The following is a 115,343-nucleotide window of genomic DNA, read 5'->3' as shown; positions in this document are numbered from 1 at the left end:
TGGCGCCCAACTCGACCTGGAGCTTGCCCTGGGACATGTCCACCATGCTGCTCGACAGATCCTGCTGGCTGCGGTCCACCGACAACAGGCGGTTGACCTGGGTATCGGACGACTGGCTCTTGAGCGAGCGCTCGATCGTGGTGTCGGCGATCTGGCTGGCGGCCTGGTCGACACGGTTCTGCCCGGAGCGAATAGTGCTCAGACCGGCATAAACAGCGGTATTTCCTGAGATTTCCATGGGCGAACTCGACTGGATACATAATCGACAGTCTGCATTTAACCAGACCTGTCAAAGAAACACCCGTCAAAAACAATAATGGCAAATTGCCTAGCGATAGTCAGAGTCTTAGGGAATCCCCCCAAGAGCGCTAAAGCGCTCAGCCTAGTCCAGCAAGTCCAGTTGCAGGTACTGCGCCACGGCTTCGGCACTCACCGCCTTGAGTCTGGGCACCCGCCCCAGGCACGGGGCCGGCAAGCGTTCGGCCAGGGTCGCGAGGTTCTCTTCCAGGCGCGAGGTTTTCGAATCGATGATATTGGCGACCCAGCCGGCCAGTTGCAGCCCATCCCGGGCGATGGCTTCGGCGGTCAGCAGGGCATGATTGATACAGCCCAGACGCACCCCCACCACCAGGATCACCGGCAAGGCCAGCGCCTGGGCCAGATCCGACAGGCTGGCCTGGTCCGCCAGCGGCACCCGCCAGCCCCCGGCCCCCTCGATCAGGGTGAAGTCGGCCCCTTTGGCCAACACCTGCCGCATCGGTCCCAGCAAGGACTGTACGGTCAACATCACCCCAGCCTCGCGCGCCGCCAGATGCGGGGCAATCGCCGGCTCGAGGGCCACCGGATTGACCTCGGCGTAGCTCAGCGGCAGCGAACATTCCGCCAGCAACGCCAGGGCATCGGCGTTGCGCAGCCCCGCGGGCGTGACCTCGCAGCCGGACGCCACCGGCTTGCCCGCCGCGGTGCTCAGGCCGGCCTGATGGGCCGCGTGCAGCAACCCGGTGGCAATCGTGGTTTTGCCCACGTCGGTGTCGGTGCCGGCAATGAAATAGGCCACACTCATAGCGGTTTCTCCAGAATGGCGTAGACCACCTGATAGGTCGCCGGCAGACCCTCGGCCTGGCGAAACTGTTCATAGGCCTGCATCAATCCGAGAATCCGTGCCCGCCCGGTCAAACCGCCTGGCCGGCCAGGATTGAGGTTATGCGCGCCCAGCGCCTTGAGCTCATGGGTCAAGCTGCGCACATCCGGGTAGTGCAGCACCTGTGGCCGGCTTTCCAGGCTGAGCACCCGCAGACCGCTGTCCCGGCACAACTGCTGATAGTCGCTGAACAACCGGAAGCGGTTGACGTGCACCAGGCCATCCACCGCCCGCCAGCTTTCCCGCAACTCGTGCAGGGTGCCGACACACAGGCTGGCGAAGGCCATGCTGCCGCCTGGCCGCAAGACCCGGCGGGCTTCGGCGAGCACCGAGGCGAAATCGGCGCACCACTGCACCGCCAGGCTGGAGAACACCAGGTCGCAGCTGCCGGCCAGCAACGGCAGGCGCTCGGCATCCCCGGCGACAAAGTGCCGGGCACCGCCCAGCGGACGCGCATGCTCCAGCATGCCCTGGGCAATATCCAGCGCCACGCCTTCGCCCGGGCTGAAGCGAGCCGCCAGGGCTCGGCTGAAATAACCGGTGCCACAACCCATATCGAGCCAACGGGACGGACTCAGGTCGCCCGGCAGGCGCCCAAGCAATTCGTGACCGACATCGCGCTGCAGTTGGGCGACGCTGTCATAGCTGGCCGCCGCGCGGGAAAACGAGGCCGCGACCTGACGCTTGTCGGGCAGGCCGCCCGGCAAGACAGGATGGGAAAGATCAGTCATCACCGGACTCATGCAAGAAGGCTTGGATAGCCCCGGCCACTCCATGGGGGTCGTCCAGCAGAAAAGCGTGGCCGGCCTGTTCGATCAGGCCGACTTCGACATCCGGCAGCAGCGCCAGCAGATCACTGGCGGCTTCGGCCGGCACCAGGCCATCCTGGCCGGCGAACAGGTGCAGTTGCGGACCGCGATAGGCTTGCAGCGCGGGCCGGGTATCCAGTTGTGCCAGCACCTCCAGCCCGTTCAACAGAACGGATGACGCGGTATTCGGCGCACCGGCCAAGAGCAATCGCGCCTGTCCGCGCGGGTCCGCCGAGCCCTGGGCACAGAGCAGGCTGAAGCGCTTGAGGGTCATCTGCGGATCGGCCCGACAGCCAGCCAGGAACAGGTCAAAGGTGTCATTCGCCATCGCGCCGGGCCAGCCTTCACCCACCACGAAACACGGATTGCTCGCCAGCGTCAGCAGCCCGCAGCAGCGCTCGCCGCGCCGCGCCGCCAACGCCGAGGCCAACATTCCGCCCAGGGACCAGCCACCCAGCCAGGCATTGTCCGGCAGACTGGCGTCCAGTTCGTCGAGCCACTCGTCGGGGTCACCCGAGACCAGTTCCGGCAAAGGTTCGATTTCTACCCGCAAGTGCTCATCCAGCCCGCGCAAGGCCGCGGCCAGGGGTTCCAGCGGCGAAATGCCGAGACCCCAACCGGGCAACAGGATCAGACGATCACGCATGGTTTGGCTCCAACGGCTCAAAGGGACCCAACACGCTGAAACACGAGGCCAGCCCCTCTAACAATAGCTGCACCTGCGCCTCGCTGTGAGCCGCGGACAAGGTCACCCGCAAACGGGCACTGCCCGCCGGAACGGTGGGCGGGCGAATCGCCGTCACCATCAGGCCACGCTCGCGTAATAGCTGCGAGAAGCGCAGCGCCCGACCGCTGTCGCCGATCAGGATCGGCTGGATCGGCGTGAAGCTGTCCATCAGGGTCAGGCCGATCTGTTCGGCGCCCTGGCGGAACTGGCGAATCAGCGCATTCAGGTGCGCGCGCCGCCAGTGTTCGCCGCGCAACAGCTCCAGGCTCTTCAATGTCGCGCAGGCCAGGGCCGGAGGCTGGCTGGTGGTGTAGATATAGGGGCGGGCGAACTGGATCAGACTTTCGATCAACTCTTCACTGCCGGCGACAAACGCGCCCGCCGTGCCGAAGGCCTTGCCCAGGGTGCCGACCAGTACCGGCACGTCCTCCTGGCTCAGACCGAAATGCTCGACAATACCGCCGCCATTGGCACCCAGGGGGCCGAAACCGTGAGCATCGTCGACCATCAGCCAAGCGCCCTTGGCCCGGGTTTCACGGGCCAGCGCCGGCAAGTCGGCGAGGTCGCCGTCCATGCTGAAGACCCCGTCGGTGACCACCAGGGTATTGCCGCTGGCTTTTTCCAGACGCTTGGCGAGGCTGACGGCATCGTTGTGCAAGTAACGATTGAAGCGCGCCCCCGAAAGCAACCCGGCGTCCAGCAGCGACGCGTGGTTGAGGCGGTCCTCCAGCACCGTATCACCCTGCCCCACCAAGGCGGTGACCGCGCCGAGGTTGGCCATGTAGCCGGTGGTGAACAACAGCACACGTGGCCGGCCGGTGAGATCGGCCAGCGCCTCTTCCAGCGCATGATGCGGCCCGCTGTGACCGATCACCAGATGCGAGGCACCACCGCCGACACCCCAGCGCGCCGCGCCGGCCTGCCAGGCTTCGATGACCTGCGGATGATTGGCCAGGCCCAGATAGTCGTTGTTACAGAAGGCCAGCAGGGGCTGACCATCGACCACCACCCGCGGGCCTTGCGGAGTCTCCAGCAACGGGCGCTGGCGATAGAGGTTTTCGGCACGCCGGGCGGACAGCCGGGCGGCGAGATCAAAGGACATTGGAGCCTCGCAGATGCGATCCGAAGAACACCGCATAACCTTGTAGGAGCAGGGCTTGCCCGCGAAGCTTTCAGCGGCATCAAGGACGCCTTCGCGGATCAATCCTGCTCCCACAAAGCCAATCGGTGCCCTGGGTGGAAACGGGGCAGATCAGACAGCGGCGTTGTAAAACTGCCCGCTGCTCTTTTGCTCGACCAACGCCTGCTCGATGGCGGCCTGGTGCACTTCGTCGGCATGCTCTTCACGGGCCTCGGGCTGGATGCCCAGGCGCGCGAACAACTGCATGTCCTTGTCGGCCTGCGGGTTGGCGGTGGTGAGCAATTTATCGCCGTAGAAGATCGAGTTGGCACCGGCAAAGAACGCCAGGGCCTGCATCTGGTCATTCATCGCCTCGCGGCCGGCCGACAGGCGGACATGGGATTGCGGCATCAGGATCCGCGCCACGGCGAGCATGCGGATGAAATCGAACGGATCGACGTCATCGGCATTTTCCAGCGGCGTACCGGCGACCTTCACCAGCATGTTGATCGGCACCGACTCCGGGTGTTCCGGCAGGTTCGCCAACTGGATCAACAGCCCGGCGCGGTCGTCAAGGGACTCGCCCATGCCAAGGATACCGCCGGAGCAGATCTTCATCCCGGCATCACGCACATAGGCCAGGGTCTCCAGACGCTCGCCGTAGGTCCGGGTAGTGATGATGCTGCCGTAGAACTCCGGCGAGGTGTCGAGGTTGTGGTTGTAGTAGTCGAGGCCGGCGTCGGCCAGGGCGGCGGTCTGCTCCTGGTCGAGCTTGCCCAGGGTCATGCAGGTTTCCAGGCCCATGGCCTTCACCCCTTTGACCATCTGCAACACGTAGGGCATGTCCTTGGCCGACGGATGTTTCCACGCCGCGCCCATGCAGAAACGCGTCGAGCCGATGGCCTTGGCCCGCGCGGCCTCCTCCAGCACTTTCTGCACTTCCATCAGTTTTTCTTTTTCCAGCCCGGTGTTGTAGTGACCGGACTGCGGGCAGTACTTGCAGTCTTCCGGGCAGGCGCCGGTCTTGATCGACAGCAGGGTCGACACTTGCACGCGATTGGCATCGAAGTGCGCGCGGTGCACGGTTTGCGCCTGGAACAGCAGGTCATTGAACGGCTGAACGAACAGCGCCTTGACCTCGGCTAAAGACCAATCGTGACGCAAAGTGGCGGTGGTGCTGGCGCTCATCGGTGGAGTTCCTTGTTTTATGCTGGGCAAGCGGCTGGGGCAAAGGAATACCCACAGACGCGACACGGATGCTCGGCATATTTAAGGAAGACGCATGCACTGTCAACCACGATACACAGGACCGGTTTACATCTGGTTAAAAAACAAACAAACCTGTTTGTTGTGCGATGAGGCCACCGACACCCCTCACCCGATCTGTACCCCCTGCGAGAGCGAGCTGCCCTGGTTGATGGATGCGTGCCAGGTCTGCGCCCTGCCCTTGTCGGCGGCGGGGCTGACCTGCGGGCAGTGCCTCAAGCAGCCGCCGGCCTTCGAGCAGGTGATAGCACCCTGGACCTACCGTTTCCCGCTGGACAGCCTGATCACCCGTTTCAAGCACCAGAGCCAATGGCCGTTGGGGCGACTGCTGGGGGAGTTGCTGGCCCAGGCGTTGCGCGTGCGCTTTGACGATGGCTTGCCAAGGCCGGAGCTGTTGCTGCCGGTACCCATGGCGACCCGGCGCTTGCGTCAACGGGGTTACAACCAGGCGGCGATGCTCGCGACGTGGCTGAGCCAGAACCTGGAAATCTCCGCAGATGAACACTTTCTACTGCGTGTTCAAGACACCATCGCGCAACAGGAACTGGATGCCAGGGCTCGCCGACGCAACCTGTTGAACGCCTTTGCCTTGGCGCCCGGTGCACAGGTCGAAGGCCTGCACCTGGCGCTGGTGGACGATGTGCTGACCACCGGCGCCACCACCGAAAGCCTGGCCCGACTGCTGATGAAGGAAGGTGCGCGACGGGTCGATGTCTATTGCCTGGCGCGGACACCGAGTCCGGAAAGCCGCTAGCCGTCCCAGGGACACCAACAAAACCTGTGGCGAGCCGGCTTATCAGTCAAATTCGAAACAGAACGCGGTCTTGTGGCGAGCGGGCTTGCCCGCGTTCGGCTGCGAAGCGGCCGCAAAACCGCTCAACTCGGTTGACCGGACACACCGCGCGCCCAGGTTTTAGGGCCGCTTCGCGCCCCGGAGCGGCGGTGCGGCATTCCGACAAACCCGCTTTCCACAAATCTCGGCCAAACTCAAGATCGCTCTTAACCAGGCGGAATCAGGGATTGTCAGGGCACCGCAGCGCGGCGATAGCGTCCACAAGGCCTATACAAGGATTACCGGGCCTCATCGTCGGCAAGCCGGCGCCTACAGAAGCCGCGTTCGGCTTGACGTCGCGGATACCGAGAGGCACCTTGCCCAATACCGCCTGCCACCCGAAGCCCGCCCCATGTCCCTGCCCGTCCTGCTGACCCAACACATCGTCCGCCGCCCGCAGCGCATCGCCCTGCTGCAACATATCGCCGAGCAGGGCTCGATCACCCGCGCCGCGAAAAGCGCGGGGTTGAGCTACAAAGCGGCTTGGGACGCCATCGACGAGTTGAACAACCTGGCGCAAAAACCCCTGGTGGAACGTAGCGTCGGCGGCAAGGGTGGCGGTGGCGCCAAGTTGTCGGCCGAAGGCGAACGGGTGCTGCGTCTCTATCAACGCCTGCAAACCCTCCAGGCCCAAGTCCTGGAAGCCGCCGAAGACAGCGCCGACCTCGACCTGCTCGGCCGCCTGATGCTGCGCACCAGCGCCCGCAACCAGCTCCACGGCACGGTGCGGGAGATCCTCGGCCAGGGGTGCAACGACCTCGTGTGCCTGAGCCTGGCTGGCGGGCTCACGCTGCAAGCGCAGATCACCCACGACAGCACCCGGCGCCTGGAACTGCAAAGCGGCACCGAAGTGGTCGCCCTGATCAAGGCCGGCTGGTTGGAATTGAGCGCCATCGGCCACCCAGTAAAATCCGGACACAATTCTCTGAGCGGTCAAATCGAGGAAATTTCCGAGGCCGAAGATGGGCCTTCGGAGGTCAGAATCGCCTTGCCGAACGGACAAACTCTCTGCGCTTTGGCACAACCGGAACAGATAAAAAACCTCGATCTGAGGCTGGGAAGCCCAGTGCAGACGGTGTTTGCGCCATCCTTGGTCATTCTGGGCACGCCGTTGTGACGTCATCGCCGGCAAGCCCACGCCCACAAGGCACACGCGATCCACTGTAGGAGCCAGCTTGCTGGCGATCGATCGCACCGCGATCACCCGCTTTTCCTGCAACAAATCCGTCACACCGCATTACTAAGGTGACCGCCTGACCCGCAGGGAGCCTGACCATGAACTTATTAGAAGACAATCAACCGACCGACCTGGAACAGATGGTCGGCCTCAGCCGTCGCGGCTTCATCAGTGCCGGCGCCTTGTGCGGCGCGGCAATGTTCCTCGGCGGCAACCTGCTGACCCGCAGCGCCATGGCCGCCGGTGTCAGTACCGCTTCCGGCAAGCTGCTGGGCTTCGACAGCATCGCCGCCGCCACCCGCGACAGCCTGACCTTGCCACCCGGCTACAGCGCGTCGGTGCTGATCAGCTGGGGCCAGCCGCTGGAGAAGAACGGCCCGGCCTTCGACCCCAGCGGCAACGGCACGGCCAAGGCCCAGGAAGTCCAGTTCGGCGACAACAACGACGGCATGAGCCTGTTTGCCTTCCCCGGCGATGACAACCGCGCACTGCTGGCGATCAACAACGAATACACCAACTATCGCTACCTCTACGCCCACGGCGGCCAGCCACAATCCCTTGACGACGTGCGCAAGGCCCAAGCCAGCGAAGGCGTCTCGGTGATCGAAATACAACGCAAGGACGAGCAATGGCAGTTCGTCCAGGGCTCGCCCTACAACCGGCGGATCCACGGCAACACACCGATCGGATTCGGCGGCCCGGCAGCCGGTCACCCCTGGCTGCAGACCCAAGCCGACAAGCAGGGCCGCAAAGTCCTCGGCACCTTCCAGAACTGCGCCAATGGCAAGACGCCATGGGGCACCTACCTGACCTGTGAAGAGAACTTCACCGACTGCTTCGGCAGCAGCCATGCCGAACAGAAATTCGATGCGGCACAGAAGCGCTACGGCGTCGCGGCCAGCAGCAAAGAGATCAATTGGCACCTCCACGATCCGCGCTTCGACATGGCCCTGAACCCCAACGAACTAAACCGTCATGGTTGGGTGGTGGAGATCGACCCGTTCGACCCGCAGTCGACACCGGTCAAGCGCACCGCCCTGGGTCGTTTCAAACACGAGAACGCGGCCCTGGCCGAAACCCGTGACGGTCGCGCCGTGGTCTACATGGGCGACGATGAACGCGGCGAGTTCATCTACCGGTTCATCAGCCGCGACACGATCAACCACAAGAACCCCAAGGCCAACCGCGATCTGCTGGACCACGGCACGCTGTACGTGGCGCGCTTCGACAACGGCGACGGCAACCCGGATCGTCCGAAGGGCTCGGGGGAATGGGTCGAACTGAGCTTCGGTAAAAACGGCCTCGACGCCGGCAACGGTTTCGCCGGCCAGGCCGAAGTGTTGATCCACGCCCGCCTGGCGGCCAGCGTGGTCAAGGCGACACGCATGGACCGTCCGGAATGGATCGTCGTCAGCCCCATCGACGGCCAGGTCTATTGCACCCTGACCAACAACGCCAAGCGCGGCGAAGACGGCCAGCCGGTGGGCGGGCCGAACCCACGCGAGAAGAATGTCTACGGGCAGATCCTGCGCTGGCGGGCCGCAGGGGACGACCATGGCGCCGACCGTTTCGCCTGGGATCTGTTCGTGGTCGCGGGCAACCCCGCCGCGCACCCTGGCACGGCCAAGGCCGGCTCGTCCAACATCACCCCGCAGAACATGTTCAACAGCCCGGATGGCTTGGGTTTCGACCAGGCTGGACGCCTGTGGATCCTCAGTGACGGCGACTACAGCAACGCCGGGGATTTTGCCGGCATGGGCAATAATCAGATGCTCTGCGCCGATCCGAGCAACGGCGAAATCCGCCGCTTCATGGTCGGCCCGGTGGGCTGCGAAGTGACCGGCATCAGTTTCGCTCCGGACCAGAAGACCTTGTTCGTCGGCATCCAGCATCCTGGCGAGGCCGGCAATTCGACCTTCCCCGAGCATTTGCCGAACGGCAAGCCGCGCTCTTCGGTAATGGCGATCCGTCGGGACGATGGCGGGATCATCGGCGCCTGATCCACCGGTCTTGAAAGCGCCGCGTCCCCTGCAGGAGCTGGCTTGCCGGCTCCCACAGAGACCGCGTCCGGCCTCGAGAGCGGCCACACAACCGCCAACGTCTTCGCGGCGATGCGGCGGTCCGACAAGCTCCCTCCCACAATATTATTCGAGTCGCCCCCGGATACTGCATACGGCAGAAAACCCGTGGGAGCGGAGCTTGCCCGCGAAAGGGCCGGAACAGCCGGCACCTTTCCAAGCCCCAGTGCGCTAACATGCTGAGCCGGACGCGGCCGCCTGCCGCCCGCAGGAGTCAGTATGTCTCACCCGTTTGAAACACTTACCCCCGACCTGGTGCTCGACGCAGTGGAAAGCATTGGCTTTCTCAGCGACGCCCGGGTCATGGCGCTCAACAGCTACGAAAACCGGGTCTATCAGGTAGGCATCGAAGACGGCGAACCGCTGATCGCCAAGTTCTACCGCCCCCAACGCTGGACCAACGAGGCCATTCTCGAGGAACACAGCTTCACCTTCGAACTGGCCGACCGCGAAATCCCCGTCGTCGCCCCGCTGATCCACAACGGCGCCAGCCTGTTCGAACACGCCGGCTTTCGCTTCACCCTGTTCCCCCGGCGTGGTGGCCGGGCACCGGAGCCGGGCAATCTCGACCAGCTCTATCGCCTCGGCCAACTGCTCGGCCGCTTGCATGCCGTGGGCGCCACCCGTCCGTTCGAACACCGCGAAGTCCTGGGGGTGAAGAACTTCGGCGACGACTCGCTGACCACCCTGCTGGAAGGCAACTTCATTCCCCGCAGCCTGCTGCCGGCCTATGAGTCCGTGGCCCGCGACCTGCTCAAGCGGGTAAAACAGGTCTATGCCGAGACCCCGCACCAGAACATCCGCATTCACGGCGATTGCCACCCCGGCAACATGATGTGCCGTGACGAGATGTTCCACATCGTCGACCTCGATGACTGCCGCATGGGCCCGGCGGTGCAGGACCTGTGGATGATGCTGGCGGGTGACCGCCAGGAGTGCCTCGGCCAACTGTCGGAACTGATGGATGGCTACCGCGAATTCCACGACTTCGATCCCCGCGAGCTGGCGTTGATCGAACCGCTGCGCGCCTTGCGCCTGATGCACTACAGCGCCTGGCTCGCCCGGCGCTGGGACGACCCGGCGTTTCCCCACAGCTTCCCGTGGTTCGGCAGTGAGCGTTACTGGGGCGACCAGGTGCTGGCCTTGCGGGAACAGCTTTCCGCGCTGAATGAAGAACCGCTGAAATTATTCTGACGGTTGTGGCAGGATTTAGCGGCGTCGGCGTCTGAAAGGACGCCATCACGAGCAGGCTCGCTCCTACAGTAATTTATCGCATCCCCCTGTAGGAGCGAGCTTGCTCGCGATAGGCCCCGAAGCCTCACCGCACCAACCAAGACCCGCGCATCAACACCCATAATTAGTCAGCAGCCTAAGCAAGGACTCTGCATGCAAGCCGCCAACCCGCGTCGCGGGTACATCCTTGGCCTCACCGCCTACATCATCTGGGGCCTATTCCCGATCTACTTCAAGGCCATCGCCGCCGTACCCGCGGTCGAGATCATTATCCATCGCGTGCTCTGGTCCGCCCTGTTCGGCAGCCTGCTGCTGCTGGTCTGGAAACACCCGGGCTGGTGGCGCGAGCTGCGGGACAACCCACGCCGCCTGGCGATCCTGGCCCTGAGCGGGACCCTGATCGCCGCCAACTGGCTGACCTACGTCTGGGCGGTCAACAACGGGCGCATGGTCGAGGCCAGCCTGGGCTACTACATCAATCCGCTGGTCAACGTGCTGCTGGGCATGCTGCTGTTGGGCGAACGCCTGCGCCGCCTGCAATGGATCGCCGTCGGCCTCGCCGCCGTGGGCGTGGCCCAGCAGGTCTGGCAAGTCGGCAGCCTGCCCTGGGTGTCGCTGGTGCTGGCGCTGACCTTCGGCTTCTACGGACTGATCCGCAAACAGGCCCCGGTCAAAGCGCTACCGGGGCTGGTGGTGGAAACCTGGATGCTGGTGCCCATTGCCATCGGCTGGCTGTTGCTGCACCCACTCGCCATCAGCGCCCAAGCCGAATTCTGGAGCACCTCGCAAGCCTGGTGGCTGATCGCCGCCGGACCGGTCACCCTGGTGCCACTGGTGAGCTTCAACGCGGCGGCGCGTCACCTGCCCTACACCACCCTGGGCTTCCTGCAATACATCGCGCCGACCCTGGTGCTGCTGCAAGCCGTGCTGCTGTTCGACGAACATTTGTCCTCCAGCAGCCTGGTGGCGTTCATCTTCATCTGGGCCGGCCTGGCGGTGTACAGCCTCGACGCCTGGCTCAGCCTGCGCAAGCGCAGCTGATCAAAAAACGCACAAAAGCCTGCAAGCCTTGCCCCACCTGGGCTGCAGGTTTCTACCCCAAGGTTATCCACAAGCCGGTCCACGCCGTTTGTGCACAAGCCCTTGAAACTGCTCGTTTTTTGCTCAGTTCCTGGAAAGCCCCGGCCGGCCTGGCCGGGCGTAGGCTCTCCCCAGGTTATCCACAGGCCCATCCCCGTTAAAACTGAATAACCCGTCTCACTCTTCGTCACTGCGCAGCATCAACTCCACCATCAGTTCATCAGCCAGGGTTTCCAGGCCCGACTGCAAGGCTTCCAGCGGCAGGTCATACGGCACCGCCAGGATCGCCTCGGCATGGAACAGCGGGTCGCCGCTCATCGGTGCGGGACTCACATCGGTCACCAGTTGCTCCAGATTGATCCCCTGTTCAGTCAACAGACGGGTGATATCCCGCACGATGCCCGGGCGATCATTGCCCACCAGTTCCATCGCGATGGGTTTCCACTGGCCAGGGGCTTCGCCGCTACCGGGAATCACCTGGATCTGAATGCCCTGGCTGGCGAGTTCCTGGAGCGCCTTGGTCAGCGCAGCGTGGGCCTGGGCCGGCGCCTCGACCCGGACAATCCCGACAAACTGCCCGGCCAGGCCCGACATGCGGCTTTCCAGCCAGTTGCCGCCATGCTCGGCGATACACAGGGCAATCTGTTCGACCTGGCCGGCCTTGTCGGGTGCGAATACAGTCAGTACGAGATGGTCCACGGGATAGCCCTCTTGTTGGTTGATCCAGTATAGGCACGGCCATTGTCGAGTGCCGCAAGCTCGATCGCGACAAGGCCAGCGGGACCCGCATCGCCGCTTCGGACGCCATCGCTGCGTGCGGCATCGCGACAAGCCGGGCTCCCGCAGACCCCGTGTACGACAGCCGTAGGCCACGGATGAAAAACCACCAAGGAAAATCGTGTACGATTTTTATATTTATCTGGAACAATCCATATATTTCTTGAGAACATCAACGCCCGCAGCATGACCAGCCAGAACCCACTGGTCGCGAAACGACGTATTTAGTCTAATTTTCACAACCCCGGCGCTTCATGTAGTATGCGCCAGCACGCACTACATAATGTTGCAACGATACCCGTCCGAGTGCCTGCGAAAGCACGCAAAGCCCCGTCCGTTCGCGTTGGCGGGGTTCGCCCAGGCGCCTGCAAGGGCATGTTCTGGTACTGTGTCTGGAGAAGCGCGCAAGGCTTTAAATAGAAGTGAATAGCTGAGCAGAGTGAGGCAAGCAATGACTGAACACGTTCAAGTCGGTGGCCTTAAGGTCGCCAAAGTCCTGTTCGACTTCGTGAACCACGAAGCCATTCCCGGTACCGGCCTGACCGCCGACCAGTTCTGGGCCGGTGCCGACAAGGTCATCCACGACCTGGCGCCGAAGAACCGAGCCCTACTCGCCAAACGCGATGATTTCCAGGCCCGCATCGATGCCTGGCACCAGTCCCGGGCCGGTCAGGCCTTTGACGCCGTGGCTTACAAAGCCTTCCTGCAAGACATTGGTTACCTGCTGCCAGAAGCGGCGGATTTCCAAGCCACTACCCAGAACGTCGACGACGAAATCGCCCGCATGGCCGGCCCGCAGTTGGTGGTGCCGGTGATGAACGCGCGTTTCGCCCTCAATGCCTCGAACGCCCGCTGGGGTTCGCTGTATGACGCGCTCTATGGCACCGATGCCATCAGCGAGGCGGATGGCGCGGAAAAAGGCAAAGGCTACAACAAGGTCCGTGGCGACAAGGTCATCGCCTTCGCCCGCGCCTTCCTCGATGAAGCCGCGCCCCTGAGCGCCGGCTCCCACGTCGATTCGGTGGGTTACAAGATCGTCGACGGCAAGCTCGTGGTCGCGCTCAAGGGCGGCACCAACAGCGGCCTGCGCGACGATGCCCAGCTGATCGGTTTCCAAGGCGATGCCGCGGCACCCACCGCCATTCTCCTGAAAAACCACGGCCTGCACTTCGAAATCCAGATCGACGCCAGCAGCCCCGTCGGCCAGACCGACGCCGCTGGCGTGAAAGACCTGCTGATGGAAGCCGCCCTGACCACCATCATGGACTGCGAAGACTCGGTCGCCGCCGTCGATGCCGATGACAAGGTGGTGATCTACCGCAACTGGCTCGGCCTGATGAAGGGCGACCTGGCGGAACAGGTCGCCAAGGGCGGTACCACCTTCACCCGCACCATGAACGCCGACCGCCGCTACACCGCCCTCGACGGCAGCGAATTGAGCCTGCACGGTCGCTCGCTGCTGTTCGTGCGCAACGTCGGCCACCTGATGACCATCGATGCGATCCTCGACAGCCACGGCAATGAAGTGCCCGAGGGGATCCTCGACGGCCTGGTCACCAGCCTCGCGGCGATCCACAGCCTCAACGGCAATACCGTGCGCAAGAACAGCCGCACCGGCTCGGTCTACATCGTCAAGCCGAAAATGCACGGCCCGGAAGAAGCCGCGTTCACCAACGAGCTGTTCGGCCGTGTCGAAGAAGTCCTGAACCTGCCGCGCAACACGCTGAAAGTCGGGATCATGGACGAAGAGCGGCGCACCACGGTCAACCTGAAAGCCTGCATCAAGGCCGCCAGCGAGCGCGTGGTGTTCATCAACACCGGCTTCCTCGACCGCACCGGTGACGAGATCCACACCTCGATGGAAGCCGGCGCCATGGTGCGCAAGGCAGCCATGAAAACGGAAAAATGGATCGGCGCCTACGAGAACTGGAACGTCGATATCGGTTTGAGCACCGGCTTGCAAGGTCGCGCCCAGATCGGCAAGGGCATGTGGGCCATGCCCGACCTGATGGCGGCGATGCTCGAACAGAAGATTGCCCATCCACTGGCCGGGGCCAACACCGCCTGGGTACCGTCGCCGACGGCGGCCGCGTTGCACGCGTTGCATTACCACAAGGTCGATGTGTTCGCCCGCCAGGCCGAACTGGCCAAGCGCGCACGGGCTTCGCTCGACGACATCCTGACCATCCCGTTGGCCAGCAACCCCGACTGGTCGGCCGAGGACATCCGCAACGAACTGGACAACAACGCCCAGGGCATCCTCGGCTACGTGGTGCGCTGGATCGACCAGGGCGTCGGTTGCTCGAAGGTGCCGGACATCCATGATGTCGGCCTGATGGAAGACCGCGCCACCCTGCGTATTTCCAGCCAACACATCGCCAACTGGCTGCGTCATGGCATCGTGACCCGGGATCAGGTCATGGAAAGCCTCAAACGCATGGCCCCGGTGGTCGACCGGCAGAATGCCGGGGATGCGCTGTACCGCCCATTGGCCCCGGACTTCGACAGCAACATCGCCTTCCAGGCGGCGGTCGAACTGGTGATCGAAGGGACCCGGCAACCCAACGGCTACACCGAGCCGGTGCTGCACCGTCGTCGTCGCGAGTTCAAGGCCCGCAACGGCCTGTAAATGCGCGCCGATGGCTAATAGAAAAGCCCTGATCGGCAACGATCAGGGCTTTTTCATTCCAGAGACCTCGACACGCCGCGCCCTAATCTCGACACCGCTCCCTAATGTAGGAGCGAGCTTGCTCGCGATGGACGTCAACGATAACGCTGGGCATCTGATACCCCACGCTGCCTGGTGCCCCATCGCGAGCAACCGAGCGCGACCGCCGGTCCTACAGGGCCTAGGCCACCATCCCCAGCTCACGCTTGACCAGCTTCAACAGCTTCGCGGTATCGATCGGCTTGAGCAGAAAATCCACCACGCTCAAATGCATCGCATCAATGGCATCGCGCACATCGGCATTGCCGGACACGATGATGATCGGCAACGCCGCCCGCTCGGACTCCCGCACCTTGCGGATCAGATCGAGTCCATCGTCGGCCATGCGCAAATCAGTGATCAGCAAACCAATGCCGCGATTGGACTCCAGCAAGGCAAAAGCGGCCGCGCCACTGGCGGCGGTTACGCAATGGATATCGTGCAGGGCAAGAATTTCCGACAGCAATTCCCGGGCATCCTGGTCGTCATCGACGATCAGGACCCGCTGATATGACATTTGCGGTGCCTGCATCACCTGCAGTATGGCCTCGCGCTCGGCATCGCTCAAAATATCGTGGTCGGACATATAGCTCTCTGGTATCCCTTGGCAATCCAATTCCCTGGCACAGTGCTCAGACATCACTAAACCGCCGCTCAATGTGCACTTCGTCGGAAAGTTTTCCAAGTCGAGATTTGTTAAGAATCTACTTGTTCAACTGTAGGCTATTTCACAGACCTAGACTTACGTCCAATGGGCACCCGGGGAGAGGGAGCCGACCATGCTCGCAACGGCGATTATTCGCCCACATAACAACGCACAAAAAAGCGATAGCGGTCATGAGCAAAGCGGATGCCTTCACCCAGGCTGGGAAGACCGCGGTGTTGCAAAACATCCACGGCACCTTGCAGTTCCTGCAGCAATTCCCGCCCTTCAACCAGATGGAGAACGCCCATCTGGCCTATCTGGTCGAGCAGTGCCAGCTGCGTTTCTACGGCACTGGCGAGAGCATCATCAAGCCCAGCGACGGGCCGGTGGAGCACTTCTATATCGTCAAGCAGGGCCATGTGGTCGGCGAACGCCCATACGCAACCAAGGACGGCAGCGAAACCGTCTTCGAAATCACCACCGGCGAGTGTTTCCCCCTCGCGGCGTTGCTCGGCGAGCGGGCCACCCGTACCGAACACCTGGCTGGCGAAGACACCTTCTGCCTGCAATTGAACAAAGTAGCGTTCATCAAGCTGTTCTCGTCCTCCGACGTCTTTCGCAACTTTGCCCTGCGCAGTGTCAGCAGCCTGCTGGACCAGATCAACCAGCAAGTCCAGCGCAAAGCCGTGGAAACCCTCGGCACCCAATACTCGCTCAACAGCCGCCTAGGCGAACTGGCAATGCGCCACCCCGTGACCTGCCCGCCGGGCACGCCACTGCGCGAAGCCGTGACCCTGATGCACGAGCAACAGGTCGGCAGCATAGTGGTGACCAATGAGGCCAAGGCCCCGATCGGCATCTTCACCCTGCGCGACCTGCGCCAGGTGGTGGCCGACGGTGTCCAGGACTTCAATCAGCCCATCGACCGGCACATGACCGAGGCGCCCTTCGCCCTGAGCCCGGACCACAGCGCCTTCGACGCCGCGATTGCCATGACCGAACGGCACATCGCCCACGTCTGCCTGGTGAAAGAGCAGCGGCTGTGTGGCGTGGTCTCCGAGCGTGACCTGTTCTCCCTGCAACGGGTCGACCTGGTGCATCTGGCGCGGACCATCCGCAGCGCGCCGCGATTGGACAACCTGATAGCGATTCGCGGCGAGATCGGCCAATTGGTGGAGCGCATGCTGGCTCACGGTGCGTCTTCGACCCAGATCACCCAGATCATCACCCTGCTCAACGACCACACCGTCTGCCGGGTGATCGAGTTGACCCTGGCCGACAAGGGCGACCCGGGCGTGCCCTTCAGTTGGCTGTGCTTCGGCAGCGAAGGCCGTCGCGAACAGACGCTGTTCACCGACCAGGACAACGGCATCCTGTTCGAAGCCCGCGATGCCGTCCAGGCCGCCGAGATTCGCGGCAAATTGCTGCCCCTGGCGCAACAGATCAACCAGAACCTGGCGCTGTGCGGCTTCAGCCTGTGCAAGGGCAACATCATGGCCGGCAACCCCAAGCTGTGCCTGTCCCGTGCGGAATGGACCCGACTCTTCGCCGCTTTTATTCGTGAAGCCACGCCGGAAAACCTGCTGGCATCGACCATCTATTTCGACCTGCGGGTGGTCTGGGGCGAGGAACGGGGCTGCCAACAACTGCGCCAGGGCATCCTCGATCAGGTGGCCGACAATCGACTGTTCCAGCGCATGATGGCCGACAACGCCTTGCGCCAGCGCCCGCCGGTGGGCCGTTTGCGCGAGTTCGTGCTGACCCGCAACGGTGGCGACAAGGCCACCCTGGACCTGAAAGTCCAGGGCCTGACCCCCTTCGTCGACGGCGCCCGCCTGCTGGCACTGGCCAACGGCATCGAAGCCGGCAACACCATCGAACGCCTGCGCCAACTGGTGGCCAAGGAGGTGATCGAACGCCTCGACGGCGCGGCCTATGAAGAGGCCTATCACTTCATCCAGCAGACCCGCCTGCAGCAGCATCAACTGCAAACCCGGCACAACCTGCCGCACTCCAACCGGGTCGATCCGGACAGCCTCAACCAGTTGGACCGGCGCATCCTGCGCGAAGCCCTGCGCCAGGCGCAACGCCTGCAAAGCAGCCTGGCGCTGCGGTATCAGCTGTGAAGCTGTTTTCCTGGCTGAGAGCCAGCAAGCCGATACTGGATACCGCCACATTGGCGCGGGTCACACAACTGTCGGCCGCCAAGCCCCTGGGCAGCTGTTCGTTACGCGAGCAGCGCTGGATTGTCGTCGACCTGGAAACCAGCGGCCTGAACCTGAACCGCGACCAGGTACTGTCCATCGGTGCGGTGGTCATCGAAGACGGCGCCATCGACCTGGGACAGTGTTTCGAGCGAACGTTGTCGCGCCCCGGGCAAAGCGTCAACCCCAGCGTGCTGATCCATGGCCTGGGTCCGAGCGCCCTGGCCGCCGGCAGCGATCCGGCGCAGGCGTTGCTGGACTTCATGGAGTTCGTCGGCGACAGCCCGCTGCTGGCGTTCCACGCCCCCTTCGACCAGCACATGCTCGCCCGCGCGCTGAAAGACAGCCTCGGTTACCGCCTGCAACATCCGTTTTTCGATGTGGCCGACATCGCGCAGTTGCTGTGCCCGCACGCAACCCTGCGCGAAGCCGGGCTGGACGACTGGATCGACTATTTCAAGTTGCAGGTGCACGAGCGCCATCACGCCAGCGCCGACGCCCTGGCTACCGCCGAACTGGCGCTGATCCTGTTCAGCCGGGCGCGCCAGCAACAGATCCACAGCCCGTTGAATCTGCAGCAGCGCCTGAACCAGTGGAAACGCCGCCAGCAGACGCACGCCTTCTAGCCACACCGAAGCCCCTCGGAGCCTGGCTTGTCGGGACGCCGCACCGCAGCGATGGCGGACGAACAAACGATGCCAGACTCAACGACCCCTTCGCGAGCAAGCTCGGCTCCTGCAGGGGTCGGGTTCGGCGTCCACTGACAGGCCCCGTTCCTGGCGCCCTCGAGCAGGCGCGCCAACTCGGCGCCCCACTGCTGATCTTCGCGCAACCCCAGCGACCTACTCATGCGCCGCTCCGATATCGAAGTTCAGCGCTTCGGCGGGCTTGCCCTGGCCGATCCCATACCAGTCGAGTTTGCGGGTCAGCACCATGAACACCCCAAGCAGGCAGAACAGCAGCAGCGAGCCCATCAACAAGGCATAGTCCTCGGCGCTCAGCAGCCCGTAGAGCAAGCCATACAACGCGACCAGGCTGACACCGAAGCCCAGGCCATGAGTCAGGCTGCGCAACACATGGCAGACATAGAAACCGATCAGCCCGACACAAGCGGCTGCCGACACCAGGTACGCCAGGCCAAACCCCAGATGCTCGGACAGCGACAGCAACAACAGGTAGAAGAAAGCCAGCGCCACCCCGACCAGGGCGTACTGGATCGGGTGTACCGCCAGACGCTTGAGCACTTCGAACAGAAAGAAGCCGGCAAAGGTCAGGGCGATAAACAACAAGGCATATTTGATCGCCCGATCGGATTTGAGGTACTGGTCCACCGGTTCGATAAAGCTTACGCCGAAGCTGCGGGACTTGAAGCCATCGCAGTCGGTGGTGGCCAGGCAGTTGTTCAGGGCTTCACGCAGATTGGTGGAGAAGAATGACGTCTGCCAGTTGGCACTGAAACCCTGATCGGTCACTTCCCGTTGGGCTGGCAGATAGTTGCCGATAAAGCTGGGGTGCGGCCAATCGGCGGCCAGACGCACCTTGCTGGTCTTGCCCACCGGCAGTACCTGCAACTGGCCGGTGCCTTGCAGGGTCAGGTCGAACGCGAAGTCGAGGCGTTGTTCTTCCCGGCTGTCGAGACGCGGCAGGTTCACATGCACACCGTCGCCCAGCCAACTGACCTGGGTTCCGGGCAGGAATTCCAGACTCTGGCTGCCCAGTTGCAAGGTCAGGGCGTTTTCGATGCCACGGATATCGCTGATACCCACCGCCAGGTAGGGTGCGTCGAAGCGGTAGTCGGTGAAGCCTTCCGTGATGCCCAATTGCGACGGTAATGTGAAGCTACCGCTGATCTGGTTGTCGGCGTGAAACAGCCGCGCCTCATAGATCCCCCGCGAGCGCCGCTCGGTCCGGACCTTGCCATCGATTTCGAAGCGCTCCGGCAAGAAGTACAGGCGCCCGCTGACTTCGCTGCTCTGCTGATAGCGCTCGCCCTTGGCGTCGGTCTTCCATTCGCGCACGGTCTGGCGATACGGCACCACCAGCAGCGGGCCGCTCAATTGCTGGCTGTAGCTGGAACTGCGGGCGATATCTTCGAGGACAGCGTCGCGCAAGCGCTGGCGCTCGCTGATGATCCCATCGATCATCATCAAGGGGATCAGCAACAACAACATCAGTAGGGCAATCGCCCCGAGTTTTATAGCCAGACTGCGGTTCATGGGTTCTCTCCCTGTTGGAATGAGGGAGAGTCTGCGCAGCCTGTTTGAGGGCGTGATGGAGCGAATGTGGAGAGTGTGTGGAGATGCCGTGCGAATCAGGGAAAGCGCAGGCTGACCTCGACCCCGCCGGGTACATTGCCAATGCGCAGTTCGCCACCGTGCAGCTTCATCACTTCCTCGACAAAGTTCAGCCCCAGCCCAGTGCTCTTGCGCCCACTGCCTGGTCGCGGCAAGGAGTAGAAGCGCTCGCTCAACCTCGGCAAGGCATACTCGGGAATCGCCTCGGCCTGATTGAACAGCGTGAAGCACAACTGCCGGCCCTGGCGCTCGGCCGTGAAGCGCACAAGCCCTTCGGACGGCGTGAAGTCCAGCGCATTGTCCAGCAGGTTACCGATGGCCTGGCGCAGCAGGAACGGTTCGCCGAACACCTTCAGGTCCGGCGCAATCGACTGCTCCACGCGCAAATGCGCGCGCTCGATCCGCGCGGCCTGGGCCTGCAACACGTCATCCACCAAGCTCGCCAATGGTACCTCGAGCTGTTCCTCCAGCACTTGGCGCTGCTCCACCAACGCCAGGTTCAGCAGCCGCTCGATCAATTGCTGCATACGCGCGCTTTCACTGTCGATATTGCCGACGAAGCGTTCGCGCTGGGCTTCCGGCATCTGCCCCTGCAACAACTCCGCCGCCCCGCGAATCGCCGCCAGCGGGCTTTTCAACTCGTGGGTCAGGGTGTGCACGTAGCGCTCGACATAGGCCTTGCCCTCCAGTTGCGTGCGCATGTGCTCCACGGCATTGGCCAACTGCGCCAGCTCACCACCGCGATAGTGCGGCAACTCGGCCTTGCGCCCCTCACTGACCGCCTGGGCATAGGCGGTCAGGCGTCGCAACGCCGCGCTCAGCCACCAGGACAGCAGCGCGCCGAACAACAGGCCCAGGCCGATCAGCCCGGCGCCGTACCAGAGCAGGCGGCGCTCGGTACGATCAACGTAGGGCTGCAACGAGCTGTTGGGCTTGGCCACCGTGACCACGCCAATGATCTGGCCGTTGTCGGTGATCGGCGCGCCGACATGCATCACCGAGGAGTTCGGGTCGCCGTCCACCACCCGGGTCGAGCGGGCGCCGTACTCGCCGCGCAGGGTCAGGTAGACATCGTTCCAGCGCGAATAGTCCTGGCCCACCGCCTGCTCGGCGGAATCAAGCAGCACGATGCCGTGGCTGTCGGTCACATAGATCCGGTGATTGACCTGATTCTTCGCCAGGCCCCAGATGGTCGCCGCCGGCTTGCGCTGGCCGTAGGCCTTGAGCACTTGCGGCAGGCGGCTCTGGGCCAGGGTGCCGGTCTTGACATCATCATGGAGGATTTCCGCCAGCAGGTTGGCGGTGTCCACCAGGGTTTCCTCGGTGGACTGACGCACGCCCGGGCGGATTTCCTTCATCACCGTGTTCAGCACGAAATAGCCGGTCAGGCCGACAAAGAGGAAGTACACCAGGAAAATCCGGATCCCCAACGGCATCAGCTGTTCCCCGGACTGTAGCTGTAGCCCAGGCCGCGATGGGTCTGGATCGGCTCGGCAGCCACGGCCACCGCCCGCAGCTTGGCCCGCAGGCTCTTGATATGGCTGTCGATATTACGCTCGTAGCCAGCATCCGCCGCCACGCCCAACGCATCGAGCAACTGCTCGCGGCTGAAGACCCGTTCGGGCTGTTCCAGCAGGCAGGCAAGCAGGCGGAATTCGTGACGGGTCAGGCTCAAGGGTTGGCCGCGATAGACGATCTGCACCCGCTCGTGATCGACCAGGAAGCGCTCATTGGCAACCGTCGACGACGCCTGGGGCACCACGCGCTTGAGGATCGCCCGTACCCGCGCCGCGACTTCCCGAGGACTGAAGGGCTTGACCACATAATCGTCGGCACCGATTTCCAGGCCCACCACGCGGTCGATCTCGCCATCGCGGGCGCTGAGAAACATCACCGGCACTTCGGTAAAGCGCCGCAGCTGCTTGCACACCTCGAAACCGCTGATATCCGGCAGGCCGATATCGAGAATCAGCAGGTCGGCAGGCAGAGCCCGCTGGTGCTCGACCGCCGCGCTCCCCAGGTTCAACCAGGTGGTGGTAAACCCTTCGCCCTGCAAGGCGTAGATCAGGGTATCGGCAATCGCCGCTTCGTCTTCGACAATCAGGATATGGGGCATGGCGTCCGAGCACGGCTGTTGATCGCGCAACGGTGCCGGACACCTGCCGCCGCGTCAATCAGCAGTCGGGTTTGTCGGCGGTATAGCGACGGGCCGGGTTCACCGCGGCACCGAACTCACGCAGGGCCTTGGCGCCAATCAGCAGCGGGTAGTTGAAGCCGCTGCGGTTGGTCAGGTTGACCTCCACGCTACGCTTGACGTGGCCCAGACACATTTCCAGCTCCACCACCGGGCGCTTGCTCGGGTCGGCGGCTTCGCCGTCCTCGTCTTCCTCGGTACGGGTCTTGATCTTGCTGATGCGCGCGACCTTGTGCTCATAGACCTTGTTGCCAGCATCGGCGGTACCCAGGCGGAAGCGCACCCAGTCCTCGCCATCGCGCTTGAACAGCTCGATGTCCTTGGCCGACAGCGAGGCGGTCAGGGCGCCGGTGTCCATCTTGGCCTTGAAGGTCTGGCCGATTTCCGGCAACTGGATATATTCGTAGCGCCCGTAGAGGGTCGGTTCGGCCGCCATGACCGGCAGGGCCAGGAGGGACAACAGGGCAAGAATGGATTTCACTTCAGTTGTACCTTTTAAGTGGACACACAAGGGGCGCCATTTTAGACCGCTATTAGCGCATTGGTTCATGAACAAACCCGACAGTTGGACAGCCGCGCCCGTGGGGGCCGGCTTGCTGGCGATAGCGGTGGTGCAATGACATCGCCATCGCTGGCAATCGGGCGTCGACCGACAGCGCCTACAAAGATCCTGTTCGCGCCAGGTTGATCGGCACCCAGCTGGCCTACACCTTGTTAAACATTCGTCCCCTGCACAATTTGGCGTCTGCCCGTGCCGCCTTTATCATGGCGCGCCCTAACGCGTTGAAAGAGTCCCTGTATGCGCCGCCTGCTCACCGGCAGTTTCGTCACGCTCCTGCTGTTGCTCAACACGCTGGTACTGTTCGGCCCGCTGATGATCTTCGCTCTACTCAAGCTACTGCTGCGCGGTCGCTTTCGCGACTATGCCAGTTGGGCGGTGATGTGGATCGCCGAAACCTGGGCCGAGATCGACAAGCTGATCTTCGCCCGGTGCATCCCCACCCGCTGGGATATTCGTGGCGCCGAGGGCCTGCGCCGCGACACCTCGTATCTGGTGGTCTGCAACCATCAATCCTGGGTCGATATCCCGGCGCTGATCCAGACGCTCAACCGGCGCACGCCGTTTTTCAAGTTCTTCCTCAAGAAAGAGCTGATCTGGGTGCCGTTCCTGGGCCTGGCCTGGTGGGCGCTGGACTACCCCTTCATGAAGCGCTACAGCAAGGCTTTCCTCGACAAGCACCCCGAACTCAAGGGCCATGACCTGGAAATCACCCAGGCCGCCTGCGAGCTGTTCAAGCGCCAGCCGGTGACCGTGGTCAACTACCTGGAAGGCACCCGCTTCAGCCCGGCCAAGCGCCGGGAACAAGACTCGCCCTTCAGCTACCTGCTCAAGCCCAAGGCCGGCGGCGTGGCCTTCGTGCTGGCGGCCATGGGCGAACAGCTGGATGCGATCCTCGATGTCACCGTGGTCTATCCACAGGAGCGGATTCCGGGGTTCTGGGATCTGATCAGCGGCAACCTGCCCAAGGTCATCATCGACTTCCAGACTCGCGAGCTGAGCGCGGATCTGTGGCAAGGCGACTACGAGAATGACCCACTGTTTCGCCAGTGGATCCAGGGCTGGGTCAACCAACTCTGGAGTGAAAAGGACCAGCGCATCGCCGCCTTGCGCAGCGAAAGCGAGCCGACGGCTCGGCCCGTTTGACCACTAACCGTGGGGAGCCGGCTTGTCGGCGCAGGGGCCCTTGAGTCTTATGGTGCCTGTTCGGACGCCATCGCGGCGTTCCGGCAAGCTGGCTCCCACAAAACCGCGCCCCGGCGCAAAAATACCGTTGCCCCCAGACAATAAAAGCGCATCGAACGACCTGAACCGTTCGATGCGCTTTTATTCGAACCCGATGCCTTATCAGCTACCGGCGCCCCAGATGCCACCCAGGCTCTTGAGCAGCGGACCACCGACGCCCTGCTGCCCCAGGTACTGCAGGATCAGCGGGGCAAACTGGCCGACCATGCCACTGTCCATGCCCAGGGCCCCGAATGCCTTGTTCAGGTCGTTGGTGTTCTGCACATTGCCCAGCATGCTGCCCATCGCCGACGAGTTGCCCGACTGGCCCAATAAACCACCCAGACCGGCCAGGGCGCCACCGCCCGACAACTGGTCGAGCCCTGGCACGCTCTGGCTCAACTGCGAATAATCGTTGTCGCTGAGCTTGTTCTTCGCCAGCCCCAGCATGGCACCGGTACCGCCAATGGCCTGTTCCGGCGTGACATTCAGTTGCGAGCCCAGGGCGCTGAGCAGGCCGCCGGCCGGGGCCGTCGCATTGCCATTCTGGCCGCCCTGCATGGACGAGACCGCATTGGCCGCATCGTTCAGGCTGAACGCCGCGAATACCGGTGTGACGGCGAATGCCAGGAGCGAAGCCAGTACCACACCGCGTGAAATCTTCATTGCTACACCTCTGGAATTATAAAAATCACCCGCCATCTGGCACAGGTGCCGGACACTTGCCGTTGGAGTCGAAAAAACCCGACTTGTTCCGCCCTCGCCGAATCCGCCCGACGCACCGATAAAAGAACGGTCCGTACAACATTCTGATCAAGGCTGAGAAAGGCATCAGCACCGATATCCGCACCTACAAGGTCATGCAGCCGAACGGCGCGATCCAGGCGATCGACCAGGTGCTGCCGCGCAAAAGCCGAGTCCAGCCCATGAATGGAACAACCGCCCGCCGTGAACTACCCTGAGCCGGCAACCAGCGCAAAATGCGGCCCATCCATCGTCTTTTGATTGTCTGGAGAACTGCCATTTCCACCACCGACGCCGATCAACTCAGGCAGTTGCTGGCCCAGTGCTCGCAGGGCAACCGCCACGCCTTCGAGACGCTTTATCGCCGCGTCGCCCCGCGCCTGCACGGCGTGGCCCTGCGCTGCCTGGGCCATGGGGACCTGGCCGAAGAAATCCTCCAGGAAAGCTTCGTGCGCATCTGGAACAACGCCTCGCGCTACGAGGCCCACTTGTCGGCGCCCATGACCTGGATGGTCAACATCACCCGCAACCTGGCCATCGATCAGTTGCGCAGGCTCCGTGAGGTGCCCCTGGACGATGGGCAGGAAGACAGTCTGACCGACGACAGCCCGTCAGCCCACGACCTGCTCGACAGTGCCCGCGAGGCCAAGGCCATGAACCGCTGCCTGGAAACCCTGGAAGGCCCGCAACGCCAGGCGATCACCCTGGCCTATTTCCACGGCCTGTCCTACCCGGAGCTGGCCGAACAGTTGCCCGCGCCCCTGGGTTCGGTCAAATCCTGGATACGTCGCGGCATGGAACGCCTGCGCAGGTGCCTTGAATCATGAACTACCAGAATCCCCGCCTGCGTCGCGAGCTGGCCGCCGACTATGCCATCGGCCTGCTGTCCAAGGCCGCGCGACGACGCTTCGAAGAGCTGATGCGCGATGACGCCAAGCTGCGCACCCAGGTCGCCGAGTGGCAGGAAAACCTGATGGTCCTGACCGAATCCGTGGCCGACCAGCCGGTGCCCGATCGCGTCTGGCAAGGCATTGTCGCGCGGATCGATCCGCAACGGCTGCACCTTCCCGAGAAGCAGCCGTTCTGGAGTGGGTTGCGGATCCTCGCGGTGGCCTGTTCGCTGGTGTTGGTGGTGGCCTTGGGCGTGTTCTACCGTCACGATCCGGTGAGCGCCAGCGCGACCCTGCTCAGCGGCACACAAACCCCGGTGTTACGGGTCAAGGCCCATGCCGACTACCTGCAAGTGGAACCGCTGAGCCTGGCGGGGGTGGCCGCCGACCGCAGCCTGGAACTGTGGGCAATTCCACTGGATGGCAAGCCGGTGTCCCTGGGCCTGGTGCCCAAGGAGGGCAAGGGTCGGGTCGAATTGAGCGAAGCGCAGAGGGCCTTGCTCGACGCCCCGGTGGTACTGGCGGTCAGTCTTGAACCGGCAGGCGGCTCGCCGACTGGGCAGCCGAGCGGACCGGTGTTGTATCAAGGGCCGCTGGCGGCCCTCTAAGCCCAAAGCACGCTCGGGCATTACAGCATGGGTCGCGTTCCACACCGACTATTCAGGAAGGTATTCAATGGCTGCCTGCACCAGCGGCCGCGCCCATTGTGGTGTGCCCTGCAAGGCGGCGGCATCTTCCGGATCCGGGAAAATGATCTGTCCAGCCACCATCTCCAGAATCAGCGCAGGATCCGGAATATCCTCACCTGGCGCGGCGTCGGCGCTGTTATCGAACACTTGCAAGTGCGCCAACAGCGGCATCAGAGCGACCAGATTCGCTCGAGAAGAGACCCAACGCTCGCGAATCTTCTTTTCCGCAATATCGTGCCCACCAACGGACACGCGAAAACGTACCCGTTGCAGATGCTGCTCCGCAGACGACAATCCGCAAAACAGCATCACCACGTCATGAGTCCGAGCGGCCTGAGCCAGCAAGCGCGCGATCGTGTTGCCACCCAGCGTGGTTTCGAACGCGTAGTTACGCCCCTGGAGCAGCGCGGCTTCCAACAGCGAGCGACCGTGCTCCCAAGCCAGGGCATTGGCCTGAACAGGATCAATGCCCTGTGCGCCGACCAACTCACGCGCAAAGCTGTCCGGGTTGAACCAATCCAGCCCGTGCTCAGCCAGGAGCGCGCCACCTACCGAGCTTTTACCTGCGCCGTTGACACCCGCCAGGACGAAAATGTACGGACGTTCGCCGGGTAATACTTCAGTCATCAGTAAGAGGACCCTGCCTTGGGCCGCTTGCCCAGCTTGCCTTTGGCCGCCAGCAGCGAGCGCACGCCAGCGGCGGATTCAGGCTGTTGCAGAACCTCCAGGCGAGCATCGAAACGTTGGGTCAACTCCTCCAGGGCCGATTGCTCCCGGGCCTTGTAGGCTTGTACTTCGGCGATCAGTTGCTGGTAGGTCTCGGCGGCCAGCAGCACCATTTCCACGGTCGAGTGGTTGGTCACGGCCACAGTGCCGGACTGATGGACCAAACGGACAACGTCGGCCCACTTGTTCTTCACCTGGGAGGCATTCTGACGGGGCAGATCAAGGAGGTCAGGCAAAGCAATCATGGCATGTGCTCGCAAGCTGGGATGGCCCGCTCACTATAGCAACACCGCAGCAATCTGGCTATTTTTGCCATATTTGGTTTTTTAATGGCCACGGGTAGTTCCCATAACTATCTACCACCGGCCCCCGTTCAACATTGGTGAAGATGACTGTGCGGGACAACCCCCCTTCAATCAATGCACAGAGGCTTGAATATGGATATGTTCACCAGCGCAATCATCGAAGCAGGCATCGTCACCTTGTCTGCTCTCACGGACACCGATCATGCGACCTGCCTGGAACATCAGCCCCTCGAAAACGGCTATAGAAAGTTTGTGTTTTTCCTGAAAAAACGCCCAGACGAAGAGCACCTTGAGGTCAGGATCAATGCCCGAATCAGCCTGTTGTACGACTGCAATATGTCTGATTACCTCAGGCGTGAAGGCCTCGAGAGCAATCTTGAGAAAACGACGGCCGGTTATTACCGGCTCGACCGACCGCTTTATGCGTCAACGAAAATTGGCTGCCCGCCACCCAAGCACGTAGAAACTCATAAGCTAAAGGGCCAGGGTTATACCCTGCCCTACAACAGCAACACCCCCATCGTTATCCACGCCTTCGCGGGCTTCGATCCGAAGGAAGATGTCCATGTCTCTTACGACATCATCGAAAAGGGTGCAAGCAACGTTATCGGTCTCTAAGCTTTCAAAAGACCGGTAGTGCTCCTGGAACCTTAAGCAGACGAAAAACAACCTTGCTCTTCCAGGACCGGAACAAAGACCGCAGCATTAAAAAGGGCGACCGAAGTCGCCCTTTTTCCGTCTTGCCCTTTACTGCTTACGCCGCACTGAACAGCTTGTGCGGGTCAATCACGAACTTCTTCGGTACGCCCGCATCGAACTCGCCGTAACCGCGTGGCGCGTCATCCAGGCTGATCACTTCGACGCCGACGATATCGGCGATCTTGATCCGATCCCACATGATCGCCTGCATCAGCTGGCGGTTGTACTTCATCACCGGGGTCTGGCCGGTGTGGAAGCTGTGGGACTTGGCCCAACCGAGGCCGAAGCGGATGCTCAGGCTGCCCATTTTCGCCGCGGCATCCACCGCACCCGGATCTTCGGTCACGTACAGGCCCGGAATACCGATCTTGCCCGCCACGCGGACCACGCCCATCAGCGAGTTGAGCACAGTGGCCGGAGCCTCGTGCTTCACGCCTTCATGGCCGTGACCACGGGCTTCGAAGCCCACCGCATCGACGGCACAGTCCACTTCAGGTTCACCGAGCAACGCGGCGATCTGTTCGTGCAACGGGGTGTCCTTGGACAGGTCGGCGATTTCGAAACCCTGGGCCTTGGCATGTGCCAGGCGGATCGGGTTGACGTCACCGATGATCACCACCGCCGCGCCCAGCAGGCGTGCCGAAGCCGCCGCCGCGAGGCCGACCGGACCGGCACCGGCAATGTACACGCTGCTACCCGGGCCAACGCCCGCGGTGACCGCGCCGTGGTAGCCAGTGGGGAGGATGTCGGAGAGGCAGGTCAGGTCGCGGATCTTCTCCATGGCCTTGTCGCGATCCGGCAGCTTGAGCAGGTTGAAATCGGCATACGGTACCAGCACATACTCGGCTTGGCCGCCGGTCCAGTCGCCCATGTCGACATAACCGTAGGCACCGCCGGCACGCGCCGGGTTGACGGTCAGACAAACGCCAGTGTGTTGCTCCTTGCAGGAACGGCAGCGCCCGCAAGCCACGTTGAACGGTACCGAGACCAGGTCGCCGAGTTTCAGGTTCTCGACATCGCTGCCCTTCTCGATCACTTCACCGGTGATTTCGTGACCCAGGACCAGACCGGTCTGGGCGGTGGTACGGCCACGGACCATGTGTTGGTCCGAACCACAGATGTTGGTGGAGACGACGCGCAGGATGACACCGTGCTCAATCTTCCTGCCGCGTGGGTCCTGCATTTTCGGATAGTCGATTTTCTGCACCTCGACCTTGCCATTGCCGAGATACACCACACCACGATTGCCAGACATGCTTTCACCTCGCTGTTGTTTTTATGTAGCAGCGCGTTGCCAGGGGGCAACGCGCGGATTGCTCGGGTTATTGCCTGTGGTTGTTGCGTTGTTCTTACGGGCCTCTTCGCCGGCAAGCTCCGCTCCCACGATTGATGGGGTAACTCCCAGGCTACGCAGTCCACTGTGGGAGCGGAGCTTGTCGGATCGCCGCAGCGCCGCGAAGGTCGTAAAACGACCGCCTTTTACAGCACTACTGTTCGGTTGGCGTTCAAGAAAACTCGCCGCTCGATGTGATAACCCACCGCCCGGGCCAGCGTCAGCCCTTCGATATCGCGGCCCTTGGCGATCAGATCCTCGGGATAATGGCTGTGGTCCACCGCTTCCACGCCCTGGGCGATGATTGGACCTTCATCCAGGTCGTTGTTGATGTAGTGCGCGGTGGCCCCCACCAGTTTCACGCCCTTGTTGTAAGCCTGGTGATAGGGCTTGGCGCCCTTGAAGCCGGGCAGCAACGAGTGGTGGATATTGATCGCCTTGCCGTCGAGCTTGCGGCACAGCTCGGGCGACAGCACCTGCATGTAGCGGGCAAGGATCACCAGTTCGGCGCCGGAATCCTCGATCACCTGCCAGACCTGACGCTCCTGGGCCGGCTTGTCGTTCGGGTCCAACGGGAAATGGTAGTAGGGAATCTGGTGCCAGTCGGCCAGGGGCTTGAGGTCCGGGTGGTTGGACACCACCGCGGCCACATCCATGGACAGTTGGCCGATGCGCTGGCGATAGAGCAGGTCGTTGAGGCAGTGATCGGCCTTGGACACCATGATCACTACTTTCGGCCGATAGTTCGGCGCGGTCAGCTCGAACAACATACCGAAGGCCTCGCCGCGCTGGGCAAGGCCGGCGCGGAACGCCTGTTCGTCGAAACCGTCGGGCTGGCGGAATTCCACGCGGATGAAGAAACGACCTGAGAGGCGATCATCGAACGAGTGGTGCTCGGTGACGTAGCAACCCTGCTCGAACAGATAGCGGGTCACCGCATCCACCGTGCCGAGCATGCTGGGGCAATCGGCGGTCAAAATCCATGTATCGGGGGCGCGGCTCATGCGGTGACTCCTGTTCTTGAATACCTGCACGCCAGTAGGTGCAATGCAAAACCTGCGGCGAACCTAGTTACTGTGGCGAGGGGGCTTGCCCCCGCCGGGCTGCGAAGCAGCCCTAAAACCGGCAATCGCGCAGTGTCAGACAGACCGTGTTTTCAGGGTTTGGGGCTGCTGCGCAGCCCAGCGGGGGCAAGCCCCCTCGCCACATTGGCCCTGTCAAACCGGCAAAACCCGCCCGGGCACAATCATCGTTGTATCAGGCCTGGACGCTGAGACCGTACTCGGCCGCCGCATCCTGCAACCACAGCCACCAGTAATCCGAGAAGCTGCGACGGATCACCAGCTCCCAGGTGTCATCGGCGGTATGGCGGATCATCAGTTGCGACTTGGCGAACACCGTGCCCACCGCCTTGCCCACCGGGAAGTTGTTGGGGTGCACGTCATAGCTGGTGGACTTCATCAGCACTTCACGGACGTTCGGCCCGCTCAGCTCCAGCAGTTGCTGGCCGCCGCTGACATTGACGATGGCGATATGCAGATCGCCCAGGGCTTCGCGCAGCGCCTTCTCGGCGGCGAACTCTTCGCCGCTCGGGACGATCAGCAACCACTCGTCAGGGCCCAGCCATTGCAGGCTGGTCTCGCCCTTGGCGACGACGGTCAATGCCACCGGCAGCTCCAGGCCAAGGGCCTTGTGCACGCCGGCGGCAAAGGCCGGATCGTGGCCGTCGCCACGAATGGTCAGGTGACCGAGCAGTTTCTTTTCGCGCACGGTGACACCGGCGTTCTTGCGGCCCTTGCCCACCAGGCTGGCGAGGTCGGCATGGTGCAACGACGACTCGGCCTTGGCCCCGGAAGTCGGGCGTTGTTGGTAAACGTTGGCTGTGGTCATGTGAAACACCTGTGTTGAATTCTGTCTTTGCGGTGGGTCAATACCTGACCTCACCTCATGAACAACCGTGGCCCTGTGTGGGAGCGGAGCCTGTCGGATCGCCGCACCGCCGCGAAGGGGCCCTTGCAGCCGCCAAAGCGCTGCGGCGATCCGACAAGCTCCGCTCCCACGGGGACTACGGCGTCAGATGTTCTGGCGGTCCCCTTTGGGATCGAAGAACACCGAAGAAACGATTTCCGCCTCGATCACGCTGCCATCGGCCAACGGCGCGAACACCCGCTCGCCCATGCGCTTCAAGCCGCCCTTGACCACCGCCATGGCGAATGAATAACCAAGGGAGTTGTGGGCATAGCTGGAGGTCACGTGACCGACCATCTTCATCGGGATCGACTGCTTGGTGTCGAACACCAACTGTGCGCCTTCCGGCAGCCACTTGGTCGGATCGATCGGCTTGAGCCCGACCAACTGCTTGCGCTCCTCGCGCACGCAGTCTTCACGGTTCATCCCGCGCCAGCCGATCCAGGAGAACGGCTTGGTCCGGCCCACACACCAGCCCATGTTCAGGTCGTCCGGGGTCATCGAGCCGTCGGTGTCCTGGCCGACGATGATGAAGCCCTTCTCGGCCCGCAGCACGTGCATGGTCTCGGTGCCATACGGCGTCAGGTTGTACTGCTTGCCGGCCTCGACGATCTTCTCCAGCACACCCATGGCATAGTCGGCCTGGACGTTGACCTCGTAGGACAACTCACCGGTAAAGGAAATCCGGAACACCCGCGCCGGCACACCGCCGACCAGGCCTTCTTTCCAGGTCATGAACGGGAACGCGTCCTTGTCCAGGTCGATGTCGGTGACTGCGCTGAGCAGCTTGCGGCTGTTCGGCCCGGACAAGGTCATGGTCGCCCAGTGGTCGGTCACGGAGGTGAAGTACACCTTCATGTTCGGCCATTCGGTCTGGTGATAGATCTCCAGCCATTGCAGGACGCGAGCCGCGCCGCCGGTGGTGGTGGTCATCAGGAAGTGGTTGTCGGCCAGGCAGGCGGTGACGCCGTCGTCGAAGACCATGCCGTCTTCCTTGCACATCAGGCCGTAGCGAGCCTTGCCCACATCGAGCTTGGTCCAGGCGTTGGTGTACACACGGTTGAGGAACTCACGCGCGTCCGGGCCCTGGATATCGATCTTGCCCAGGGTCGAGGCATCGAGCAGGCCGACGCTGTCGCGCACGGCCTTGCACTCACGCTTGACCGCCGCATGCAGGTCTTCACCGTTGCGCGGGAAGTACCACGGGCGTTTCCACTGGCCGACATCTTCGAACTTGGCGCCCTGCTTCACATGCCAGGCTTGCAAGGCGGTGTAGCGCACCGGCTCGAAGATATGCCCGCAGTGCCGGCCGGCGACCGCGCCGAAGGTCACCGGCGTGTAGTTCGGACGGAACATGGTGGTGCCCATCTGCGGGATGGTCACGTTCAGCGAACGGGCGGCGATGGCCAGGCCGTTGACGTTGCCCAGCTTGCCCTGGTCGGTACCGAAGCCCAGCGCGGTGTAGCGTTTGACGTGTTCGACCGATTCGAAGCCTTCGCGGGTCGCCAGTTCGATGGCGGCGGCGGTGACGTCGTTCTGCAGGTCGACGAACTGCTTCGGTGCCCGTGCGGTGGCTTTTTCATGAGGCACCTGAAACAGCGCCAGGGTGGGCTCTTCCAGACGCGACAGGGCTTTGGGCAGCACGCCTTCGACGGCCTTGAAGCCAGCTTCGCTGGCGGCGCGAACGCCGCCTTCAAAACCATCGGCCAAGGCATCGGCCAGGCCATAGACGCCGTTGATGCCGCCGACGCACACGCGTTTCTGCGGTGCTTCGCCGGGCACGAAACCGAGAATGTCTTCGCGCCAGGTCGGCTTGCCGCCCAGGTGCGAGGCCAGGTGCACCACCGGGCTGTAACCACCGGAGCTGGCCACCAGGTCGCACTCCAGCCATTCGCCAGGGCTGGTGACTTTATGGGCCTTGACGTCGATGGCGGCGACGCGCGCCGCGGTCACGTGCTTGCTGCCACGGGCTTCGATCACGGCGCTGCCGGTGAGGATACGAATCCCCTTGGCCCGTGCCTCTTCCACCAACGCACCGCGTGGGTTGCCGCGGGCATCGGCGATGGCCACCACTTGCAGGCTGGCATCGAGCCAGTCCAGGGCCACGCGGTAGGCGTGATCGTTGTTGGTGCTCAGCACCAGCTTCTTGCCCGGGGCCACGCCGTAACGGCGGACGTAGGTCGAAACGGCACCGGCAAGCATGTTGCCCGGCACGTCGTTGTTGCCGTAGACCAGCGGCCGCTCATGGGTACCGGTGGCCAGGACCACGCGCTTGGCGCGGACCCGGTGGATACGCTGGCGCACCTGGCCGATCGGCGCACGGTCACCCAGGTGATCGGTGAGGCGCTCGTGAATGGTCAGGAAGTTGTGGTCGTGGTAGCCGTTGACGGTGGCCCGTGGCAACAACAGCACGTCCGGCAGGCCCTTCAATTCGGCGAGGACGCTGGCGACCCACTCGGCCGCCGGCTTGCCGTCGAGGCTTTCGCGGGAGTCGAGCAGGCTGCCGCCGAACTCTTCCTGTTCATCGGCCAGGATCACCCGCGCACCGCTGCGCGCGGCGGCCAGAGCGGCGGCCAGGCCGGCAGGGCCGGCACCGACGATCAGCACGTCGCAGTGCTGATTCATGTAGTCATAGGTGTCCGGGTCGTTCTGGGTCGGCGAGCGACCGAGGCCGGCGGCCTTGCGGATGTACTTCTCGTAGGTCATCCAGAACGACTGCGGGTACATGAAGGTCTTGTAGTAGAACCCCGGTGGCATCAGCTTGCCGCCGACCTTGCCGAGAATCCCCATCATGTCGTTGTTGACGCTCGGCCAGCCGTTGGTGCTGGTGGCCACCAGGCCCTGATACAGCGCTTGCTGGGTAGCACGCACGTTGGGGATCTGGGTCGCTTCGGTGGCGCCGAGTTGCAGCACCGCGTTCGGCTCTTCGGCACCGGCGGCGAAGATGCCCCGGGGACGGGAATACTTGAAGCTGCGGCCGACGATATCAACGCCGTTGGCGAGCAACGCGGCGGCCAGGGTGTCGCCTTCAAAGCCTTTGTAGACCTGGCCGTTGAAGGTGAAGCTCAAGACTTTGTTGCGGTCGATCCGACCACCGTTGGACAGGCGATTGACCTGGCTCATACCTTCTCTCCCACAGCCGCGCCGGGCACTTTGGAACTGTCTGCTTTAGCGGTGAATTGCGGCTTCTCGCCAATCTTGTAGCTTTCGAGAATCTCGTAGGTGACAGTGTCGCGGGTCACGTTGAAATATTGCCGGCAACCGGCAACGTGGTCCCACAACTCGTGGTGCAGGCCGCGCGGGTTGTCGCGGAAGAACAGGTAGTCGCCCCACTGCTCGTCGGTGCAGGTGCCCGGGTCCAGGGGACGCGGGATATGCGCCTGGCCGGAAGCATGGAATTCCTCTTCGGAGCGCAGCTCGCCGCAATGAGGACAGAAGATATGCAACATAGGGATTTCTCCTGTTAGTGGGCGACCGCAGCAGCACCGTGTTCGTCGATCAACGCACCGTTGTGGAAACGGTCGATGGAGAAAGGAGCGGCCAACGGGTGCATTTCACCCTTGGCCAGGCTCGCGGCAAACACGTTGCCCGAACCGGGGGTAGCCTTGAAGCCGCCGGTACCCCAACCGCAGTTGAAGAACATGTTCGGCACCGGGGTTTTCGAAATGATCGGGCAGGCATCCGGGGTAGTGTCGACGATGCCGCCCCACTGGCGGTTCATGCGCACGCGGGACAACACCGGGAACATCTCGACGATGGCCTGGATGGTGTGTTCGATCACCGGGTACGAACCGCGCTGGCCGTAGCCGTTGTAGCCGTCGATACCGGCACCGATCACCAGGTCGCCCTTGTCGGACTGGCTGATGTAGCCGTGCACGGCGTTGGACATGATCACGCTGTCGATGATCGGCTTGATCGGTTCGGACACCAGCGCTTGCAGCGGGTGCGACTCGATCGGCAGACGGAAACCGGCCAGCTTGGCCATGTGCCCGGAGTTACCGGCGGTGACCACACCGACGCGCTTGGCGCCGATAAAGCCCTTGTTGGTCTCGACACCGATGCACACGCCGTTTTCCTTGCGGAAACCGATCACTTCGGTCTGCTGGATCAGGTCCACGCCGAGGGCGTCGGCCGCACGGGCGAAGCCCCAGGCCACGGCATCGTGACGGGCCACGCCGCCGCGACGCTGGACGGTGGCGCCCATCACCGGATAGCGGGTGTTCTTCGAGCAGTCCAGGTAGGGAATCTCGTCCGCCACCTGCTGAGCATTGAGCAGTTCGCCGTCGACGCCATTGAGGCGGTTGGCGCTGACCCGACGCTCCGAATCACGGATGTCCTGCAGGGTATGGCAAAGGTTGTAGACGCCACGCTGGGAGAACATCACGTTGTAGTTCAGGTCCTGGGACAGGCCTTCCCACAATTTCATCGCGTGTTCGTACAGGTGCGCCGACTCGTCCCACAGGTAGTTGGAACGCACGATAGTGGTGTTGCGGGCGGTGTTGCCGCCGCCCAGCCAGCCCTTCTCGACCACGGCGACGTTGGTGATGCCATGCTCCTTGGCCAGGTAGTAGGCGGTCGCCAGGCCATGCCCGCCACCGCCGACGATGACCACGTCATAGACCTTTTTCGGGGTCGGCGTGCGCCACATTTTCTGCCAGTTTTCGTGATGGCTGAGAGAGTGCTTGAAGAGGCCGAAGCCCGAATAGCGTTGCATAGTCATTTACTCCAAAACCGCTCTCAGCGATAAACCGGGAAGTCCGCGCACAGGGCTGTCACGTGCTGGGCGACGTTCGCTTCAACATCGGCGTCGCCGAGGTTGTCGAGGATGTCGCAGATCCAGCCGGCCAGCTCGACGCACTGGGCCACTTTGAAACCACGGCTCGTGACGGCCGGGGTACCGATACGCAGGCCGGAAGTGACGAATGGCGACTGTGGATCGTTCGGCACGGCGTTCTTGTTCACGGTGATATGGGCACGGCCCAGGGCGGCATCGGCCTCTTTGCCGGTCAGGCCCTGACGAATCAGGCTGACCAGGAACAGGTGGTTGTCGGTACCGCCGGACACTACATCGTAGCCGCGTTTGATAAATACGCCGGCCATGGCCTGGGCGTTATCGATCACTTGCTGCTGGTAGACCTTGAAGCTCGGCTCCAGCGCTTCCTTGAAGCTCACGGCCTTGGCGGCGATCACATGCATCAGCGGGCCGCCCTGGCCACCGGGGAATACCGCGGCGTTGAGTTTCTTTTCCAGCTCTTCGTTGGCCTTGGCCAGGATCAGGCCGCCACGGGGACCGCGCAGGGTCTTGTGGGTGGTGGTGGTGACCACATCGGCATACGGCAGCGGGTTCGGGTACAGGCCGGCGGCGACCAGGCCGGCAACGTGGGCCATGTCGACGAAGAAATAGGCGCCCACTTTGTCGGCGATTTCACGGAAGCGTGGGAAATCGAGGGTTTTCGAGTAGGCCGAGAAACCGGCGATGATCATTTTCGGCTTGTGCTCGACGGCCAGGCGCTCGACTTCATCGTAGTCGATCAGGCCGGTGTTGGTATCGATGCCATACTGCACGGCGTTGTAGAGCTTGCCGGAGAAGCTGACCTTGGCCCCGTGGGTCAGGTGACCGCCGTGGGCCAGACTCATGCCCAGCACGGTGTCGCCGGCGTTGAGCAGGGCCAGGTAGACCGCGGCGTTGGCCTGGGAACCGGAGTGCGGCTGGACGTTGACATAATCGGCGCCGAACAGTTGCTTGGCGCGTTCGATGGCCAGGGCCTCGACCTTGTCCACGTGCTCGCAGCCGCCGTAGTAGCGCTTGCCCGGATAACCTTCGGCGTATTTGTTGGTCAGGCCGCTGCCCTGGGCCTGCATGACGCGCTTGCTGGTGTAGTTTTCCGACGCGATCAGCTCGATGTGATCTTCCTGGCGCTGCTCCTCGGCATTCATGGCCGCCATCAGTGCATCGTCATAACCCTGGATCTGGTCTTGCTTGCTGAACATCGCGTCTCTCCCAGCGGCGGCGGTGCGCCATTCGTCTCGGTAAGGCCTTTGCCTGACGGCAGTGCCCTTTGAATGCGATGGTAGGGCCGACGCAGACCGATCAGATGCCTATGGACGCCACGCAAAGGTGCGTTTACGACATGCCTTGGCGCACAGCGATAATCGAGCGCAAACCTGTGGCGAGCGGGCCTGCCCGCGCTCGGCGGCGAAGCAGCCGTAAAACCAGACACCTCGCTTTACCTGACACAGCGCAATCACAGTTTTCAGGGCCGCTTCGCGCCCCGGCGCGGGCAAGCCCGCTCACCACAAGGGGATCCGCGATCGTTGGACAGAGGTTTTTCCTACGGAAACTGTGCCTGTGCGACAACCTCAATTCTGGTTACAGTGCGCACCATAATCGTTCACAAGGACCGGGCCATGACCGACAAGAGCCAACAATTCGCCAGCGACAACTACTCCGGTATCTGCCCCGAGGCCTGGGCCGCCATGGAACAGGCCAACCACGGCCACCAGCGCGCCTACGGCGACGACGAATGGACCCAGCGCGCCGCCGACGGTTTCCGCCAACTGTTCGAAACCGACTGTGAAGTGTTCTTCGCCTTCAATGGCACCGCGGCCAACTCCCTGGCCCTGTCGTCGTTGTGCCAGAGCTACCACAGCGTGATCTGCTCGGAGACCGCCCACGTCGAGACCGACGAATGCGGCGCCCCGGAGTTTTTCTCCAACGGCTCCAAACTGCTGACCGCGCGCACCGAGAACGGCAAGCTGACCCCGGAGTCGATCCGCGAAATCGCCCTCAAGCGCCAGGACATCCACTACCCCAAGCCCCGCGTGGTAACCCTGACCCAGGCCACCGAGGTCGGCAGCGTCTATACCCCGGACGAAATCCGCGCCATCAGCGCCACCTGCAAGGAACTCGGCCTGCACCTGCACATGGACGGCGCGCGCTTCTCCAACGCCTGCGCCTACCTCGGCTGCACCCCGGCCGAGCTGACCTGGAAGGTCGGCGTCGACGTGCTGTGCTTCGGCGGCACGAAAAACGGCATGGCGGTGGGTGAAGCGATCCTGTTCTTCAACCACGACCTGGCGGTGGATTTCGACTATCGCTGCAAGCAGGCTGGGCAGTTGGCCTCGAAAATGCGTTTTCTCTCGGCGCCCTGGGTCGGCCTGCTGGAAAACGACGCCTGGCTCAAGCACGCCCGCCACGCCAACCACTGCGCACAGCTGCTCAGCAGCCTGGTCAAGGACATTCCCGGCGTGGAACTGATGTTCCCGGTGGAGGCCAACGGTGTGTTCCTGCAACTCTCGGAAGCGGCCATCGCCGCGCTGGCCGCCAGGGGCTGGCGCTTCTACACCTTCATTGGCAAGGGCGGCGCGCGCTTCATGTGCTCGTGGGACACCGAGGAAGCGCGGGTGCGGGAACTGGCGGCGGATATTCGGGAAGTCATGTCGATCTGAGCCAACTTCTTTTAATCGCGCTTTATCTTAAGATAAAGCGCGATGTACCCTACCCACCCCTTCAATCGCCCCAACACTTCAAGCCCTTATAATATTTCACAATAAACCACTGTCCCTTGAGCAACAGTGGCAATACCTCAATTTCAAAACAGCCAGTCGTAAAAACAAAAATCTATAAAAAACAACCTGCCGCCTTTTACTACAGACTCAAAACATAAAAAGACCAGCATGTCTACTGTCAAGACTGACAGTAGACGCCTTCAGTTGCCGAAAATAAAATCCTCACAACCTTGAGCGATGAGACAGGCAGCGAGCGCTCAGCAATATCGATTGAGGCATAGAAAATAACCCTACTTGGAATAATCGAGGTTACTGACCATGCCACTTCAACTACACATTTGGATTGTTTTTCCCGATGGCACGCGTCATATCGTCGGCCCAGATGATCCGGGCTGCGCGGCTCTTGTTGGCCTACAGAAAGGCGATACCGTCTCCATTGTTATTAACGACAAGGAACGCCGTGGAACTGTATCCAATAAAATTCTCGCCTATACCCCCCTCCATAACGGGTGGATTCTTAATTTATTGGTATAGACCCCTTGAACATTGCACGGCCTTGAAAACCGGCTGACACAACCTGTTTGAGCCCCATCGCCTAGCGCTCAACCTGCCGGATTCATTTATCCAAGGAAAGTCGTCAATGCGACTCGCCTCTATCAACACGGACAAATGAACCCTCCAGCCAACGCTGGATATAAGCAGGCTTTGATCAGCATCAACGCTCCAGTCTTCCTTCGGCCCGAGACAGCCAACATCACTCAAACGAAACTATTCCGTCTGCCCCACTGACCGCGCAATCACATCGACCGTGGCGCTGACCTGCTCTTGATAACGCTCGAGTTCCTCGCGGTGAAGCTGCCGTGCTTCGATCTGCTGCGAACACAGGTTCAGCGCCGCCAGTACCAGCAACTTGTCGCCGATCAGAGTGGGAAATTTTTTCTTGGTGTCGGCCAAGGCCGCCCTGAGCATCACGGTCGCGTCCTGCAACGTCCGTTCCTGGCCGGCGGGCGCCTTGATCGAATAGTCCTCGCCGAGGATCGAGATAACGGTCACCCCATCGCTGCTGGTTCTCATGCGCTCACGGGACCCGCGCTGACACGTTCGACCAGCGCCTGGATGCGGGCGGCGGTGGCGCCGTGCTTTTCTTCCTGCTCCATCAGGTTCAGTTGCAGGCTTTCGTTTTCGTCCTTGGCCTTGGCCAGCTCGGCGCTCAGGGCCGTATTGGTCGCCAGCAGTTCCTGTTTTTGCTGAACCAGCTCGCTGACCAGTTGCTCCAGTTGACTCAGGGAAGCTTCCAACATTTTCTTGATCTCTCGGCAGTTTCAAAGGGCGCGTACGATAAAGAAAAGCCCCCCTGTTTGCCAGGGGAAAACTGTCGCAAAGCCTTGATTTTCCTGGCGGGGCACTTTTCTTCGAACCTTAGTGACTGCAATTGCCAAGACATGTTCCCGACCCCCTGTCGGAAACTTTGCCAACAACAAATACACGTGGGGGCTTAAGACTTTGGTCTAATGACCGATAGGTCATTAGACCAAAGTCTTAACAGCCGCACGGAATGCGCCCCCCTCTCAGGTAGCTACCATGTCCCTACGTAACATGAACATCGCCCCGCGCGCGTTCCTCAGCTTCACCCTGATCGGTGCCCTGATGCTGATCCTGGGGATATTTGCCCTGAACCAGATGAGCAAGATCCGCGCGGCGGCCGAAGAGCTCAACAGCAACAGCGTGCCCAGCATCAGGAGCCTCGACGACCTCACCCAACTGACTCTGCGCCTGCGGGTATTGTCCTATCGCCTGGTAACCAACCGTGCGGCGGATGAGCAACAGAAGATCCTCGACCTGTTCAACCAGCGCAACCAGCAGATCGGCAAGGCCCAGGCGATTTACGAAAAACTGATCAGCGCCCCGGAGGAACGCAAGGCCTACGAGCAGTACGTGCAGGTGCTTGGCCAGTACCGGCAGCTCGAAGAGCGCATGAAGAACCTGTCGCGTAACAATCAGCTCAGCGAACTGACCACCTTGATCAATAGCGAATTGCTGACCAACTCCGATCAGCTCAACAACGCACTCGCCAAGCTGGTGGAGATCAATGCCCAGCAGAGCAACGACACCAACCAACAGGCCTCCGAGCAGTACGCTTCGGCGTTCAACCTGGTGGTGGCCCTGCTAGTGGTCGCCACCGGCCTGACCTTCCTGTTCGCCTGGTTGCTGACCAACAGCATTACCCGGCCGATCGCCGATGCCCTGACCGCCGCCGAGCAGATCGCCGAAGGCGACCTGACCCGGCCGATCAAGGCCGAGGGCAACGACGAAGCCGGGCGCCTGTTGCAGGCCATGGTCAAGATGCAGCAGAAACTGCGCGACACCCTGCAACGCATTTCCGGCTCCGCCACCCAGTTGGCTTCGGCGGCGGAAGAGCTGAACACAGTCACCGACGAAAGCGCCCGGGGTCTGGTGCGGCAGAACAACGAGATCGAGCAGGCCGCCACCGCCGTCAATGAAATGACCAGCGCCGTGGAAGAAGTCGCGCGCAATGCCGTGAGCACCTCCGAAGCCTCGAAGAACGCTACCGCCTCGGCGGGCGACGGTCGTGACCTGGTACAGGAAACCGTCGGCGCCATCGAGCGCATGAGCAGCGACGTGCAGAGCACCGCGACGTTGATCGGCAACCTGGCCAAGGAGTCCCAGGACATCGGCAAGGTGCTGGACGTGATTCGCGGGCTGGCCGACCAGACCAACCTGCTGGCCCTGAACGCGGCGATTGAAGCGGCCCGGGCCGGGGAAGCCGGTCGCGGTTTTGCCGTGGTGGCGGACGAGGTTCGAGCCTTGGCGCACCGCACCCAGCAGTCCACCAGCGAAATCGAACGGATGATCGGCAGCATCCAGGGTGGCACCGAACAGGCGGTGGACTCGATGCGCAACAGCACTGATCGGGCTGAATCGACCCTGAATATCGCCAAGGGCGCGGGCCTGGCGCTGGAGACCATCAACACCGCGATCGTCGAGATCAACGAGCGCAACCTGGTGATCGCCAGCGCGGCGGAAGAGCAGGCTCAGGTGGCTCGCGAGGTGGACCGCAACCTGGTGAATATCCGCGATTTGTCGGTGCAATCGGCGACCGGGGCAAACCAGACCAGCGCGGCGAGCAGCGAGCTGTCGCGCCTGGCGGTGGACCTGAACAGCATGGTGGCGCGTTTTAGTCTGTAAAACCTCGAAGCTGCGGATCCCCCCTTGTGGCGAGGGGGCTTGCCCCCGCTCGGCTGCGCGGCAGTCGTAAAATCAGCAAATGCGGTGTGTCAGGCTGACCGCGCTTTCAGGGTTTGGGGCTGCTTCGCAGCCCAACGGGGGCAAGCCCCCTCGCCACAAAGAGACCGCGTAGAGCCGGCGAACCTCTCATCACAAAAAGACCGCGTAGAGCCAGCGAACCTCTCATCACAAAAAGACCGCGTAGAGCCAGCGAACCTCTCATCACAAAGAGACCGCGTAGAGCCAGCGAACCTCTCATCACAAAAAGATCGCGTAGAGCCAGCGAACCTCTCATCACAAAGAGACCGCGGTCTTTCTGTCAGTACTCGATCCGCACATCACCCTTCGGCACGCTGCAGCACGACAGGATATAACCCTCGGCCACATCGTCGTCGGTGATCCCGCCGTTGTGCTCCATCTCCACTTCGCCACCCAGCTTCAACACCTTGCAGGTGCCGCAGATGCCCATGCCGCAGGCCTTGGGAATCATCAGGCCAAGCTTGGCCGCCGCCGCATGCACGGTTTCCCCCGGCGCCACGCGGATGCTCTTGCCGGTGGCGGTGAACTCCACCTGGTGCAGGTCCGCAGCATCCACTTCCGGCGCCTCGGCGGCCTGTTCGGCCTGCTCCACCGCATCAGCACGGGCCTCCGGCGGCGTCGCGCCAAACGATTCCTCGTGATAACGGCTCATGTCGAACCCGGCCGCTTCCAACAAACGCTTCACCGCATTCATATACGGCGTCGGGCCGCAGCAGAACACTTCGCGCTCAAGGAAGTCGGGGGCCATCAGCTCCAGCATCTTGTGGTTCAGGTAACCGCGATAGCCGGCCCAGGGCTCGCCCAGGCCATGTTTCTCACAAATCAGGTGCAGGCTGAAGTTGTCGATCCGCGAGGCCATGTGCTCCAGCTCGCGGTGATAGATGATGTCCTTGGGCGAACGGGCGCTGTGGATAAACACCATGTCGACATTGCCGTTGGTGTCGTAGAACCAGCGGGCCATGGACATCACCGGAGTGATGCCGACGCCGCCGCTCAGGTACAGCACCTTCGGGCTCGGGAAGTCGATGGCGTTGAACAACCCCACCGGCCCGTGCACCGCCAGCTCCTGGCCTTCGTGCAGGGTGTCGTGCAACCAGTTGGAAACCCTGCCGCCCGGCACGCGCTTGATGGTCACGGAAAAGCTGTAGGGCACCGACGGCGAGCTGGAAATGGTGTACGAGCGCATGATCGGCTCGCCTTCGATCTCCAGCTCCAGGGTGACGAACTGCCCGGGCTTGAAAAAGAACAGGATCGGCTGGTCGGCCATGAAGCAGAAGGTGCGCACATCCCAGGTTTCCTGGATGACCTTGACGCAGCGCACGATATGCCGACCATTGGCCCAGGTCTGGGTCGTTACCGGATTCAGGAAGTTGTTCGACATATTGTTCTCCACCGCCGACTGTCGGCTCTATATTGGCGATTCTGCGCAAGGGCCGAAGCGACCATTTACCTATCCGCGACATTGGCATGCTTATCGCGACCAGCCCGCAACGACCGGGGCTTGCGCGTCGGGAACGGATTCGGCCATGTCGCCCATGGATAAGGTTCATGTCGCTGCCAGCCGCACACTCCATCGCAAATGATCCACTGTATTTCCGTACTTGCGTGCCAACCGTGTGGCCGGCGTAGCGGGTTTTGACGAGGTGACTGGGGATGCATGAAGTTCTGAGCCAAGGCGCCGCGCCGAGTCATAGCCCGCTATGGCGAGAAGCGGCAACGCAGGATCAGGACTTCAGGCGCCGCAGTCACCTCGTCAAAACCCGCTACGCCGGCCACCTAGCCACTATTCGCCGGCCACACCACATGGCCATGAGGACTAAATCGATGGACGTCACCGCAACCCTGAGCTTGGGCGATCCGCTGGAACCCGCACGCAAGGCCACCGCGCAAATGCTGCAAGAGCGCGAGCGCACCTTCTCCCTGCCACAACCGTTCTACTCCGATGAACGGCTGTTCGAAATCGATATGCAGGAAATCTTTCAGAAAGAGTGGTTGATCGCCGGCATGACCTGCGAAATCCCGACCAAGGGCAATTACCTGACCCTGCAGGTCGGCAAGAACCCGATCATCGTGATTCGCGGTGCCGATGGCGTGGTCCATGCCTTCCACAACGTCTGCCGTCACCGTGGTTCGCGGCTGTGCACCAGCGACAAGGGCAAGGTCGCCAAGCTGGTCTGCCACTACCACCAGTGGACCTATGAGCTGGACGGTCGCCTGCTGTTCGCCGGCACCGAGATGGGCGCCGACTTCGACATGAAGCAATACGGCCTCAAGCCGGTGAACGTGAAGACCTCCGGCGGCTACATCTTCATCAGCCTGGCGGAAAACCCGCCGCCGATCGACGAGTTCCTGGCCACCCTGAATCACTACATGGAACCCTACGACATGGAAAACACCAAGGTGGCGGTGCAAACCACCTTGATGGAGAAGGCCAACTGGAAGCTCGTGCTGGAGAACAACCGCGAGTGCTACCACTGCGGCGGTGCCCACCCGGAACTGCTGAAAACCCTGCTGGAGTGGGACGACGTCACCGATCCGCGCGCCGACCAGGCGTTCAAGGACCATGTGGCCGCCTCCGCCGCCGCCTGGGAAGCCGAGAAGATTCCTTACGCTCATGCCAGCTTCGGCCTGCGTAACCGGATCGTGCGCATGCCGCTGCTCAAGGGCACCGTATCCATGACCATGGACGGCAAGCAGGGTTGCAAGAAGCTGATGGGCCGGATCAAGAACCCGGACCTGGGTTCGATGCGCATCCTGCACCTGCCGCACTCATGGAACCACTGCATGGGCGACCACATCATCGTGTTCACCGTGTGGCCGATCAGCGCCCAGGAAACCATGGTCACCACCAAGTGGCTGGTGCACAAGGATGCGGTCGAAGGCGTGGACTATGACGTGGCGCGCATGCGTGAAGTCTGGGATGCGACCAACGACCAGGACCGTCGCCTGGCCGAAGAAAACCAGCGCGGGATCAACTCCACGGCCTATCAGCCAGGTCCGTACTCGAAGACCTACGAGTTCGGCGTGGTCAACTTCGTCGATTGGTACAGCGAGCGGATGCTGAGCAACCTGGGGGCCGAGCCTGCGTCTTACCTCAAGGGCGTGCCAGTGCAGGGCTAAACGCTAGAAGCTTCGCGGGCAAGCACCGCTCCCACAGGATCTCCGTTATGCCACAGGTATGTGGCCGAGCCGAGAACTTGTGGGAGCGGTGCTTGCCCGCGAAGACGTCAGTACAGTCACCACCGAATTACCCGTGAGACGACCACCGCACCGAGCCATCCTCGCCAATGAACGCCTCAATGATGTTCTCCCCGCTCAAGCGCACCTTCGCATAACCATTGAGCACCCGCTCCGGGTATTCGTCGTCCCCGGCATTCTTCGTTTCGGAAAACAACACACGCTCATTGCCGTCCAGCTCGCTGGTCACGCCATAGGGAATCGCCCCGTGCCCGGCACAGCGGGCCCGCAACCCGCCCTGCTCGGCATAGACGATGCCGTTGTGCAGGTGCCCCCAATACCAGTAGTCCGGCACGCGCCCCAAGGCATCACACACCGGCTGATACAGCTCGGTCTTGTGTTGCCCGGCGATATCGAAGCCCTGATGATGACTGAGCACCATCAGCTTCTTGCGTTTGGGCAGGCTCCGCATCCAGTCGATCTGCTGCTGGTTCAGAGCGCCATCCATATAAAGATCGAGCGGTTTGGAGGCATAGGCCGAATCCAGCCCGACAATCAGCCAGTCATCGTTATACAAGGCGAAGTAGCTGGTGCCCTGCTGCACCGGGAAGCGTGAGTTGAGCTCCGCGAAATAACCATGGGCGCCGCTATACATCTCGTGATTGGAGTTGAGGCTGAAGGCGCCATGCTTGCCCATCGGCCAGCCGGCCATGTCGACATTCTCCTGGGAGCCGGTGCCGGCGTAGTAAACATCGCCCAGGTGAATGGTGAAATCGGCCTGGGCCAACTGCATCTGGTTGGCGACGCTGACCGCCGGGGCATGGCTGTCGAACGGCCCCGTGCCCCAATCGCCGGCAATCGCCAGGGTCACGTCGTTGTCGATCATCATCACCATCGGCGTGGTACCGAACGGCGCGTGGTGTCGCAGGTTCTCGATCCACTTGATCAGCGCCTCGCTCCACAACAGGTCCAGCAGCTCCCATTTACGACAGCCCAGCAGCGTGCCGTCCTTGAGGACCCGGGTCGGTAATTGTGCTTCCGTTGTCGGCAAGGCCTTGGCACTGCCCATATGCAGGATCGACAGGCCATGGGACAGCTCCCACGGCACCGAGGGCTGGTCGGTTGGCAGTTCGCCGTGCTCCAGCACGTATTGGGCCTGGTCATGTCCACGTTGCAGCAACAACTGGATGGCCTGGAACTCCTCGGGCTCGATCTCGCTGATGAGTTTTTTCCAGGACAGCTCCAGCCGGGCCTTCAAGCCATTGAGGCGGACGCGGAGTTTCGCAAGTTCATGTTCCAGATGAGGCAAATTCATAGCTGTCTCCCTACAACGTCTTCATGAATTCGATCAGCGCCCATTTCTCGGCGTCGGTCAGTTGGGTCCCATACAGGTGTCCACTGTTGTGATTGCCCTCCAGGCGAGTGTCGTATCTGAAGTAACTCGGCGCCTGGACCAGCGGGCCGCTGGTGACGAAGCCGACCTTGACCGGGTCGTAGACATCCGAGCCGGTGTTGAACACCTGCGGACGTTTATCCGCTGTCTGCAACAAGTCCCACAGGCTCGGCACCGACCCGTTGTGCAGATACGGCGCGCGCATCCAGATACCATCGGTGGGGGTGTTGCTGTAGCTCTGGGTCTTGCGGTAGGCATTGAAGTCGAACGGTGGCTTCTTGAAGCCATGGAAGGCTTGCACCAGTCCGCTGGTGAAGGAGTTCAGCCGGTGCGGATCGGTACCCAATTGGTCGATATTGGTGGTGACCTGGCCGGTGTCGGCCTTGCCGAACTCATGGCAACCCGCGCAGTTGTTGTCCCAGAGCGGCTTGCCCTGGGCCACCCGCGCCGGATCCAGGGCGAACGGCCAGGCCGGCGGCTTGGTGCCGAGCAACCAGTTGGTGACCCGATTGAAACTGGCCGGCAGCACCGACTGCGGTGTCGCGCCCACCGCCATGGCGGCGGCGTAGTTGCGCTCGTGGATATCGTTGTTGTTGCCGTCCCAATGCAGGTACAGCGACTCTCGCGGCTTCTGGTTCCAGATCTGCGGCAGGTCGACGGTGCCGATGGTCGAATCATCCGGGAAGCCGAAAACCACCATCTTGGTCGGGTTGAAGGTATCGGTACGCCCCGGTCCTTGTTCCGGCCGCAGTTTCTGCCAGGCGTAGGCCTGCTTCTGCTTGAGCAGCGCGCTCTTGGCCATGGGGATGATCAGGTAGCGGTTGTACAGGCGTTCGAAAAAGCCCAGCTGGAACTTGGCGTTGATCGCCGTCATTACCGCATCGGTGGTGAATTTCGGGTCGCTGGCACAATCATAGGCGAACCATTGGAACGCTTGCAGTTGCAGGGTGTTGGCCGGCGCGGTGGCGACCGGCTTGGCGACATCGTTCGCCGAGGCCCGGTAGGAGCCGGTATGACACAAGGCGCAGTTGGGCTCCACGGTCGGGTAGCCGATCTGCCGCTTGGCCATGCCGATGGGCAGGTCGCGACCGTTTTCAAAGAGAAAACCGAACGCCTCCCAACCACCAGGCTTGGGCATTTTTTCCGGACACATCTGCGGCAATACGGAAAACAGGTAGTAGGGAATCCGTGCCTCGATGCCCAGGCCGATGGCGGCGTACTTGAAGTGGTCCTCGTCGGAAGCGAATTGCTCCTCGGGCACCACCCGCAGCATGTTGTACCAGGTTTCGTAGCCGACAAAGCCCAGCACCAGCAGGACGATCAGCAAGCCGACACGGAAACCATGGCGCTGCCAGCGCACCTCCCAACCGTGACACCAGGCGTGCCAGCCGTCGACCAGCAAGGCCCAGGGCCGGGCGGCCGGCGTGCTGCCCATGTAGAGCGTGACCCCCAAGAGCAGGAACATGCTCAGGTCGCCATAGAGCATGGGCACGAACACCGAAGGGGTATTGCTGGTCTGGATCAGATAGATCCAGAACGCCACGGCGACCAACCGGCTCAATACGCATAACCAGGAGTGAATCACAAAGCGTCGGGCGTTGAAGCCCGAAGGCATGTAGAACAGGCTGATACCCACCAGCAACATGCCGGCATTTTCCAGCCAGGGGTCCGACAGCACCGGCGGCAGGCCGACCACCGAGGTCAGCAGTGCCGGAGCGAACAGCGCCGGCAGTGCGAACAGCATGTTCATCACGATGCCGAGCCAGATAAAGCGTTGAAACCAGCGGATGTAATTGTCCATATCACCCTTCCCTGTTATGCACGAGCACCTTTCTTGAGGCCGCCGGGTTTCTTGTGGCCGACAGGTTTATTGTGGCGAGCGGGCTTGCCCGCGCTCGGCTGCGAAGCAGCCGCAAAACCCACGCCGCCGCTCTGTCAGGCAAAACGCGATTGCAGCTTTTAGGGCCGCTTCGCGCCCCAGCGCGGGCAAGCCCGCTCGCCACAACCACAACAAGGCCCTCGCCACGAATGCTGGCCCATCAACCCAGCGCGGTTTTCTCCAGGTGCTCAAGGATGATCGGATACACATCGACCACCGCGTTCTTACCGAACATGCAGTCGATATGACCGTAGCCCGGCACCACATGGCGACTGAACAACTCAGGACCATGCAACGCCACCAGGCGGTCGTAGGTCTTCTCGGTGCTTTCCGGCAGGTAGCATTGGTTGTCGGCGCCGCTGATAAAGCAGATCGGCAACCGCAGCCGGTTGAAGTGCGGCATGTAGACGTCGTTGCCCTTGAAGTCCACCAGATGCCCCTTGCGGCAGATCAGCGCCAGGTGCTCGAAGGTCTGGATATTCGACTCACCGAACAGCTCGTGCAGGTTGTCGTGCAAGGTTTCATTGAGGGTGTCGTGGCGGTACAGCGAGGCATACATGAAGGTGATCCGGTGACAGACCGGGTTGGTGCAGTAGCCCTGGGCCTCGATCCGCGCATAGACGTTGAGGGCCTTGTCATAGACCTTGTTGAACCAGCTCTCCTTGCTGTCGGCATAGGCGGTCAGCGACTTGATGCCCACCGCATCGAGCATCCCTGGCAGATGCAGGCCGGCCTTGATCCCGGTGGCCGTGGCCACCACCGTGTCCGCGGCGATCTGCGAACAGACCACCGAACGCACATCCTCCAGCCCCGCCAGCAGCGACATGAAAAAGGTCGTCGCACCGTAGCAATGCACCACGCACTGCACGTCCGGGGCCTCGGTGGCCTGGCGAATCCGCGCAATGGCTGCCTTGTAGTCGTACTCGGCGATCTGGTCGCCGTTCCACTCGTGCTTGCTCGCCGGCAGCAGGATGCTGACCCGGAAATCCAGCAGCCAGACGTCATAGTCGTGCTTGCACAGGTACTCCAGCAGGTTGGTCTGGAGGGTATCGGTGGAGAAGATAGTCGAGCCCACCCCCAAGCCATGCACCAGCATCACCGGGCCTTTGTTCCCGGCCTGGTAGCGGGTCAGACGTAGCTGGACCTTGTCCTCGGTCTCGAAGAAATGCACGGTTGGCACCGGCGCGTCCAACGGCCGCTTGTGCCGGGGCGGCGCGTCCGGATTGAAGTAGATATCACCGGCAAACACCCCACCGTAGCTGTCCCAGAGAATCCCGGCGAAGAACTTGCCGAAACGCGCCAGGGCTTCGATCCGTTCCCGCTCATTGCGGGCGTTGAGCACCTTCATGGTGGTCATCTGCTTGGCGAAGTCGGCCGGTTGGATATGCATGACCCCGGAGCCGATCACCGCGCCGCGCTTGTCCGGGCCGTGGTAGAGGGTGACATAGAGGGTACTGGTGTCCGACCAGATATTCAGCACGCCGTTGTCCTCGGGCACCGTCTTGAAGGCGCTGAAGTAATAGTCGCGACCATCCTCGGCGGTCAGCTTCATGTCGTAGTTCATATGGCGCACGCCGACCTGCTGTGGGTACTGCTCGAACAGGTTGAAGACGCCATTGCTGGCTGTCAGCGGATAAGGTGAAAGCGCCGGGGCATCCAGGGTGCCGACCAGGGTCGCGGCATGCTCCGGCTCCTTGATCAGGCGATTGAGGTCGTCGGCGGTGATGGTCAGGGTGAATTCGATGGGCGAGTTCTGCGCCTCGCCGCTCTTGGCGGCCGCTTGATAAAGCGCCAGATCAGTGCCCTGGGGCTGGGTGAAATCCTTGGAAAAATAACCCTTCATGGTTTCCGTGAACTGTACGCCCAGGGTCGGCGGCGCCACTGGTTTACGCGGCGCCGATGGCAGGCGGTAGTCGATGACCCAGCCGCGATCAGCGGCCAGCAGGCCCATGTTGCGCTCGCTGACCGCCGAGATGGTCAGCAGTGGATTGACCGCCAACGAGGTCGGGATCACCGCCCCGTCGGTCACGTACAACCCCGGATAGACATCGCTGCCGCTGGTTGCGCTGAACACCTGGCCCTTGTGGTTGACCACGCCCTGCGTGGCGTCCTCGCCCATCACGCAGCCGCCCAGCGGATGCACCGAGACGATGCTGTGCTTGAGCAGCTTGGTCCAGATCGGATTCGGTACCCAGACCCCGCCCAGGGCCTGGGTCGACTGGCGCAGGCGGTCGTTGCCGAGCTTGAAGTTTTCCTGTTCGCCCACCCCTGGCCAGTCGATGCGCAACTGGTCCTGGTCATCCAGCAGCATGCGTCCCTTGCCGTCGTCATGGCTCATGATCAGGTAGGTCTGCATATTGTGCAGCGCGCCGTGGTACGGGCCGCGCAGAAAGCTTTCGGCCTCGCGGGCCTTGTAGTGCAGTTCGGCACTGACGCCCTTGTCGGTGGCCTCGCCGATCAGCTCGGCAAAACCCGCCATCGCCGGCACCATGGGCCTCCCCAGCGCGCCCGGGATCGAGCCTTCTTCGATCACCATCCGGCTGCGCCAGTCACCTTCGCTACGCAGGTCGATGATCGAGGTGATGCACGGCCCGACCGGCTGCAGTTCCTTGGCCGGATGGGCACCGAAGCCGATGCCGTTGATGGTCTGTTCGCAGTTGTGGCCGAAACCGAGGATATCGCCGTTACCGCTCATGTTTTCGCCAAGCTGGTCGGACATCGACACGCCTTTGCCACGCGAACGCAGGAGGATTTCCGTGGACCCCAGGGTGCCGGCGGAGACGACCACTACGTTGGCCCTGACGAACAACGTCGGTGCCGAGAACTTTTCCCGGCCGCTGTCCAGATACTGGAAGTGCACGATCCAGCCATCGCCGTCGCGCTCCAGATGCCGCACCTCGGCCTGGCAGAAAATCTCCGCGCCGTGGTTCCAGGCATCCGGCAGGTAGTTCATCAAAGTGGTGTTCTTGGCCTTGTTGTTACAGCCCGAGACACAGTCGCCACACTGGTTGCACGGCAGTTGTTCGACGCCGACATGGTTGAGGTTGTTGGGCAGTTTGTCGAAGGTCACGTTGATTGGCGGCGTATAGAAATGCGCGTTCTCTTGCAGGTAATCCGCCGACTTGCGGTGGGCGTCCAGCTTCGGCAGTTGCGGGCCGGATGCCGGATAAGGATTGGGCTTGAGCATTTCCCGGGCCCGCGCATAGCCTTCGGCAAGCAGCGTGTCGCGATGTTCACGGACCGCCTGAGGCCAGCGCGGGTCATCGAAGACGCCCGGCTCCGGCTCCAGGGACACGTTGGCATTGATCAGCGAGGTGCCGCCCAGGCCGCAACCGACCACCACGTTCTGCTGGGCATTGACGTGCAGGTCGAACAAACCGGTGCGCGAGCCGATATGACCGTCCGGGTCATGGACCTGCAACTGCTCCGTCGCCGCGACCATGGTGTTGGGGTATTCCCCCGGCTGGATCTCGCGCCCGCGCTCCAGCAGGCAGACACTTTTCCCGGCACGCGACAGCCGCGAGGCGGCGATACCGCCGCCGTAGCCGGAACCGATCACGATGACGTCGTAGCGTTCCTTGATCTCACTGATGGATGTCGAAATCCGGGTCATTGTTATTTCCTCTGGTGGCTAGGTCGGGCAACTCTGCGGTTGCCGCTACAGGGGCGGACGGTGATGCAACAGGCGAACGCGCACGCAGGTTCTCCAGACAAGCCGGGATGCACACGAAGAACCATCGGAAAGGCGCACGAGCGCCGGGTCAGGCGCTATAGGCGAGCACGCTGATTGATGGCATGGCGATGAGCGCGCCGGTGAACCAGGGCACTGGCTCGGGCCACGGCATTGAAGCTGGGGAGTGCTGGTGAACGGCGGTATGGCTGGCGACCCATCAAGCGTTCTCCCTGAACCTGATATGGATGCGAATAACTTGTGTCCTTGTGCCATGAGTGAAGACTTTGCACCGGGGGGTGTCAATAAACACCCTTAGAACTGTATGAAATTTGACCTATAGCGCTATGCGCTATAAGAACCGGGGCCTGGCGACCTTGGCGAACAACTTATCCACAGAACCACCCACAGTAAATGTGGGCAAGTAGTGGTTTATGCACCGGCAAGGGCAATGAAAGCTGAATAAAATCCGTGACTTATTCAGAAAGGCCGGTTCTGGCAACTATTGATCAGTTTTTAACCATATCCTTGCAGGGCTTGTATTTAAAGGTCTACGGAGGACCGCGAACACCTTATCCACAGAAAGGCCAACAGACTTTGTGCGCAACTTGGCGACTCACCCGGGATTCTGTGGAAAACCCTTAAAGACCGCGAAATATGATGCTTTCAGACTGATCGGATGAAGAAAAAACTACAATTGCTTATTTTTTGACCAGAACCTTACAAGCCATATAAAACGGGGCATTCAGAGGATAGCGAACATCTTATCCACAAAAGCGCCAACAGACTTTGTTAACAAGTCAGCCTCGGGGCAGCATCGGGAAAGGCTTTTATCCACAGGAAAACTTGAACAAAAACCGTCAGTTAGGTTGATCAGTTTTCGTACAAAGGGCTATAGGCATTGATTTGCAAAGGATGCAGCGATGCACGAACATCTTATCCACAGACCCGCCAACAGCCTCTGTGGACATTTGTCGATAAATACCGATGTCCGTCGAGGTCGGCTGGCTTGCCTGGCATCAGCGAACTATCGACTACACTTCTCCCACAGCGTGCCATGTTCTTGCAGTAAAGGTGTCTTGGCCTGACGCATTTACCCGAGGATATCCAGATGGTGCGATCTCCATGTGGCCGCCGCTATTTCCACTAGCGTCTCGCCGCCCATCCGTCATCGGCTTCACCCTGATCGAGTTGCTGCTTGCCCTGGCACTGCTGGCGACCCTGGCCACGGTGGCCTATCCACTGACCGCCCTGGTGGGCAAACGTGAACGTGAACTCGACCTGCAACGCTCGTTGCGGGAGATCCGCCGTGCCATCGACGCCTACAAGGAAGCCACCGACGACGGGCGGGTCGACAGTTCCCTGTCCTCCAGCGGTTACCCGCCATCCCTCGAAGCTCTGGTCGAGGGCGTCGTCGACAAGAAAGACCTGGGCGGCAAGAAAATCTTCTTCCTGCGGCGCATTCCCCGCGATCCGGTCTGCGAATGCCCGGACCAACCCGCCGAGAAAACCTGGCGCCTGCGCAGCTACAAAAGCACCGCCGAGGACCCGGCCGAAGGCGAAGACGTCTTCGACATCAGCTCCACCAGCCAGCGGGAGGGCCTCAATGGGACGCCGTACAACCAATGGTAGGGTCAAGGGTTTTACCCTGATCGAACTGCTGGTGGTGATGGCCATCATCGCCACGCTGATGACCCTGGTCATGCCGCAGTATTTCCGCCAGCACACCAAGGCCCAGGAAACCGTGTTGCGCCATAACCTGGTGTCGATCCGCCAGGCGCTGGATCACTACCGCGAAGACAAGGGCAGCAATCCGCTGGCCCTGGAAGAGCTGGTCAGCGGGCGCTACTTGCGCGAGATCCCCCGGGATCCGATCACCGGTCGGCGCGACACCTGGCAACTGCAAAGCGGCGAGGACAGCGGTTTCGGCGATGTGCACAGCGGTGCCGAAGGGCGGGCCATGGACGGAACGGACTATGGCTCCTGGTAACGGGGTGCGCGTCCGGACACCGCAGCAAGGCTCGGTGTTCATGGGCCTGCTGGTGTCGGTGGCCATCGTCGCCGTGCTGATGATGGAAATCGGTGTGCTCTGGTCGACCCAACTGCGCCGCGAACGCGAAGCGCAGCTGCTGGCCCAGGGCGAGGAAATCCGTCGGGCCATCGGCCTGTATTACGAACAGCAGAGACTGTATCCCAAGAATCTTGAGGACCTGCTGCTGGACCGCCGCCAGCCAACGATCAAACGTTACTTGCGCCGGGTCTACCCCGATCCCATGGGCGGGAAGGCCGATTGGGGAATCATCGCCGGTCCCGGGGAAACCATCATGGGCGTGTTCAGCCAGGCAGAGGGACAGCCACTCAAGCAAGGCAACTTTCGCCAGCACCAGGAGAGCTTCACAGGGCAAGGCAGTTATCAGGGGTGGCAGTTTCTGTACCGGCCTGGACAGAGTGGCCCTTCCAAAAGAACGTAGAACCTACGTTGGAGGTGAGCATGTCGAGTGATCAAGCCAGTCATTGAGCGAAATACCGAAAGCCCGAACGGTTCGGGAGGTTTTTTCCAACTTGAACGTGGACTGAACTATGAACAGCTTACATTTCTACGCACGATCCATTATCCGTTGCGCACTGGCGGCGTTACTGGCGCTGCCGGCGCTGGGCTGGGCCCACGGCGCGGTGGACATCCCCGTCACACGACAGACGCTGTGCCGTAGCTACAACGACTATAACGGGCCTCCCGATAAGATGAAGGATGACGGTTGCCGCAGGGCCGTGACAGAACCTGGGCATGCCCGGGAACTGATCAAGGGAGGAGAACAGTGGAATGAGGTCACGGCGTTTATCAATGGTCGTTGGAGCGAAGCAGACGGCGGCGAGGCGGCGCTCAAGGAAATCGTGCCCGATGGAAAGCTGTGCTCTGCCAACCGCAAGGAGATGGATGTCCTCAACCTGGCCATGCCGGAATGGACCAAGACCCTGGTGACGCCCGACAGCAATGGCAAGCTCAGAATGCGCTTGATCATGACGGCAGCGCATGAACCTGGCTTCATCACGGTGTACCTCAGTAAGCCTGGCTATGACAGTGCGGCGCGCCCCTTGGAGTGGAAAGACCTGGAGTTGATCTACAGCGAACATGACGCTACGGCCCGTAACGACTGGGGGACTCAACCACCGCTTATCAGTGCTGTGAAATTCTTTCAATTCGACGTACCTATTCCCGCCGGGCGCTCGGGCAACGCCGTGCTCTTTACCCGCTGGCAGCGCAAGGACCCGAGAGGCGAGGGTTTCTACGGCTGCAGCGATATAACCTTCGGCGGTGTGACCCAGCCACAACCCTGGACCAGGGAAAAGGTCTTTATCGACGCTGACGTGGTCCATCCCGAACCCGGCGATAAGGTGCACTATCGCGTCTTCGGACATGACAGGGCGGGCACGGAAGTGGTGGACCTGAAGCTGCCCATCGACGCAAGCAACCAGGCGCCTGCGGTGTGGGGCAAACAATTGGCGGACCAATTGACCAGCTACCAGAACATCGTTCGTATCGGCACCCAAAGGGGCGACGAGATTGTTTTCAACGCCTCAAACATTTACGCCAACCATAACTATTTGAAAGACAATAGAAACTCCACACAGATGTCCGTTGACTCCGGAAACGGCGGTGAGAACCCCGAACCGGTGGTGGATGCGCGTCCGCCTGTGGCAGTGATCGACGGGCCCACCGACGTCAAGGCGGGTGAGCGCTTCACCCTGAAGGCAGGCAGGTCCACCACCTACAACAACCTCCCATTGCGCTACACCTGGGCGATCCTCGGGGGCCAGGGCTGGAGCCATGGCGACATCACCGCCGAAAACCTCACCATCACCGCCCCCACCGGGGACCAAGCCGCGACCGCCAGGGTGCTCCTGACCGTGCGCGATGATGTGAATGAGAAGCGTAATGACACAGAGGTGAGCGTCACGACAAGGCCGGAGTCAGGGGGTGGAAATCATGAACCCTACCAAGAGGGCAAGAACTACCAAGCCGGGGATATCGTGACCAACGCTGGCGCTAACTACCAGTGCAAACCCTGGCCGTATACTCCCTGGTGTGCGGGCGCCGCCGGGTTTTACGCCCCGGGCACCGGGATCCACTGGCAGGAGGCCTGGGACAAGGTCCAATAAGCCGTCTCGTCCCCGGAGGATAACGCCGTACTTCATATACGGCGTTATCGAGATATCTCCTGCTGTAGCGACTCGAGTACGTTTTATATTTCCTGATCAAAAAACATACTGTTTTTATAATCAAGAGATATAGATCCCGGGCACTGGCCTTGGGCTATTGAACTAAAGTTACAGTCAGTCATTCACCCCGAGACATGTTCAACGTGTACCTGCCGGTGGTGCCCACCTGATGTAGGGCCGGAAGAGGTTAGAAGTAACCGCGTTCCCTGCCTCATCAGCCGAGCGGCCTCCATGAACGGTTTAGCGTCACGCCTGCGCCTTGCACCGCCCCCACGCGGCTTCACCCTTCTCGAACTATTGGTGGTCCTGCTGATCATCGCCCTGCTGGCCGGCTACGTCGGACCGAAGATGTTCGATCGCCTGGAGCTGGCGAAAGTCCAGACCGCCAAGGGCCAGATGAAATCCCTGTCCGATGCCCTGAACCAGTATCGCCTGGACAACGGCCACTACCCCAACGAGATTCAAGGCCTGAACGTGTTGATCGAGCGGCCGGCCGGCGAATCCGGCTGGCATGGCCCCTACCTGTCCAAGAGCATACCGCTGGATCCCTGGAACAATCCCTACATCTTCAAGAATCCCGGCGCCAGCCATGAAGTCGAGCTCATCTCCCTGGGCCGCGATGGCAAGGCCGGCGGCGACGGCACCGCCGCCGACATCGTGTATGGCTTTTGAACCCACCCGGAGGGCCTGTCCATGCGCCATCCACTCGAACTGCTGATCGCCCTGGGCGCCCTCTTCATCGCCGGGACCGGCTGCGCCAACTGTTTCCAGGACGCCGGCGAGCGCTACCACATCGACCCCTTGTTGCTCTACGCCATTGCCCAGGTCGAATCGGGGCTGAACCCCCAGGCGCGCAACAACAACCGTGACGGCAGCCAGGACATCGGCCTGATGCAGATCAACAGCCGTCACCTGGGGCGCCTTGCCGCCTTCGGTATCGGTGAGCGAAACCTGCTCGACGAGCCCTGCACCAGTGTCATGGCCGGCGCCTGGATTCTCGCCCAATTGGTCCAGCAATTCGGTTATGGCTGGCAGGCCGTGGGCGCCTACAACGCCGGCGCCGGCAGCGAACGCAACGCCAACCGCAGCCGCTACGCCCAGCGAGTATGGGGCTACTACGCCAGCCTGCTGGAACTGCGCCAACGCGGCGCCGGCACGCAGACCGCGCACAACGGTACGCGACCATGAGGGAGTTCGACGCCCGCATCGTCCGCCAGGGCCAACTGCACAGCCTGCGCCTGCAGGCCGTCGACATCGACGATGCGCGCCGCCAGTTGCAGGACGCCCAAGTAGTCTCGCTGCGCCAGCGCACCTCGTTCCAATGGCCAGGACGCCGCGCGCGTTTCGCCCTCAACCTGTTTATCCAGGAACTGGTGGTGCTGCTCGATGCCGGGCTGGTGCTGGTGGAATCGGTGGAAACCCTGCGCGACAAGGCCGCGCCGGGGGTCAACCGGCAAGTCTTGAGCGAGCTGCTGGAGTCGATGTACCAGGGCAACGCGTTTTCCCGGGCCATGCAGGCCAAGCCGGAAATCTTTCCGACACTGCTGGTGGCCACCGCCGCCTCCTCCGAGCACAGCGGCCAGCTGTCGGTGGCGTTGCGTCGCTACCATCATTTCGAAGCCCATCTGGAAACCGTGAAGAAGCGCGTCAGCAGCGCGCTGATGTACCCCCTGGTAGTGCTCGGCGTGGGCGCCGTGATCCTGCTGTTCCTGTTGTTCTTCGTAATCCCCCGCTTCGCCTCGGTGTTCGACGCGATGAGCGACCTGCCGGCGACCGCGCGCTTCATGGTCTGGTGGGGCGGCCGCGTGGAGCAGCAAGGCGGCCTGCTGATGGGCGGCCTGGCGGTGCTGGTCACAAGCCTGGTGCTGCTGGCGCGAACCGAGGCGGTCAAACGGCGCCTCGGCGCCTGGCTGTGGAAGATTCCCAGCCTCGGCGCCCAGCGGACCCTGTTTATCCTCGCGCGTTTCTACCGCACCGCCGGCATGCTGCTGATGGGCGGGATGCCCGCCGTGTCGGCCCTGGAAATGGCCGGGGCGCTGTTGCCGACGGAGCGCCAGGGCGACCTGGGCCGCAGCCTGAGCGACATCCGCGCCGGCCAGCCGCTGTCCACCACCCTAGCCCGCCACCGGCTCACCACCCCGGTTGCCGAACGCCTGCTGCGCGTGGGCGAGCAAAGCGGCGAACTGGCCGCCATGTGCGAACGTATCGCACAGTTCCACGACGAGGCGCTGGAGCGTGCCATCGAGCTGTTCAGCAAGGTCTTCGAACCGCTGCTGATGCTGGTGGTCGGCGGGCTGATCGGGCTGATCGTGTTCCTGCTGTACATGCCGATCTTCGAACTGGCCGGTTCCATCCAGGGGTAGCGCGATGGACAGACTCAGGCAGCAATGGCAGCAACAGGCCCGACAAGACAACATCCCGTTGTCGGAGTACCTGCGGCAGGTGCTGGAACGCACTCCGGAACACCTGGCCGACGTCGCCACGCTCCTCGGCCTCACGCCACTCAGCGCCGCACAGATCGACGGCCACGAGCGCTTCGACACCCTCTCCCTGCCCCAGGCCCTGAGCCGCCGGACACTGCCGGTGGAGATCGACGGCCAGGCCTACCTGGTGCTCGGCGCGCCGTTTTCCCTGAGCGGCCGCCAATGGCTGCAATCTCATGCCGAGCTGGCCTCGATGACCCTGGCGATGAGCCTGCCCGGGGTCGTGGAAACCGAGCTGAAAAAGGCCGAGGCCAGCCAGCGCGTGATGGACCCTTTCGCGCGCGACGACGAAGACGCGAGGGTGGCCGAAGCCGTCCAGGAGATCTCCCTGAGCAGCATTGCCCGCGATGACAATCCGGTGGTGCGGCTGGTCAACTCGACACTCTTCGACGCCTTGCAGAGTCGCGCCAGCGATATCCATGTCGAGAGCACCGCCGAAGGCCTGGTGATCAAGTACCGGATCGACGGGGTGCTGCAACTGATCGGCCAGAGTGCCGGGCTCGACACCGCCGAACAGGTGCTGTCACGGCTCAAGGTGCTTTCCGGCCTGGATATCGGCGAACGCCGGGTGCCCCAGGACGGTCGTTTCAAGGCGCGCATCCAGCAGCGCGACGTCGACTTCCGGGTCTCCATCATGCCCAGCATTCACGGCGAGGACGCGGTGCTGCGGGTACTGGACAAGTCACAGCGCGGCGAGTCCCTGAGCCTCGACAGCCTGGGGCTGGACGAGGACGCGATTCGCCGTATCCGGCTGCTGGCCAGCGAGCCCTACGGCATGCTGCTGGTGACCGGCCCCACCGGCAGCGGCAAGTCGACGACGCTCTATGCGGCCCTGTCGGAGACCAATACCGGCGAGAAGAAAATCATCACCATCGAAGACCCGGTGGAGTACGAACTGCCCGGCGTCCTGCAGATCCCGGTGAACGACAAGAAGGGCCTGACCTTCGCCCGTGGCCTGCGCTCGATCCTGCGGCACGACCCGGACACCATTCTGGTGGGCGAGATCCGTGACGGTGAAACCGCCGGGATCGCCGTGCAAGCCGCCTTGACCGGCCACCTGGTGCTGTCCTCGGTGCATGCCAACAGTGCGTTCAGCGTGCTGGAGCGCTTCAACTACCTGAAGGTGGAACCGGCCAGTTTCGTCGAGGCGCTCAACGGCGTGGTCGCGCAGCGGCTGCTGCGACGGGTCTGCAGCGAATGTGCGGTGGCGAGCGAACCTGACGCGCAACTGCTGCAACTGGCTCACCTGCCGACCGATTCGAGCGCTGGCCACTACCGGATCGGGCGCGGTTGCGAGGCTTGCCGCCATACCGGTTATCGCGGACGGCTGGCGCTGGCGGAAGTGCTGAGTCTCACCGACGCCCTCAAGGACGGCCTGCTGCAACGCCGCTCGGCCGCCGCCCTGCGTGAACTGGCACGGGAATCGGGTCATCGCTTCATGCGCGACATCGCGTTGTCGAGCGCCGCCGCCGGACAAACCACCTTGCAGGAGGTCCATCGTGTCCTTTCTCTTTATTGATCACGTGGTCTTGCTGGAGCGCGACCAAGTCCGCTGGGCGGCCCATCCCCGCTGGCCCGCCGGACCCGCCTGGCAAGGCCGCGAGCGCGGCGACCCGCTGGCCGCCTGCGCCGCCCTGCTGGAGCAGGCCCCCCACGGCCGGCTGAGCTACCTGGAGCGGGTCACCCTGCTGCTGGGTTTTCCCCATGTGCATTACCTGGTCCTGCCCTGGCAGGAGGGCCTGTACAGCCCCCTCGACTGGCAAGGTTTCGCCCTGGCGCTGTTCAGCCAGCAAACCGATCTCGACGCCGCCCAGTGGCAGGTCGCAATCGATCCGGCGCGGTTCGGCCAGGTGCGCCTGGCGGCGGCGGTCAACAACGCGTTGGTCGAGGCCCTCTTGGCCTTGTTCCAGGCTCGGCACCTGCCTATCAAGGCCTGTACGCCGTTGCTGGTCGATGCCCTGCAACGCCATTGGCACGAGTTACCGCGAGACTATCGCTTCGCCGTCCGCGAGCCGGATGCCCTCAGCTGCGTATTCGCCCACCAGGGCATGCCGGCGCAAGTCTGCGTGCTGCCGCTGAGCCAACAGACGTCCTTGTCCGACGCTTTGCGAGTGGCCGATGTGTTGTGCGACGAACAGGAGCAGCAGACCCTGGTAGTCGCCCCCGAGGCGGTCTTCGAGCCGTCCCCGGGCCCGTCCTGGCGCTGGCTCGGGCCGTTGCATCCCTGGCTGACGGAGCACGCCTGATGAACAGCAGCCTGCGCCAGCGCTGGCGAAGCCCACGAGCACCGCGGATCGACCTGCGCGGCGCCAGCAGCGCCCGGCCCTGGCTGCTGGCGTTGCTGGGGGCCGTGGCCCTCGGTCTGTGGATAACGCTCTGGGCGGACTGGCAGGCCCTGCAGGTCCGGGAAGCCGAAGCGGAGCGGTTGGAACGGCAATTCACCGCCCTGGCGATCCAGCAGGAACAGCTCATGCAAGCCTCCCTGCACACCTCTCCACTGCAGAAAAAACAGCTGGAGACCTTTGCCCGCCAGAGCGCCACGCCCTTCGCCCTGCTCGATGCCCTGGGCCGGGCCTGGTCAACGGACGTCGCGTTGCTGCGGCTGGACATCAACACCCCGGCCCGGGAACTCAGCCTGGACATCGAGAGCCGCCGCCTGGAAGGCAGCCTGCACTTTATCGAACAACTCAAGACCGAGAGCGGCCTCAGCGTCAGCCTGCAGCAGAGCGCGCGCAACACTCGCGATCCCATGCTGCCGATGAGCGTCAAGGTCAAACTCAGCGCTCCCCAGGGAGTGAACGGACCATGAAAGCGATGCCCCGGCAGTGGCCCGACGCCGCCCAGCTCCAGGCATGGCTGCGCTGGTATCTGGCACAGGCGCAACGCATCCTCGGGTTCTGGGGCGGCGTGGCGCTGCTGCTGATCGCCGCCGCCCTGGTGATTCGCCTGGGCGTGGTCCGCCCCGGCCTCGAAGACAGCGCCATGCGTTTGCGCGAAGCCCGGGCCGGCATCGCCGAGCGCCCGCAAGACCTGCATATCGCCGAGCCGCAGGCGGTCCGGCGCCTGCCCGACACCGACAGCTTCGAGCCGCGCCTGGAAAGCCTGCTGTCGGTCTTGCAGCAAAACGGTTTCGCGGTCCTGCAAACCGACTTCCAGTACTCCGCCCCCGGAGACGACCAGACCCGGCGGCTGGAGCTGGATATTCCGCTGAGCGGCAGTTATCCGGCCTTGCACAAGGCCCTCGTCGACCTGGTGCAACAACCGGCGGTGCGCATCGAAAGCCTGAGCCTGCAACGCAAGGACATCGCCACCGCGCAACTGGACATTCGCCTGCGCCTCAGCCTGCTGGCGGTGCTCAAGTGAAGCTGCCGCTGTATCTGCGCGTGCTGCTCGGTGCCGTGCTGCTCGGCTGTGGCTGGTTGTTCTGGCAGGACCGGAATACCCCCGCGCCACCGACCACGCCAGCGCCCGCCGCGATACCGCGCGTGGCAACCGCCGTACCGCAACAGCCAACCGACGCCGCCGCGCCATCCCCCGCCCCGAGCGTGGTCGATCTGTTTCCCAGCCAAAGCTGGCTACCGCCACCGCCGCCGGTGGAGCCGACGAAGCCTGCCGCCCCGCAAGCGCCACCGATGCCCTTCAGCGTCAGCGCGCAATGGCGCTACCAGGGTCAGTCGAAAATCGTCGTCCTGCAGGGCCAGGGGGTGCGCTACACCCTGTGCCAGAGCTGTTCGGTAGAGGGGCATATCCGTCCGGGAGCGACCTTCGACAAGGGCTATCGACTGGACAAACTGACCGACACCAGCGTGGTGCTGACGTACTTGCCGCTACGTCAGGTGACCACGTTGCGCCTGGACACTCCCTGAGCACGGACCGCTCTAGCGAAGAGAACGATCATGTCAAAATCTATCCGGCCATGGCTGGCTCTGCTGCTGATCGGACTGACGGCCTGCCAGTCCCACGGGCCGCTCGACGAGAGTGAGCTGTTGCGCCAGGACGGTGACATCAGCCGCGCGGTGGATGTGCTGCGGGCCGCCGTGAAACAGCACCCGGACGATATCCAGTTGCGCACCGCCCTGTTCAGCAGGACCGAACAGTTGGTCGACCAGTACAGCCGCCAGTCCGCCGCGGCACTGGCGCGAAACGATGATGCCGGGGCCATTGCGGCCATGCGCCAGATCCTCAAATACGACCCCGGCAATCTGGGCGCCAGCCAGGAGATCCGCGCGATCGAGAACCTCTCCCGGCTGCGTCCCGAACTGGCCCGGGCGAACGCACTGCGCGAGAGCAACCCGAAAGAGGCGCTGGTGCTGGTCCGCCAGATCATCGCGCAGCAACCCAACTATCGCGAAGCCCTGGACCTGCGCGACAGCCTGACGCGCGCACTGGTCAGTGCCGACAGCCTCAAGCCGAAGCTGAGCGAGGCGATGAAAAAGCCGGTCAGCCTGCACTTCAGCGCCCAGAGCCTGACCACCATCTTCGAGACCATCGCCCGGCTGTCGGGGATCAACTTCGTCATCGACAAGGACGTCAACCCGAATGCCGCCGCCAGCATCTCCGCGTCCCGGACCACCGCCGAAGATGCGTTGAACCTGCTGCTATCGACCCATCAGCTGCAGATGAAGGTGCTCAATGCCGACACCGTGCTGATCTACCCTTCGCGTCCGGACAAGGAGCGCGAATACCGGGAGCTGGCGGTGCGTACCTTCTACCTCAGTCATGCCGACCCGAAACTGGCGGCGGCCGAGATCAAGCAGTTGCTCAAGCCCAAGGAAGTGCTGGTGGACGAACGGCTCAGCGCGGTCATCGTGCGTGACGGGCTGGAGACCCTGAGCGCCGTGGAGAAGCTGGTGCAGGCTATCGACCTGGCCGATTCGGAAGTGACCATCGATATCCAGGTCATGGAGGTCAGCCTGACAGACGAACTCAACCTGGGGATCAATTATCCCGGTTCCATCGGTATCTCGCTGCCCGGCACCGCCGACGCCGATGCCGGTGCCCGGCAACTCACCGTTGGCAGCCTGGAGGCCAAGATCAACCTGCTGCAACGCAGCGGCAATACGGTCACCCTGGCCAACCCGCGAATCCGCGTCAAGAACCGCGAGAAGGCCGAAGTCAAGATCGGCGACAAGATCCCGGTGATCAGCAGCACCACCGCCAACCTGACGACCACCTCGTCGGTGTCCTACCAGGACGTCGGACTGACCATCGAGGTTCAGCCGAGCATCAGCCTGAACGACGAGATCAGCCTGCAGATGCTGATCGACATGACCCATATCACCAAGCGTAACGAAGCCACCGCCAATCAGCCCCCGACCTACGAGTTGGGTTCACGCTCGACCCGCACGACACTGACCGCGCGGAACAACGAAACCCAGGTGGTCGCGGGACTGATCCGTACCGCCGATACCGAAGAGGCTGTCGGTCTGCCCGGCCTCAGCCGCCTGCCGGTGCTGGGACAGGCGATTTTCGGCAGCAAGAAGACCGATACCGGCAAGAGTGAGATCATCCTGCTGATCACCCCGCGAATCGAACGCAACCTCGACCTGCCGGCGTCCCAGGTCAGCACCTTCGGCAGCGGCACCGAGGCGCGCAGCTCGACCGAGGGCATGGTGCTGCGCAACAGCCAGAACCTGAACATGAAGACCAGCGGCGGCGGTGCCAGCGCTGCCATCCCACCGCCGCTGGCGGTGCCACGCGCGAACGAGAACTGGCAGCCACTGCCGGCGCCGGTGGAACAACCGGTGATGGAGTCGCCGCTGCCCAAGCCGGTGGAACCACCGACGCCGCCGGCCGCCGCGCCGCCGTAGGGTTCCCAAGGGCCAGCGGCGTGGGGTGCAGCTGCTGCTCGGCGGCGGAGCAGTCGCAGAATCGATGCACTCAGTCTATCCGACAGGCTGAGTGCTCAGGCTCCAGGGTCGCTTCGCGGTCCAACGCGGGCAAGCCCGCTCGCCACACGTTCGCACTTGGCTATAGGGCCCAGGTTCCGCAATGGATGAACGTGAGTTTCAGCGCAGCACGCCTTCCTCGATCAGCAACTTGAGGATCGCTTCGGCGCCCGCCTCGGCGCTGACGCCCTTGAGCACTTGCCCGCCACCGCCACTGGCCTTGGCCGTGGCGGCTTTCATCCGATCGGCGCCACTCTTGGCCTTGATCACCTTCAAGCGCTTGGGCCGTGGCTTGGCCGGCTGCAGCGTGGCGCCGGTGAATAACTCATCCTCCAGCACCTCCACTTCCTCGGCCTGCAACACTCCGCGCTGCGCCGGGCCATAGGCACTCTGGCGCGGCTTGGGCGCGGCGTTATCCACCGTGGCGAGAAACGGCAGGCGGACTTTCAAGCGCCGCCGCTGCCCGCGCGGCAGGGCCTGCAACACATGGGCGACGCCGCCTTCGATGGACTCGACCTGAGCCAGGCCCACCACCAGCGGCCAACCGAGGTTTTCCGCCAGCAGGAACGGCAGCATGCCGGAACCTTCGCCGGTTTCCGCCTGGCTGCCGGTGAGCACAAGCTGGGCCCCGGCATCGCGCAGATAGTCGCTCAGCACCGGCAGCGCGTCGGCCCCGGCCGGTTGCTCCAGCACCCGCAATTCGTCCAGGCCCATGCCCAGGTAAGCCCGCAGCGCCGGCTCCGAGACATCGCCGGCATGCACCACCTGCAAGTTATCCCCAGCCAGTTGCAAACCCAGTTCCACCGCCCGGGCATCCTGCTCGGCGCGACGGGCACGACCGGAGGTGGGGTGGGCGCCGATGGACACCAGACTGATTACATTCGTACTCATGACGTCATCCCTACCTTAAGCCGCATCGCGCTTGGCGCCGTTGCGATATGCCGTCACCGCCGCGATCAGGGCACGGAAGATCTCGCTGCTTTCGCCGATCACCGACAGGTCGGCGCGCTTGATCATGTCGCAACCCGGATCGAGGTTGATCGCCACCACCTTGTCGCAGGCACCGATGCCTTGCAGGTGCTGGATCGCCCCGGAAATCCCCACGGCCACGTAGACCCGCGCGGTGACCCAGGTGCCACTGGCCCCGACCTGACGGTCGCGACTCATGAAGCCGTCGTCGACCGCCACCCGCGAAGCACCTTCGGTGGCGCCCAGGGCCGCCGCCGTTTCGTGGAACAGCGGCCAATCCTTGACCCCGTTGCCGCCGGAGAAGATAAATTCGGCTTCGGCCATCGGAATCGCTCCCGGGTCCACCGCCACCGCGCCGAGATCCTCGATTCGCGGCAGGCTGCGCGCGATGCTTGTGGATAACTCCACGGGCAAGGCTTCATGCCGGGTTTCGCTGACCGGCTCGGCACATTCGGCGGCGGCCAGGATCAGCCGCGCCAAAGGTCGCGCCAGGTCCTGCAAGCCAGCACCGGCACGGCCGATGCACTCGTTACCCTTGACCTGCCAGACCCGCGTCGCCGGGCGTTCGCCCAGGCTGGCGGCAAACCGTCGGCCCAGTTCGCCACCACCGCTGCGGCTGTCCGGCAGCAACCAGTGGCGCGGATTGAACTGGTTATCCACAGCCCGCAGGCCCTGGACCCGTTGTTCCGGGGAATAACCGCTGAACTCATTGCCCTCGAGCACCAGCAGGCGGTCGACGCCGGCGGTTTCGAAAGTCGATTCCTTGTGCTCGCCAAAGACCACGGCCAGCACCGCGCCGTCCTGGCCCGCCATCTGATGGGCCAGGCCGAGCAGATCGCGGTCGTGACTGCTCAGGCGACCGCCGACCATGTCCGGTACCACGCTGATATAGAACGCCGGTTGCGGCACCTGATGCAGCGGCAGTTGCACTTCGACGCTGGCCGAACGCTTGGTCGCGCCGCCCTGCTGGGCGCCGCTGCGGTCGATGCGCTTGATGCCGTTGGGGCCGATGAAGCCGACGCCATGGACATTCTTGCGGATAAGGCCGTTAGGTCCCATCCAGCTCTGTTGCTGCGGTTGCATGGCCGCGTGCAGTGGGTGCAGGCGGTTGCGGGCGATCCACTCGGCGCGAGGGTCGCGGCGGATAATATCGCTCATCAGTGCACCTCCGCGGGTTCACGCTTGGCGGCCGGTTTGCTCGGCGGCGCGTCTTCAAGCAGCGCGTCGGCCACCAGTTCGGCCAGATCCTTGATCAGGGGGCGCGGTTCGACCACGCCTTCGAGCATTGCCGTGCATTGCGGGCAACCCACGGCCACCAGCTCGGCGCCGGTTTCGCGGATGTCATCCATGCGCATATCGGGAATCCGCTGTTTGCCGGGAATATCGGTGATCGGCGCGCCGCCACCGCCGCCGCAGCAACGGGAACGGAAACCGGAGCGCTGCATTTCCTTGACCTCGATCCCCAGGGCCCGCAGCACATCACGCGGCGCTTCATATTCGCCGTTGTAGCGACCGAGGTAGCACGGGTCGTGATAGGTCACGCTGTTGCCTTTGTGCTGCCCGAGGTTCAAGGCACCGGCACCGATCAGCTCGGCCATATAGGTGCTGTGGTGCTGCACCTGGTAGTTGCCGCCAAAGGCCGCGTATTCGTTTTTCAGCACATGGAAGCTGTGCGGATCGCAGGTGACGATGCGCTTGAAGCTGTACTTGGCCAGGGTCTGGATATTGCGCTTGGCCAACAGTTGGAAGGTCGCTTCATCGCCCAGGCGCCGGGCCACGTCACCGCTGTCGCGCTCTTCCAGGCCAAGCACGGCAAAGTCGACCTTGGCCGCCTTCAGTACTTTGACGAAGGCACGCAAGGTGCGCTGGTTGCGCATGTCGAAGGCACCGTCGCCGACCCAGAACAACACGTCGGTGGTTTTCTTCTCGCCGAGCAGATTGAGGTTCAGGTCCGCCGCCCAGTTCATCCGTCCGCCCGGGGCGAAACCGCCGGGGTTGTCGGTGGCGATCAGGTTTTCCAGGACTTCGGCGCCCTTGTTCGGCGTCGCGCCCTTTTCCAGGGTCAGGTGACGACGCATATCGACGATGGCATCGACATGCTCGATCATCATCGGGCATTCCTCGACACAGGCGCGACAGGTGGTGCAGGACCACAGGGTCTCGGCGTCCACCAGACCGTTGACGATCGGCTGGTGCGGGTTGCCGGAATGCTCGCCGATGGCTTTGCCCGGATACGGGCTGCCGGCGAAATTCGCGTCAGTGCCGCCGGCCAGGCCGACCACCATGTCCTGAATCAGCTTTTTCGGGTTCAGTGGCTGGCCGGCGGCGAACGCCGGACAGGCGGCTTCACATTTACCGCACTGCACGCAGGCATCGAAGCCCAGCAGTTGATTCCAGGTGAAGTCCTTGGGTTTCTCCACGCCCAGCGGCGCTTTCGGGTCGCTCAGGTCCAACGGCTTGAGGCCGGTGGAACGGCCGCCGCCGAAGCGTTCGGCGCGACGGTGCCAGGCCAGGTGCAGGGCACCGGCGAAGGCATGCTTCATCGGGCCGCCCCAGGTCATGCCGAAGAACAGCTCCGACACGCCCCACAGCACACCGATGCCGAGGATCAGCGCCAGCACCCAGCCGCCGAAATCTTCCGGGAGGATGCCGGCCACTGGCAGGGTCACCAGGAAGAACGACGCCGAAAACGCCAGCAGGCTTTTCGGCAGGCGCATCCACGGACCTTTCGACAAACGGCTCGGCGGGTTGCGGCGGCGCAGATAAACGAAGATCGCGCCGACAAACATCAGTGCCGACATCAGCAGCAAGGCATAGCCGAGGATGCGGTTATGCAGGCCGAAACCGTGCACCAGGATCGCCAGCACGATCGACGCCACCGCGCCGCCGGCCGTGGCGACGTGAGTGTTGGCGATGTATTTGTCCCGCGCCACCACATGGTGCAGGTCGACCATGTAGCGCTTGGGCATGGCAAAGAGACCGCCGAGCAGATCGACTTTCGCCGGTCGACCGCGACGCCACATGGCTGCCCGCCGCAGTGCGCCGAGGACGCCAAGGCCCAGGGCAGCAAACAGCAGGATGGGAAGAAGGGTGTTCAACATGGTGCAGCTCCCAAAGACCTCGGGTCTTGCAAGGGTTCATATGCATGCCGGTGAAAGCGATGCACCTACTTGTGGCGAGGGGGCTTGCCCCCGTTCGGCTGCGAAGCAGTCGTAAAACCGGCTACCGGCTGTTCCCTGACGAACCGTGTTGCCTGATTTGGGGCCGCTTCGCAGCCCAACGGGGGCAAGCCCCCTCGCCACAACAAGCCCCCCGCCACAGGTGAGGGTGTGATGCCGTTAGAAATCCTTGCACAGACGCAACGCGTCATAGATCGCCGCGTGCGTGTTGCGCTGGGCCACACAGTCGCCGATGCGGAACAGCAGGTAGCCATCACCCGACTCGCTCAGCGAAGGTTGCGGCTTGATCGCGAACAAGGCTTCGACATCGATCTGGCCCTTGTTGCGCGAACCTTCCTTGAGCCCGTAATAGATTTCCTCGTCCGGCCGCACGCCGTTCTCCACCACCACCTGGTCGACCACCCGCTCTTCCTTGGCACCGGTGTATTCGTTCTCCAGCACCGCCACCAGCTTGTCGCCCTCGCGATAGACCTTTTCCAGCATCATGTCGCCGGTCATGATCACTTCTTTCGGGTACATGCTGCGGTAGTAGGTCGGGAACGACGTACCGCCAATCGCCACGCCCGGCTTGATATCGTCGGTGACGATTTCCACCTGGCTGCCCTTGTCGGCGAGGAAGTCGGCCACCGACATACCGGTGAACTCGCAGATGGTGTCGTAGACCAGCACGTTCTTGCCCGGTGCGACCTTGCCATCGAGCACGTCCCAGCTGCTGACCACCAGCCCTTCGGCGGCGCCCCAGTGCTCGTTCTGTTCCAGGTACGGATGCCCGCCGACGGCCAGCACCACGATATCCGGACGCAGGTCGAGGATAGTCGCCGCGTCAGCGGCGGTGCCCAGGCGCAAGTCGACCTTCAGGCGTGCCAGCTCCAGCTGGAACCAGCGGGTGATACCGGCGATCTGGTCACGCTGCGGCGCTTTCGAAGCCGTGGTGATCTGCCCACCGATGGCATCTTTTTTCTCGAACAGGGTCACATCGTGCCCACGTTCGGCGGCCACGCGAGCGGCCTCCATCCCGGCGGGACCGGCACCGACGATCACCACCTTGCGCTTGACCCCGGTGGATTTTTCGATGATGTGCGGCACACCCATATATTCCCGGGAGGTCGCGGCGTTCTGGATGCACAGCACGTCCAGGCCCTGGTACTGGCGGTCGATGCAGTAGTTGGCGCCGACGCATTGCTTGATCTGGTCGATCTGGCCCATCTTGATCTTGGCGATCAGGTGCGGGTCGGCGATATGCGCGCGGGTCATGCCGACCATGTCGACATAACCGCCTTCGAGGATCCGCGTGGCCTGGTTCGGGTCCTTGATGTTCTGCGCGTGCAGCACCGGAACCTTGACCACTTCCTTGATCCCGGCCGCCAGGTGCAGGAACGGCTCCGGCGGGAAGCTCATGTTCGGAATCACGTTGGCCAGGGTGTTGTGGGTGTCGCAACCCGAGCCGACCACGCCGAGGAAATCGAGCATGCCGGTGTCGTCGTAATACTTGGCGATCTGCTTCATGTCCTCGTGGGACAGGCCGTCCGGGTGGAATTCGTCACCGCAGATACGCATGCCGACGCAGAAATCGTCGCCGACTTCCTTGCGCACGGCCTTGAGCACTTCCAGGCCGAACTTCATCCGGCCTTCGAAGGTACCGCCCCATTCGTCGGTGCGCTTGTTGACCCGCGGGCTCCAGAACTGGTCGATCATGTGCTGGTGCACGGCGGACAGTTCGACGCCGTCCAGGCCGCCCTCCTTGGCCCGGCGCGCGGCCTGGGCGTAGTTGCCGATCACCCGCCAGATCTCTTCCGGCTCGATGGTCTTGCAAGTGGCACGGTGCACCGGCTCGCGCACGCCCGAGGGCGACATCAGGGTCGGCCAGTTGAAGCCGTCCCAACGCGAGCGCCGGCCCATGTGGGTAATCTGGATCATGATCTTGGCGCCATGCTTGTGCATCGCGTCGGCGAGGTTCTGGAAGTGCGGAATGATACGGTCGGTGGACAGGTTCACCGAGCTCCACCATTCTTGCGGGCTGTCGATCGCCACCACCGACGAACCGCCGCAGATCGCCAGGCCGATGCCGCCCTTGGCCTTCTCTTCGTAATAACGGATATAACGTTCGGTGGTCATCCCGCCGTCGGTGGCATACACCTCGGCGTGGGCGGTACTGAGCACGCGGTTGCGGATGGTCAGTTTGCCGATCTGGATCGGCTGGAACATAGCTTCGAAAGCCATAATGCGATCCTCGACTTACAACGGCTTGACAGTGAACAGGCCATCGTCGTGACCTTCTTCGGAGCCGCCATAGACCTGCTCGGCAACGGTGCGGATCTTGCTGCCACGGGCGGCCAGGATCTGGTCCATGGCCCCAGCGAACCAACCGGTGAACATATAGTCGACCTTGCGCCCGACCTTGCCGTAGACGTAGACGAACGCCGAGTGCTCGAGCTTGACGCTGGCGGTGCCCTTGTCCAGGTCGATGTCCTGGATCTTGAACAGGCCCCAGCCGCGTTGCGACAAGCGCTTCATGTAGTGCTCGAACACCGCGACGCCTTCCAGGCCATGGCATTCGGCTTCTTTTTCACACCAGTGCCAGGCGGACTTGTAGCCGGCCTTGTAGAGGATCTCGGCGTAGGCTTCGGCGCCCAGGACTTCTTCGATACCCATATGGTTGTTGACGAAGAAGTGCCGTGGCACGTAGAGCATCGGCAGGGCATCGGAAGTCCAGACACCGGTTTCGCTGTCGACTTCGATAGGCAGTTGCGGGGCGATCTTAGCCATGGGTAACACTCCAGAATTCATTGATTGCGGCTGGCCGCTTACGCCCTGCGCGACCGGCGCGCGGGGTGTGTTGTCAGGTGGGAAAGGACCGCGGCTTTATTCGCCCCAGACGTCCTTGAGGACGTTGACCCAGTTTTCGCCCATGATCTTGCGCACCACGCGCTCGCTGTGACCGCGCTTGAGCAGGGTCTCGGTGAGGTTGGGGAACTCGCCCACGGTGCGGATGCCCAGCGGGTTGATGATCTTGCCGAAGCTGGTCAGACGACGGGCGTAGCCCTTGTCGTGGGTCAGGTATTCGAAGAAGTCCTGGCCATGCCCCTGGGTGAAGTCGGTGCCGATGCCGATGGCGTCTTCACCGACGATGTTCATGGTGTATTCGATGGCTTCGGCGTAGTCGTCAATGGTCGAATCGATGCCCTTGGCGAGGAACGGCGCGAACATGGTCACACCGACAAAACCGCCATGGTCGGCAATGAACTTCAATTCCGCATCGGACTTGTTGCGCGGGTGCTCCTTGAGCCCCGACGGCAGGCAGTGGGAGTAGCAGACCGGCTTTTTCGATTCGAGAATGACTTCCTCGGAGGTCTTGGAGCCGACGTGGGACAGGTCGCACATCACCCCGACGCGATTCATTTCGGCGACGATCTCGCGACCGAAGCCGGACAGGCCACCGTCACGCTCATAGCAGCCGGTGCCGACCAGGTTCTGGGTGTTGTAGCACATCTGCACAATGCCGACGCCCAGCTGCTTGAAGATCTCGACATAGCCGATCTGGTCTTCGAAGGCGTGGGCATTCTGGAAGCCGAACAGGATACCGGTCTTGCCCAACTCCTTGGCCTTGCGGATATCGGCGGTGGTACGCACCGGCATCACCAGGTCGCTGTTCTCGCGGATCAGCTTCTGGCTCGAAGCGATACTGTTGATGGTGGCCTGGAACCCTTCCCACACCGACACGGTGCAGTTGGCAGCGGTCAGCCCGCCTTTGCGCATGTCCTCGAACAGTTCGCGGTTCCACTTGGCAATGATCAGCCCGTCGATAACGATGCTGTCGGCGTGCAGTTCGGCTGGGCTCATCAGGCTGTCCCCTATTGGCGATTCACGCGCCGAATCGTCTGCCGGCGCTTTGGGATCAGCATATGCCCCGAGGGCGCGAGAGCCGGGTGCAAAAACGACAGGGGAATTGCCGAAAGCGTCAATCCGCGACAAAGGGTCGCTGCCGCGAGGATTTCAGGGTCACAGGTTCAAGTACTTGTCCATGTACGACTATTCTTTGGCGCGAGCTTGAGACAGAATTGCCCTCCATCGCTCTGCCACCCATTTTTATCAAGGATCGGGACGCCGCAATGAAATCGATTTTCCTGGCTTTGGCCCTCGTCAGCCTGGGGGTCCACGCGGCTGAAGACGCGGACAACTCGCCCTGCGACGCGGTCGAAAATGACCAGCAGACCCTGGAATGCGCCACCTACAGCAAGAACACCGCCGAACAGTTGCTCAAGGAGAACTTCGACGCGCTGCTGGAACGGGTCAAATCGCAATATACCAACGACAAGGCGCAACTGGCCGACATCACCGGCAAACTGCAGACCGCCCAACAGCTCTGGACCAAGTCGCGGGATGCCGATTGCGCCATCGCGCCGCTGCCGGCCAAACCCGGGACCAAGGCGTTCACCATCGACCAGTACGACTGCCTCGCGAGCAAGAGCGACGAACGGTCGGAGTTTCTTGAGTCGATCGCCCAGGAATAGTCCCGGGCGGCTGTCTACACTGCTGCACAACCCGTCCTGAATTGGCTGTACAGGCGAGTCGTTGACGATAATCACAGGATTTTCGCATGCGCTCACTTTCAGCCATTCCGTGGTATGCCCTGGCGATTTTCGTCGCCATTGTGCTGTTCATCGAAATCGGTCGACGGATCGGTGCCCGGCACCTGGCCCTCGACCCCGAGGGCGCCCGAACCGGGATCGGTGCCATCGAGGGCGCGGTCTTCGGCCTGCTGGCGCTGTTGATCGCCTTTACCTTTTCCGGCGCGGCCACCCGGCTGGACATCCGGCGCAACCTGATCGTCGAGGAAACCAACGCCATGGGCACCGCCTGGCTGCGCCTGGACCTGATGCCGCCGGCCAGTCAACCGGCCTTGCGCCAGGTGTTTCGCGACTACGTGGATGCGCGCATCGCCTACTATCGCGACCTGAACGAAATCGACCTTTCCAGCCACGACAACGCACGGGCCGTCGCCTTGCAACTGGAGCTATGGAAACAGACGGTCGCCGTACTGCCACAGATGCCCACCCCGACGCTGGGCGCCAATCTGCTGCAGGCGCTCAACCAGATGATCGATATCACCACCACCCGCGCCGTGGCGTCGGAGACTCACCCACCGCTGGTCATCTACCTGATGTTGATCGCCCTGACCCAGATCAGCGCCCTGTTCATCGGCTATGGCATGGCCGGCACGGCCACCCGCAACTGGCTGCACAGCCTGGGTTATGCGCTGGTAATGGTCTGCGTGCTGTATGTGATCCTGGATTTCGAGTTTCCGCGCTTGGGCATTATCCGTGTCGATTACGTCGACCAGATCATGCTCGATCTGCGTAAAACCATGGACTGAATGTCCGCGCATGGCTCGCCATGCCGGCAAAAACGCCGGACAGCGGCTAGACTGGGAAGTGACCTCACTCATTCAAAAGGAACTTGAATGTACAATCCCCGAGAAACCGAATGGGACTACCTCTTTACCCGGGGTGTCCTGCTGCTTTTCCTGATTTTCCTGGCCTTTGGCATGGCGGCGCTGTCCAAGAGCGGCGGGCTGCTGTATGCCGCCATCAAGGCGGCGCCACGGGAAGTGACCGGCACCATCACCCAGGTCATCAATACCCGCAAACCGGCCTCCCCGACGGATATCTACTACGCCTTCGACTACGAACTGGGCCACCGAGGCCAGGGCACTCTTTCGCTGAACGCGATGGTGGCGAACCCGACATACCAGATCGGTGATCCGGTGCAGATCGTCTACTCCGACTGGTTTCCGAGCTTTCACAGCCTGAAGAGCGAGTTCAGCTTCAAACGCGCGGATTTCTACATTTTCAGCGCCAGTGTGAGCCTGATCGCGCTGTGTCTCTGCCTGCTGTGCTGGAATTACCGGCAGATGGCCAGGTTTCGTGAGGAAAGTGTCTATTACTGATTGGCCTCTGAATAGCTTGGCCCGCCGACGTAACATCAGGACAATGTTCATGCGTTGTCCTGCGGGAAGATATAAGTAAGTATTCGCAATTCTTATAAAAAACTTATATCATCCCATGAATACGATTTTCTGGACCCGAAAGGCGGCCAGGCAACTTCTGAGATTGCATTCCCGGGATCAGGTTCACATTCGCGATTCAGTGACCATCCTTAGCGGCATGCCGGACGTCAGCAACGTCAAGGCGCTGAGTCAGCATGACTATGGCTACCGTATGCGAGTCGGTCGCTACAGGATTCTGTTCGATTGGGAAGGGACGATCAAAGTAGTCAGTATTCAAGAGGTCAAGAAGCGCGATGAACGTACCTACTGAAATCCAGATCATCAACGGTGCCGACGGGCGGCCGGCGTTCGTCGTCATCCCTTATGCGCAATACGTGGCGCAGCAGACAGAAGCCGACTTGATTCCCCACGAAGTCGTCAGCCGCATCGTCGATGGCGCCACTCCCATTCGCGCGTGGCGTGAGCATCTGGACCTGACGCAGGATGAAGTGGCCAAGCGCCTGGGGATTTCCCAACCGGCCTATGCCCAGCAGGAGTCCGTGAACAAGCCCCGCAAGGCGACCCGCGAGAAAATTGCCGCGGCCTTCGGCATCAAAGCCGACCAACTGGAACTCTAAGCCTTTCCTCTTTTTTCCAAGGACTCCAATGACCCTCTGCGGCGTCGAAATCAAAGGCAGCGAAGCCATCTTCGCCATCGCCACCTTGCAGGGCAGCGCCCTTGCGCATATGGCCGTCGCCATCAAGAAAATTGCCCTGGACGAGGATGATGAAGCGGCCAACGTCAAAGCCTTCGCCGCCCAGGTCAAGGCGTTCGTCCAGGACGCGGGCATCGAGCGGATTACCATCAAGAAGCGCAGCAAGAAAGGCGAATTTGCTGGCGGGCCGACCACCTTCAAGATCGAAGGGATCTTCCAGTTGCTGGAAAACTGCGAGGTGACGCTGCTGTCGCCACAGACCATTAACGCGCAGAACAAGAAGTTCGACTTCGCCCTGCCGGCCACATTGAACAAATATCAGCATGAGGCCTATAAAACGGCCTGTGCGGCGCTGATGAAAAAGTAAGCAGACTTGAACCCATTTCCAAGACACCGCGAACACTGTGGGAGCTGGCTTGCCGGCGATAGCGGTGGTGAATGTAACATCGCAATCGCCGGCAAGCCGGCTCCCACAGCGACAGCGTTCAGCCTTCCTATCCTGTTTCGCCGAAGCGCCACCCAGGCCGTACACGCCAATGCAACAGCCAGTTCCTACGCCTTGATCCCGCGCCGATCCTCCCGCGGACACTGGGCAAATCGCGCCCGGTAGCTGCGGGTGAAATACGACGGCGACTCGAACCCGCTGGCGATGCTTACCTCCAGCACGCTCATGTCCGTCTGGCGCAACAACTGCCGTGCCTTCTCCAGCCGCAAGCCCAGGTAGAAATTGCTCGGTGTGTCCTTGAGGTACAGGCGAAACAGCCGCTCCAACTGACGTCGCGTGACCTTGATCGACTCCGCCAGTTCCAGCGTGCTCAACGGCGGCTCCATGTGCTGCTCCATCTCGCCGACCACGTGCACCAGCTTCTTGTTACTGATGCCATAACGCGTGGCGATCTGCATGCGCTGGTGGTCCTTGCGCGGGCGGATGCGCCCCAGCACGAACTGCTCGGAGACCTGGATCGCCAGCTCCGGGCCGTGGGCCTGGCCGATCAGGTCGAGCATCATGTCGATGGACGCGGTGCCACCGGCACAGGTGATCCTCCGGCGGTCGATCTCGAACAGTTCCTGGGTCACCGCCAGCTGTGGATAAGATTCCTTGAAGGCCTCCAGCGCCTCCCAGTGCAGGGTCACGCGGTGCCCTTCGAGCAGCCCGGCTTCGGCCAGCACCACGCTGCCAGTATCGATGCCACCCAGGGTCACGCCCTCATGGTCCAGGCGCCGCAGCCAGTGCGTCAGCGTCGGGGTGACGAACTCCAGCGGCTCGAAACCGGCCACCACCAACAGCGTCGCGCCCTTCTTCAACGGTTCCAGCGCCGCATCGGCGTTGACTGACATGCCATTGCTCGCCAGCACCGCCCCGCCGTCCGCGCTCAACACGTGCCAGCGATACAGCTCGCCGCGAAAGCGATTGGCCACCCGCAGGGGTTCGATCGCCGAGATAAAGCCCATCGCCGAAAAACCCGGCATCAACAAGAAATAGAAATCCTGGGACATGGAGCGCACTCGCAAGACGGGTAGCGTTGCCGATGTGATACGCCAGTTGCACGACGGCCACAAGAGCACAGGTCGCTGCTGTGCAAGAGTCAGTCGCCGCTGTGCGTTTTCAGCAAGGCCCGGCTGCGTAACGTGGCATCACCGGCGCACGAAGACACCGGAACCGACAATAAACGACCTGCCGAGGAAACCATCATGAAACGACTGATCAGCCGCTGCGCACTCGCACTCACCGGTACCGCGCTTTTGAGCACAGGGGTCATGGCCGCGGACCAGGCGTCCTGTCAGAACGTCCGCCTCGGCGTGGTCAACTGGACCGACGTCATGGCCACCAGCGCCATGACCCAGGTACTGCTCGACGGCCTTGGCTACCAGGTCAAGCAGACCAGCGCGTCCCAACAGATCATCTTCGCCGGCATCCGTGACCAGCGCCTGGACATGTTCCTCGGTTACTGGAACCCGCTGATGACCCAGACCATCACCCCGTTCGTCGACGCCAAGCAGGTCAAGGTCCTGGCCGCACCGAGCCTCAAGGACGCCCGCGCGACCCTGGCCGTGCCCACCTACCTGGCCGACAAGGGCCTGAAGACCTTCGCCGACATCGCCAAGTTCGAGAAAGAGCTGGGCGGCAAGATCTACGGTATCGAACCGGGTTCGGGCGCCAATACCCAGATCAAGGAAATGATCGCCAAGAACCAGTTCGGCCTGGGCAAGTTCCAGCTGGTGGAGTCCAGTGAAGCGGCCATGCTCTCGGCGGTGGATCGCGCCGTGCGGCGCAAGGAGGCCGTGGTGTTCTTCGGCTGGGCGCCGCACCCGATGAACGTCAACGTGCAGATGACCTATCTCACCGGCAGCGAAAACGCCCTGGGCCCGAACGAAGGCATGGCCACCGTCTGGACCGTCACCGCGCCGAGCTACGCCGAACAATGCCCGAACGTGAACAAGCTGCTGACCAACCTGACCTTCAGCGCCGCCGACGAGAGCCGCATGATGCAACCGCTGCTCGAGCACAAGGACGCCCTCGAATCGGCCAAACAGTGGCTCAAGGATCACCCACAGGACAAAGCCCGCTGGCTGGAAGGTGTGACCACCTTCGATGGCAAGCCAGCCGCTGAAAACCTGCAATTGACCAGTCAATAAACCACCGTAGATCGCAGCCGCAGCCGTCGCTGGCTGCGGTGTGAACCACCACGCCTGCAAGGAACCCGCACCATGAACCACGACGTCATCATCACCTGCGCACTCACCGGTGCTGGCGACACGACCGGCAGAAGCCCCCACGTTCCGGTCACGCCCAAACAGATCGCCTTGGCCGCCGTGGAAGCGGCCAAGGCCGGCGCCACCGTGGTGCATTGCCACGTGCGCAATCCCGAGACCGGCAAGTTCAGTCGCGATGTGGCGTTGTATCGCGAAGTGATGGAGCGTATCCGCGAAGCGGACGTGGACATCATCGTCAACCTCACCGCCGGCATGGGCGGCGACCTGGAAATCGGTGCCGGCGAGAACCCGATGGAGTTCGGCCCGAACACTGACCTGGTAGGTCCATTGACCCGTCTGGCCCACGTCGAGGCCCTGCTTCCGGAAATCTGCACCCTGGACTGCGGCACCCTGAATTTCGGCGACGGCGACACCATCTACGTCTCCACCCCGGCACAACTGCGCGCTGGCGCCAAGCGCATTCAAGAGCTGGGCGTGAAAGCCGAGCTGGAAATCTTCGACACCGGCCACCTGTGGTTCGCCAAGCAGCTGATCAAGGAAGGCCTGCTGGACGATCCGTTGTTCCAACTGTGCCTGGGCATCCCATGGGGCGCTCCGGCGGACACCACCACCATGAAGGCCATGGTCGACAACCTGCCGACCGGTGCGGTGTGGGCTGGTTTCGGTATCGGCCGCATGCAGATGCCGATGGCCGCGCAAGCGGTGCTGCTGGGCGGCAACGTGCGGGTCGGCCTGGAAGACAACCTGTGGCTGGACAAGGGCGTGCTGGCGACCAACGGCCAACTGGTCGAGCGCGCCGCGGAAATCCTCAGCCGCCTCGGCGCCCGGGTTCTGACCCCGGCCGAAGGGCGGGTGAAGATGGGCCTGACCAAGCGCGGCTGATCGATACATTTGCGGACCTTTGGGAACGGGCTCGTGCGCGATTTTTTGGCGACCTCAGGGGCCTCTTCGCGGGCAAGCCCCGCGCCCCAAAAGTGTCGGCCGGGCCCAGAAGATGCTAACGACTCGGACCTTGCGGCTGCGGCACTTTTCGGATCGCCGCACCGCCACGAAGACGGCGGTACAGGCACAGCCGCTTACACGGCGTGCATTTAAACATCGAGCTGCCCACCTCAAACCGATATTTTTGCAGGAATTTGCCATGAGCTTTATCACCGAAATCAAAACCTTCGCCGCCCTGGGCAGCGGTGTCATCGGCAGCGGCTGGGTTTCCCGCGCCCTCGCCCACGGCCTTGATGTGATCGCCTGGGACCCGGCGCCCGGCGCCGAAGCGGCGCTGCGCAAACGCGTCGCCAATGCCTGGGGTGCCCTGGAGAAACAGGGCCTGGCGCCGGGTGCTTCGCAAGAGCGCCTGCGCTTTGTCGCGACCATCGAAGAGTGCGTGAAAGACGCCGACTTCATCCAGGAAAGCGCCCCGGAACGTCTGGAGCTGAAACTCGAACTGCACGGCAAGATCAGCGCCGCGGCCAAGCCCAATGCCCTGATCGGTTCCAGCACCTCGGGGCTGTTGCCCAGCGAATTCTACGAAGGCGCCAGCCATCCGGAACGCTGCGTGGTCGGCCACCCGTTCAACCCGGTGTACCTGCTGCCACTGGTAGAAGTGGTCGGCGGCAAGAACACCGCACCTGAAGCCGTGCAGGCAGCAATGAAGGTTTATGAATCCCTTGGCATGCGCCCATTGCATGTGCGCAAGGAAGTGCCGGGGTTTATCGCCGACCGTCTGTTGGAAGCGCTGTGGCGCGAGGCCCTGCACCTGGTCAACGACGGCGTCGCCACCACCGGCGAAATCGACGATGCGATCCGCTTTGGCGCCGGCCTGCGCTGGTCGTTCATGGGTACCTTCCTGACCTACACCCTGGCCGGTGGCGACGCCGGTATGCGTCACTTCATGGCCCAGTTCGGTCCGGCGTTGCAGTTGCCGTGGACCTACCTGCCGGCCCCGGAGCTGACCGACAAGCTGATCGACGATGTGGTTGACGGCACCAGCGAGCAGTTGGGCAAACACAGCATCTCGGCCCTGGAGCGCTATCGTGACGACTGCCTGCTGGCGGTGCTGGAGGCGGTGAAAACCACCAAGGCCAAGCACGGCATGAGTTTCAGCGAGTAATTGAACTCGGAACCTGTGGCGAGCGGGCTTGCCCGCGTTCGACTGCGAAGCAGTCGCAAAACTGGTCATTTCGGCCTGTCTGACAGACCGCACTTACTGGTTTCAGGGCCGCTTCGCGCCCCAGAGCGGCGTCCCGACAAACCCGCTCGCCACATGAATTTCATTCGACGCCATCTTTGTGGAAGATCCACCATGCCCACCCTCACCACCTACACCACCGAAGTCATCCCCGACTGGGTCGACTACAACGGCCATCTGCGCGACGCCTTCTACCTGCTGATCTTCAGCTACGCCACCGACGCCCTGATGCTGCGCCTGGGCCTGGACAGCGACAACCGCGAAGCCACCGGCAGCTCGTTGTTCACCCTCGAACTGCACCTCAACTACCTGCACGAAGTGAAGCTCGGCGCCCAGGTCGAAGTGCACACCCAGATCATCGGCCACGACGCCAAGCGTCTGCACCTCTACCACAGCCTGCACCTGGTGGGCGGTGACAAGGAGCTGGCCGGCAACGAACAGATGCTGCTCCACGTCGACCTCGCCGGTCCACGCTCGGCGCCCTTCACTGACGCGGTGCTGGAAAAGCTGCAAAGCATCGTCGAAGACCAGCGCGACCTGCCGCCCCCGGAATACATCGGCCGTGTGATTGGCTTGCCCGCGAAGAAATAAGAATCCGCCGAAAAGGAGCTCACCGTGAACACCGCCGCGTTTGCCGATTTCCGCAGTTATCCGCTGATCAGTGCCCTGACCGCCGCAAAGCCGCTGGCGGATCGCATCGAAGTGCATTGGGCGGACGGTCGTATCAGTCCGTACCATCACGTATGGCTACGGGACAACTGTCCGTGCCCGCAGTGCGTATACACAGTAACCCGGGAACAGGTACTGGAAATCGTCGATGTGCCCAAGGATCTGGCACCGGCCATTCTGCGCATCGACGACAGCGGCTGCCTGTGCATCGCCTGGCATGACGGTCACGCCAGTCGCTTCGACCCGGGCTGGCTGCGAGCGCATGCCTATGACGACGCGTCGCGCGCCGAGCGCCAGGCCGGCAAACCGAAAAGCCGCTTGTGGAGCAGTAGCCTGGAGCTGCCGGTGTTCGAGTTCGCCGCCCTCAAGGAAGATCCGAAAACCCTGCTGCACTGGTTATTGGCGTTGCGCGACACCGGCCTGACCCAAGTGCGCGGCGTACCGACCGAACCTGGCTCGCTGACCGAGGTGGCGAAGCTGATCTCATTTATCCGCCAGACCAACTTCGGCGTGCTGTTCAACGTGCAATCCAAGGCCGACGCCGACAGCAACGCCTACACCGCCTTCAACCTGCCGTTGCACAGCGACCTGCCGACCCGCGAGCTGCAACCGGGCCTGCAATTCCTGCATTGCCTGGTCAATGACGCCGAGGGCGGCGAGAGCATTTTCGTCGATGGCTTTGCCATTGCCGCCGCGCTGCGCCGGGAGGATCCGGCGGCGTTCCGCGCCCTGAGCGAAATCCCGGTGGAGTTCCGCAACAAGGACCGGCACAGCGACTACCGCTGCCTGGCGCCGGTTATCGCGCTGGACAGTAGCGGGCAAGTCAGCGAGATCCGCATGGCCAACTTCCTGCGCGGCCCGTTCGAAGCGTCAGTGGAACAGATGCCGGTGTTGTACGGCGCCTATCGGCGCTTTATCGCCATGACCCGCGAAGCGCGTTTCCGCGTGATGCGGCGGCTCAACCCGGGCGAGCTGTGGTGCTTCGACAACCGCCGCACGCTGCACGCGCGCAATGCCTTCGACCCGGCCACCGGGGCACGGCATTTCCAGGGCTGCTATATCGACCGGGATGAATTGTTATCGCGGATATTGGTGTTGCAGCGCTGAGTCCTGGGCAAACTGACAAATCGCGTTCCCGGGCCTGCTGCGCCCTGAGCTTGGCTTGCCAGCAAAGCTTTTGGCGATCTTTAGGGCCTCTTGGTGGGCAAGCCCTGCTCCACAGGCAAAAAAAACCCCGATCAAGCCGTGACAGGATCGGGGTGAGAGAGTATGTCCGCAGAGACCCGCGCCGAGGGTGACCAAACCGTCGACGGGTCTACTGGTACCCAGTGTGCCCGCTTGCCCTGCCGGCGAGTTAGCCGAAAACGACCTGTTCATAGGTATCAGAGCCACTCGGGCAATCGGCTCTTGCCGACACCGCGCGGGGCTACCAGAATCGAATCACGACCACATCGGAACAAGGACCAGCGCCATGATGTACGCGGATCTGATTGACCAGGAAGACCTGTTGGGCCAGCTCAAATCCCTCGGCCTGCAAGTGCCGAGCGGGGCCACCGCCGAGCAAGCCTGCGAATGTGCGGTACGCGGCCTCGACGATGCCAGGGCCTATGAGCTGCGCAAGATGGTCAAGGACATGTACACCAGCAGCGCGACGATTCTGCCGGCGGTGCGCCAGGCGATCGACAAGCAGTTGTTGCCGGCGTTGGCGCAGTATCAGCAGACGCGGCCCTGACCGAAGAAACACAAGACCGTGGCGAGTGGGCTTGCCCACGCTGGGGTGCGAAGCACCCCTAAAGCCGGCAAACCTGCTCTGTCAGTCAGATCGCGATGGCAGGTTTTGCGGCTGCTACGCAGCCGAGCGCGGGCAAGCCCGCTCGCCACAAGACCGTGCTCGGGTTCAAATGACATGAATCGGTATCAGGGCAGCCGCCACACCGGGCCGCCCCAAGCAACCGGGCTTAGAGCCTCACGCTGGCAAACGTCGACTCATTACGCGCCTGGCTCAACGCCGACATCGGCCCGGACAACGGCGCCAGTACCAACGCCTGTGGAATCGGCATCATCGCCACCTGCTGGGTGGTGTTGGAGCCGACGCGCTCGTCACGTGGCGGAATACCGAAGTACTCGCGGTAGCACTTGGAGAAGTGCGGCGTGGAGACAAACCCACAGACCGACGCCACTTCGATAATCGACATCGGCGTCTGCTTGAGCAACTGCCGCGCCCGAATCAAGCGCAGCTTCAGGTAGTAGCGCGACGGCGAACAGTGCAGGTATTTCTGGAACAAGCGCTCCAGTTGCCGACGGGACACCGCGACATACACCGCCAGTTCGTCCAGGTCGATCGGCTCTTCCAGGTTGGCTTCCATCAGCGCAACGATTTCCTGCAGCTTCGGCTGGTTGGTGCCGAGCATATGCTTGAGCGGCACACGTTGGTGATCCTGCTCGTTGCGGATACGCTCGTAGACAAACATCTCCGAGATCGCCGCCGACAATTCACGGCCATGATCACGGCTGATCAGGTGCAACATCATGTCCAACGGCGCGGTGCCGCCGGAGCTGGTGAAGCGGTTGCGGTCGAGGGTGAACAGGCGGGTGCTCATGGCCACGCGCGGGAAGGCTTCCTGCATCGCCGCCAGGCACTCCCAGTGCACGCTGCAATCGAAGCCGTCGAGCAACCCGGCGCACGCCAGGGCCCAACTGCCGGTGCACACGGCGCCGAGGCGGCGCGACTGGCGCGCCTGGCTCTGCAACCAGGAGACGTGTTCACGGGTGACGGTGCGTTGAATGCCGATACCACCGCAGACGATCACGGTGTCCATGGCCGGCGCTTTGTGCATGGAGGCGTCGGGGGTGATCTGCAGGCCGTCGCTGGCCCAGACCTGCCCGCCGTCGACGCTCAGGGTCGTCCAGCGATACAGCTCGCGGCCGGACAATTGGTTGGCCATGCGTAGGGGTTCTACGGCGGAGGCCAGGGAAATGAGCGTGAAATTATCCAGCAGCAGGAAGCCGATGGATTGAGGCGCACGGTTCTGGGATTGAGCCCCGGACTGGAACGACGTCATCGCGATATCTCCTCACACAAAGCGGGTGATGGCCTCAGGCGGAGGCTCTTGTTATGGCCCTCATTCTCTTGCAGAGAGGGGCTTTGATATCGACAGAGCAATTGCCGTGCCGAAAGTTGAATGGATATTCAATAACTCCTGAAAACGACATCGTGATGTGTCTATACAGCCCTTGCCATGAGTGCGGGTTATAAGGTGTGAAAAGGCGCAGCAAGCGCCCTGGCAAGATGTCTTGAGCACTTCGGTAGCACTTGTGTAGCGGGCGCTCAGCAGCATCGGGAAGGAGTGTCACCGCAAGCACAGTCGACCGACGGTAACGGGGTAAAAACCGGTCGTTGCGACGGACCGTCAGTTATCTGTTTGCGACGCGCCAAAAGGTGGCGTGCCCCGGGGTGAATGGTCGATTTTTGCACAAGTTTTATTCTGTGTTGCCTGGACTGACGCTTTCGCGGCGGTGCGGCGATCCGACAAGCTCCGCGCCCACAAGATCTGCGTCGCGTCGTAGTTTCGCGACGGATCACAAAAACCTGTGGGAGCGGAGCTTGCCCGCGAAGAGACCAGCACAATCACTACCTCCTCTGGATCAACACTCGACCGCACTGACCGCCAACCCGCCCCGCGAAGTCTCTTTATATTTGTCATGCATATCGGCGCCGGTATCGCGCATGGTGCGGATCACCCGATCCAGGGAAATGAAGTGCTGGCCGTCGCCGCGCAAGGCCATCTGCGCCGCGTTGATCGCTTTCACCGCGGCAATTGCATTACGCTCGATACACGGCACCTGCACCAACCCGCCGACCGGATCGCAGGTCAGCCCGAGGTTGTGTTCCAGACCGATTTCCGCCGCGTTGCACAATTGCTCCGGTGTCGCTCCGAGGACCTGCGCCAACCCCGCCGCCGCCATGGCACAGGCCGACCCCACCTCGCCCTGGCAACCGACCTCGGCCCCCGAGATCGACGCGTTCTTCTTGCACAGGATGCCCACCGCCGCCGCCGCGAGGAAATAGTCGACGACATTGGCGTCGGTCACTACCTCGCTGAACTTCATGAAGTAGTGCAGCACCGCCGGGATAATCCCCGCCGCGCCGTTGGTCGGCGCCGTGACCATGCGCCCACCCGCCGCGTTCTCTTCGTTGACCGCCAGGGCGAACAGGTTGACCCACTCCATGGCGCTCAGGGTCGAACCGATGACGTTGGGTTTGTTCAACTCCTGCAAGCTGCGATGCAGCTTGGCCGCCCGTCGGCGCACATTCAGCCCGCCGGGCAGGATGCCTTCGTGCTTGAGTCCCTGCTCGACGCAGTCCTGCATGGCGCGCCAGAGCTTCATCAGGCCGCCGCGGATTTCGTCTTCGGAACGCCAGACCCTTTCGTTGGCCAGCATCAGTTGGGCAACACTCAGCTCGTGGGTCTGGCACAGCTCAAGCAATTCCACCGCGCTGGAAAAATCATAGGGCAACACCGTCCGATCCATGTCCGCCACGCCGCTTTCCGCCTGGGCCTGGTCGACGACAAAACCACCGCCCACGGAATAGTAGGTATCGCGATGCAGCTCGCCGCTCGGACCTTCGGCCACCAGGGTCATGGCATTGGGATGGAACGCCAGGTTCTCATCGATCAAGCGCATGTCCCGCGCCCAGACAAAAGGAATCGGCAGGCGGCTATCCAGCAACAACGTGTCGGTTTCACGCAAGGTGGCGATACGCAAGCCGATTTGCGACGGATCGATCGCGTCCGGCCATTCGCCCATCAGGCCCATGATCACCGCGTTGTCGCTGCCGTGGCCGATGCCGGTGGCCGACAGCGAACCGTAGAGCTGCACCTCGACCCGCGTCACCCGTTCCAGTTCGCCACGCTCGCGCAACCCCTGGACGAACAGCGCCGCGGCGCGCATGGGCCCCACGGTGTGGGAGCTGGAGGGACCGATACCGATCTTGAACAGGTCAAACACGCTGATTGCCATTGTTGCGAATTCCTCCGAGTGCCTGTTCCAGACGCCTTAGCGTCCGATGGCGGAGCTGCTACGCTCAAGGGTCGCAATCCGCCGGGATAAAACATCATCAAGCTTTTGAAAGCCCACGCGACGTCTCACACCGACGCACTCATGCCCAGCAACGCCAGTGTCCGCGCACAGGCAAATTTCGGCGTTTTTTTGCGGCGCAGAGAGGAAAAAAGCCCAGAAAAAAGCTGTAAACGACCTCACCGACACTGGATGCGACCCTCCCTGTACTGGATACGACGCACCCTGTAGGCGACATATTCAGGCTGGTACATGATCAGTCTCGACTCGATTGCAAGGCACCGGGGTAGAGCCGTCCTCGAAGCCTCGAACCGCAAGACAATAACTAAGAGCGATCGTCCAGTCGGACCACTGCCAAAAATAAACATCCAGGAGTCCACCCATGAAAGGTTCCCCGTCGTTGTTGTTGGCCGCCATGCTGAGCCTGCCACTGCTGGCCCAGGCCGCAGAGCCGGCGCAGTGCAGTACCGTTAACTTCTCGGATGTCGGCTGGACGGATATCACCGCCACCACCGCCACCACCAGCGTGGTGCTCGACGCCCTGGGCTACAAGACCAAGACCACGATGATTTCCGTGCCGGTGACCTACAAGTCCCTGGCCGACGGCAAGAACATGGATGTGTTCCTCGGCAACTGGATGCCGACCATGGAAAACGACATCAAGGCCTATCGCGATGCCGGCACAGTGGAAACCGTGCGCACCAACCTCAAGGGCGCCAAGTACACCCTCGCCGTCCCTCAGGCGCTGTACGACAAGGGCCTGCATGACTTCGCCGATATCGCCAAGTTCAAGAAGGAACTGGACGGCAAGATCTACGGCATCGAGCCAGGCAACGACGGCAACCGCCTGATCCAGAGCATGATCGACAAGAACGCCTTCGGCCTGAAAGACGCCGGCTTCAAGGTGGTCGAGTCCAGCGAGGCCGGCATGCTCTCGCAGGTCGACCGCGCGCAGAAACGCGACACCGCCGTGGTCTTCCTCGGCTGGGCGCCGCACCCGATGAACAAGCGCTTCAAGATCCAGTACCTGACCGGCGGCGACGACTACTTCGGCCCGGACTTCGGTGCCGCGACCGTCCTGACCAACACCCGCAAGGGCTACACCCAGGAATGCAGCAACGTCGGCCAACTGCTGAAGAACCTCGAGTTCACCGTCGATATGGAAAGCTCGCTGATGGGCAACATCCTTGACGACAAGATGAAGCCTGAAGCCGCGGCCAAGGCCTGGCTGAAGAAGAACCCACAGGTGCTGACCACCTGGCTGGCGGGCGTGACCACCATTGACGGAAAACCTGGCCTGGAAGCCGTGAAAGCCAAGCTCGCGCAATAACCGCCAGGTCCGGGCGGGCTCACCCGCCTGGACCGGCATTTATTTCCCCGCATGTGGACGTTCAATACCATGCTGACTGAACATAAAATCCCCCTGGGCCAGTACATCGCGGCGTTCGTCGAATGGTTGACGAAGCACGGTGCCAACTACTTCGATTTCATCGCCTCGACCCTCGAAGCGATGATCCACGGCGTGACCTTCGCGCTGGCCTGGTTCAATCCGCTGGCATTGATCGCGCTGATCGCGGCGATCGCCCACCTGATCCAGCGTAAATGGGGGCTGACCGCCTTCGTGATCGCCTCCTTCCTGCTGATCCTCAACCTGGGGTACTGGCAGGAAACCATGGAAACCCTGGCCCAGGTGATGTTCGCCACCCTGGTCTGCGTGGTCATCGGCGTGCCGTTGGGCATCGTCGCCGCGCACAAGCCGATGTTCTACACCCTGATGCGCCCGGTCCTCGACCTGATGCAGACCGTACCGACCTTCGTGTACCTCATTCCAACCCTGACCCTGTTCGGTCTGGGTGTCGTCCCGGGTCTGATCTCCACGGTGGTGTTCGCGATTGCCGCGCCCATCCGCCTGACTTACCTGGGTATCCAGGATGTACCGCAAGAACTGCTCGACGCCGGCAAAGCCTTCGGCTGCTCGCGCCGTCAACTGCTCTCACGAATTGAACTGCCCCACGCCATGCCGAGCATCGCCGCCGGTGTCACCCAGTGCATCATGCTGTCGTTGTCGATGGTGGTGATCGCCGCACTGGTCGGTGCCGATGGCTTGGGTAAACCCGTGGTCAACGCACTGAACACCGCTGATATCGCCCTCGGCTTCGAAGCCGGCCTGGCGATCGTATTGCTGGCAATCATGCTCGACCGTATCTGCAAACAACCCGACGCACAGGTAAGGGGTGACGCATGAGCATCATTCGCTTCGACAAGGTAGACGTCATCTTCTCCAGGAATCCGCGAGAGGCCCTCGCGTTGCTGGACAAAGGCCTCAAGCGTGAAGAGATCCTGAAAAAGACCGGCCAGATCGTCGGCGTGGAAAACGCCAGCCTGGAAATCGAAAAAGGCGAGATCTGCGTACTGATGGGGCTGTCCGGCTCCGGCAAGTCCAGCCTGCTGCGCTGCATCAACGGCTTGAACACGGTCAGCCGTGGCCACTTGTTCGTCGAGCATGAAGGCCGGCAGATCGACATCGCCAACTGCACCGACGCCGAACTGAAGATGATGCGTACCAAGCGCATCGCCATGGTGTTCCAGAAGTTCGCCCTGATGCCCTGGCTGACGGTGCGCGAGAACATCAGCTTCGGCCTGGAGATGCAGGGCCGTCCGGAAAAGGAACGCCGCCAACTGGTGGACGAGAAGCTGCAACTGGTCGGCCTGGAGCAATGGCGCAACAAGAAGCCCGACGAACTGTCCGGCGGCATGCAACAACGCGTGGGCCTGGCCCGCGCCCTGGCGATGGACGCCGACATTCTGTTGATGGACGAACCTTTCTCGGCCCTCGACCCCCTGATCCGCCAAGGCTTGCAGGACGAACTGCTCGACCTGCAACGCAAGCTGCACAAGACCATCGTGTTCGTCAGCCACGACCTGGATGAGGCCCTGAAGCTGGGCAGCCGCATCGCTATCATGAAAGACGGGCGGATCATCCAGTACAGCAAGCCGGAAGACATCGTGCTCAACCCGGCGGACGAATATGTGCGCACCTTCGTCGCCCACACCAATCCGCTCAATGTGCTCTGCGGGCGCAGCCTGATGCGCACCCTGGACAACTGCAAGCGGGTCAACGGTTCGGTGTGCATCGACCCGGGCGGCGATTCGTGGATCGACCTGGCCGAAGGCAACACCATCAAGGGTGCGCGCCAGAACGGTGCCAGCCTGAACCTGCAAAGCTGGGTGCACGGACAAGCAGTGGAAGGCTTGGGGCGCACGCCGACGCTGGTGGACTCGAACATCGGCATGCGCGATGCGTTGCAGATCCGCTACCAGACCGGCCACAAGCTGGTGCTGCACGACAACAACAAGGTGGTGGGGATTCTCGGCGACAGCGAGCTGTACCACGCGCTGCTGGGCAAGAACCTCGGTTGAGACACCTGTAAGGACGCCGCGAGCGCATCGCGGCGTCTTGTTTTTCGGAATGTCGTTTTACCGCTGACCGCAGGGGAAGAGCCGCCGGATAACGGTGATTCGTCGTAACCCCGGTTTTTTGTTAATTGAACGTTCAATCAAAACAAAATAGACTGGTCCCCATACCGGTAGCCGCTTCCTGACTACCAGCAGGTTTGAGGAGAGGTGCACGATGCCCAAGGTCGGTATGCAACCCATACGCCGCCAGCAATTGATCGCCGCCACGTTGACGGCGGTCGACCAGGTCGGGATGGCGGATGCCAGCATTGCGCTGATCGCCCGCTTGGCCGGGGTTTCGAATGGCATCATCAGCCACTACTTTCGGGACAAGAATGGCCTGATCGCCGCCACGATGCGCTACCTGATGAATGTCTTGATCGAGAACGTCGCCGCGCGCCGCCTGGCGCTGACAGACGACAGCCCCAGGGCGCATCTGCGGGTGATTATCGAAGGCAACTTCGATGCCAGCCAGGTCAATGGCCCGGCGATGAAAACCTGGCTGGCCTTCTGGGCCACCAGCATGCACCACCCGTCTTTGCACAGGTTGCAGCGGATCAACGATCACCGTCTGTATTCCAACCTGTGTTGCCAGTTCCGCCGCGTCCTGCCGTTGCCCGCGGCGCGCAGCGCGGCACGTGGTTTGGCCGCGTTGATCGATGGTTTGTGGTTGCGCGGCGCGCTGTCGGGAGACGCCTTCGACACCGTGCAGGCACAACGTATCGCGTATGAATACATGGATTTCCAACTGACAAAACAGGTGTGCATAGGCGGCCAAGAACGCTTCGGCACCTGAACGATCACGGACTCGGGTTGCCCCGGCTACAGGGCCCCCGCTCCAAGGTCAGCCAACCCACACTGCACTTGCGAGGACACTATGGCCCGTTTCGAACTGCAAAAACTCTACATCGACGGCGGTTACTCCGACGCCAGCGGCGACGCTACTTTCGATGCCATCAACCCGGCTAACGGTGAAGTGCTCGCCACCGTGCAGCGTGCGACCAAAGCAGACGTCGAGCGCGCCGTGGTCAGTGCCGAAAAGGGCCAGAAAATCTGGGCCGCGATGACCGCCATGGAGCGTTCGCGGATCCTGCGGCGCGCCGTCGACATCCTGCGTGAACGCAACGACGAACTGGCCGCCCTGGAAACCCTCGACACCGGCAAGGCCTATTCCGAAACCCGTTATGTCGACATCGTCACTGGCGCCGACGTGCTGGAATACTACGCTGGCCTGGTGCCCGCTATCGAAGGCGAGCAGATCCCGCTGCGCACCACCTCGTTCGTCTACACCCGGCGCGAGCCGCTGGGCGTGGTCGCGGGTATCGGCGCGTGGAACTACCCGATCCAGATCGCCCTGTGGAAATCCGCGCCGGCCCTGGCCGCCGGCAATGCAATGATCTTCAAACCGAGCGAAGTCACCTCGCTGACCACCTTGAAACTGGCCGAAATCTACACCGAAGCCGGCGTGCCGGATGGCGTGTTCAACGTCCTTACCGGCAGCGGTCGTGAAGTCGGCACCTGGCTGACCGAACACCCGCGCATCGAGAAAGTCTCCTTCACCGGCGGCACCGACACCGGCAAGAAGGTCATGGCCAGCGCGTCCAGCTCGTCGCTCAAGGACGTGACCATGGAACTGGGCGGCAAGTCGCCGCTGATCATTTTCGACGACGCCGACCTCGATCGCGCCGCCGACACCGCGATGATGGCCAACTTCTACAGCTCCGGCCAGGTCTGCACCAACGGTACTCGCGTGTTCGTACCGAGCCAGTTGAAAGCCGCCTTCGAAGCCAAGATCGTCGAGCGCGTGGCGCGTATCCGCGTCGGTGACCCGCAGGACGAAAACACCAACTTCGGCCCGCTGGTCAGCTTCGCCCATATGGAAAGCGTGCTCGGCTACATCGCCAAGGGCAAGGCAGAAGGTGCGCGCCTGCTGTGCGGTGGCGAACGCCTGACTGCGGGTGAATTCGCCAAGGGTGCCTTTGTCGCGCCGACCGTGTTCACCGATTGCAGCGATGACATGAGCATCGTTCGTGAAGAGATCTTCGGCCCGGTGATGAGCATCCTCAGCTACGAAACCGAAGAAGAAGTGATCCGCCGCGCCAACGACACCGAGTTCGGCCTGGCCGCCGGGGTGGTGACCAAGGATCTGAACCGTGCTCACCGGGTGATTCATCAGTTGGAAGCCGGTATCTGCTGGATCAACGCCTGGGGCGAGTCCGACGCCAAGATGCCGGTCGGCGGCTACAAGCAGTCGGGGGTCGGCCGGGAAAACGGCATCAGCTCGCTGAACAACTTCACCCGGATCAAATCGGTACAGGTCGAGTTGGGCGAATACAACTCGGTGTTCTAAGCCAACACGGAGCCTGCGGTTGGGCCAATCGTGGCGAGGGGGCTTGCCCCCGTTGGGCCGCGAAGCGGCCCCAAACCCGGGCTCCGCGTTGCCTCAGACAGAACACGGTCGCTGACTTTGCGACTGCCGCGCAGCCGAACGGGGGTAAACCCCCTCGCCACATTTGAATCGCATCGGCCTGCGCCCGACCCACTTCAACGAGGGCTGCATTTCATGTCCCAAGAATTCGATTACATCATCATCGGTGCCGGCTCCGCCGGTAACACCCTGGCCACCCGCCTGACCGAAGACGCCGGCGTCAGCGTCCTGCTGCTCGAAGCCGGTGGTCCCGACTACCGCTTCGACTTCCGCACCCAGATGCCCGCCGCCCTCGCCTTCCCGCTGCAAGGCCGGCGCTACAACTGGGCCTATGAAACCGACCCGGAACCGCACATGAACGGGCGGCGCATGGAGTGCGGTCGCGGCAAGGGCCTCGGCGGCTCCTCGCTGATCAACGGCATGTGCTACATCCGCGGCAATGCCCTGGACTATGACGGCTGGGCCAAGCTGCCAGGCCTGGAAGACTGGAGCTACCTCGATTGCCTGCCGTACTTCCGCAAGGCGGAAACCCGTGACATCGGCGCCAACGACTACCACGGCGGCGAAGGCCCGGTCAGCGTGACCACGCCCAAGGCCGGCAACAATCCGCTGTTCCACGCCATGGTCGAAGCCGGCGTGCAAGCCGGCTACCCCGCGACCTCCGACCTCAACGGCTACCAGCAGGAAGGCTTCGGCCCGATGGACCGGACCGTGACGCCCAAGGGCCGTCGCGCCAGTACCGCGCGCGGCTACCTGGACATCGCCAAGCAACGTTCGACCCTGACCATCGTCACCCACGCCCTGACCGACAAGATCCTCTTCGAAGGCAAGCGCGCGGTCGGCGTGCGTTACCTGCTGGGTTCGGCCGAAGAACCGGTCGAAGCCCGCGCGCGCAAGGAAGTCCTGCTGTGCAGCGGCGCCATCGCTTCGCCGCAGATTCTCCAGCGCTCCGGTGTCGGTCCGGCCAAGCTCCTGCAAAGCCTGGACATTCCCGTGGTCCACGATCTGCCGGGGGTCGGCGAGAACCTGCAGGATCATCTGGAGTTGTACCTGCAATACGCCTGCACCCAGCCGGTCTCGCTGTATCCATCGCTACTGTGGTGGAACCAGCCGGCCATCGGTGCCGAATGGCTGTTCAATGGCACCGGCATCGGCGCCAGCAACCAGTTCGAGGCCGGCGGTTTTATCCGCACCCGTCCGGAATTCGAATGGCCGAATATCCAGTACCACTTCCTGCCGGTGGCGATTAACTACAACGGCAGCAACGGCGTGAAAGAGCACGGCTTCCAGGCGCACATGGGTTCCATGCGTTCGCCAAGCCGCGGACGTGTACAGGCCAGGTCCAAGGACCCGCGCCAGCACCCGAGCATCCTGTTCAACTACATGGCCACCGAACAGGACTGGCAGGAGTTCCGCGACGGCATTCGCCTGACCCGGGAAATCATGCAGCAGCCGGCACTGGATGCTTACCGCGGGCGTGAAATCAGTCCGGGCATCGAAGTGCAGACCGACGAGCAACTCGACCAGTTCGTCCGCGAGCACGCCGAGACCGCGTTCCACCCGTCCTGCTCGTGCAAGATGGGCAGCGACGAGATGGCGGTGGTCGACAGCCAGGGTCGCGTGCATGGCCTGCAGGGCCTGCGAGTGGTCGACGCGTCGATCATGCCGATCATCACCACCGGCAACCTCAACGCGCCGACGATCATGATCGCCGAGAAAATCGCCGACAAGATCCGTGGCCGCCAGCCACTGCCGCGCAGCCAGGCCGACTATTACGTGGCCGGCGATGCGCCGGTGCGCGGCAAGCCGTTGCGTGAAGTGAGCCGTACCGCGCAGTAATCCGCGAGCCCCCTTGTCATGGGGGGGCACGCCCAACGCCGTTCAGTAGACGAAATCTGAAGCCAAGCGCGATCTTGTGGCGAGCGGGCTTGCCCGCGCTCGGCTGCGAAGCAGTCGCAAAACCGGCATTCTTGGTCGTCCTGGCACACCGAGCCCGCCGGTTTCAGGGCCGCTTCGCAGCCCAACGCGGGCAAGCCCGCTCGCCACAAGGTAGGTTATCGCCGGACCAAGCTCTCCACTTCAGCCACACAACGTAAACAATCCCCACACTAGCCCACCCTTGCTCCTACCCCCCGCGCAAGCCTAATCTAATGGCGCGCAAACGTTTCACCCCCGCCCCACTCCGACACGCCGCCACATTGCTGGCCACGAGGCTTTCCCATGTTTGATGTCGTCTCTTCGAGCAAATGGCCCACCGGCTACCTGATCAATCCCAACCCCGAGCCCATGGACCCCAAGTGGCTGAAGGAATTCAGCAAGATCCCCGCCGCCGCGGTCAGCGACTGCCTCGGGCGCAACGTCGGCGGCCTCGGCCTCAAGCCATTCCACGGCAACACGCCGATGCTCGGCAATGCCCTGACCGTGCGCGTGCGCCCGGGCGACAACCTGATGATCCTCAAGGCCATGCAGATGGCCCGCCCGGGCGATGTGCTGGTGATCGACGGCAGCGCCGACCTGACCCGTGCGGTGTTCGGCGGCATCATGCGCGCCATGGCCCTCAAGGCCGGTATCGTCGGCGTGGTGATCAACGGCGCCCTGCGCGACCTTGACGAATGGCAGACCGGCGAGCTGCCGGCCTACGCCATTGGCGGCGTACACCGTGGCCCGAGCACCGACGGCGGGGGCGAAATCAACGTCCCGATTTCCTGTGCCGGCATGCTGGTAACCCCGGGCGACCTGATGATTGGCGACGGTGACGGCGTGGTCGCCGCGGCCCGCTCCGAACTGCCGGAGCTGCTGGTGCGCTGCCACGATCTGCTGGCGCGGGAAAAAGCCACGCTGGCGGCGATTGAAGCCGGTACCCTGGACCCGGACCGCTTCGATGCGATCCTGCGCGCCAAGGGCTGCCCGCTCTAAGGTCAAAAGCCTCAAGAGCTTCGCGGGCAAGCTCCGCTCCCACATTAGTTTCGAGTCGTACCCGAATCGTCCGCACGACCGAGAACTTGTGGGAGCGGAGCTTGTCGGATCGCCGCAGCGCCGCGAATAGGCCCTCAAGATCGCCAAAAGCCTCGCTGGCAAGCCAGGCTACAGAATCACAGCGCTAGCAAAATCGCCTTTTCCTGACAGACTGGCATTGGGGCCGCCCATAAGGCGCCCCGCACGGCCACCGCCATTTCCAGGGAGGTTCCCCATGTTCGACTTCCACCCCCAGCTCAAGCAGCGCTTCGCCGGCTTGCGCACGGGCGCTGAATTTTTCTCGCTGCGTTACGTCCGCGAATCCGGCCAATACCTGTCGGTGCGCAAGAACGTCGCGGAGCCCCCGAGCCTGCGCCTCGACGAAGGTGCGATGCTCACCGTGCGCCTCAACGGCGTCGAAGCCTACGCCGCCACCAACGACCTTTCCCAGGCCGGCCTGCAAAGCGCCCTCGACCGCGCCGAAGACTACGCCCGGCTGATGGCCCCCCACGCACTGCTCGACCTTCGCCGGCACAGCGTGTCCAGCGACCGCGCCGACTATCACTCGCCCCAGCTCGAGCAACCCTTTGCGTCCCTGAGCGACTGCTACGCCCTGCTCGGCGCCGAATCGGCCGCCGTGCCCAAGGACGAGCGGCTGGTCAACTGGGAAGTCAGCCTCGGCCTGACCCAGGTCGAGCAGATCTACCTCAACAACGCCGGCGCCGAACTGCGCCAGGCGCTGCGCTTCGTCTACCCGGGCCTGAGCGTCACCGCCTACGACGGCGCGGACAGCCAGACCCGCACCCTGGGCCGGGAAAACTTCGGCCAGCAAGGCGGCGCCGATGTCATCGGGCGTTCCGGGCTGATCGGCGCAGGCGCGCGGATCGCCGACCAGGCCCTGCAATTGCTGCTGGCGCCCAACACCCCGCAAGGTCCACGTGACCTGTTACTGACCCCGGACCAGATGATCCTGCAGATCCACGAATCCATCGGCCACCCGCTGGAACTGGATCGCATCCTCGGCGACGAGCGCAATTACGCCGGCACCAGCTTCGTCAAGGCCAGCGACTTCGGCAACCTGCAATATGGTTCGCCACTGCTCAACGTGACCTTCGATCCGTCCATCCCACAACAACTGGCCAGCTACGGACATGACGACGACGGCACCGCGGCCCACAAGGAATTCCTGATTCGCGAAGGGCGACTGCTGCGGCCACTGGGCGGCGCGTTGTCACAGTTCCGCGCCGGCCTCGACGGCGTCGCCAACAGCCGCGCCTGCAGTTGGAACCGTCCGCCCATCGACCGCATGGCCAACCTCAATATCGAACCCGGCGAGCAATCCTTCGCACAACTGGTCGGGGGTATCGAAAAAGGCATCCTGATGTCCACCAACCGGTCCTGGTCCATCGACGACGCCCGCAACAAATTCCAGTTCGGCTGCGAGTGGGGCCAGTTGATCGAGAACGGCGAGCTCAAGGGCGTGGTGAAAAACCCCAACTACCGGGCGATTTCCGCACAGTTCTGGCGCAACCTCAGCGCCGTCGGCAATACCGAGACCTTCCAGGTCTTGGGCACGCCGAACTGCGGCAAGGGCGAACCGAACCAGGTGATCCGGGTCGGGCACGCGTCGCCCGCCTGTGTCTTCAGTCATGTCGATGTGTTTGGAGGCGATGCCTGATGAGTACTTCACTGAGCCAGGTCGAACACTTCCGCGCCCTGGTCGACAGTTTGCAGAAACAGCTCCGCGCCCCGGAACGCTTTACCCTGGGCTATGCCGCCGAAGCGTCGGACTTTATCCGCTTCAATCATGGCCGGGTGCGCCAGGCCGGACAGGTGCAACAGGCCACGTTGAGCTTCAAGCTGATCGACGACGGGCGCCATGCCGATTTGCAGATCACCCTCTCCGGCGAACTCGAACCGGACCGCCAGCGCTTGGCGGACGGCCTGCGACAACTGCGCGAAATCCTCCCGCTGTTGCCAGCCGACCCGTACCTGCTGCTCAACCACAACGCCTGGCAAAGCCGGAACGTGCAGAGCCAGCCGTTACCGGACACGGCACGCGTACTGGAAGAAATCAGTCGCGCGGCGGTCGGCCTGGACATGGTCGGGTTCTACGCCGCCGGCCCAATCAGCCGTGGCTTTGCCAGCGCCGACGGGGCCTTCGGTTGGCACCAGGCCAACAGTTTCAACTTTGACTGGAGTCTGTTCCATGAAAACGGCCAGGCCGTGAAGGCCAGTTTCGCCGGCCATGACTGGAACAGCGACAGCTTTGCCCAACGCTTCCAGCAGGCCCGCGAGCAGCTCGCGTTTCTCGGGCGACCGTTGCGTACGCTGGCGCCGGGCGAATACCGTGCCTACCTGGCGCCGGCGGCGCTTGAAGAAGTCATGGGCATGCTCAGTTGGGGCGGTTTTTCGGCCCAGGCCATCGGCAGCAAGCACAGCCCGTTGCAAAAACTCTATGCCGGCGAAGCCCGCTTCAGCCCCATGGTCTGGCTCGGCGAGCAGATCAGCGGCTCGCTGAGTCCGGCGTTTTCCAATGAAGGCTATCCACGCGGCGATGTGTCATTGGTCGCCGCGGGCGCGGCCGATCAACAGTTGATCAACTCCCGCAGTGCCGCCGAGTATGGGCTGACGACCAACGGCGCCAGCGGCGGCGAGTATCCCGGCGCCTTGCAGATGCGCGCCGGGATACTCGCCCAGGCCGATATTCTCAAGCAATTGGGCACAGGCCTGTACATCAGCAACCTGTGGTACCTGAACTACTCGGACCAACCGGCGGCGCGGATGACCGGCATGACCCGCTTCGCCACTTTCTGGGTGGAGAGCGGCGAGATCCAGGCACCGGTCAGCACCATGCGCTTCGATGACAGTGCCTACAGCCTGTTGGGCAGCCAGTTGGAAGCCCTGACCCAGGAGCGTGAGCTGCTGCTGTCGGCGAGCACCTACGACCAGCGGCAGACCGCCTCGAACCTGCTGCCGGGGGCGCTGATCAGCAAGCTGACGCTGACCCTGTAACCTGGAGTCCGCGCCCGCAGGCACCACAAACCCCATGGGAGCCTTGCCGGCCTCATCGCCAGCCAGCTGGCTCCCACACCCCCATGCTCCAACACAAGAACATCGCCATGCCATTAGCTGTAGGAGCCAGCTGGCTGGCGATGGCGACCGCCCGGGCGATGCAAGGCTCACGGGCGCCATCGCCAGCAAGCTGGCTCCTGCATGGGCCATGACACCCACAAGATCGCGTTAACCCGCTGACCGAAATACCCGCACGCCTATCCACTCAGCCAGTTGCCCTGAGGCAGCCTGGCGCGCTATACATTCTCTCGGTTTTCATTGCACCATCAAAACGCCACCCTCACACGGCCCCTCTGGAAAAACAGGCTTTACCCGCGACGTTCTTACTCAGTGCCGCACCTCTTTCACCTCTCGAAAGTGTTTTGCTGGAGCTTGATATGAATCATGGAAGCTTTGTCATCAACAACCTCTACCGGCATTTCAACATCCATGTCGAGCGCATCGGCGACGATCCGTTGCGCAAGACGGTGCTACTGGTCAATGGCGCCCTGGCCACCACCAGTTCCTTCACCCGCACCAGCAAATGCCTGGCCGAGCACTTCAATGTGGTGCTGTTCGACCTGCCCTTCGCCGGACGCTCACAACCCTACAATCCCGATCCGGGCCTGGTAACCAAGGATGACGAGGTGGAGATCCTCCTGACCCTGGTGCGGCGCTTGGAAGTCAATCACCTGGTCTCCGCCTCCTGGGGCGGTATTTCCACCCTGCTGGCCCTGACCCGGCACCCGCCGACCATTGAAAGCTCGGTGGTGATGGCCCTGGCGCCCGACCTGAACCCAGCGATGCTGGCTTACGTGCAACGGGTCCACGAGCTGATCGCGGTGGACGACAAATCCGCCATCGGCCACCTGCTCAACGACACCGTTGGTCACTACCTGCCGCCGCGGCTCAAAACCACCAACCACCAACACCTGTCCTCAATGCCCAGCACCGAGTACCGCCAGGCGCGCTTCCATATCGACCAGGTGCTGCAACTGGGCGATGGCAACTACCTGCGGGCGCTGTCCGCGATCCAGAGCCCGGTGCATTTCATCAACGGCGCCAAGGACATCTACACCCCGGCCGAAGGGGCACGGATGTTTCAGGAATACATCCCCCGATGCAGTTTTTCCGTCGCCGAGGACACCGGCCACCTGCTCGATCTGGAATCACGCCAGGCTGCCAACGCGGTGCATCAGGCATTGCTGGGGTTTCTGCTACCGACCAACGCCGGATAGCCGCCAATAAGGCCCGGCACACTCTCCGCATCGGGCGAGAACCTGTGGGAGCGGAGCTTGCCCGCGAAGCTTTTGGTGGCCTCAAGGACCTCTTCGCGGATAAATCCGGCTCCCACAATTTCCACGTTGCCCCCAAAATCTGTATACGACCAAAAACCTGTGGGAGCGGAGCTTGCCCGCGAAACTTTTGGCGGCCTCAAGGGCCTCTTCGCGGATAAATCCGGCTCCCACAATTTCCACGTTGCCCCAAAATCTGTATACGACCAAAAACCTGTGGGAGCGGAGCTTGCCCGCGAAGCTTTTGGCGGCCTCAAGGGCCGACTCGCAAATAAATCCGACTCCAACAGGACTTGCGCCCTACAACAGAAAGCAAGCGCGCCTACACGATTCTTGACCGATCAGGCATACTGCAACTACGTAGTCTGCTAACAAATAGAGCCGCCCATGCCCGACCGCGCCCCTCTCGACGTAACGACCGCTCGTTGGCTACCGTGGGTGGTGGCCATCGCTTTCTTCATGCAGTCCCTCGACGGGACCATCCTCAATACCGCACTGCCGGCCATGGCCCTGGACCTGGCGGAAAACCCCCTGCGCATGCAAGGCGTGGTGATCGCCTACATGCTCACCGTGGCCTTGCTGATCCCCGCCTCGGGCTGGATTTCCGACCGCTTCGGCACCAAGCGCATCTTCTTCGGCGCCATCCTGCTGTTCAGCATCGGCTCCCTGCTCTGTGCCCTGTCGAGCTCGTTGAACATGCTGGTCGGCGCACGGATTATCCAGGGCCTGGGCGGCTCGCTGATGCTCCCGGTCGGCCGGCTGGTGGTACTGCGCGCCTACCCGCGCTCGGAGCTGGTGCGGATCATGGGCTTCATCACCATCCCCGGCCTGCTTGGCCCGTTGATCGGCCCGACCATGGGTGGCTGGATGGTGCAGTACCTGACCTGGCACTGGATCTTCCTGATCAACTTGCCGGTGGGGCTGATCGGCTGTTATGCGGTGTGGAAATTCATTCCCGACCTGCGCGGCAGCGAACGCACGCGCTTCGACGGTATCGGCTTCCTGCTGTTCGGCGCGGCGATGCTGCTGATCACCATCGCCATGGAGGGCCTCGGCGAACTGCAACTGCCGCACCTGCGGGTGATGTTGCTGCTGTTCGCCGGCCTCGCGTGCCTGGCGGCGTACTGGCTGCGGGCCGGGCATATCGACAACCCACTGTTCGCCCCGTCGCTGTTCAAGACCCGGACCTTTGCCGTGGGCATTCTCGGCAACCTGTTCGCCCGCCTGGGCAGCGGTGCCTTGCCGTTCCTGGTGCCCTTGTTGCTGCAAGTGGCCCTGGGTTACTCGCCGTCCCAGGCGGGGATGAGCATGCTGCCGCTGGCGGCGGCGGCGATGTTCGCCAAATCGATTGCCCGGCCGCTGATCGAGCGCCTGGGTTATCGCATCGTGCTCACCGGCAACACCCTGGCGCTGGGCTTCATGCTCGCGGCCCTGGGCCTGGTCAGCGAGCACACGCCCTACCCCCTGTTGCTGAGCATGCTGGCGATTGCCGGGGCGATCAACTCGCTGCAATTCACGGCGATGAACACCGTGACCCTGATCGACCTCGACGACAAGTCGGCCAGCAGCGGCAACAGCCTGCTGTCGGTGGTGGCGCAGTTGTCCCTGAGCCTCGGGGTGGCCTGTGCCGGTGCCCTGCTCGGCGGTTTTACCGCCGCCATCGGCAATGATGGCGTGGAGACGGTGCTCGGCGCATTCCAACTGACCTTCCTGACCGTCGGCATCATGGCGATGTTCGCCTCGGCGATTTTCCTGCAGCTGTCGCCCCTTGACGGACGGCGGGCCAAGTTGGTTCAGGAGCGGCACATCGAGCACTGACCTGCTGACGGAATACTCATTCCTGATCTTCGGCAGGCCCCCCATGTGGCGAGCGGGCTTGCCCGCGTTGGGCTGTGAAACAGCCCCAAAAACCTGTGACTGCGTTCTGCCTGACACAATGAAGTCGCTGATTTCAGGGCCACTTCGCGGCCCAACGCGGGCAAGCCCGCTCGCCACAAAAGCAGGTTCAAGCCCCGGCTTTCCCGAAATGGCTTAGCGCCACTAATATTTGGCTACTTTTCGTCCAGAATTTGCAGCGCCGCCGGGCGGGACTGATACACTGCGCGACATTTTGTTTTGCAGGCCCGTCCCGTGACCACCATCGCCACCGCGTTTAACTCTTTGCCACTGTCCGCCGCCATGCTGGCTAACCTCGACTCCCTCGGTTATGCCCAGATGACGCCGATCCAGGCGCAAAGCTTGCCGGTGATCCTCAAGGGCATGGACCTGATCGCCCAGGCCAAGACCGGTAGCGGCAAGACCGCCGCCTTCGGCATCGGCCTGCTCAACCCGATCAACCCGCGGTTCTTCGGCTGCCAGGCACTGGTGATCTGCCCGACGCGCGAGCTGGCCGACCAGGTTGCCAAGGAAATCCGCCGCCTGGCCCGCGCCGAAGACAATATCAAGGTGCTGACCCTCTGCGGTGGCGTCGCCCTGGGTCCGCAGATCGCCTCCCTGGAACACGGCACGCACATCATCGTCGGCACTCCAGGGCGTATCCAGCAGCACCTGCGCAAGGGCTCGCTGGTCCTGCACGGCCTCAACACCCTGGTACTCGACGAAGCCGACCGCATGCTCGACATGGGCTTCTACGACGCCATCGAGGAAATCATCGCCCAGCTCCCGGAGCGGCGGCAGACCCTGCTGTTCTCCGCCACCTACCCGGTGAGCATCAAGCAGCTGGCCGCCAAGTTCATGCGTAACCCGCAGCAGGTCAAGGCCGAGGCGATGCACGCCGACAGCCAGATCGAGCAGCGCTTCTACGAGATTTCCCCGGAAGAACGCATGGAAGCGGTGGTCAAGGTGCTCAACCATTTCCGTCCGCAGTCCTGCGTGGCGTTCTGCTTTACCAAGCAGCAGGTCCAGGAAACCGTCGACCACCTGACCGCCAAGGGCGTGTCCGCCGTCGCGCTGCACGGCGACCTTGAGCAACGCGACCGCGACCAGGTCCTGGCGATGTTCGCCAACCGCAGCATCTCGGTGCTGGTGGCCACCGATGTGGCCGCGCGCGGCCTGGATATCGATGCGCTGGACATGGTGATCAACGTCGAACTGGCGCGTGATTCGGAAATGCATATCCACCGCGTCGGCCGTACCGGCCGGGCGGGCGAGACCGGCCTGGCGATCAGCCTGGTGGCGCCGTCCGAGAGCCTGCGCGCGCGGGCCATCGAGGAAGTGCAGAAATCGCCGTTGAACTGGGACCAGCTCGACAACCTCAAGTCCCAGGGCGGTGCTCCGCTGCTACCGGCCATGAGCACCTTGTGCATCAGTGGCGGGCGCAAGGACAAGGTGCGTCCGGGCGACATCCTCGGCGCCCTGACCGGCGACGCCGGGATTCCCGGGACCCAGGTCGGCAAGATCGCGATTTTCGACTTCCAGGCCTATGTGGCGGTGGAGCGCGGTGTCGCCAAGCAGGCCTTGCAACGCCTGAACGACGGCAAGATCAAGGGCCGTTCGCTGCGCGTGCGGATTCTCTGAAACGGATCGGCATCCTGGGATCGCACTGATCCACGGTGGGAATGTCGCGGGTGTAGCTGATGGCGCTTTTTGTGGGAGCGGAGCTCGCCCGCGAATGGGCCCTTGAGGCCACCAAAGGCTTCGCGGGCAAGCTCCGCTCCCACGGGTTTAGTGCTGTTCTGAGATCTCTATTGTTTCAAGTGCCGCGCGGAAGATCGCTGCTGTATTTGCAAGACCGCGCTCCCCCCGACCTGAATTCCCGAGGACATCGTTGTGCCCGTTACTGAAGTTGTGATCATCGGCGCTGGCGCCGCCGGCTTGATGTGTGCCTTTACCGCCGCCGCCCGCGGGCGCCAGGTGATGCTGATCGACCACGCCAACAAGGCCGGCAAGAAAATCCTGATGTCCGGCGGCGGTCGCTGCAACTTCACCAATATGTACACCGAGCCCGGCAACTTCCTCTCGCAAAACCCGCATTTCTGCAAGTCGGCCCTGGCCCGCTATACCCAGTGGGATTTCATCGCGATGGTGGCCAAGCATGGCGTGCCCTATCACGAGAAAAAGCTCGGCCAGCTATTCTGCGACAACAAGTCCAGCGACATCCTCGGCATGCTTCTGGACGAATGCGACCAGGCCGGCGTCAGCCTGCACCTGGACACCGCCATCCAGCACATCGAAAAGCTGGAAAACGGCTACCTGCTGCAAACCACCCTCGGCCAGATCACCTGCCAGTCGCTGGTGATCGCCACCGGCGGCCTGTCGATCCCGACCCTGGGCGCGACCGGTTTCGGTTATCAGGTGGCCAGGCAGTTCGGTCACCAGGTGTTACCGACCCGCGCGGGCTTGGTGCCGTTCACCATTACCGATCAACTCAAGGCGCTCTGCAGCGAGCTCTCCGGGACTTCGGTGGATTGCCTGGTGAGCTGCAACGAGCAGAGTTTCCGGGAAAATATCCTGTTCACTCACCGCGGACTCAGCGGCCCGGCGATTCTGCAGATTTCCTCGTTCTGGAATCCCGGCGATACCCTGCACGTCAACCTGCTGCCGGACCACGACGCCCTCGACTGGCTGCAACGACAACAGGCCGAACGCCCCAACAGCGAACTGAAAACCCTGTTGGGCGAGTTGTTCACCAAGAAGATGGCCAACCTCCTGGCCGAGCACTGGTTCGTCTCCAAGCCGATGAAGCAATACACCCCGGCGGAACTGGCCGAGGTCGCGCAGAAGCTCGGCGACTGGCGCCTGGTGCCGGCCGGCACGGAAGGCTACCGCACCGCCGAAGTGACCCTGGGCGGAGTCGATACCCGGGAAGTCTCGTCGAAGACCATGGAATCGCTGAAAAGCCCCGGCCTGTATTTCATTGGCGAAGTGCTGGATGTCAGTGGTCACCTGGGTGGTTTCAATTTCCAGTGGGCCTGGGCCTCGGGATATGCGGCGGCACAATTCGCCTGATCATTGCGGGTGTTTCAGGCACTGCGGCAGCGTAGATACACCGCGTTATCGTTCATCGCCGGCAAGCCGGCGCCCACAGGTTCAGCATCGATTGCAGATGGTGCGCACGACACGGACATTGTGGGAGCCGGCTTGCCAGCGACGGTGCCCGAATGGGCAATACAAGACACAATTACCCGCCCACAAGGTTGATTGCCGGCCACATCCAGGGACAATCCTCGATCACGGAACAAATTTTGCTGTAGACCTGTGTGGCGCCATTGCAATGCCGCCCGTCTACCCATCATTCTGATCAACCGCTTGGCAGGCTCTCACTCCTTCATGGCATCGACCTCGTTCAACCAATCACTGCGCCGCCTCTGGGCCCTGGACAAATTCAGCTATAGCGTTCGGGTGTTTATCGCCCTGACCGGCATCATGACCCTGTGCTGGTTGCAGAACGAGATGAAGCTCCTGATCCCGCTGTTCCTCGGGGTCATCGCCAGCGCCCTGGCCGAGACCGACGACAGTTGGCAGGGCCGCCTCAACGCCTTGGCGGTGACGCTGGTGTGCTTCAGCATCGCGGCGTTCTCGGTCGAACTGCTATTCCCTTACCCATGGCTGTTCGTCTGCGCCATGGCCCTGGCGGCCTTCGCCCTGACCATGCTCGGTGCCCTGGGCGAGCGCTATGGCGCCATTGCCTCGGCGACTCTGATCCTCTCGGTCTACACCATGATCGGCGTCGACCAGCGTGGCGGCGAAGTCGCCAACCTCTGGCACGAGCCGGTGCTGCTGGTGACCGGCGCGGCCTGGTACGGCATGCTCTCGGTGCTCTGGCAGGCGATGTTCTCCAACCAGCCGGTGCAACAGAGCCTGGCCAAGCTGTTCCGCGAACTGGGCTACTACCTCAAGCTCAAGTCCTCGCTGTTCGAACCGATCCGCCAACTGGACGTCGAAGCCCGGCGCCTGGAACTGGCGCGGCAGAACGGCAAGGTGGTGGCGGCGCTCAACACCGCCAAGGAAATCATTCTGCACCGGGTCGGCAATGGGCGACCGGGATCGAAGGTCAGCCGCTACCTGAAGCTGTACTTCCTGGCCCAGGACATCCACGAGCGCGCCAGCTCCTCACACTATCCCTACAATGCGCTGGCCGAGGCGTTCTTTCACAGCGACGTGCTGTTCCGCTGCCAGCGCCTGCTGCGTGAGCAAGGCAAGGCCTGCCAGGCCCTGGCCGCGTCGATCCAGCTGCGCCAGCCGTTCATCTACGATGCCAGCTTCACCGAAGCCCTGGGCGACCTGCACGCCTCCCTGGAGCACCTGCGCATCCAGAGCAACCCGGCCTGGCGCGGCCTGCTGCGTTCGCTGCGGGCACTGGCGGCCAACCTGGGTACCCTCGACCGCCTGCTGAGCGACGCAAGCAACCCCGACAGCCTCGCCGACGCCACCGACAGCAGCCTGCTGGACCGTTCGCCGCGCAACCTCAAGGACGTCTGGACGCGCCTGCGTACCCAACTGACACCGACCTCGCTGCTGTTCCGCCACGCCCTGCGCCTGCCGCTGGCCCTGAGCATCGGCTATGGCATGGTGCACCTGGTGCATCCGTCCCAGGGCTACTGGATCATCCTCACCACCCTGTTCGTCTGCCAGCCGAGCTACGGCGCCACCCGGCGCAAACTGGGCCAGCGGATCATCGGCACGGCCATCGGCCTGACTGCCGCCTGGGCACTCTTCGACCTGTTCCCGAGCCCCTTGATCCAGGCCTTGTTCACCATTGCCGCCGGGGTGGTGTTCTTTATCAACCGCACAACCCGCTACACCCTGGCGACCGCCGCCATGACCTTGACGGTGCTGTTCTGCTTCAATCAGGTGGGCGATGGCTACGGCCTGTTCCTGCCGCGCCTGCTCGACACCCTGCTCGGCGCCCTGATCGCCGGCCTCGCGGTCTTCCTGTTCTTGCCGGACTGGCAAGGCCGCCGCCTGAACAAGGTGCTGGCCAACACCCTGAGCTGCAACAGCCTGTACCTGCGCCAGATCATGCGCCAGTACGCCCAGGGCAAGAGCGACGACCTCGCCTACCGCCTGGCCCGACGCAACGCCCACAACGCCGACGCGGCGCTATCGACCACCCTGGCAAACATGCTGATGGAGCCTGGGCATTTCCGTAAGGAAGCCGACGTCGGCTTCCGCTTCCTGGTGCTCTCGCACACCTTGCTCAGCTACCTTTCGGGGCTCGGCGCGCACCGCGACAACCAGTTGCCGGAGGCTGTGCGCGAGCATCTGCTGGAGGGGGCCGGCGCTAAATTGGCGGCGAGTATCGAAGAGATTGCCATGGGCCTGGCGAACAAGACGCCCATCACCATTCAAAGCGATGCCGAAGAAGCCCTGGCCAGCGAGTTGGAACAGATGCCGGATGAGATCGACGAGATCCAAAGGTTGGTGCAGACCCAGTTGGCACTGATCTGCCGGCAGTTGGGGCCGTTACGCACCCTGGCGGCGCACTTGATCAAGGAGCCGGAGGAAAACTGAGTCCCGACCGTGGCGAGACCTTGAAAGTTTACATCCCGTGCAGCTTGAGCATTCGCGCATAGCTGCCGTCGGCCTTCATCGCCGCGATCTCGCGGTCGAACCCGGCGACAATCTGCGCATGCTGCGGGTTTTTCAGGCTGACCAGGATATGCAGGCTGTTCTCGCTCAGCGGCTTGGGTAGAAACTCCACGGCATTGCGCACCCGTGGCGCCTCGCTCTTGAGGTAGTAGCGCGCCACATACTCGTCTTCCAGGGTCAGCTTCACCCGGTCCGCCGCCAGCATGCGCACGGCCATGGCGAAGTTATGCACCGGGATCTTCTGCAACTGCGCATCGCTGTCAAACTCGGCGCTGTAGGCATAGTCGCGCACCACCGCAATCGGCAGATCGTGCAACTGCCGCAGGTTGTCGTACTCGATGGCCGACTCCTTGCGCTTGAGAAACAGCACGCGATTGACCAGGTACTCCGCCGAGAACTGCCCCAGCAGGGTGCGCTCGTCGCTGTACCAGGCATTGATCAGCACGTCATAGCGCCCTTCGCCGAGGCCCTTGAGCGCCCGGGCCCAGGGTACCTGTTCGAAGTCGCTGGCATAGCCGGCGCGCGCCAGCGCGGTACTGACGATATCGGTGGCCAAGCCGCCATTGACCAGCGTGGCATCGGTAAACGGCGGCCAGGCATCGGCCACCAAACGCAGCCTGTCCGCGGCAGAGCCCTGTGAAATCAGCAGCAATCCAAGCAACACAAAAGCTTGATGCAATCGCGGCATGCTAAAGATCCTTAGCGGGCACATAAGCCCAGCACAGTTAGCCAAAGCCCGAGGAGCTCGTCTGAAAACAACCGGCTTCATCCCTGGTCCTAACATTAGCTCATCCAAGCCATCGCAAAAGCATGGCCCAGCAGATTACACAAAGAGGACAATACCGAGCAAAATGAATGATTGTGAGTAGCCACTACCCAGCCGCAATGCCCGCTCGAAACACCCTGCAAGGAACCTTCCAGCTCCGCCTCGGCAGGGTAAAAAAATCCCGGGTTGGCGAGCGCTGACAACCCGCCTAGTATCGATATCAAGTGATTGAACCCAGAGGCGAGCATGACAATCGACTGGCTCTGCAAACAGCATGACGACCTGAGCAGGGAGCAGTTGTACAGCATCCTGCAACTGCGAACCGAAGTCTTCGTGGTCGAGCAGAAATGTCCCTACCAGGAAGTCGACGGACGCGATCTGGAGGGCGACACCTGCCATCTGATGGCCTGGCGAGATGATCGACTGGTGGCCTATGCACGTCTGCTCGACCCGATTTCCCAGGGCGGCGACGTGGTGATCGGGAGGGTGGTCATCGCCCCCGAAGCCCGTGGCCAGGGACTGGGGCACGAGCTGATGGTTCAGGCCTTGAGACACGCCGGAAAGCTCTGGCCCGAGGTGCCGATCTACCTGTCGGCCCAGGCGCATTTGCAGGCTTATTACGGGCGCCATGGGTTTGCGGTAGTGGGTGAGGTCTATCTGGAAGATGATATCCCGCACATCGGTATGCGCAGAGCCTGAGATTTTCCGGCGCCCTCCAGGGCCTCTTCGCGAACAAACCCTGCCCCCACAATCTCCGGCTAATGCTCAGCTATCAAGTACACCAGGGAACCTGTGGGAGCAGAGCTTGCTCGCGAAGGCGGCCTGGAGATCGCCAAAAGTTTCGTGGACGAGCCCTGCTCCCACGTGCGCCTTCAGGGATAACCCAGCACATCCTTGATCTGCTGCACATGGCGAGCGATCCAGCTTTTATCAATGGCGCCCCAACTGCGAATCCGGTACTGCCCGGCATGATTGCGAGCGCCGTCTTCCTGCTCGAACTCACAAACGATATCCAGGTCCGCCAGGGCCAGGATCGTATCCTGTGCCGTGCGACGCGGCATGCCGGTGACTTCGGTCAAGGTCGGAACGCTGCTGGCCACCCCACTATCAATCAGCCAGGCCACATACAGACGGCGGTAGAAACTGCTCTTGGTCTTGCTGACGTCCATCCGGTAGTCCTTATCGTTGATCTTCCGCCGATGCCTCTATCCAAGCGCGTAACCGGCGCCTACAGCTGTCCAGACTTGCCCTGAAGATCGCGCCAGGTCAGGTACACCCGCAGGTCGAACTCCAACTGCTGATAACCGGGCTGCATGTATTCGCACAGCTGGTAGAACGCCTTGTTGTGATCACTTTCCTTGAGGTGCGCCAGTTCGTGCACCACGATCATTTTCAGAAACTGCGGCGCCGCTTCCTTGAACAGCGAAGCGATGCGGATTTCTTTCTTGGCCTTGAGCTTGCCGCCCTGGACCCGCGAGATCGCGGTGTGCAGGCCAAGGGCACGATGGGTCAGGTCCAAGCGGTTATCGAAGAGCACCTTGTCGATGGCCGGCGCATTGCGTAAATGTTCCTGCTTCAGCGCCAACGCATAGCCGTACAGCGCCTTATCGCTCTGCACCGCATGCCGCTCCGGGTAACGCTGGCGCAGGTAGTCGCCCAGAGAGTCCCGGGCAATCATCTGACGGACCTGTTCCTGCAAGGACGAGGGATAAGCCTGAAGGTATTTCAGCACAGTCATGACAGGCCTTACGTACACCCAAAAAAGGCCAGTGTAGCGAATTCATGCCGACAACGCGCTCCAGTCGAACGCCGAGCCGAAGCTGGTGGCGTCCTTGGCTGTCAGCGGTCGGGCCACCAGGAACCCCTGGACCAGCGGACAACCGTTGGCCTTGAGCCACTGCCACTGCTCCACGGTTTCCACTCCCTCGGCAATCACCAGCAAACCAAATTGCCGGCACAGATCGATCACACTGCGCGCCAATGCCGCATCCCGAGGTGAATCGAGGATCTTGGCGATCAACTGCCGGTCGAGCTTGAGCGTGTCCAACTCAAGGTCGCGCAGGTGGTTCAGCGAGCAATGTCCCGAACCGAAGTCATCCAGGGCCACGCGCACACCCTGGGCGCGGATCCGCCGCAGTTGCTTGCGCGAAGCCTCGTAGTCCTGCATCAACGCCGCCTCGGTCACTTCGACTTCCAACTGGTGCGAGCGCAGGTCATGACGTTCAAGCACCTCCTGCAACTCGTCCGCCAGGTTCGGCATGCTGAACTGCGTGGCGCTCAGGCTCACGCTCAGCACCAGGTCATCGGCGAACACACCGTTCCAGGCATGCCGCTGGGTCGCCGCCTGGCGATAGATCCAACTGCCCAGCCGACTGATCAACCGCACCTCTTCCAGCAACGGCAGGAACAACCCCGGCGGCACATCGCCGACACTCGGGTGGTGCCAGCGCAGCAGCGCCTCGAACCCCCGCAAACGGCCGTCCGCCAGCGACACCTGCGGCTGATAGACCATCTTGAATTCCTTGCCCTCGATCGCCGAGCGGACGCTTTCCTCCAGCATCAGGCGCGAACGGGCGCGGCCGTTCATCTCGTGATCGTAGTAGCGATACTGCTGGCGGCCGGCGCGCTTGGCCTCGTACATGGCGATGTCCGCCGCCCGCAGCAGGCCATCGAGGTTGGCACCGCAATCCGGATAGGTGGCGATGCCGATACTGACCCCCAGCGTCATTTCCATGCCGTCGATCTGCTGGCGGATCGACACCCGCTCGATCAGCCGCTCAGCGACTTTCGCCGCCTGCTCGGGGCGATCCAGGTTGAGCAAGGTGGTGAACTCGTCGCCGCCCATGCGCGCCAGGATGTCGAAGGGGTTGAGACAGGATTTCAACTGTTCCGACACCCAGCGCAGCACCCGGTCGCCGGCTTCATGGCCGAGAGAATCGTTGACCCGCTTGAAACCATCGAGGTCCAGGTACATCAGCACCAGGGACTGCTCCGTGCTGTCGCTGCGGCGCAAGGTATTTTCCGCTGTCTGGTAGAAGCCTCGGCGATTGAGCAAGCCGGTCAGCGGGTCGGTCACCGCCTGGAACTCCAGTTGCTGGTGCAGATGACGCACCACCGACATGTCCAGCACCGTCACCACCATGGCCTTCTGGTCCGCGGGCAACGGCGCGCAGGACAAGGCCACCGGTAGCATCTGCTCCTGGCTGGTGCGCAAGTAGGCATCATGCAGCCGATAGGTTTCGCCCTTGCGGTATTCCTCGTACAGCGGCGAGGCCTGCCACTCGGGGAAATGCGGGGTTTGCAGAAAATCCAGGAACGGGCGACCCGCCAAGGACTCCAGAGATACATTGAGCAACCGTGAAATCGCCGGATTGGCGAAACGGATCGTGCCGTCTTCATTGACCACCAGAATGCCTTCGGCGGCATTCTCCAGCACCGAGGCATTGAACGCCCGGGCGGCTTCCAGATCGCGACTCAGGGATTGCAAGGCCCGACGGTTGCGCTGCTGTTCCAGCAACGCCTGGACCTTGGGCCTGAGGATGTCGGGATTGAAGGGTTTGAACAGATAATCCACCGCACCACTGGCATAGCCCTTGATCACGGCGTCCTGGGACTGTTCATTGGCGGTGAGGAAAATAATCGGCGTCAGGCGCGTACGCTGGCTGCCGCGCATCAGGCGGGCCACTTCGAAACCGTCCATCCCAGGCATCTGTACATCCAGCAGCACCAGGTCGATTTCATGCTCCAGCAACAACGTCAACGCCTCAATACCGGAGGCGGCAGTCACCACCTGCCAATCCTGACGTTCCAGCAAAGCACGCATGCTGATCAGATTTTCAGGGTAATCATCAACGACCAGAAGGACGGAACTACCATCACCAGGTGTCTGTTGCACGCAATCCATGCTGCTTCTCTTGTTCGGGGAACTCCACCGGCCATCAAAGGAAAACCGGAATAAACTTAACGACTACTCTAGACCGGGATTGTGCATAGCGTAGTGAGCAATAGGCCATCATCCAGGCACGGCCACGATCTCCCGACTAACGGTCGGTGACCACTACGGCGACGCGGCTCGGAAAACGCCTCCAGCCCGCGAGCCCGCGTCGTACCACGGTGACGACCGTCAATACGACCGGTCAGCGTTATGAGGTCCTGTATTGTGCAATTGGTTCAATTTCGTAGATTTCATCGAAGCGCACCGTGTTATACAAACCGAACTCTCCATGATATGTCAGCGTTCGGTGCGTCCAGTCGATACCGCACAATTCACCGCGTTCGGACTCCACTTGCGCGCCGTGCAGCCTCCCACGCAGGTTGATTTTTTGTTTGCGCTTGAAATACTTCAGATATTCAGGCCCGTTGCCAGCTCCCTCTTCGTCCATAGTGAGACCCTTTTTATCAGTTATCGGGTCTTTATCGTGTTAACTCACCCGCCGAAAAACAACTGTCATAAATAACAGGTGTTTATATCGCTTTACTATAAAATTCTGGCACGATCATTCTAAAATCGCCACGCACACCCGCACCCGTCGGCGGATTGACGTCAACCGTTCGACGGATCGCTGTTAACAAACGATCATTCAACCGTTATAAAGAACGCTGGAAGCGCGAGCTAAAGCGGTCTATCTGAGTTATTCCCAGACTGAGTCGCCATCCCGTGTACAAGCTGTTTGCAGGGAAGGAAGCAACATGATTGACCTGACAACATGGAACCTCAGCGTTCCCACCGGCACCCCGCCGGCGACAATCGACACCCCCAAACTGGTACAGGGCTTCAAGGATCAATACTTTCACTCGGATACTGGCACTTTGTTCTTCTGGTCGCCGGTCACCGGGTCCAAGACTGAAAACGCCATCTACCCGCGCAGCGAGTTACGCGAAACCTGGTCCGATGGCCGGCTGCGCAACTGGTTGTACAGCGAGGCCAACAACTACCTGCGCGCCACCCTGGCGGTAAACCAGGTGCCCTCATCGGGCAAGATCGTCATCGGCCAGATCCACGCGTACAACAGCACCCAGCCGATGCTCAAGGTCGAGTACCAGTACAAGGAGAGTCGCAAGACCGGGATCATCGTGGTGAAGATCCGCAACCACCCCGACGACAAGGAAAGCCGGGTGATTCAGATCGCCGACAATGTGCCATTGGACAAGGCCTTCACCTACGTAATCCACCTGAGTCGTGGCGGCTACCTGAGCGTGCACGCCGCCGATGCCTCCTGGTACACCCAGATCAGCACCACCTGGCGCGACAAACCGCTGTATTTCAAGGCGGGGGTTTATGTGCAGGACAACACTGGCTATACCAGCGAGGGCGGGATGGTGACCTTCTACAAGCTGAATATTGACCATGTGAAGAGCTGAGACCGGCCAGTCATACGGCTCATTGAGCCCGAACACTTACCCTGTGGGAGCGGAGCTTGCCCGCGAAGGGGGCCCTGAGACTGCTAAAATCTTCGCGGACAATCGAACGTCGACCAGCCGCGCCTACCGATTATGTGGCGTTTTCAATAATCCTATTTCCTTAGTTGAGCGGCATTGGGGCTTGCCCGCTCGCGCCCCCCTAAACTTCACCGACTATTTAAAACACAGCTTTATATTTTAAAGTACTACTCAGTATTCGAAAACCGTCTATAAACCTGTCATTTCTGACAGTAGACCGGTCTATGGAGTCTCGCCAACATGCTCAGCAACTGAGCATCAACTCTATGTTTTCACCTGGTATTTGTCCCCTCGCGGCGCCACGTCTGAAACAGTGTCAATCCATTGCGCGGCATACCCGTGCTACGCAATACAAAAGGAGAGCTGTTACAATGAAAAGCAAAACTACTTCTGGTGAGAATAGCCCCGCTGAACAGACACCTCGGGGCGCCCCTGGCCCGGCTATAGTAATCGAGCGCGGAATTTATAAAATCTATACACTCTTATCTTCAATCCCCCCAAAGCTTATTAATATGTCTCCAAGAGAAAATAGTGACTACTCCTACGACGTCAGACTGCTTGGCGGCAATGAAGAGCCCGAATCCAAGTGGCAACTTAGCTATTCCGCTGTCGATTTTTCGTGCCTATTTTCAAACGAAAAAATGAAAGCCCGAGCGCTCGAGGCTGTAAATGGCAACGTCGTTGCTGGACCCGTTCCAGCCAGTAATTGGAGGCAGAGTTTCCAATGGTTTTTGAAGGACGCAGGAAGGATAGGAAACTTCGATTATTTCTATATCGAAAATATGCATACTGGTAACGTGATGGAAGTGAGGGGATCGAGCACAGTGGACGGTACCAAGATCATCGACTCCCCTTATGGAGGAACGACAAACCAGAAATTTAGATTTATAAAAGTAGATAACCTCCCAACGCAAGACCACAGTCAGAGTGAAACTTTATTCAAAGTGAAGAATGCCGATTAGCGGGTAACCGGGGCATCGCCGGATAAGATGCGCCGGCTGCGGGCGGTGTTTGTCCTTCCCCTGTTCATCGGGTGTAGACGCATGTGAGGCCCCTCACGACGGTTAGTGCCCCCGCTATTGAGACTCGTACCAAGACGACGCATAACCTGGGACGACCTGTCAGAATTTTACACTGTCATCCGCAGGGCATTTCCTAGAAAATCGTAATTGCCCCTAAGCGGCTTGCGCCCTTGAATTCTTCGCGTCTAGTCTTCGTTCACCACTGCCTATCAGTAGCCGGATGTGGAAGTCCGAAGCACAGAAAAGTACACGGACGCTCAAATACGAATATGACTGTTCGTTCGTGTCATGGCGGCTGTGCGCGGGGTACCTTCGGGTGCGCCGGGGTTTTCTGTGGCCCGGTCTTCCACACCTGCGTACAGCTGCCACCTTTTTGCGTGGAAGTGAGAACCGGCAGCCTCTTGTTATCCACAGGAAGCCACGAATCATGAAAAAGCTCGTCCCCGATCCACCCATCAACTACACCCGCCAGCGCATCACCACAATCCTCAAGGAGACCAGCGAGGCTTTGCTGCAAGTGGTGCGGGACAGCAAGCGCCCCCCTGCTGGAAAGCCTGCCCTCCACCGGCCTGAGCAGCTTCGGTTGCCTCGATGGGGAAAACCACCCGCTGTTTGCGGTGCGCCCCGGTATCAGTGCCGAAGAAGCATTGCAGCATGTTTCGCTGTTACTGATTGGCGCGGAAGAAATCTCCGATGAAATCACCGAGGCCAGCGGCATCGAGCGCGGCCTGACCGGTTCCATGGTCCGCTCGGTGGCAATGGCCCGGGCGGTGGTGGATGCGCTGCTGGAAGGCGCAGCCATACGGTCGGCGTAAAGCGTCAAAACAAAACTAGAAGGGCTAATGTCCGTCAGCAAATAATGTGAGGCCGAACCGGACCTTGTGGCGAGCGGGCTTGCCCGCGCTGGGGTGCGAAGCGCCCCCAGAACCTGTAATCACGGTGTATCAGACATACCCGGGACTATGGTTTTACGGCT

100 protein-coding genes and 1 pseudogene (1 of these 101 cut by a window edge) are annotated in these 115,343 nt (G+C 62.2%); 59 read left to right on the top strand and 42 right to left on the bottom strand.

Annotated features, from left to right (window positions below; translation table 11 throughout):
- The 6 genes from PFEN_RS26670 to bioB all read right to left on the bottom strand — a co-directional run.
- A protein-coding gene (locus tag PFEN_RS26670) for a pyrroloquinoline quinone biosynthesis protein PqqE (RefSeq protein WP_191489592.1) crosses the window boundary here: on the bottom strand, positions 1 to 238 show its 5' portion. The gene continues 56 nt to the left of window position 1, outside the view; 238 of the gene's 294 nt are visible here — the first part of the coding sequence; the start codon lies at positions 236 to 238; its stop codon lies beyond the left edge, outside the window.
- 144 nt (positions 239 to 382) lie between these two features.
- A complete protein-coding gene (gene bioD / locus PFEN_RS26665; protein ID WP_191489591.1) occupies positions 383 to 1,063 on the bottom strand; it encodes a dethiobiotin synthase in 681 nt (226 codons plus the stop codon).
- Positions 1,060 to 1,872, bottom strand: a complete 813-nt coding sequence (bioC, locus tag PFEN_RS26660) for a malonyl-ACP O-methyltransferase BioC (protein ID WP_191489590.1) — start codon at positions 1,870 to 1,872, stop codon at positions 1,060 to 1,062. The genes bioD and bioC overlap by 4 nt, the downstream gene beginning before the upstream one ends.
- Positions 1,865 to 2,596 (bottom strand): alpha/beta fold hydrolase, encoded by a 732-nt coding sequence (locus tag PFEN_RS26655; protein WP_191489589.1) that lies wholly within the window; start codon positions 2,594 to 2,596, stop codon positions 1,865 to 1,867. The genes bioC and PFEN_RS26655 overlap by 8 nt, the downstream gene beginning before the upstream one ends.
- Positions 2,589 to 3,779: an 8-amino-7-oxononanoate synthase gene (gene bioF / locus PFEN_RS26650; protein WP_191489588.1), complete on the bottom strand. Its 1,191-nt coding sequence runs from the start codon at positions 3,777 to 3,779 to the stop codon at positions 2,589 to 2,591. Before bioF ends, PFEN_RS26655 begins: the two co-directional genes overlap by 8 nt.
- 150 nt (positions 3,780 to 3,929) lie before the next feature.
- Positions 3,930 to 4,985 carry a biotin synthase BioB gene (gene bioB / locus PFEN_RS26645; protein WP_191489587.1) on the bottom strand — a complete coding sequence of 352 codons (1,056 nt, stop codon included), beginning with the start codon at positions 4,983 to 4,985 and terminating at the stop codon, positions 3,930 to 3,932.
- Between the two features lie 94 nt (positions 4,986 to 5,079).
- Between bioB and PFEN_RS26640 the strand changes: the two genes are divergently transcribed.
- The 5 genes from PFEN_RS26640 (at position 5,080) to rarD (ending at position 11,424) form a co-directional block, all read left to right on the top strand.
- Complete coding sequence (locus PFEN_RS26640; RefSeq protein ID WP_191489586.1) at positions 5,080 to 5,817, top strand: ComF family protein; 738 nt, start codon at positions 5,080 to 5,082, stop codon at positions 5,815 to 5,817.
- Between the two features lie 430 nt (positions 5,818 to 6,247).
- Positions 6,248 to 7,012 carry a TOBE domain-containing protein gene (locus tag PFEN_RS26635; RefSeq protein ID WP_191489585.1) on the top strand — a complete coding sequence of 255 codons (765 nt, stop codon included), beginning with the start codon at positions 6,248 to 6,250 and terminating at the stop codon, positions 7,010 to 7,012.
- Positions 7,013 to 7,170: 158 nt separating this feature from the next.
- Positions 7,171 to 9,072 (top strand): PhoX family protein, encoded by a 1,902-nt coding sequence (locus tag PFEN_RS26630; RefSeq protein ID WP_191489584.1) that lies wholly within the window; start codon positions 7,171 to 7,173, stop codon positions 9,070 to 9,072.
- A gap of 297 nt (positions 9,073 to 9,369) precedes the next feature.
- Positions 9,370 to 10,344 carry a serine/threonine protein kinase gene (locus PFEN_RS26625; protein WP_191489583.1) on the top strand — a complete coding sequence of 325 codons (975 nt, stop codon included), beginning with the start codon at positions 9,370 to 9,372 and terminating at the stop codon, positions 10,342 to 10,344.
- A gap of 192 nt (positions 10,345 to 10,536) precedes the next feature.
- Positions 10,537 to 11,424 (top strand): EamA family transporter RarD, encoded by an 888-nt coding sequence (gene rarD, locus PFEN_RS26620; RefSeq protein WP_191489582.1) that lies wholly within the window; start codon positions 10,537 to 10,539, stop codon positions 11,422 to 11,424.
- 216 nt (positions 11,425 to 11,640) lie between these two features.
- Here rarD and PFEN_RS26615 read toward each other — a convergent pair whose 3' ends face one another.
- Positions 11,641 to 12,162 (bottom strand): glycine cleavage system protein R, encoded by a 522-nt coding sequence (locus PFEN_RS26615; RefSeq protein WP_191489581.1) that lies wholly within the window; start codon positions 12,160 to 12,162, stop codon positions 11,641 to 11,643.
- Between the two features lie 529 nt (positions 12,163 to 12,691).
- Here PFEN_RS26615 and PFEN_RS26610 point away from each other — a divergent pair.
- Positions 12,692 to 14,869 (top strand): malate synthase G, encoded by a 2,178-nt coding sequence (locus PFEN_RS26610; protein WP_191489580.1) that lies wholly within the window; start codon positions 12,692 to 12,694, stop codon positions 14,867 to 14,869.
- A gap of 220 nt (positions 14,870 to 15,089) precedes the next feature.
- On the opposite strand, the gene PFEN_RS26605 is transcribed toward PFEN_RS26610, so the two are convergent.
- Positions 15,090 to 15,533: a response regulator gene (locus PFEN_RS26605; RefSeq protein WP_191489579.1), complete on the bottom strand. Its 444-nt coding sequence runs from the start codon at positions 15,531 to 15,533 to the stop codon at positions 15,090 to 15,092.
- 251 nt (positions 15,534 to 15,784) lie between these two features.
- On the opposite strand from PFEN_RS26605, the gene PFEN_RS26600 reads away from it, so the two are divergent.
- Positions 15,785 to 17,719, top strand: coding sequence for a putative nucleotidyltransferase substrate binding domain-containing protein (locus PFEN_RS26600; RefSeq protein WP_191489578.1), 1,935 nt, complete (start codon positions 15,785 to 15,787; stop codon positions 17,717 to 17,719).
- Positions 17,716 to 18,423, top strand: a complete 708-nt coding sequence (locus PFEN_RS26595; protein WP_191489577.1) for a PolC-type DNA polymerase III — start codon at positions 17,716 to 17,718, stop codon at positions 18,421 to 18,423. Before PFEN_RS26600 ends, PFEN_RS26595 begins: the two co-directional genes overlap by 4 nt.
- A 216-nt stretch (positions 18,424 to 18,639) precedes the next feature.
- On the opposite strand, the gene creD is transcribed toward PFEN_RS26595, so the two are convergent.
- From creD to PFEN_RS26575, 4 genes are all read right to left on the bottom strand, one after another.
- Positions 18,640 to 20,013, bottom strand: coding sequence for a cell envelope integrity protein CreD (creD, locus tag PFEN_RS26590; RefSeq protein ID WP_191489576.1), 1,374 nt, complete (start codon positions 20,011 to 20,013; stop codon positions 18,640 to 18,642).
- Between the two features lie 95 nt (positions 20,014 to 20,108).
- The gene (creC, locus tag PFEN_RS26585; protein WP_191489575.1) at positions 20,109 to 21,527 is read right to left on the bottom strand and encodes a two-component system sensor histidine kinase CreC; all 1,419 of its coding nucleotides are present in this window, start codon (positions 21,525 to 21,527) and stop codon (positions 20,109 to 20,111) included.
- Positions 21,527 to 22,207, bottom strand: coding sequence for a two-component system response regulator CreB (creB, locus tag PFEN_RS26580; RefSeq protein WP_191490264.1), 681 nt, complete (start codon positions 22,205 to 22,207; stop codon positions 21,527 to 21,529). The genes creC and creB overlap by 1 nt, the downstream gene beginning before the upstream one ends.
- Positions 22,208 to 22,265: 58 nt before the next feature.
- The gene (locus tag PFEN_RS26575) at positions 22,266 to 22,766 is read right to left on the bottom strand and encodes an ATP-dependent zinc protease (RefSeq protein ID WP_191489574.1); all 501 of its coding nucleotides are present in this window, start codon (positions 22,764 to 22,766) and stop codon (positions 22,266 to 22,268) included.
- Positions 22,767 to 23,084: 318 nt separating this feature from the next.
- On the opposite strand from PFEN_RS26575, the gene PFEN_RS26570 reads away from it, so the two are divergent.
- On the top strand, positions 23,085 to 23,990 hold the full coding sequence (locus tag PFEN_RS26570) for an acyltransferase (protein WP_191489573.1): 906 nt from the start codon (positions 23,085 to 23,087) through the stop codon (positions 23,988 to 23,990).
- A gap of 201 nt (positions 23,991 to 24,191) precedes the next feature.
- Here the strand turns inward: PFEN_RS26570 and PFEN_RS26565 are convergent, their stop codons facing one another.
- A complete protein-coding gene (locus PFEN_RS26565; RefSeq protein WP_191489572.1) occupies positions 24,192 to 24,734 on the bottom strand; it encodes a DUF2780 domain-containing protein in 543 nt (180 codons plus the stop codon).
- Positions 24,735 to 25,048: 314 nt separating this feature from the next.
- Here PFEN_RS26565 and PFEN_RS26560 point away from each other — a divergent pair, with 314 nt between their 5' ends.
- Together PFEN_RS26560 and PFEN_RS26555 are read left to right on the top strand one after the other, a co-directional pair.
- Positions 25,049 to 25,639: a sigma-70 family RNA polymerase sigma factor gene (locus PFEN_RS26560; protein WP_191489571.1), complete on the top strand. Its 591-nt coding sequence runs from the start codon at positions 25,049 to 25,051 to the stop codon at positions 25,637 to 25,639.
- Positions 25,636 to 26,310 (top strand): anti-sigma factor domain-containing protein, encoded by a 675-nt coding sequence (locus PFEN_RS26555; RefSeq protein ID WP_191489570.1) that lies wholly within the window; start codon positions 25,636 to 25,638, stop codon positions 26,308 to 26,310. Before PFEN_RS26560 ends, PFEN_RS26555 begins: the two co-directional genes overlap by 4 nt.
- A gap of 48 nt (positions 26,311 to 26,358) precedes the next feature.
- Here PFEN_RS26555 and PFEN_RS26550 read toward each other — a convergent pair whose 3' ends face one another.
- Together PFEN_RS26550 and PFEN_RS26545 are read right to left on the bottom strand one after the other, a co-directional pair.
- Positions 26,359 to 27,018 carry an AAA family ATPase gene (locus tag PFEN_RS26550; protein WP_191489569.1) on the bottom strand — a complete coding sequence of 220 codons (660 nt, stop codon included), beginning with the start codon at positions 27,016 to 27,018 and terminating at the stop codon, positions 26,359 to 26,361.
- Positions 27,018 to 27,362, bottom strand: a complete 345-nt coding sequence (locus tag PFEN_RS26545) for a type II toxin-antitoxin system Phd/YefM family antitoxin (RefSeq protein ID WP_191489568.1) — start codon at positions 27,360 to 27,362, stop codon at positions 27,018 to 27,020. Before PFEN_RS26545 ends, PFEN_RS26550 begins: the two co-directional genes overlap by 1 nt.
- A 192-nt stretch (positions 27,363 to 27,554) precedes the next feature.
- On the opposite strand from PFEN_RS26545, the gene PFEN_RS26540 reads away from it, so the two are divergent.
- The gene (locus PFEN_RS26540; protein WP_191489567.1) at positions 27,555 to 28,040 is read left to right on the top strand and encodes an ecotin family protein; all 486 of its coding nucleotides are present in this window, start codon (positions 27,555 to 27,557) and stop codon (positions 28,038 to 28,040) included.
- 136 nt (positions 28,041 to 28,176) lie between these two features.
- Here the strand turns inward: PFEN_RS26540 and fdhA are convergent, their stop codons facing one another.
- The 7 genes from fdhA to glyA all read right to left on the bottom strand — a co-directional run bounded on the left by fdhA (position 28,177) and on the right by glyA (position 37,413).
- On the bottom strand, positions 28,177 to 29,376 hold the full coding sequence (gene fdhA, locus PFEN_RS26535; RefSeq protein ID WP_191489566.1) for a formaldehyde dehydrogenase, glutathione-independent: 1,200 nt from the start codon (positions 29,374 to 29,376) through the stop codon (positions 28,177 to 28,179).
- 224 nt (positions 29,377 to 29,600) lie between these two features.
- Positions 29,601 to 30,458 (bottom strand): formyltetrahydrofolate deformylase, encoded by an 858-nt coding sequence (gene purU, locus PFEN_RS26530; protein WP_191489565.1) that lies wholly within the window; start codon positions 30,456 to 30,458, stop codon positions 29,601 to 29,603.
- Between the two features lie 253 nt (positions 30,459 to 30,711).
- Positions 30,712 to 31,344 (bottom strand): sarcosine oxidase subunit gamma, encoded by a 633-nt coding sequence (locus tag PFEN_RS26525; RefSeq protein WP_191489564.1) that lies wholly within the window; start codon positions 31,342 to 31,344, stop codon positions 30,712 to 30,714.
- 183 nt (positions 31,345 to 31,527) lie between these two features.
- The gene (locus PFEN_RS26520) at positions 31,528 to 34,545 is read right to left on the bottom strand and encodes a sarcosine oxidase subunit alpha (RefSeq protein ID WP_191489563.1); all 3,018 of its coding nucleotides are present in this window, start codon (positions 34,543 to 34,545) and stop codon (positions 31,528 to 31,530) included.
- Positions 34,542 to 34,871 carry a sarcosine oxidase subunit delta gene (locus tag PFEN_RS26515; RefSeq protein WP_191489562.1) on the bottom strand — a complete coding sequence of 110 codons (330 nt, stop codon included), beginning with the start codon at positions 34,869 to 34,871 and terminating at the stop codon, positions 34,542 to 34,544. The genes PFEN_RS26520 and PFEN_RS26515 overlap by 4 nt, the downstream gene beginning before the upstream one ends.
- 14 nt (positions 34,872 to 34,885) lie before the next feature.
- Positions 34,886 to 36,136: a sarcosine oxidase subunit beta gene (locus PFEN_RS26510; RefSeq protein ID WP_191489561.1), complete on the bottom strand. Its 1,251-nt coding sequence runs from the start codon at positions 36,134 to 36,136 to the stop codon at positions 34,886 to 34,888.
- A 23-nt stretch (positions 36,137 to 36,159) separates the two neighbouring features.
- The gene (gene glyA, locus PFEN_RS26505) at positions 36,160 to 37,413 is read right to left on the bottom strand and encodes a serine hydroxymethyltransferase (RefSeq protein WP_191489560.1); all 1,254 of its coding nucleotides are present in this window, start codon (positions 37,411 to 37,413) and stop codon (positions 36,160 to 36,162) included.
- A gap of 417 nt (positions 37,414 to 37,830) precedes the next feature.
- Between glyA and PFEN_RS26500 the strand changes: the two genes are divergently transcribed.
- Positions 37,831 to 38,871, top strand: coding sequence for a low specificity L-threonine aldolase (locus PFEN_RS26500; protein ID WP_191489559.1), 1,041 nt, complete (start codon positions 37,831 to 37,833; stop codon positions 38,869 to 38,871).
- A gap of 828 nt (positions 38,872 to 39,699) precedes the next feature.
- Here PFEN_RS26500 and PFEN_RS26495 read toward each other — a convergent pair.
- Together PFEN_RS26495 and PFEN_RS26490 are read right to left on the bottom strand one after the other, a co-directional pair.
- Positions 39,700 to 40,005, bottom strand: a complete 306-nt coding sequence (locus tag PFEN_RS26495; RefSeq protein WP_191489558.1) for a cell division protein ZapA — start codon at positions 40,003 to 40,005, stop codon at positions 39,700 to 39,702.
- The gene (locus tag PFEN_RS26490) at positions 40,002 to 40,232 is read right to left on the bottom strand and encodes a hypothetical protein (RefSeq protein WP_191489557.1); all 231 of its coding nucleotides are present in this window, start codon (positions 40,230 to 40,232) and stop codon (positions 40,002 to 40,004) included. Before PFEN_RS26490 ends, PFEN_RS26495 begins: the two co-directional genes overlap by 4 nt.
- A gap of 280 nt (positions 40,233 to 40,512) precedes the next feature.
- Between PFEN_RS26490 and PFEN_RS31690 the strand changes: the two are divergent.
- Both PFEN_RS31690 and PFEN_RS31685 read left to right on the top strand, forming a co-directional pair.
- Positions 40,513 to 41,235: pseudogene (locus tag PFEN_RS31690) on the top strand (MCP four helix bundle domain-containing protein); the annotation flags it as partial.
- Between the two features lie 30 nt (positions 41,236 to 41,265).
- Positions 41,266 to 42,138 carry a methyl-accepting chemotaxis protein gene (locus PFEN_RS31685; protein WP_412071492.1) on the top strand — a complete coding sequence of 291 codons (873 nt, stop codon included), beginning with the start codon at positions 41,266 to 41,268 and terminating at the stop codon, positions 42,136 to 42,138.
- 358 nt (positions 42,139 to 42,496) lie between these two features.
- Here the strand turns inward: PFEN_RS31685 and gbcB are convergent, their stop codons facing one another.
- Positions 42,497 to 43,597 carry a glycine-betaine demethylase subunit GbcB gene (gene gbcB / locus PFEN_RS26480; protein ID WP_191489555.1) on the bottom strand — a complete coding sequence of 367 codons (1,101 nt, stop codon included), beginning with the start codon at positions 43,595 to 43,597 and terminating at the stop codon, positions 42,497 to 42,499.
- Between the two features lie 443 nt (positions 43,598 to 44,040).
- Between gbcB and gbcA the strand changes: the two genes are divergently transcribed.
- Positions 44,041 to 45,336 (top strand): glycine-betaine demethylase subunit GbcA, encoded by a 1,296-nt coding sequence (gbcA, locus tag PFEN_RS26475; RefSeq protein ID WP_191489554.1) that lies wholly within the window; start codon positions 44,041 to 44,043, stop codon positions 45,334 to 45,336.
- Positions 45,337 to 45,463: 127 nt separating this feature from the next.
- On the opposite strand, the gene PFEN_RS26470 is transcribed toward gbcA, so the two are convergent.
- From PFEN_RS26470 to PFEN_RS26460, 3 genes are all read right to left on the bottom strand, one after another.
- On the bottom strand, positions 45,464 to 46,708 hold the full coding sequence (locus PFEN_RS26470) for a metallophosphoesterase family protein (RefSeq protein ID WP_191489553.1): 1,245 nt from the start codon (positions 46,706 to 46,708) through the stop codon (positions 45,464 to 45,466).
- A gap of 10 nt (positions 46,709 to 46,718) precedes the next feature.
- Positions 46,719 to 48,587 (bottom strand): hypothetical protein, encoded by a 1,869-nt coding sequence (locus PFEN_RS26465; RefSeq protein WP_191489552.1) that lies wholly within the window; start codon positions 48,585 to 48,587, stop codon positions 46,719 to 46,721.
- Positions 48,588 to 48,825: 238 nt separating this feature from the next.
- On the bottom strand, positions 48,826 to 52,278 hold the full coding sequence (locus tag PFEN_RS26460; RefSeq protein ID WP_191489551.1) for a GMC family oxidoreductase N-terminal domain-containing protein: 3,453 nt from the start codon (positions 52,276 to 52,278) through the stop codon (positions 48,826 to 48,828).
- A gap of 1,182 nt (positions 52,279 to 53,460) precedes the next feature.
- On the opposite strand from PFEN_RS26460, the gene PFEN_RS26455 reads away from it, so the two are divergent.
- From PFEN_RS26455 to PFEN_RS26395, 13 genes are all read left to right on the top strand, one after another.
- On the top strand, positions 53,461 to 53,967 hold the full coding sequence (locus PFEN_RS26455; protein ID WP_191489550.1) for a prepilin-type N-terminal cleavage/methylation domain-containing protein: 507 nt from the start codon (positions 53,461 to 53,463) through the stop codon (positions 53,965 to 53,967).
- Entirely contained in the window at positions 53,942 to 54,325 is a 384-nt protein-coding gene (locus PFEN_RS26450; RefSeq protein ID WP_191489549.1) for a type II secretion system protein, read from the top strand. The genes PFEN_RS26455 and PFEN_RS26450 overlap by 26 nt, the downstream gene beginning before the upstream one ends.
- A 40-nt stretch (positions 54,326 to 54,365) precedes the next feature.
- Positions 54,366 to 54,806: a type II secretion system protein gene (locus PFEN_RS26445; protein WP_191490263.1), complete on the top strand. Its 441-nt coding sequence runs from the start codon at positions 54,366 to 54,368 to the stop codon at positions 54,804 to 54,806.
- A gap of 109 nt (positions 54,807 to 54,915) precedes the next feature.
- Positions 54,916 to 56,493, top strand: coding sequence for a lytic polysaccharide monooxygenase (locus tag PFEN_RS26440; protein ID WP_191489548.1), 1,578 nt, complete (start codon positions 54,916 to 54,918; stop codon positions 56,491 to 56,493).
- Between the two features lie 291 nt (positions 56,494 to 56,784).
- On the top strand, positions 56,785 to 57,225 hold the full coding sequence (gene gspG, locus PFEN_RS26435) for a type II secretion system major pseudopilin GspG (protein ID WP_191489547.1): 441 nt from the start codon (positions 56,785 to 56,787) through the stop codon (positions 57,223 to 57,225).
- A gap of 21 nt (positions 57,226 to 57,246) precedes the next feature.
- Positions 57,247 to 57,741 carry a lytic transglycosylase domain-containing protein gene (locus tag PFEN_RS26430; RefSeq protein WP_191489546.1) on the top strand — a complete coding sequence of 165 codons (495 nt, stop codon included), beginning with the start codon at positions 57,247 to 57,249 and terminating at the stop codon, positions 57,739 to 57,741.
- Complete coding sequence (locus tag PFEN_RS26425; protein WP_191489545.1) at positions 57,738 to 58,916, top strand: type II secretion system F family protein; 1,179 nt, start codon at positions 57,738 to 57,740, stop codon at positions 58,914 to 58,916. Before PFEN_RS26430 ends, PFEN_RS26425 begins: the two co-directional genes overlap by 4 nt.
- Positions 58,917 to 58,920: 4 nt before the next feature.
- Positions 58,921 to 60,555, top strand: coding sequence for a GspE/PulE family protein (locus tag PFEN_RS26420; RefSeq protein WP_191489544.1), 1,635 nt, complete (start codon positions 58,921 to 58,923; stop codon positions 60,553 to 60,555).
- Positions 60,536 to 61,282 carry a hypothetical protein gene (locus PFEN_RS26415; RefSeq protein WP_224771075.1) on the top strand — a complete coding sequence of 249 codons (747 nt, stop codon included), beginning with the start codon at positions 60,536 to 60,538 and terminating at the stop codon, positions 61,280 to 61,282. The genes PFEN_RS26420 and PFEN_RS26415 overlap by 20 nt, the downstream gene beginning before the upstream one ends.
- Complete coding sequence (locus PFEN_RS26410) at positions 61,282 to 61,845, top strand: hypothetical protein (RefSeq protein WP_191489543.1); 564 nt, start codon at positions 61,282 to 61,284, stop codon at positions 61,843 to 61,845. Before PFEN_RS26415 ends, PFEN_RS26410 begins: the two co-directional genes overlap by 1 nt.
- Entirely contained in the window at positions 61,842 to 62,399 is a 558-nt protein-coding gene (locus tag PFEN_RS26405; RefSeq protein ID WP_191489542.1) for a GspMb/PilO family protein, read from the top strand. Before PFEN_RS26410 ends, PFEN_RS26405 begins: the two co-directional genes overlap by 4 nt.
- Positions 62,396 to 62,902: a hypothetical protein gene (locus tag PFEN_RS26400; protein WP_191489541.1), complete on the top strand. Its 507-nt coding sequence runs from the start codon at positions 62,396 to 62,398 to the stop codon at positions 62,900 to 62,902. The genes PFEN_RS26405 and PFEN_RS26400 overlap by 4 nt, the downstream gene beginning before the upstream one ends.
- Before the next feature lie 30 nt (positions 62,903 to 62,932).
- Positions 62,933 to 64,846, top strand: coding sequence for a secretin and TonB N-terminal domain-containing protein (locus PFEN_RS26395; protein ID WP_191489540.1), 1,914 nt, complete (start codon positions 62,933 to 62,935; stop codon positions 64,844 to 64,846).
- Between the two features lie 198 nt (positions 64,847 to 65,044).
- Here PFEN_RS26395 and PFEN_RS26390 read toward each other — a convergent pair whose 3' ends face one another.
- The 6 genes from PFEN_RS26390 to PFEN_RS26365 all read right to left on the bottom strand — a co-directional run bounded on the left by PFEN_RS26390 (position 65,045) and on the right by PFEN_RS26365 (position 72,912).
- Positions 65,045 to 65,815, bottom strand: a complete 771-nt coding sequence (locus tag PFEN_RS26390) for an electron transfer flavoprotein subunit beta (RefSeq protein WP_191489539.1) — start codon at positions 65,813 to 65,815, stop codon at positions 65,045 to 65,047.
- A 15-nt stretch (positions 65,816 to 65,830) separates the two neighbouring features.
- Positions 65,831 to 67,051 (bottom strand): electron transfer flavoprotein subunit alpha/FixB family protein, encoded by a 1,221-nt coding sequence (locus PFEN_RS26385; RefSeq protein ID WP_191489538.1) that lies wholly within the window; start codon positions 67,049 to 67,051, stop codon positions 65,831 to 65,833.
- Positions 67,051 to 68,994, bottom strand: coding sequence for a dimethylglycine demethylation protein DgcB (gene dgcB, locus PFEN_RS26380; RefSeq protein WP_191489537.1), 1,944 nt, complete (start codon positions 68,992 to 68,994; stop codon positions 67,051 to 67,053). The genes PFEN_RS26385 and dgcB overlap by 1 nt, the downstream gene beginning before the upstream one ends.
- Before the next feature lie 237 nt (positions 68,995 to 69,231).
- On the bottom strand, positions 69,232 to 71,292 hold the full coding sequence (gene dgcA, locus PFEN_RS26375) for a dimethylglycine demethylation protein DgcA (protein WP_191489536.1): 2,061 nt from the start codon (positions 71,290 to 71,292) through the stop codon (positions 69,232 to 69,234).
- Positions 71,293 to 71,307: 15 nt separating this feature from the next.
- Positions 71,308 to 71,838 carry a DUF5943 domain-containing protein gene (locus PFEN_RS26370; RefSeq protein ID WP_003228980.1) on the bottom strand — a complete coding sequence of 177 codons (531 nt, stop codon included), beginning with the start codon at positions 71,836 to 71,838 and terminating at the stop codon, positions 71,308 to 71,310.
- Positions 71,839 to 71,934: 96 nt separating this feature from the next.
- Positions 71,935 to 72,912: a dipeptidase gene (locus PFEN_RS26365; protein WP_191489535.1), complete on the bottom strand. Its 978-nt coding sequence runs from the start codon at positions 72,910 to 72,912 to the stop codon at positions 71,935 to 71,937.
- Positions 72,913 to 73,181: 269 nt separating this feature from the next.
- Between PFEN_RS26365 and PFEN_RS26360 the strand changes: the two genes are divergently transcribed.
- From PFEN_RS26360 to PFEN_RS26335, 6 genes are all read left to right on the top strand, one after another.
- Positions 73,182 to 73,583: a lysozyme inhibitor LprI family protein gene (locus PFEN_RS26360; RefSeq protein ID WP_191489534.1), complete on the top strand. Its 402-nt coding sequence runs from the start codon at positions 73,182 to 73,184 to the stop codon at positions 73,581 to 73,583.
- Between the two features lie 86 nt (positions 73,584 to 73,669).
- Entirely contained in the window at positions 73,670 to 74,446 is a 777-nt protein-coding gene (locus PFEN_RS26355) for a DUF4239 domain-containing protein (RefSeq protein ID WP_191489533.1), read from the top strand.
- Positions 74,447 to 74,533: 87 nt separating this feature from the next.
- Positions 74,534 to 75,019 carry a DUF3592 domain-containing protein gene (locus tag PFEN_RS26350; RefSeq protein ID WP_191489532.1) on the top strand — a complete coding sequence of 162 codons (486 nt, stop codon included), beginning with the start codon at positions 74,534 to 74,536 and terminating at the stop codon, positions 75,017 to 75,019.
- 115 nt (positions 75,020 to 75,134) lie between these two features.
- Positions 75,135 to 75,389 carry a type II toxin-antitoxin system RelE family toxin gene (locus tag PFEN_RS26345; RefSeq protein WP_191489531.1) on the top strand — a complete coding sequence of 85 codons (255 nt, stop codon included), beginning with the start codon at positions 75,135 to 75,137 and terminating at the stop codon, positions 75,387 to 75,389.
- A complete protein-coding gene (locus tag PFEN_RS26340) occupies positions 75,373 to 75,696 on the top strand; it encodes a helix-turn-helix domain-containing protein (RefSeq protein ID WP_040071358.1) in 324 nt (107 codons plus the stop codon). The genes PFEN_RS26345 and PFEN_RS26340 overlap by 17 nt, the downstream gene beginning before the upstream one ends.
- A 28-nt stretch (positions 75,697 to 75,724) precedes the next feature.
- On the top strand, positions 75,725 to 76,141 hold the full coding sequence (locus PFEN_RS26335; RefSeq protein WP_191489530.1) for a DUF3010 family protein: 417 nt from the start codon (positions 75,725 to 75,727) through the stop codon (positions 76,139 to 76,141).
- 185 nt (positions 76,142 to 76,326) lie between these two features.
- Here PFEN_RS26335 and PFEN_RS26330 read toward each other — a convergent pair whose 3' ends face one another.
- Positions 76,327 to 77,271: a GlxA family transcriptional regulator gene (locus PFEN_RS26330; RefSeq protein ID WP_191489529.1), complete on the bottom strand. Its 945-nt coding sequence runs from the start codon at positions 77,269 to 77,271 to the stop codon at positions 76,327 to 76,329.
- Between the two features lie 195 nt (positions 77,272 to 77,466).
- On the opposite strand from PFEN_RS26330, the gene choX reads away from it, so the two are divergent.
- The 6 genes from choX to PFEN_RS26300 all read left to right on the top strand — a co-directional run bounded on the left by choX (position 77,467) and on the right by PFEN_RS26300 (position 83,075).
- Positions 77,467 to 78,411 carry a choline ABC transporter substrate-binding protein gene (choX, locus tag PFEN_RS26325; RefSeq protein ID WP_191489528.1) on the top strand — a complete coding sequence of 315 codons (945 nt, stop codon included), beginning with the start codon at positions 77,467 to 77,469 and terminating at the stop codon, positions 78,409 to 78,411.
- 72 nt (positions 78,412 to 78,483) lie between these two features.
- A complete protein-coding gene (locus tag PFEN_RS26320; protein WP_191489527.1) occupies positions 78,484 to 79,371 on the top strand; it encodes a 3-keto-5-aminohexanoate cleavage protein in 888 nt (295 codons plus the stop codon).
- A 259-nt stretch (positions 79,372 to 79,630) separates the two neighbouring features.
- Positions 79,631 to 80,596 carry an L-carnitine dehydrogenase gene (locus tag PFEN_RS26315; protein WP_191489526.1) on the top strand — a complete coding sequence of 322 codons (966 nt, stop codon included), beginning with the start codon at positions 79,631 to 79,633 and terminating at the stop codon, positions 80,594 to 80,596.
- Positions 80,597 to 80,788: 192 nt separating this feature from the next.
- Positions 80,789 to 81,265 carry a thioesterase family protein gene (locus PFEN_RS26310; protein ID WP_191489525.1) on the top strand — a complete coding sequence of 159 codons (477 nt, stop codon included), beginning with the start codon at positions 80,789 to 80,791 and terminating at the stop codon, positions 81,263 to 81,265.
- Positions 81,266 to 81,289: 24 nt separating this feature from the next.
- Positions 81,290 to 82,450, top strand: a complete 1,161-nt coding sequence (locus PFEN_RS26305; protein WP_191489524.1) for a gamma-butyrobetaine dioxygenase — start codon at positions 81,290 to 81,292, stop codon at positions 82,448 to 82,450.
- A 364-nt stretch (positions 82,451 to 82,814) separates the two neighbouring features.
- On the top strand, positions 82,815 to 83,075 hold the full coding sequence (locus PFEN_RS26300) for a hypothetical protein (protein ID WP_177098491.1): 261 nt from the start codon (positions 82,815 to 82,817) through the stop codon (positions 83,073 to 83,075).
- A 226-nt stretch (positions 83,076 to 83,301) separates the two neighbouring features.
- On the opposite strand, the gene PFEN_RS26295 is transcribed toward PFEN_RS26300, so the two are convergent.
- Positions 83,302 to 84,405, bottom strand: a complete 1,104-nt coding sequence (locus tag PFEN_RS26295) for a GlxA family transcriptional regulator (protein WP_191489523.1) — start codon at positions 84,403 to 84,405, stop codon at positions 83,302 to 83,304.
- Positions 84,406 to 84,988: 583 nt separating this feature from the next.
- The gene (locus PFEN_RS26290) at positions 84,989 to 86,365 is read right to left on the bottom strand and encodes an L-serine ammonia-lyase (protein WP_191489522.1); all 1,377 of its coding nucleotides are present in this window, start codon (positions 86,363 to 86,365) and stop codon (positions 84,989 to 84,991) included.
- 439 nt (positions 86,366 to 86,804) lie between these two features.
- Between PFEN_RS26290 and PFEN_RS26285 the strand changes: the two genes are divergently transcribed.
- The 14 genes from PFEN_RS26285 (at position 86,805) to yccS (ending at position 107,062) form a co-directional block, all read left to right on the top strand.
- A complete protein-coding gene (locus tag PFEN_RS26285) occupies positions 86,805 to 87,752 on the top strand; it encodes a choline ABC transporter substrate-binding protein (RefSeq protein ID WP_191489521.1) in 948 nt (315 codons plus the stop codon).
- A gap of 69 nt (positions 87,753 to 87,821) precedes the next feature.
- A complete protein-coding gene (gene choW / locus PFEN_RS26280; RefSeq protein WP_191489520.1) occupies positions 87,822 to 88,667 on the top strand; it encodes a choline ABC transporter permease subunit in 846 nt (281 codons plus the stop codon).
- Positions 88,664 to 89,842, top strand: a complete 1,179-nt coding sequence (choV, locus tag PFEN_RS26275) for a choline ABC transporter ATP-binding protein (protein ID WP_191489519.1) — start codon at positions 88,664 to 88,666, stop codon at positions 89,840 to 89,842. Before choW ends, choV begins: the two co-directional genes overlap by 4 nt.
- Positions 89,843 to 90,053: 211 nt before the next feature.
- Positions 90,054 to 90,674 carry a transcriptional regulator BetI gene (gene betI / locus PFEN_RS26270; protein WP_191489518.1) on the top strand — a complete coding sequence of 207 codons (621 nt, stop codon included), beginning with the start codon at positions 90,054 to 90,056 and terminating at the stop codon, positions 90,672 to 90,674.
- An 81-nt stretch (positions 90,675 to 90,755) separates the two neighbouring features.
- On the top strand, positions 90,756 to 92,228 hold the full coding sequence (gene betB, locus PFEN_RS26265; RefSeq protein WP_191489517.1) for a betaine-aldehyde dehydrogenase: 1,473 nt from the start codon (positions 90,756 to 90,758) through the stop codon (positions 92,226 to 92,228).
- A 213-nt stretch (positions 92,229 to 92,441) separates the two neighbouring features.
- Positions 92,442 to 94,145 (top strand): choline dehydrogenase, encoded by a 1,704-nt coding sequence (betA, locus tag PFEN_RS26260; RefSeq protein ID WP_191489516.1) that lies wholly within the window; start codon positions 92,442 to 92,444, stop codon positions 94,143 to 94,145.
- A gap of 381 nt (positions 94,146 to 94,526) precedes the next feature.
- The gene (locus PFEN_RS26255) at positions 94,527 to 95,222 is read left to right on the top strand and encodes an RraA family protein (RefSeq protein ID WP_191489515.1); all 696 of its coding nucleotides are present in this window, start codon (positions 94,527 to 94,529) and stop codon (positions 95,220 to 95,222) included.
- A gap of 274 nt (positions 95,223 to 95,496) precedes the next feature.
- Positions 95,497 to 96,939: a TldD/PmbA family protein gene (locus tag PFEN_RS26250; protein WP_191489514.1), complete on the top strand. Its 1,443-nt coding sequence runs from the start codon at positions 95,497 to 95,499 to the stop codon at positions 96,937 to 96,939.
- Entirely contained in the window at positions 96,939 to 98,276 is a 1,338-nt protein-coding gene (locus tag PFEN_RS26245; protein WP_191489513.1) for a TldD/PmbA family protein, read from the top strand. Before PFEN_RS26250 ends, PFEN_RS26245 begins: the two co-directional genes overlap by 1 nt.
- 437 nt (positions 98,277 to 98,713) lie before the next feature.
- The gene (locus PFEN_RS26240; RefSeq protein WP_191489512.1) at positions 98,714 to 99,553 is read left to right on the top strand and encodes an alpha/beta fold hydrolase; all 840 of its coding nucleotides are present in this window, start codon (positions 98,714 to 98,716) and stop codon (positions 99,551 to 99,553) included.
- A 444-nt stretch (positions 99,554 to 99,997) separates the two neighbouring features.
- The gene (mdtD, locus tag PFEN_RS26235) at positions 99,998 to 101,428 is read left to right on the top strand and encodes a multidrug transporter subunit MdtD (RefSeq protein ID WP_191489511.1); all 1,431 of its coding nucleotides are present in this window, start codon (positions 99,998 to 100,000) and stop codon (positions 101,426 to 101,428) included.
- 360 nt (positions 101,429 to 101,788) lie between these two features.
- Positions 101,789 to 103,126: an ATP-dependent RNA helicase DbpA gene (gene dbpA, locus PFEN_RS26230; protein WP_263596645.1), complete on the top strand. Its 1,338-nt coding sequence runs from the start codon at positions 101,789 to 101,791 to the stop codon at positions 103,124 to 103,126.
- Between the two features lie 252 nt (positions 103,127 to 103,378).
- On the top strand, positions 103,379 to 104,557 hold the full coding sequence (locus tag PFEN_RS26225; protein ID WP_191489509.1) for an NAD(P)/FAD-dependent oxidoreductase: 1,179 nt from the start codon (positions 103,379 to 103,381) through the stop codon (positions 104,555 to 104,557).
- A 321-nt stretch (positions 104,558 to 104,878) separates the two neighbouring features.
- On the top strand, positions 104,879 to 107,062 hold the full coding sequence (gene yccS, locus PFEN_RS26220) for a YccS family putative transporter (RefSeq protein WP_191489508.1): 2,184 nt from the start codon (positions 104,879 to 104,881) through the stop codon (positions 107,060 to 107,062).
- A 28-nt stretch (positions 107,063 to 107,090) separates the two neighbouring features.
- Here yccS and PFEN_RS26215 read toward each other — a convergent pair whose 3' ends face one another.
- Positions 107,091 to 107,828, bottom strand: coding sequence for a substrate-binding periplasmic protein (locus PFEN_RS26215; protein ID WP_191489507.1), 738 nt, complete (start codon positions 107,826 to 107,828; stop codon positions 107,091 to 107,093).
- 324 nt (positions 107,829 to 108,152) lie between these two features.
- Here PFEN_RS26215 and PFEN_RS26210 point away from each other — a divergent pair, with 324 nt between their 5' ends.
- Positions 108,153 to 108,605: a GNAT family N-acetyltransferase gene (locus tag PFEN_RS26210; protein ID WP_191489506.1), complete on the top strand. Its 453-nt coding sequence runs from the start codon at positions 108,153 to 108,155 to the stop codon at positions 108,603 to 108,605.
- 173 nt (positions 108,606 to 108,778) lie between these two features.
- On the opposite strand, the gene PFEN_RS26205 is transcribed toward PFEN_RS26210, so the two are convergent.
- The 4 genes from PFEN_RS26205 to PFEN_RS26190 form a co-directional block, all read right to left on the bottom strand.
- Positions 108,779 to 109,075, bottom strand: a complete 297-nt coding sequence (locus PFEN_RS26205; RefSeq protein WP_191489505.1) for a winged helix-turn-helix domain-containing protein — start codon at positions 109,073 to 109,075, stop codon at positions 108,779 to 108,781.
- Positions 109,076 to 109,134: 59 nt separating this feature from the next.
- A complete protein-coding gene (locus PFEN_RS26200) occupies positions 109,135 to 109,644 on the bottom strand; it encodes a M48 family metallopeptidase (RefSeq protein WP_191489504.1) in 510 nt (169 codons plus the stop codon).
- 42 nt (positions 109,645 to 109,686) lie between these two features.
- Positions 109,687 to 111,810, bottom strand: a complete 2,124-nt coding sequence (locus PFEN_RS26195) for a putative bifunctional diguanylate cyclase/phosphodiesterase (protein ID WP_191489503.1) — start codon at positions 111,808 to 111,810, stop codon at positions 109,687 to 109,689.
- Positions 111,811 to 112,048: 238 nt separating this feature from the next.
- Positions 112,049 to 112,288, bottom strand: coding sequence for a hypothetical protein (locus PFEN_RS26190; RefSeq protein ID WP_191489502.1), 240 nt, complete (start codon positions 112,286 to 112,288; stop codon positions 112,049 to 112,051).
- A gap of 307 nt (positions 112,289 to 112,595) precedes the next feature.
- Here PFEN_RS26190 and PFEN_RS26185 point away from each other — a divergent pair, with 307 nt between their 5' ends.
- The 3 genes from PFEN_RS26185 (at position 112,596) to PFEN_RS31680 (ending at position 115,182) form a co-directional block, all read left to right on the top strand.
- Positions 112,596 to 113,267, top strand: coding sequence for a polysaccharide lyase family 7 protein (locus PFEN_RS26185; protein WP_191489501.1), 672 nt, complete (start codon positions 112,596 to 112,598; stop codon positions 113,265 to 113,267).
- A 449-nt stretch (positions 113,268 to 113,716) separates the two neighbouring features.
- Complete coding sequence (locus PFEN_RS26180) at positions 113,717 to 114,307, top strand: RICIN domain-containing protein (protein ID WP_191489500.1); 591 nt, start codon at positions 113,717 to 113,719, stop codon at positions 114,305 to 114,307.
- A 677-nt stretch (positions 114,308 to 114,984) separates the two neighbouring features.
- A complete protein-coding gene (locus PFEN_RS31680; RefSeq protein ID WP_412071483.1) occupies positions 114,985 to 115,182 on the top strand; it encodes a hypothetical protein in 198 nt (65 codons plus the stop codon).
- Positions 115,183 to 115,343: the final 161 nt, after the last annotated feature.

It is taken from the genome of Pseudomonas sp. FEN (assembly GCF_904067045.1).
Lineage (GTDB): Bacteria > Pseudomonadota > Gammaproteobacteria > Pseudomonadales > Pseudomonadaceae > Aquipseudomonas.
Note: the sequence above shows the minus strand (reverse complement) of the source record. Positions and strands in the feature narration are given on the sequence as shown.

Coding starts and splice junctions, on each gene's coding strand:
- PFEN_RS26570 (WP_191489573.1), top strand. CDS start 23,085: ATGCGCCGCCTGCTCACCGGCAGTTTCGTCACGCTCCTGCTGTTGCTC.
- PFEN_RS26255 (WP_191489515.1), top strand. CDS start 94,527: ATGTTTGATGTCGTCTCTTCGAGCAAATGGCCCACCGGCTACCTGATC.
- PFEN_RS26290 (WP_191489522.1), bottom strand. CDS start 86,365: ATGGCAATCAGCGTGTTTGACCTGTTCAAGATCGGTATCGGTCCCTCC.
- PFEN_RS26600 (WP_191489578.1), top strand. CDS start 15,785: ATGAGCAAAGCGGATGCCTTCACCCAGGCTGGGAAGACCGCGGTGTTG.
- PFEN_RS26245 (WP_191489513.1), top strand. CDS start 96,939: ATGAGTACTTCACTGAGCCAGGTCGAACACTTCCGCGCCCTGGTCGAC.
- fdhA (WP_191489566.1), bottom strand. CDS start 29,376: ATGTCTGGCAATCGTGGTGTGGTGTATCTCGGCAATGGCAAGGTCGAG.
- PFEN_RS26605 (WP_191489579.1), bottom strand. CDS start 15,533: ATGTCCGACCACGATATTTTGAGCGATGCCGAGCGCGAGGCCATACTG.
- choV (WP_191489519.1), top strand. CDS start 88,664: ATGAGCATCATTCGCTTCGACAAGGTAGACGTCATCTTCTCCAGGAAT.
- PFEN_RS26560 (WP_191489571.1), top strand. CDS start 25,049: ATGCGGCCCATCCATCGTCTTTTGATTGTCTGGAGAACTGCCATTTCC.
- PFEN_RS26450 (WP_191489549.1), top strand. CDS start 53,942: ATGGGACGCCGTACAACCAATGGTAGGGTCAAGGGTTTTACCCTGATC.
- PFEN_RS26205 (WP_191489505.1), bottom strand. CDS start 109,075: ATGGACGTCAGCAAGACCAAGAGCAGTTTCTACCGCCGTCTGTATGTG.
- PFEN_RS26390 (WP_191489539.1), bottom strand. CDS start 65,815: ATGAGTACGAATGTAATCAGTCTGGTGTCCATCGGCGCCCACCCCACC.
- mdtD (WP_191489511.1), top strand. CDS start 99,998: ATGCCCGACCGCGCCCCTCTCGACGTAACGACCGCTCGTTGGCTACCG.
- PFEN_RS26460 (WP_191489551.1), bottom strand. CDS start 52,278: ATGACCCGGATTTCGACATCCATCAGTGAGATCAAGGAACGCTACGAC.
- PFEN_RS26490 (WP_191489557.1), bottom strand. CDS start 40,232: ATGTTGGAAGCTTCCCTGAGTCAACTGGAGCAACTGGTCAGCGAGCTG.
- PFEN_RS26445 (WP_191490263.1), top strand. CDS start 54,366: ATGGGCCTGCTGGTGTCGGTGGCCATCGTCGCCGTGCTGATGATGGAA.
- PFEN_RS26340 (WP_040071358.1), top strand. CDS start 75,373: ATGAACGTACCTACTGAAATCCAGATCATCAACGGTGCCGACGGGCGG.
- PFEN_RS26420 (WP_191489544.1), top strand. CDS start 58,921: ATGGACAGACTCAGGCAGCAATGGCAGCAACAGGCCCGACAAGACAAC.
- PFEN_RS26300 (WP_177098491.1), top strand. CDS start 82,815: ATGATGTACGCGGATCTGATTGACCAGGAAGACCTGTTGGGCCAGCTC.
- gbcA (WP_191489554.1), top strand. CDS start 44,041: ATGGACGTCACCGCAACCCTGAGCTTGGGCGATCCGCTGGAACCCGCA.
- PFEN_RS26250 (WP_191489514.1), top strand. CDS start 95,497: ATGTTCGACTTCCACCCCCAGCTCAAGCAGCGCTTCGCCGGCTTGCGC.
- yccS (WP_191489508.1), top strand. CDS start 104,879: ATGGCATCGACCTCGTTCAACCAATCACTGCGCCGCCTCTGGGCCCTG.
- PFEN_RS26405 (WP_191489542.1), top strand. CDS start 61,842: ATGAAAGCGATGCCCCGGCAGTGGCCCGACGCCGCCCAGCTCCAGGCA.
- PFEN_RS26215 (WP_191489507.1), bottom strand. CDS start 107,828: ATGCCGCGATTGCATCAAGCTTTTGTGTTGCTTGGATTGCTGCTGATT.
- PFEN_RS26555 (WP_191489570.1), top strand. CDS start 25,636: ATGAACTACCAGAATCCCCGCCTGCGTCGCGAGCTGGCCGCCGACTAT.
- PFEN_RS26425 (WP_191489545.1), top strand. CDS start 57,738: ATGAGGGAGTTCGACGCCCGCATCGTCCGCCAGGGCCAACTGCACAGC.
- betB (WP_191489517.1), top strand. CDS start 90,756: ATGGCCCGTTTCGAACTGCAAAAACTCTACATCGACGGCGGTTACTCC.
- PFEN_RS26320 (WP_191489527.1), top strand. CDS start 78,484: ATGAACCACGACGTCATCATCACCTGCGCACTCACCGGTGCTGGCGAC.
- PFEN_RS31685 (WP_412071492.1), top strand. CDS start 41,266: ATGGTCAAGATGCAGCAGAAACTGCGCGACACCCTGCAACGCATTTCC.
- creC (WP_191489575.1), bottom strand. CDS start 21,527: ATGCCGTTGGGGATCCGGATTTTCCTGGTGTACTTCCTCTTTGTCGGC.
- glyA (WP_191489560.1), bottom strand. CDS start 37,413: ATGTTCAGCAAGCAAGACCAGATCCAGGGTTATGACGATGCACTGATG.
- PFEN_RS26500 (WP_191489559.1), top strand. CDS start 37,831: ATGACCGACAAGAGCCAACAATTCGCCAGCGACAACTACTCCGGTATC.
- PFEN_RS26430 (WP_191489546.1), top strand. CDS start 57,247: ATGCGCCATCCACTCGAACTGCTGATCGCCCTGGGCGCCCTCTTCATC.
- bioB (WP_191489587.1), bottom strand. CDS start 4,985: ATGAGCGCCAGCACCACCGCCACTTTGCGTCACGATTGGTCTTTAGCC.
- PFEN_RS26540 (WP_191489567.1), top strand. CDS start 27,555: ATGGATATGTTCACCAGCGCAATCATCGAAGCAGGCATCGTCACCTTG.
- creB (WP_191490264.1), bottom strand. CDS start 22,207: ATGCCCCATATCCTGATTGTCGAAGACGAAGCGGCGATTGCCGATACC.
- PFEN_RS26285 (WP_191489521.1), top strand. CDS start 86,805: ATGAAAGGTTCCCCGTCGTTGTTGTTGGCCGCCATGCTGAGCCTGCCA.
- PFEN_RS26330 (WP_191489529.1), bottom strand. CDS start 77,271: ATGTCCCAGGATTTCTATTTCTTGTTGATGCCGGGTTTTTCGGCGATG.
- betA (WP_191489516.1), top strand. CDS start 92,442: ATGTCCCAAGAATTCGATTACATCATCATCGGTGCCGGCTCCGCCGGT.
- PFEN_RS26385 (WP_191489538.1), bottom strand. CDS start 67,051: ATGAGCGATATTATCCGCCGCGACCCTCGCGCCGAGTGGATCGCCCGC.
- PFEN_RS26200 (WP_191489504.1), bottom strand. CDS start 109,644: ATGACTGTGCTGAAATACCTTCAGGCTTATCCCTCGTCCTTGCAGGAA.
- PFEN_RS26185 (WP_191489501.1), top strand. CDS start 112,596: ATGATTGACCTGACAACATGGAACCTCAGCGTTCCCACCGGCACCCCG.
- PFEN_RS26295 (WP_191489523.1), bottom strand. CDS start 84,405: ATGACGTCGTTCCAGTCCGGGGCTCAATCCCAGAACCGTGCGCCTCAA.
- PFEN_RS26565 (WP_191489572.1), bottom strand. CDS start 24,734: ATGAAGATTTCACGCGGTGTGGTACTGGCTTCGCTCCTGGCATTCGCC.
- PFEN_RS26310 (WP_191489525.1), top strand. CDS start 80,789: ATGCCCACCCTCACCACCTACACCACCGAAGTCATCCCCGACTGGGTC.
- PFEN_RS26410 (WP_191489543.1), top strand. CDS start 61,282: ATGAACAGCAGCCTGCGCCAGCGCTGGCGAAGCCCACGAGCACCGCGG.
- bioC (WP_191489590.1), bottom strand. CDS start 1,872: ATGACTGATCTTTCCCATCCTGTCTTGCCGGGCGGCCTGCCCGACAAG.
- PFEN_RS26195 (WP_191489503.1), bottom strand. CDS start 111,810: ATGGATTGCGTGCAACAGACACCTGGTGATGGTAGTTCCGTCCTTCTG.
- dgcB (WP_191489537.1), bottom strand. CDS start 68,994: ATGTTGAACACCCTTCTTCCCATCCTGCTGTTTGCTGCCCTGGGCCTT.
- PFEN_RS26355 (WP_191489533.1), top strand. CDS start 73,670: ATGCGCTCACTTTCAGCCATTCCGTGGTATGCCCTGGCGATTTTCGTC.
- PFEN_RS26625 (WP_191489583.1), top strand. CDS start 9,370: ATGTCTCACCCGTTTGAAACACTTACCCCCGACCTGGTGCTCGACGCA.
- PFEN_RS26520 (WP_191489563.1), bottom strand. CDS start 34,545: ATGAGCCAGGTCAATCGCCTGTCCAACGGTGGTCGGATCGACCGCAAC.
- gspG (WP_191489547.1), top strand. CDS start 56,785: ATGAACGGTTTAGCGTCACGCCTGCGCCTTGCACCGCCCCCACGCGGC.
- dbpA (WP_263596645.1), top strand. CDS start 101,789: ATGCTGGCTAACCTCGACTCCCTCGGTTATGCCCAGATGACGCCGATC.
- PFEN_RS26635 (WP_191489585.1), top strand. CDS start 6,248: ATGTCCCTGCCCGTCCTGCTGACCCAACACATCGTCCGCCGCCCGCAG.
- choX (WP_191489528.1), top strand. CDS start 77,467: ATGAAACGACTGATCAGCCGCTGCGCACTCGCACTCACCGGTACCGCG.
- PFEN_RS26610 (WP_191489580.1), top strand. CDS start 12,692: ATGACTGAACACGTTCAAGTCGGTGGCCTTAAGGTCGCCAAAGTCCTG.
- PFEN_RS26180 (WP_191489500.1), top strand. CDS start 113,717: ATGAAAAGCAAAACTACTTCTGGTGAGAATAGCCCCGCTGAACAGACA.
- purU (WP_191489565.1), bottom strand. CDS start 30,458: ATGAGCCGCGCCCCCGATACATGGATTTTGACCGCCGATTGCCCCAGC.
- PFEN_RS26640 (WP_191489586.1), top strand. CDS start 5,080: ATGCACTGTCAACCACGATACACAGGACCGGTTTACATCTGGTTAAAA.
- PFEN_RS26210 (WP_191489506.1), top strand. CDS start 108,153: ATGACAATCGACTGGCTCTGCAAACAGCATGACGACCTGAGCAGGGAG.
- PFEN_RS26455 (WP_191489550.1), top strand. CDS start 53,461: ATGTGGCCGCCGCTATTTCCACTAGCGTCTCGCCGCCCATCCGTCATC.
- PFEN_RS26350 (WP_191489532.1), top strand. CDS start 74,534: ATGTACAATCCCCGAGAAACCGAATGGGACTACCTCTTTACCCGGGGT.
- PFEN_RS26515 (WP_191489562.1), bottom strand. CDS start 34,871: ATGTTGCATATCTTCTGTCCTCATTGCGGCGAGCTGCGCTCCGAAGAG.
- PFEN_RS26345 (WP_191489531.1), top strand. CDS start 75,135: ATGAATACGATTTTCTGGACCCGAAAGGCGGCCAGGCAACTTCTGAGA.
- PFEN_RS26630 (WP_191489584.1), top strand. CDS start 7,171: ATGAACTTATTAGAAGACAATCAACCGACCGACCTGGAACAGATGGTC.
- PFEN_RS26360 (WP_191489534.1), top strand. CDS start 73,182: ATGAAATCGATTTTCCTGGCTTTGGCCCTCGTCAGCCTGGGGGTCCAC.
- PFEN_RS26550 (WP_191489569.1), bottom strand. CDS start 27,018: ATGACTGAAGTATTACCCGGCGAACGTCCGTACATTTTCGTCCTGGCG.
- PFEN_RS26510 (WP_191489561.1), bottom strand. CDS start 36,136: ATGCAACGCTATTCGGGCTTCGGCCTCTTCAAGCACTCTCTCAGCCAT.
- PFEN_RS26470 (WP_191489553.1), bottom strand. CDS start 46,708: ATGAATTTGCCTCATCTGGAACATGAACTTGCGAAACTCCGCGTCCGC.
- PFEN_RS26315 (WP_191489526.1), top strand. CDS start 79,631: ATGAGCTTTATCACCGAAATCAAAACCTTCGCCGCCCTGGGCAGCGGT.
- PFEN_RS26190 (WP_191489502.1), bottom strand. CDS start 112,288: ATGGACGAAGAGGGAGCTGGCAACGGGCCTGAATATCTGAAGTATTTC.
- PFEN_RS26365 (WP_191489535.1), bottom strand. CDS start 72,912: ATGAGCCCAGCCGAACTGCACGCCGACAGCATCGTTATCGACGGGCTG.
- PFEN_RS26545 (WP_191489568.1), bottom strand. CDS start 27,362: ATGATTGCTTTGCCTGACCTCCTTGATCTGCCCCGTCAGAATGCCTCC.
- choW (WP_191489520.1), top strand. CDS start 87,822: ATGCTGACTGAACATAAAATCCCCCTGGGCCAGTACATCGCGGCGTTC.
- PFEN_RS26335 (WP_191489530.1), top strand. CDS start 75,725: ATGACCCTCTGCGGCGTCGAAATCAAAGGCAGCGAAGCCATCTTCGCC.
- bioD (WP_191489591.1), bottom strand. CDS start 1,063: ATGAGTGTGGCCTATTTCATTGCCGGCACCGACACCGACGTGGGCAAA.
- bioF (WP_191489588.1), bottom strand. CDS start 3,779: ATGTCCTTTGATCTCGCCGCCCGGCTGTCCGCCCGGCGTGCCGAAAAC.
- PFEN_RS26495 (WP_191489558.1), bottom strand. CDS start 40,005: ATGAGAACCAGCAGCGATGGGGTGACCGTTATCTCGATCCTCGGCGAG.
- gbcB (WP_191489555.1), bottom strand. CDS start 43,597: ATGTCGAACAACTTCCTGAATCCGGTAACGACCCAGACCTGGGCCAAT.
- PFEN_RS26525 (WP_191489564.1), bottom strand. CDS start 31,344: ATGACCACAGCCAACGTTTACCAACAACGCCCGACTTCCGGGGCCAAG.
- PFEN_RS26370 (WP_003228980.1), bottom strand. CDS start 71,838: ATGGCTAAGATCGCCCCGCAACTGCCTATCGAAGTCGACAGCGAAACC.
- PFEN_RS26395 (WP_191489540.1), top strand. CDS start 62,933: ATGTCAAAATCTATCCGGCCATGGCTGGCTCTGCTGCTGATCGGACTG.
- PFEN_RS26240 (WP_191489512.1), top strand. CDS start 98,714: ATGAATCATGGAAGCTTTGTCATCAACAACCTCTACCGGCATTTCAAC.
- dgcA (WP_191489536.1), bottom strand. CDS start 71,292: ATGGCTTTCGAAGCTATGTTCCAGCCGATCCAGATCGGCAAACTGACC.
- PFEN_RS26440 (WP_191489548.1), top strand. CDS start 54,916: ATGAACAGCTTACATTTCTACGCACGATCCATTATCCGTTGCGCACTG.
- PFEN_RS26465 (WP_191489552.1), bottom strand. CDS start 48,587: ATGGACAATTACATCCGCTGGTTTCAACGCTTTATCTGGCTCGGCATC.
- creD (WP_191489576.1), bottom strand. CDS start 20,013: ATGAACCGCAGTCTGGCTATAAAACTCGGGGCGATTGCCCTACTGATG.
- rarD (WP_191489582.1), top strand. CDS start 10,537: ATGCAAGCCGCCAACCCGCGTCGCGGGTACATCCTTGGCCTCACCGCC.
- betI (WP_191489518.1), top strand. CDS start 90,054: ATGCCCAAGGTCGGTATGCAACCCATACGCCGCCAGCAATTGATCGCC.
- PFEN_RS26655 (WP_191489589.1), bottom strand. CDS start 2,596: ATGCGTGATCGTCTGATCCTGTTGCCCGGTTGGGGTCTCGGCATTTCG.